We start from the raw sequence: 87,501 nt of genomic DNA, 5'->3' as shown, positions 1-87,501 counted from the left end.
AGCAAATGACATCGAATCGGTCAGAATTAAAGAAATCCAGCATCAAAACGACATGACCCGAATCGGCACGGCAGCGCTGTGGAAAGCCACCGCTGCGCCACGACGGCGATACTTCAACAGCCTGCTAAAGCGTGATGATCCTGTTCGAAAACTCGATTCCGTCCCCGGTCTCGCGCTCGGTCAATGAAAGGGGATCGGTCTTCTGCTTGCTGCCGTCGTTCAGATACTCGTAGCGAACATCGTAGCTTCCCGGCCTGATCTCCTTCAGCGTGAACGTTGCGCCAGCGGGGATATAGAATTCGCGCACCGGGCGATCCTTCTGCCCGCTTGTTGCACGCAGCCCGCCGTAGATATCGCGAGCTCCGTTGTGGATAGTGAGCGTTGAATTGCGGCCCGCGTTATTGATCCGCGCTTTCGACAGGGGGGGCTCAGGGTAGCGGAAAGGGACGACTTGATAAACCGAGATCCACTAGACCTGCGTAATGACAACACGATCGGCGCGCAGAAGCGTGGGCCGTGGGCAGATGCAGAGAGAGCTAAAGCTTATGTTCGGCCACGCTTGGACGAGGGATGGCTAAATTTCCAGCCAACTGTTCTCCTTGCCTTGGTCCACCGAGTAAGCGTGACGCTTCCCGGTCTGCCTCAGGTCGCCGACTTTTTCATGCCATGTCTCTATCGGTTCTCTTTTTATTTTTTTAGAAATTTTTAAATTTGATTTTTTGTCACTTAACTCTCGATAAAAAACGTAGGATGTGGAGCCGGGGGCAACGAGATGACGCATCAAGAAGGCGAGCCCGAACAGTCCATGAAACAAGCTGGTTAGGACTTGGATGGACGCAAAAATTCTAGCTGCGTCTGTTTTTGGGAAGAAGTCACCGTAGCCGACGGTAGTGGATGTTGCTACTGAGAAATAAAATGCCTCTTTGAAATCGCAGTCTCCATCGCTACATTGATGGCCGTTGTAATTTCCCAGAAAATACCAGCCTGAGGCATAAAATAATATCAATGAAATAAAGGTAAGTGCGTAGAGGGTAGGGATAATTCCTTCGAGGCGAAAAGAGTCACTCTTCGTGAATTGGGGATTTATGCATCTACATAAAATACAAACATAAAGAGCGACCCCTGAAAGTGATAAAAGATAGAATGCGGGTGATTTATTCCCGTGACCTCTGTACACCCACGCCACGACAGTTGGAAGAACCATAAGTGCGCAATTAACGAAAAGTAGCATTATGTTTTCGGGTTCTTTGAGTCTTGCGCAACCATCGATGAACGATCTATAAAGGCTCGGTTTATTCTGCATTTTTATAAGATTTGGTGTGATTATTTATGAACGGATGAGGCCGGGGTTAGCCGGCGCTGACTTACGGAGGACATCTGTGGGTACATCCTAATCAGTAACGGCGTTTAGTACGAAACCTGCAGGCATCAGGCAGCCATCTCGCGACAGGCCGAGGGCAGCGTGTACGAATGCGAGATCATTCCAATTGGCAGTTCTTCTACGGTTGACTACCTTTTCGGCTCGACCGTGTTGCGAATGCCTTTCGCTAATTTTCGCAGTTTCGCGGCGCATCTGTTCAAGCGTTGCCGTGTCGCGGCACTTTTGTCGAATGCGACCGGCTCGGTTGCGATGACGCCCGTCAAGCCCAGATTCTGTCATTTTGTTTCCATCCTTTTGAAGCCGCTGGCAACGACCAGCACGCTTAAAACGGACGCCAAGCCGAACGTCGGGTCGGGCATAAATGTCACTCGAAGCAATTGTGCGGATGAGAGCGGCCGAAGATGGACAGCATGGCAACATCTGTCATTCTGCAACTCGATAAAGGCGGAATGCGTCGTTAACGCCTAGTGTTCCACTGAAATCTGCATGACGGCGCACATATCCTCCCTCAGATACATCACGCCGATAGATGCTGTCGTCGCACCAGTCACTTACTGCCAAATGTGGATCGAAGACCGGGAACACCCAAGTAATCGTGTTGCCAAAGTCGTTGGCGAAATCGACGTGGCCATGTAGCAATAAATTTCCGTGTGATTCCCCGGTTGGAGTGGTCAACGGTCGGCCGTTGTTGTCGATAATTGTGATGCTTTGCATAACTGATAAATTCTGACAATGAATTCTGCAGCTGGCTGAATGCATTGCATCGAAATTAAACTTTGCGCCGTTCAAGAGGGTAAGGATGCACAGACTGATTTTTTTGCTTTGATTTGAAAGGGCTGTTTGATCAAATTTGAAATGATTTTCATTTAATATTTCCATTAGTTCATCGTGAAATTGATGGCTTTCGAAAGCCGGAGTCACTCGAATCGCATTTGCTAGAAATCTGATCGCATCGAGCGTTTCCGTCCCCGCGCCTTTGGATAAGGTGCAGGTTCGCGTCGCTTTATCTTCCGATAACAGCTTTTCGATGCGTGATTTCATGCGTTCGGGTGTCGCGCGAAACATGCCACGGAGTTCGCTCGCATCACACCTATCGGCTTGATATTTGAGCATTTTCTTGATGTAGGAAGGAAATGGCTCGAGCAAATTTAAGCTTTGTTTTTTAAATGAGTAATCGTGCAAAAACCGAAGGCTGAGCGTTATTGCCTCAATGGTCTCATTAAAAATTCCTCTGTCGCGCGCATCGTTGTGTGCGACGAAGTCAGCAACTTCCCTGAAGATTCGGTGACGACCAGCGAATTCGCGCAGTTTGATCAGTAGCAGATCGACATCTGTTTCGCCAAACTGGCCATTGACAATGTTGGCAATGAGTCGCTCCATCTTTACTCTTTCGTTTCCCCGAATCTGCATGCTCGCTGGTCACCGTGATAGTTCGTGTCAAGTCGCCCGTACCCGCGAGCGATGTTCCGACTATCGTATAGCTATCAAGCTGCCGTGAAAAGTCAATACATGTTCAGATCAGGGGCGTAAATTCGCCTATCGCTCCGACCAATCGTTTCGAGCATCGAGCCTGATCCTTAGGATGGGGCTCCATGCGATGGTCACTTTGACGCAAACAGCCCGATCGGTTCATACCGATCGGGCTGTTTGCTTTTCTGCGAAGGATCGCTCGCCGCGGGCAAAGCACCGAACGCATTGCTCACCTCCCGATACCGGAGGCGGCGATCCGTTGTTCGACGTATTGGGTAAGTAGTGCGTGTAGCTTGGTGCTGGGGTGAAGCCCGTCCGCGAACATGTAGGTCTGATCCGCCCCGGCCACCGTATACATTGCCGGCGTGCAAAACAGCGACGAAGCGATCGATGCGCCGAACGCAGCCGGTGTCATACCGTTGAGCGCGCTCGCGTTGGCTTGGCCGTAGGCGGTGGCCGCCGCTTGCATTCGCGCTACGTTGCAGGCGGTCCCCGTGTTCGTAACCGTGAAGCCTACCGCTGCGGCGTTATTGCTCGCCAATAGATTGTCGATGAACGTATAGGCGTCCACGTAAATCACCTTGTTCGAAATGCCGGCATTCGATAGCGCTTGTGTCAGCGTCATGTTGAACAGATTGCTCAACTGACTCAAAAACGACGAATAGTATCCTCCGCCTAGGCTGAGTCCCGCGGGCATTGCGCCGAGGTCCGGTGCGTTCACGAGCACGACCTGCGTGGCGCCGTTTTGCACCACGGTATCGACAGCGGCTGCAAGCGCATTAGCGGCGCCTTGCACGGCCGCGACCGCCTGACCGATGAACGACGCATTGTTGCCGTTCTTGATAAACGTGTTTATCGCCACCCACAGATCGCTCGTGCCCCCGTCGATAAGTACGAGCTGGTTCGAGTTGAAGCGCTTGTATTGAATGAGATAGTTTGCGATCTGAGTGTCGATCGGCGTCGCGCTTAGCGCCGGAGCGCCTAACCCTGGTTGAAGCGTCGCCCGGGCGCCTCCTTCGGCGAAACCGAGCCCGCCCGCATCCGTTTCGCCGGTCAATGTGAATCCGCCGTTGCGCGCCGGCGTCAACGAACCGCCATAGTACGTTGCTACGCTTTGGGCCCACACTTGCCCGGGATTCGTCGTGAACTGGTCCCCTCCGAAGTTCGGTTCGGCGTACCACCCGTAGGTGCCCACGTCCGAGAGACTGTCGCCGAAGGAAACGACTTGCAGCACGATACCGCCGGGAGGTCCCGCGTTCGTCGGGGGTGAGGGGGCGTCGTCGCCTCCACAAGCCGTGAGCACTGCAATGGCGATCGCTGCGATGGGGGCTCGAGCCCTGCGCAGCCAAGTGTCGTATCGGGCTTTCACGATGCTACGCATGATGCAGATCCGCTCAAAAGAGTGTGGGGGCGAGGTCGTAGTCGCTCGGGCGGCCGACATCGAGCCAATGTTCGAACACCGGGAAGCACGACACGCGTCCGCCACGGCGAATCTGCTCGTGTGTGACATCCGTCATGTGGTACGCGCCCTCCTTGGGTAGAGTGGCGAACACCTTGGGCGACAGGAAGTAAATGCCGCTATTGACGAGATAGCTGAGCGTCGGCTTCTCCTCGATATGCGTGACGCGCGACTCGGCCGCCTCGATGACGCCGAACGGCACTTGAAAGCTGTACCGCGTCGCCGCGATCGTCATGGCCGATTCCGTACGCAGGTGGTAGGCGAGGAACATGCCGATATCCAGATTGGTCAAGATATCGCCGTTGAACACCAGGGTGGCGTCTTCGCGATGAGACAGGCACGAGAGCGCGCCGCCGGTGCCGAGCGGCTCCTGTTCGTGAATATAGTCGATCGGCACGCCGAACCGCTCACCGTTGCCGAAGTGATCGACGATCTTCTCATGCAGGTAGTGGGTCGTGATAAAGATGCGATGTGCGCCGTGGTTCACGAGTTTTTCGATGCTGATCTCGAGCATCGGCCGCCCGTTGACATGCAGCATCGGTTTCGGCGTGTTTTCCGTCAGCGGACGCAACCGCGTGCCGAAGCCGCCCGCCATCACCACCGCCGTGAAAGGGCGGTTGCAGTACGCGGGTGACGAATCGATGCTTCGATGATCGATGACCTCAACGGGTACACCCCGATGGTCCACCAGTATCAATTGACGCAGCAAATGCTTGCGGAACAGGGCGCATCGCTCGGCTCTGGACGAATTGACGGGTGCCACGATGGGCCTGGGCCGGGAGCTTCGCAGCTTCAGTTCGTTGATATGGCGCGCCGTAACATTGAGCTGCTTTCCTTCCAAGAACGCACGGCGAACGTCGCCGTCGGTCGCGATATTGAGGAAGCGGCCCTCGTCGTCGTAGATCAGCGCGCAACCGAGGGATCCGCTGAATTGGATGCATCTGACGACGTCGGACAGGCTGTCGTTCAGCGAGACTTTGAGTTTGTCGATCTGCGCGTTTGCCAAGGTTGTCCCTCCAGCCAATACATCGTTCTCGAAGCAATCGGAGCCCGCTCGATAGGGCCGGCGGATCCCGGGCCTGCGGCACCTATTTGCGCAGATCGGATTGATAGTCGACATATGCGGAAAATGATTTGTGAAGAAATCCTTTATTGCATATCTCTTGAGGTCGGAGTAAACAATGAAATCGTTTATGGCTTGTTTCGAATGGACCTAGGGTGGTGCTGCGGAGTCGGGGCGCTGGCGATTTTGACCCTCGGCCGGTCCCGCGCGCGTCTTCTCGGCGGTTCGAGTGCTCGTCAGGCTGGCCAGCAAGCAAAACTGCTTTCATATCTTTGGGTGTCGCAGAAATTGCTGACTTAATACCATAGGTCAGAATGCTAGCGACGGGTAGTTCGGCGTTCGATGCTGATATTTCGGTGTGCTGAATATCGAAATATAGGGACGGGGTGCGTGTAATTTTTATTCGATGACGGCGTTCGGACCGCTATTGGCAGCTAAAAGGTGGTGATCTTTAACGGAACAAACGCTTAAAACCGTCGTGCGACACGTACCAAACGGTGGTTGTGGTCATGGGCGGACTACGCCGCTCAGTGGCTTCCCGCTGGCGGGGCGTGGTTCTATCGGGCGTTGGCCAATGCCCAACACACGCGAGAGTGCGGCACGGGCTGGCTTTTCATAGAGTCGATAGACCAGCGTCGAGACGGAGAGCGTAATTGCCGTGAACGCCGCACAACGTCCAGCGACGCTCGGCAAGTGTTGGGCGATGTCCGTCTCGGGAGAAACCCTGAACATGGGGAAGACCAGTGTATGAACGAAATATAGCGAGTAACTGATTTCGCCGAGCAATAGTAACGGTGCGAGCGATAAAAATTTTGCACCCAAACCGCGTTCGCGGCTCATGAGATAAATCGCTGGCGGGACTGCGATGATGTAGAAAAAGTGCATGGCGGCGCCTTCGAATAACCAGGGTATCGAAAAACCGATTTCGCTGACGAACGACGCGCCGATGTAAGCCAATCCACATACTCCCGCGGTTTTTCCAAAAAAATCCAATGCCGGCGAGCATAGGTTTTGCCGACGGGCGAGCCATATCTCGCCGATGCCGATTCCAGCGAGGAATTCGAAGCAGCGTCCATAGGGGCAGTAATAAACGAGCCACTCGTAGACGTTCAGCAACGGCGACTCTCCAAACTTCATGGCGATCCAGTGCTGGAGGACGCTCGTCCCAGCCGCAAGGAGGAACAGTCCGCGCGCAGTGATGGATGCGATCACAATGACGATCCCGCGCGAGATCGACGGCGTGCTCGCCTTTCGCATAATGATTAACGGCACGAACAACATATAAAAGAATAATTCCGTGCTAACGGACCATGCGGGGTTGCCGAGAGCCTGAGAGATCGTCACGTTTGTATTGCCGATGACAGCGTACAGCCAAGACTGAATGCCGAGCAGATAGAGCGGCAGCGTAGCGACGTAGATGGATGCCTCGGTTGAGTGACCCCTTACGAGGGCGCGTCCCACATTCAAGGCGAAATTCAGCAAGACGTAGGCGAGCAGGAGCGGATAAAGGCGTGCAAATCGCGCGGCCGCGAAGTGCAGCGTGCCTTCGCGACGCTCGGTGGTTATGCGATGAGCATAATTGTAGTACATAACGAAACCGCTGAGCACAAAGAAGATCGTCATGCCAAGGATGCCCGTTTTGATCAATGCCGGCCGGGCGCGCGTAAGACCCAGAGGGAGCATCAGCAGGCTCGCGTGGTTGATTACAACTAAGACGGCGGCGATACCTCTGAGACTCGTCAAAGGAAGAATCGTGGGTCGCATGGCGTATGGGGCTTTTTGGGCGTTTAAAGCCAAGCAGACTATCTTGATCCGGCGTCTGCTACAACCGGCCAGTATTCAAGCGCGCAGGCGGAGTATGTGGGAGCCGCCGCCCTGTCGCATCCGGTTCTCGGCGGCAATCCCGTAGTTTCCCGCTTTCCTCGCGCCGGGCTGCATCCCATAATGGAATGTCATGCTGCAGAGCGTGCGGCTAGCGCGCGAGCCGGGAGGTGAGTTGAGCGAGTCGGCGGACGAAACACGGATTTTTCTTTCGACGTTGCGGCCCGGCCGCCGAGAGCGCCAACTCGCGCTCGGTGCCGTCGCGGTATCCGTCATCGTATTCGCCGTGCTGGCGCCGTTCGCCAAGTGGTCGCTCCCGATGGTTTGGGCATTCGTGCCGATCTATCAGTCCGCGCTCGCCGTATGCGATTTGCTGACCGCGGCGCTATTCATCGGCCAATACCACATTCTTTTTTCCCGGCCGCTCCTTATTCTTGCCGGCGGCTATCTGCTGAGCGCGTGCATGGCGATCGCCCACACGCTGTCCTTTCCTGGATTGTTTTCGCCTACGGGTCTGCTCGGTTCCGGCCCCCAGACCACCGCCTGGCTTTATATGATGTGGCACGGGGCGTTCCCGCTGGCGGTAATCGCCTATGCGCGTGCGCGCCCGATCGCCGAATGCGTTCGGCCGGCCTCGCCGTGGCGCAACGCCGCGATCTGCATCGCGCTGGCCGTGTCGCTGTCTTGCCTGATGACCGCCATCGCGACGGTCGGCCATCCATGGCTACCCCCGCTCATGCGCGGCTCGCACGAAGCGGGCTGGATCCGCCCAGTGGTGTCGATCGTCTGGTTGCTGAACTTCGTCGCGTTGGCGATTCTGATCGCACGGCGCGCGCGCACGATCCTCGACCTCTGGCTCATCGTCGTGCTCTGCGCTTGGGTCTTCGACATCGCGCTGTCGGCGGTGCTGAATCACGCGCGTTTCGACTTGGGTTTTTACGCGGGGCGCATTTACGGTCTCATCGCATCGAGCTTCGTGCTCGTGGCGATGACGTTCGACAATATCCAGCTCTACGCGCGCGTGGTGCAAGCGCTCGGACGCGAGCGCGCCGAGCGTCAGCTCGTGCAGCATCGAACGATGGAATTGAACGAGGCCAAGGCATTGCTCGAGCAACGCGTTCAGGCGCGTACAGCCGCATTGGCGGAGTCCAATCGCGATTTGCTGCGCGAGGTCACGGAGCGTCAGCGCACACAGGCCGCGCTTGTTTTGTCACAGAAAGAGCTGCGCGAGGTGGCCGCGATGAGCAGTTCGGCCCGAGAACAGGAAATGCGCCGGATCTCTCGCGAATTGCATGACGAACTCGCGCAGACCCTTGCCACGTTGAGGATCGAGACCGATTGGCTGCGAGAAGCGACGGCGGGTGCGCCCGAGGACGCGGCGACTCGGTCGAGGCTCGCCGCGATGCGCGCGTTGCTCGACGAAGCGGTCGCATCGACACGGCGGATCGCATCCGATTTGCGGCCCCTCGTGCTCGACGATCTCGGTCTCGTTGCCGCGGTGCAATGGCTCGTTCAAAACTTTACGCAGCGCACCGGGGTGCCGTGCAACTTGACGCTCGATCCGCCGGATATCGAGCTTACGGAGCCGTACGCGACCGCGACGTTTCGAATTTTGCAGGAGTCGCTGACGAATGTCGCACGCCATGCGCATGCCACGCATGTCGAGGTCGGCGTGGCACGTGCGCATGACCGGGTCGTGCTGACGATACGCGATGATGGCGTCGGGTTCGATCCCGCGCGGCCGCGCAAGGCCGCGTCGTTCGGGCTGGCCGGGCTGCGCGAGCGTGCTTATCTCGTCGATGGCGAACTGCGCATCGATTCGGCGCCCGGGCGCGGCACGACCATCGAAGTCCGTATCCCATTGCAAGCCGCGCAGGAGCGCGAGTTGTCATAGCGTTCGTTCGCGCGAGCGAAGCTTTGGCATTAGAGATCGACGATTTTGTCCCAAGCAAATAGCGGATTCTCGAGCCGATTGCGGCGGCGGTCCACATAGCCGCGCGGGTTGCAGACGACGCGCGTGCCGTTTGCCTCGTAATCGAACGGCGTATGCGTGTGACCATGAATCCATAGGTCGACAGGCGGCCCGACGAGCTCGGCTATGTGGCTGATAAATCCGGCCGATGCGAGGTCGCCCGCGTAGCGTGGCGCAAGGCTCGCGCGATGCGGCGCATGGTGGGTGACGACGATCGTCTTGCCGCCGAACGGCCGTGCCAGCTCGCGCGCGAGCCAGTCGCGCGCATGGCGATGCATCGCCAGCGTATCGGCCGGCTCGAACAGGCGCGGGGCGTTGGCCTGTGCAGACGAGCCCGGAACGCCGGACGGCCAGGTCACTTGGATCGGTCCGCGGAAATCGAGCATCACCTTTTGCGCGGCGGCGATCGCGGCTGCGACGGCTTCCTCGTTCGAGCCGAACAATTCGAAGTCGGTCCATAGCGTCGTGCCGAGCACTCGCCAACGGCCGTCGGGATCGACCAGCGTCTCGTTGTTCAGGTAGTGGACCCGATCGACGCTCGCCGCCGCATCGCGCATGGCGACTTCGAGCGCGCCGAACTCGCCGTCGTAATACTCGTGATTGCCGGGCACATAGACGACAGGCGCATGGGTGCCGAACGTTTCGGCAGCCCAGCGGATGCCTTCGGCATGGTTGTGGATATCGCCGGCCAACACGATCAAGTCGGCATCGGCATGGGGAATGACTTCCGGCTCGTCGCACTCGAGGTGCAGGTCGGACAACACGCGGATTTTCACGAGGCACCCGTTGGCGCGATCTGACTCGGTGAGGGAATGGGCCGCGGCGCCCGCTATGGCGCACGGCCCGTCGATGATGCTTAGCGTAGCACTTTGCCCGGGTTCATCAGGCCGAGCGGATCGAGCGCGGCCTTCAGCGTGCGCATGATTGCCATCTCGACCGGCGACTTGTAGTGCGCCGCATCGTCGACTTTCAATTGTCCGATACCGTGCTCGGCGCTGAGCGTGCCGCGATGGCGATGAACGCTGTCGTAGACGATGCGGTTCAATTGCGCTTGATAACGCGCGAGAAACGCCGGCGCGTCGTCGCCTTCGGGGGCTTGCAAGTTGTAATGGAGGTTGCCGTCGCCGAGGTGGCCGAACGTGACCATGCGGGCGCCCGGTATCGCTTGCGCGATGGCCGCGTCGGTCTGCTCGATGAACGTGCCGATGCTCGAAATCGGCACCGCGATGTCATGTTTGACGTTCAAGCCTTCCTCGGCCTGCGCGAGCGGGATATGCTCGCGCAGGTCCCAGAACGCGCGCGATTGCGCGAGGTTTTCGGCCACGACGGCATCCTCGACGAGGCCCGATTCGAGCGCTTCTTGCATCAACTGTTCGAACAGCGCGCGCGCGTGCGCTTCGCTTTCGTTGTCGGAGAGCTCGAGCAGCACGACCTGCGCGTGCCGTTCGCCGAACGGATAACGCATTTGCGGGAAGTGCTTGCCCACTAGCTGCAGGCAAAAATCGGACATCAGTTCGAAGCCCGTCAGCAGCGGGCCCGCGTAGCGGTGCGCCAATGCGAGAAAATCCAAGGCGGCGTGCGGCGAGGCGAGGGCGGCCAGCGCCGTGACACTCGCCGCCGGCAATGGGTAAAGCTTCATCACGGCCGCGGTAATGATGCCGAGCGTGCCCTCGGCGCCAATGTACAAATCGCGCAAATCGTAGCCCGTGTTGTCCTTGCGCAGCGCACGCAGCCCATCCCAGATTTCCCCTTGCGGCGTGACGACTTCCAGGCCGAGGCACAACTCTCGCGTATTGCCGTACCGAAGGACCGCCGTGCCGCCCGCGTTCGTCGCGAGGTTACCGCCGATCGTGCAACTGCCCTCGGCGGCGAGGCTCAGCGGAAACAGCCGGTCGGCCGCGCGTGCGTGATTTTGCACTTCGGCTAGAACGACGCCTGCTTCGACGGTGATCGTATTGTTGTGGGCATCGATCGCGCGGACGCGGTTTAGCCGCGCAAGGCTCACGACGGCCTGGCTTCCGCTCGCATCCGGCGTCGCGCCGCCCGCGAGCCCCGTGTTGCCGCCTTGCGGCACCAGTGCGACACGATGCGCGTTGGCGAGTGCAACGATCGCGGCGACTTCCTGCGTCGTGCCCGGGCGTAGCACGGCGCAGGCGGCGCCGGTGTAGCGGCGCCGCCAATCCGTCAAAAAGGGCGCGGTATCGTGCGGCTCCGTGAGCACATGCGCGGCGCCGATGGCATCGCGGCAAGCGCTGACGAACGCGGTGAGGGTAGGCGATAGGGTGTCGGTCATGATGAACGTTTGTAGCTACTGGCCGGCGGTGCCGGCTTCGCGGCGAGCCGCGCGAGCCGCGCGTTTGAACGGGGCGACATAGGCGAGCGCGCAGGCGAGAAAGCTCGTCGCGAGCGCCACTTCGATCCAGGCGAGCCGCGCCGACGCGCCGGCGTCGGTCATACCGCGCACGATGCCTTCGGCCATGTACAGCAACACGAGCATCGACGCCCACTGCAACGTGTAGAGCTTGCGTCGCCAGACGCCGGGCAGCGCGCAAAGAAGCGGGACAGCCTTGAGCACGAATGCCGAGCCACCGGGACGGAGCGGGGCAAGCCAGCACTCCCACAGCACCGCGAGCACGATCAAGGCCACGAGCGCGAGCGTCGCGCCTCGCGCCCAATGTCCGCGTGCCGCGACGGCCTGCGATGCCTCGCTTGCCCGGTTGGCCGTCATGAGCGGCCCGCCAGCATCGACGCCGTGCGCGCAAGGCGCGCGCCGAGCGCCACCGCGAGCATCTTTTCATCGGCAGAGAGCGCCGATTCGCGCGCCCCGGCGCCCGCGACATGCGAGGCGCCGTAAGGGGTGCCGCCGGTTTGCGTGGTGGACAGCGCGCTCTCGGTGTAAGGAATGCCGAGCATCAGCATGCCGTGGTGCAACAGCGGCAGCATCATCGACAGCAGGGTCGATTCTTGGCCCCCGTGCAAACTACCGGTGGACGTGAATACACAGGCGGGCTTGCCGGCTAGGGCGCCGCTCATCCATTGCGGGGCCGTGCCGTCGAGGAAGTATTTCAGCGATGCGGCCATGTTGCCGAAGCGGGTGGGAGAGCCGAGCGCCAGACCCACGCACTCCTCGAGGTCGCGCGCTTCGGCGTAGGGCGGGCCATCGGGCGGAATGGCCGGCTCGACGGCTTCGCTCACGGCCGAGACGGCGGGCACGGTACGCACGCGTGCCTGCATGCCGGGTACGCTGTCCACACCTTGGGCAACGGCCAAGGCCAAATCGCGCGTCGCGCCGTGCCGACTGTAATAGAGTATGAGAATGTCTTTCATAAGGGCGTGGTCGTGAGCGGCTTATTATAGGGGCACGCCGGCCGCTAGCCGCCGGCCCACGCCGCCGTCGAACTATCAGGAGAACGATTCTTGCGGACGCTCAGCTCCGAATTGGACACGCTCAAACGTCTGGGGCGCTTTGCCGTGAAGCGCAGCCGTGAGGACCGCATCGCGCAAGTCGCGGGAAGCCTCACGTTCACCACGATGCTCGCGATCGTCCCGCTCGCGACGGTTGCGTTCGCGCTGTTCACGGCGTTTCCGATCTTTGCCCAGTTCCAGGCGTCGCTGCAGACGTTCCTCGCGCAGCATTTGATGCCCGATCAGATCAACAGTCAGATCTTCAAGTATCTGAACGAGTTCGCCTCGAAGGCGAAAGGGCTGACGACAGCCGGCATGATCGTGCTGTTCGTCACCTCGGTCATGACGATGATGACGGTCGAATCGGCCTTCAACGTGATCTGGCGCGTGGCCAAGCCGCGTCCGCTCGCGCAGCGCGTGCTCGTGTATTGGGCGATCGTGACGCTCGGCCCGCTCCTGATCGGCGTGAGTTTGTCGATCTCGTCTTATCTGTTCGCCCGCTCCAGCGTACTCGCCGGTGGGTACGTACCTTCATTGCTGGAATGGGCGCTGACCGGCGCCGCGTTGCCGCTGACCGCGCTCGCTTTCGCGCTGCTTTACGTGTACCTGCCCAATTGCGCGGTGCAGTGGCGCGACGCCGTGGTGGGCGGGCTGCTGGCCGCGATCGCCTTCGAATTCGCCAAGCGCGGCTTCGGCTTCTACGTGCGGCGGATACCGACCTACACCGCGGTATACGGCGCTTTCGCGCTCGTGCCGATGTTCCTGCTCTGGGTGTATCTGTGCTGGTTCATCACGCTTGCCGGGGCGACGTTCGTTTCGGCGTTGCCCGCGATTCGCGTGGGGCAGTTTCATCGGCGCCACTACGCGGGCAGCGACTTGCTCGATGCGCTGGAGTTGCTCGTTCGGCTGGACGAAGCCCGTGAGGCGGGACAGCCCGGCCGCACGCCGATGGAGCTTGCTCGCATGCTTCGCTGCGATATCGATACGGTTACGCGGCTCTTGGGCAAGCTTGCGCGGCGCGAGTGGGTGACGCGGCTCGCGGACGACTCCGAGCTACGTTTCGTGCTGATCGCGAACCCGACGCAGATTACCGTGGGACGCTTATTCGATATATTCGTTATCGATCGGGGCGAACTCGAATACCAGTTGCGGCTCGATTCGACGCGCGTCGATACCGCGCTACTGCTCGATGCACTGCACAATCCGAAGCTCGAGCTGACGATCGCGACGCTAGTGGCGGCCCGCAACGAGCGCGAGCCGCTCGGGCGCGACGGTCAGCCGGTGCGGGCACCGTGGCCGCATCAGCCGGCCTAGCGCGTCCCCTATAGCGGGATTTTGCCGACGCAAATGTCTTTGAACATCACCCAATCGCCCATCAAGCTGTAAAGCGGATGCCGGAACGTGGCGGGGCGGTTCTTCTCGAAGACGAAGTGGCCGACCCAGGCAAAGCCGTAGCCGCACACGAGCGCAGCCGGCAGCCAGAGCCAGCCGCCCGTGGCGACAGCCATCGCTAGGCATCCGATCACGCCGAGGGAGCCCACGAAGTGCAGCCGGCGGCAGGCCGTATTTCGATGCTCGCCGAGATAAAAGGGGTAGAACTCGCTGAAACTCGCGAAATGGGCCGTATGAGCGCCGTGAGTCATCGCTTCCTCCGTTTGCGCCGATGGCGCACACGCCGACTTCCCTGGCATGCGCGCCGACGAGATCCATTGTCGGGCGATTGCCGCGCAGGCGCAACCCGGCCGTCCGGCCGAGTCGCTCCCGCACCGGCCCACGCGTGTCGTCAGGCCTCTTGTGCCGCGGCGGCCTTGCCGGCAAACGCGTAAAGCGCATCGAGCGTGGCGTCGGGCTGCTCGCTCATCAACGCATGTCCCGCATCGAGGGTCACGACATCCACCGCCGCTCCCGCCCCTTTCAAGGTATCGACCAGGGCGCGCGTGGCCCGTGCCGGGGTCATCATGTCCTTCGCGCCAAGCACGAGCCGCACCGGGCAGCGCACTTGCGCGGCGCGCTCCAAACCTGCCGCGTAGCTGTTGCAGGCGGCGAAATCGGTATGGAATAGCCTCGGCTCGCCGCGAGCCGCGACCCGTTCCATCAACCGTTGGTTTACGCCATGCAGCCAAAAGCCCGGACCGGGGCACGACGGTTTGGCCGCAATGCTCGAATGCGACCATCGATTGACGAGATCGATCGCCTCGGGCTCGCGATTGAGGGCGGCGTCGAGTAGGGCGTCCGAGACGGCCATGGGCACGGCGCTCGCCACGAGCGCGGCGCCGAGCGCGCGCTCGGGATAGCGGCCGGCGAAGTCGAGCGCCACGAGCGAGCCCATACTGTGTCCGATTACCAGCGCACGTTCGGCCCCGGCCGCATCGAGCACCTGTGCGAGCCAATCGGCGAGCGCCTCGATCGTCGTCTTGGCGGGCCCTTCGCTGCGGCAGTGGCCGGGCAGATCGAGCGCCAATACGTTCCAGCCGTGATGGGCGAAGTATCGGCTTTGCAGTGCCCAAACGCTGTGGTCGTGCTGAGCGCCGTGGATGAAGACGGCGGTCGGCAGCGCCGCGTCGAAGCGCTTGCCGCCGGTGTACGCATAGGCGATTTTGCCTTGGACGGTCAGGTTCACGGCTGCTCCTTCGACGGCGCGCTCGGGACCGGCTTCGCCGTGGTCTTACCTGCCGCTTTCAGCGCGCGTTTCAGGTCGTCGATGAGATCGTCGGGGTCTTCGAGGCCGATCGACAGACGGATCGTCCCCTCGGCAATGCCTGCCGCGGCCAGGGCGGCGGCATCCATGCGGAAATGCGTGGTCGAGGCCGGATGGATGACGAGCGAGCGCGCATCGCCTACGTTGGCGAGGTGCGAAAACAGCGTCAACGCTTCGATGAAGCGGCGGCCCGCCGCGCGATCGCCGCGCAGATTGAAGCTGACCACGGCGCCGGCGCCGCGCGGCAGCAGGCGCATGGCCAGCGCGTGGTCGGGGTGCGAGTCGAGTTCGGGATACGCAACCGATTCGACACCCGCATGGCCTACGAGGAATTCGACGATTTTGCGCGTATTGGCGACGTGCCGCTCCATCCGCAGAGGCAAGGTCTCGATGCCTTGCAGCAACTGCCAGGCGGCTTGCGGGTGCAGGCACGCGCCGAAATCGCGCAGGCCTTCGCGGCGGGCGCGCAGCAGGAACGGCGCGACGGTGCTTTCCTCGGCGAAGACCATGCCGTGAAAACCGTCGTACGGTTCGGTGAATTCGGGAAACCGGCCGGACGCCGCGAAATCGAAGGTGCCGCCATCCACCAGCACGCCGCCGATCGTCGTGCCATGGCCGCCGAGAAATTTGGTGGCCGAGTGATAGACGAAGTCGGCGCCGTGCTCGAACGGCTTAATGAGATACGGCGTGGTGAACGTGGAATCGACGAGCAGCGGGACGGCATGGGCGTGCGCGATTTGCGCGAGCGCCTCGATGTCGAGCACGTCCAGATTCGGATTGCCGAGCGTTTCGCCGAGGAAAAGGCGCGTGTTCGGGCGCACCGCCGCGCGCCATGCGTCCAGGTCGCGCGGCGCGACGAACGTCGTTTCGATGCCGAAGCGGCGTAGCGTGTAATGCAGGAAATTATGCGAGCCGCCGTACAAAGCGCTGGAGGCGACGATGTGCGAGCCGGCGCCCATCAGGGTGACGATGGCCAAGTGCAGGGCAGCTTGACCGCTCGCGGTGCCGATCGCGCCCACCCCGTTCTCGAGCGCCGCGACGCGCTCCTCGAAAACGGCGACGGTCGGATTCGAAATGCGCGAATAGACGTGGCCCGCCCGTTCCATGTTGAATAGGGCGGCCGCGTGGTCGGCATCGCGAAAGACGAACGCGGTGCTTTGGTAGATTGGCGTGGCGCGCGCGCCCGTGGCGGGATCGGGGGCCGCGCCGGCGTGCAGCGCGAGCGTGTCGAAGCGGTTGGCGGACATGTCGTCGGCCGGGCGAACCCGGCAAAGGTGGCGGTGGCGGCCATCGTAACATCGGCTGGTGCCGGATCGGCTCGAAGCATGCCTCGCCGGCCGTCCGGCCGATGGGCGCCTCGCTTTCCTTTTAGAAGCCTTTCCGCTAGCATCGACCGATCCACTCAAGCATCACCGGGAGATAGACATGAGAGTCAGCGACATCCTGAAGGTCAAGGGCAATACTTTGTATACGGTCACGCCCGACACGGCGCTGCACGATGCCGTCAATACGATGGCGGAGCATGACATCGGCTCGCTCGTCGTCATGGAATTCGGCGATCTCGTCGGCATGCTGACATTCCGCGAGATCATCCTGACGCTGAAGAAGAACGACGGCACCGTCGGCACGGCCACGATCCGCAAGGTAATGGACGACCATCCGATTACCTGTACGCCCGAAACGGACGTCAACGAGGTGCGCCGCATCATGCTCGAGCACCATGTGCGCTATCTGCCGGTGATGGAAAACCGCACGTTGATGGGCGTCATTTCGTTCTACGACGTGGCCAAGGCGGTGGTGGAGGAGCAGAGCTTCGAAAACCGCATGCTCAAGGCCTATATCCGCGATTGGCCCGAGGAAGGGCAATCGAGGGAGACGCGCTGACCGCATGAGTGATCAACCGTTGCCGGCCGCTTCGTTGCCGCGTCGCGCCTCGCGCGAAAACCATTCCCAATTCTCGCTGTTTCGCGAGCGGCGATTCGCCCCGTTCTTTTGGACGCAATTTCTCGGCGCGCTGAACGATAACGTTTTCAAGGTTGGGTTCAGCTCGCTCGTGACCTACCAGGCCGCGCGGTTCTCGGGCATCGATCCGAAGACGGCCGCGTTCCTGATTTCCGCCATCTTCATCCTGCCGTTCGTGCTGCTGTCCGCCACGTCCGGGCAGATCGCCGACAAATTCGACAAAGCCACGCTGACACGCTTCGTCAAGACATTCGAAATCGTCGTGATGCTGATCGGCGGCGCCGGTTTCATCACGCATCATGCGGTACTGCTTTTCCTGTGCACGTTCCTCATGGGCGTGCATTCGACGCTGTTCGGGCCGGTCAAATACGCGTATCTGCCGCAGCATCTGGACGATCGCGAACTCGTCGGCGGCAACGGTCTCGTCGAAATGGGCACTTTCGTGGCGATCCTGATCGGCACGATCATCGGCGGTGCCGCCGCCGGAGCGCCCGAGCACGGCGCCTGGGTGCTGGCCGGCGTGTGTTTGCTCGTAGCGCTCGCCGGGCGCTACATTTCCAGCGGTGTGCCTGTTTCCCCGGCATCGCAGCCGGAGTTGCGGATCAACTGGAACCCCTTCACCGAGACCTGGCGCAACTTGGCGCTCGCGCGGACGAACCGTACGGTCTTTTTGAGCTTGCTGGGCATTTCCTGGCTCTGGTTCGTCGGCGCGACGTTTCTCACGTCGTTTTTCAACTACGCGAAAGATGTCCTATCGGCCAATCCCGATGTCGTCACGGTACTGCTCGCCACGTTTTCGCTGGGGATCGGAACGGGCTCGCTGCTGTGCGAGCGGCTTTCGAAGCGGCGTGTCGAAATCGGACTCGTGCCGCTCGGTTCGATCGGCATCAGCGTGTTCGCGCTCGACCTCTACTGGGCAAGTCGCGGGTACGCCCCCATGGGGCGGTTGATCGGTGTCGGCGAATTCCTGGCCCGTGCGCGCGACTGGCGCATCCTCGCCGATCTGTTCTTGCTCGCGATGTTCGGCGGTTTCTACAGCGTCCCGCTGTACGCGTTGATCCAAAGCCGCTGCCAAAGCACTCACCGGGCGCGCATCATCGCCGCGAACAATATTCTCAATGCCTTCTTCATGATCGTGTCGGCATTGATGGCCATCGGGCTGACTTCGCTCGGTGTGAGCATTCCGGGGATTTTCGCGGTCACGGCATTGCTCAATATCGTCGTCGCCGGCTACATCTACTCGCTGGTGCCCGAGTTCTTGCTGCGGTTCGTGGCTTGGGTGCTCGTACATACGTTTTATCGGATTCGGCTCGTGCATGCCGAGCGCATTCCCGAGGAAGGCGCGGCGGTGCTGGTCTGCAATCATGTGAGTTATGCCGACGCCGTCGTCATCATGGCCGAGAGCCCGCGGCCGATCCGGTTCGTCATGGATCATCGGATCTTCCGCTCGCCGTTCTCCGGCTGGTTGTTTCGTCACGCGAAAGCCATCCCGATCGCGCCGGCGCATGAAGATCCCGTGATGCTCGCCAAGGCCTACGAGGCCTGCGCCGCGGCGTTGGCCGACGGTGAGCTCGTCTGCATTTTTCCGGAAGGCAAGCTCACGCGCGACGGCGAAATGAACACGTTCCGCCACGGCATCACGCAGATCTTGGAGCGCACGCCCGTTCCCGTCGTGCCGATGGCGCTGCGCGGGCTATGGGGCAGCGTGTTTTCCCGTCATGCCGATGCGCATTGGCCCCGCCCTTTGCGAAAGGGCGTCATGAGCCGGCTCACGCTGGCCGTTGCCGAGCCGCTCGAGCCCACCGCCGCCACGCCCGAGGCGCTGCAAGCCATCGTGGCCGAACTGCGCGGCGCCCGGCGCTAGCGCGCGCCACACGGTCCGGCGCTAGCGCGCGCTTGGCCCGGTAGCGCCCGCCGCGGGCGCGGGGCAAGGCATAATATCGCCTTGCCCCTTCTTGCTCATTCATTCTCTCGAGGCCACCTTCATGTCCGGCAATACACTCGGCACGCTTTTCACCGTCACGACGTTCGGCGAGTCGCACGGGCCGGCGATCGGCTGCGTGATCGACGGTTGCCCCCCGGGGATGGCGCTTTCGGAAACCGACATCCAAGGCGAGCTCGATCGCCGCAAGCCGGGCACGTCGCGGCACGTGACGCAGCGCCAGGAAGAGGACAAGGTGGAGATCCTCTCGGGCGTATTCGAAGGCGTGACCACCGGCGCGCCTATCGCGCTTTTGATCCGCAATACCGACCAGCGCAGCAAGGATTACGGCAACATCGTCGAGACGTTCCGGCCCGGGCATGCCGACTACACCTACTGGCAGAAATACGGTATTCGCGACTACCGCGGAGGCGGACGTTCGTCGGCCCGGCTCACGGCGCCCACGGTGGCGGCCGGCGCGGTCGCGAAGAAATGGCTGCGCGAGAAGTTCGGCGTCGAAGTGCGCGGCTATATGAGCGCGCTGGGGGAGATCGAGATTCCGTTCGTCGACTGGTCGCATGTCCGCGAAAATCCGTTCTTTGCGCCGAACGCCGATATCGTGCCGGAGCTCGAAGCGTACATGGACGCGCTGCGTAAGGACGGCGATTCGATCGGCGCGCGCATCAATACGGTGGCCACGGGCGTGCCGGTGGGGTGGGGTGAACCGCTGTTCGACCGCCTCGACGCCGATATCGCACACGCCATGATGGGAATCAACGCGGTGAAGGGCGTCGAGATCGGTGCCGGGTTCGCCAGCGTCGCTCAGCGTGGCTCGGTCCACGGCGACGAACTGACGCCGCAGGGGTTCGTCGGTAATCACGCGGGCGGGGTGCTCGGGGGAATTTCGACCGGCCAGGACATTACGGTGTCGATTGCGATCAAGCCCACGTCGAGCATTCGCACGCCGCGCCGCTCCATCGACAAGCAAGGTCAACCGTCCATCGTCGAGACGTTCGGCCGCCACGACCCATGCGTCGGCATTCGCGCGACGCCGATCACCGAGGCAATGCTGGCACTGGTCTTGATCGACCATGCATTGCGTCACCGCGCGCAATGCGGCGACGTGAGCGTGGCCACGCCGAAAATTCCGGCCAGCGCGCCCTGAGGCGAACACGGTCGATGGGCCCGCGAAGGCGTTCGCGGGTGAAGCGTAACGGGCCGCCGGCGAAGCGGCCCGTTTTCGTTGCGGCTTGGCCGGTTACATATTCGCGTAATTCGGTCCGCCGCCGCCTTCAGGCGTCACCCACACGATGTTTTGCGTCGGGTCTTTGATGTCGCACGTTTTGCAATGCACGCAGTTTTGCGCATTGATGACGAGCCGCTCGGCGCCATCGTCGTTCTTGACGAACTCGTACACGGCAGCGGGGCAGTAGCGCCCCTCGGGGCCCGCGTAGGTGTGCAGGTTGACGTTCACGGGCACCGAAGGGTCCTTGAGCGTCAAATGCGCGGGCTGGTTTTCCTCATGATTCGTGTTCGAGAGGAAGACGGACGAAAGCCGATCGAACGTCAGTTTGCCATCCGGTTTCGGATAGTCGATCGGCGTGCACTGCGCAGCGGGCTTGAGCATCTCGTGATCGCGGTGCTGGTGATGGAGCGTCCAAGGTACGTTGCCGCCCAGCAGCTTTTCCTCGATGCCGACCATCAGCGTGCCCAGGTACAGCCCCTTGCTCATCCACTGCTTGAAGTTGCGCGCGCGATGCAGTTCTTTGTGCAGCCACGAGTGCTTGAACGAATCGGGGTAGGCCGCGAGTTCGTCGCCTTGGCGGCCCGCTTGCACCGCGTCGAATGCCGCTTCGGCCGCCAGCATGCCGCTCTTGATCGCCGCATGGCTGCCTTTGATGCGCGAGGCATTCAGGAAACCAGCATCGTCGCCGACGAGCGCGCCGCCCCGGAATACGAGCTTCGGCAGCGACAGGATGCCGCCTGCCGTGATCGCGCGGGCGCCGTATGACAGACGTTTGCCGCCCTCGAGGAATTGACGGATTTCCGGGTGCGTCTTGTAGCGCTGGAATTCCTCGAACGGCGAGAGATACGGATTGGTATAGCCGAGCCCCACGACGAAGCCCACCATCACTTGATTGTTGTCGATGTGATAGAGGAACGAGCCGCCGTAGGTTTGCGTGTCCAACGGCCAGCCTGCCGTATGGATCACGAGCCCTGGTTTATGCTTGGCCGGATCGATCTCCCAGAGCTCCTTGATGCCGATCCCGTAGACCTGCGGGTCGGCGCCCTCGTCGAGCTTGAACTTCGCGTTCAACTGACGCCCGAGATGCCCGCGTGCCCCTTCGCAGAACAGCGTGTATTTCGCGTGCAGCTCCATGCCGAGCTGGAAGTTCTCGGTCGGCTCGCCGTCCTTGCCGATCCCCATGTTGCCCGTGGCGACGCCTTTTACCGATCCGTCGTCGTTGTAGAGCACCTCGGCGGCTGCGAAACCGGGGAAGATCTCGACGCCGAGCGCTTCCGCTTGCTGGCCTAGCCAGCGCGTGACGTTGGCGAGGCTGATGACGTAGTTCCCGTGATTCTTGAAGTTGTCCGGCAGCGCCCAGTTCGGCGTCTTGACCGCGCCCTTTTGCGTCAGAAAGAGGAACCGGTCTTCGGTCACTTCCACGTTCAACGGCGCGCCTTTCTCCTTCCAGTCGGGGATGAGCTCGCTAATGGCGCGAGGGTCCATCACGGCGCCCGACAAGATGTGCGCGCCGATCTCCGAACCCTTCTCCAGCACGCACACGCCGACGTCGACGCCCTTTTCCTGTGCGAGCTGCTTGAGCCGGATGGCCGCGGACAGACCGGCGGGGCCGCCGCCGACGATGACGACGTCGTATTCCATCGACTCGCGCGGGCCGTACTGCTCGATCAGACTTTCGGGGGTCATTGGGGCTCCTTAACCATTAGAATGCTTTTTTTCGGGTTCGTATTGTCAGCGAACGGTAGGGACGCTGCAACCGCATGGATCAAGATTAGCACGATCGTTCTATTTACGTGGTAGAGTGGCGGAACCCTCGGGGCGGGTCCCGCGTTCGATCGCGCTTTGCACAACTTCATCGATTAAAGGAACGAGAATGGGCCGTTCGATCAACCTGGAAGGCAAGGTCGCGCTGATTACGGGCGCATCAAGCGGGCTGGGCAAGCGCTTTGCCCTGGTGCTCTCGCAGGCGGGGGCGAAGGTCGTCCTGGCGAGCCGCCGCGTGGATCGTTTGAAAGAATTGCGCGCTGAAATCGAGGCATCGGGCGGCGCGGCCCACGTGGTTTCGCTGGACGTGACCGACTACCAAAGCATCAAGTCGGCCGTGGCGCATGCCGAAACCGAGGCGGGCACGATCGACATCCTCGTGAACAACTCCGGCGTCTCGACGACGCAAAAGCTCTCCGAAGTTACGCCGGCCGACTACGAATACGTATTCGATACCAATACGCGCGGCGCGTTTTTCGTGGCGCAGGAAGTGGCCAAGCGCATGATCATGCGCTCGGCCGGCGGGGCGCAGAAGCCCGCGTACCGCATCATCAACATCGCGTCGGTGGCGGGGCTGCGCGTGTTGCCGCAGATCGGCCTATATTCGATGAGCAAGGCGGCGGTCGTCCACATGACGAAAGCGATGGCGCTCGAGTGGGGACGGCACGGCATCAACGTGAACGCGATCGCCCCGGGCTATATCGATACGGAGATCAATCATCACCATTGGTCGACCGATCAAGGACAGAAGCTGCTGTCGATGTTGCCCCGGCGCCGCGTGGGCCGCCCGGAGGATCTCGACGGGCTGCTGCTCTTGCTCGCCGCCGACGAATCTCAATTCATCAATGGCGCCGTGATCGCGGCGGACGACGGGTTCGGCCTCGCTTGAGGCTTCGCTTTTAGCCCCGCCGGCCGGCCGATTGCGCCCCGGATTTTTTTGTCTTAGGTATAAAGAAGTGGAACAAGCAGAAGCGACGATCAACGATTACCAGCGCGTGTTCGAAATGTCGATGCCCATCCGTTGGGGCGACATGGATGCGTTCGGGCACGTCAACAACACCGTGTACTTTCGCTACATGGAGCAGGTGCGGATCAGCTGGTTCGAATCGATCGGCATTATCGGCGGCGCCGAACAAGGGCAGGGACCCGTCATCGTCAATGCCTCGATGGAATTTTTGCGGCAACTGCATTACCCGGGCGACGTCGTGGCCGTGATGTCGGTGGGCAAGCCCGGGCGCAGCAGCTTCGATACGGGCTTCGAGCTGCGCCGCTCGGACGATCCGGGCACGCTCTATGCCCGCGGCGCGGCCCGTTGCGTGTGGATCGATTACGCGGCCGGGCGCTCCGTGCCGTTGCCCGAGCGTTTGCGCGAACTGCTCGAACATCCGCATCTCGTCAGCGCCGGCTGATTGCCCTGAAGGCGCGCGCGTTTCGACACGGGCGCCACGTGGTCGCCTCCTGCCTGAGGGGGGCGTTCAGTGCCCGAGCAGCCGCTGCATGAGTTCGGTCGCGTTGCCCGTGCCGAATTTGCGCATGAGACGCGCGCGATAGATATCGACCGTGCGCGAGCTGATGTCCAGAGCGCGCCCGATCTGTTTGCTCGTTTTACCCGTCGCGAGTTGAGCGGCCACTTCGCGCTCGCGCGGCGTGAGTTCGATGGCCACGCGGCGCGTCGCGCTCAAGTCTTCGAACGTCCAGACGCCCGCGGCAAGCGGGGCTTGCCGTTCCAGCGCGCGCCCGGTTACATGGCACCAGAATAGTTCGCCATCGGCGCGCTTCATGATCCGATCGTCGGCGTAGCTGCCTTGGGCCGTCATGATCGGCCCGATCCGCTCGCCGATCCGCATGAACTCGTCCGAGGACGGGTAGAGCACTTCGAACGAACGGCCGATCAGCGCCGAGCGCTCGCAGCGAAAGATCGCGGCCACCGCGTCGTTGCAGTCTTCGATGATCCGATCGCGCGACAGCACGAGGCCGATCGGCGCGAGATGGAATGCGGTTTGATAATCGATTTTGGACATGGTTCGCGGCAAGCGGACGCTCATTTCGCGGGCTTTCGCTTATGTATTTTTGCGTATTGTGCCGCAAGCGCGGACCATCGTACCCTTTGGGCCATTAAATCGAGTGTGGCGGCGCGTATCGAAGATGAACGAATGCGCGCACGACGACTAAAATGGCCATCGATTGCGTTCGATGTCGACCATTCTCACTCGTGCCGATCCGATCGTCGGATTTCCATCATGGAAGGGACATACAGATGAATAAAGTCTATCCAAGCGCGGCCGCCGCGCTCGAAGGCGTCGTTGCGGACGGTCAAACGTTCGCCGTCGGCGGCTTCGGCCTGTGCGGCATCCCCGAAGCGTTGATCGCGGCCCTGCGCGACACGGGCGTTGCGGGCATTACATGCATCAGCAACAACGCGGGTGTGGACGGCTTCGGCCTCGGCGTGTTGCTTCAAACGCGGCAGATCAAAAAAATGATCTCGTCGTACGTGGGCGAAAACAAGGAGTTCGAGCGCCAGTATCTGTCGGGCGAACTCGAACTCGAGTTCACGCCGCAAGGCACGCTGGCCGAAAAGCTGCGCGCCGGCGGCGCGGGCATCCCGGCCTTCTTCACGCGCACGGGTTACGGCACGATCATCGCCGAGGGTAAGGAAACGCGTCAGTTCGGCGATAGCCAGTACGTGCTCGAGCATTCGCTCACAGCCGACGTCGCGCTCGTGAAAGCGTGGAAGGCCGACAAGGCCGGCAACCTCATCTATCGCCGCACGGCGCGTAACTTCAACCCGATGTGCGCGATGGCGGGGCGCATCACGGTGGCCGAAGTCGAAGAGATCGTCGAAGTGGGCGAACTCGATCCGGATGCGATCCATACGCCCGGCATCTTCGTGCAGCGCATCGTGCTCAATGCGCATCCCGAGAAACGCATCGAACAACGCGTCGTGCGCGCGAAAGGAGACTGACATGGCTTGGACACGTGACGAGATGGCCGCGCGCGCGGCGCAGGAGCTGCAAGACGGCTTTTACGTGAACCTGGGCATCGGGCTGCCGACGCTCGTGGCGAACTACGTGCCCGCGGGCATGGACGTTTGGCTGCAATCGGAGAACGGCCTGCTCGGTATCGGCCCGTCCCCGACCGAGGAGGAGCTCGATGCCGATCTGATCAACGCGGGCAAGCAAACCATCACGACGCTGCCCGGTTCGTCGATTTTTTCGTCGGCCGATTCGTTCGCGATGATTCGCGGCGGCCATATCAACCTGGCAATCCTCGGCGCCATGCAGATCAGCAAGAACGGCGATCTCGCGAACTGGATGATCCCCGGCAAGATGATCAAGGGGATGGGCGGCGCGATGGACCTCGTGGCGGGCGTCAAGCGCGTCGTCGTGCTCATGGAGCATGTGGCCAAGGGCGACCAGCACAAGATCCTCGACGCCTGCACGCTGCCGCTCACGGGCGTGGGCGTCGTCAATCGCATCATCACGGATCTGGGCGTCATCGACGTGACCGAGGCGGGCCTTAAGCTCGTCGAACTCGCGCCGGGCGTGACGGTCGACGAAATCAAAGCGAAGACGGGCGCGCCGCTCGATACGAGCGCGCTGAACTGAGCGCGCCGTCCGCGTGCCGCGCGCGAGGCACAAGACAACGGGCGGCCAAGGTGCCGCCCGTTGTCGTTGGTACACCTCGCGGCGTTCCAACTGTCATCGGCAAGACAATGCCCGTTCCCCGATCGTCCTAGACTGTGCGTTGCTCGCGCGCGGGGAGACCGCTCGTTTCGCGAAGTGACTACAATCGATGACAGCCGCGACGTCATGCGCTCTTGGCAGCGTCGCGCCGCGCCGTATCCACCCGAGGACGACGATACGATGACTCAAACGACGCTCACAGCCGCGGCTCCCGTGCAACGTTACGTGCAATGCGCGAGCCCCACGGGCCTGCATCGGATGGCCTATTCGGAATGGGGCGATCCGGCCAACAAGCGCGTTCTCGTCTGCGTGCACGGTCTCACGCGGTCCGGCCGCGATTTCGATCGTGTCGCGGCAGCGCTCGCCGATGAATATCGCGTCGTCTGCCCGGACGTGGTCGGCCGCGGTTTGTCCGATTGGCTCGGCGATTCGAGCCGCTACATCGTGCCGCAGTATGTCGCCGACATGATCACGCTGATCGCGCGGCTCGACGTGGAGTCGGTCGATTGGTTCGGCACGTCCATGGGCGGGTTGATCGGGATGACGCTGGCCGGCTTGCCGAGCTCGCCGATTCGCAGGCTGCTCGTGAACGACATCGGCCCGCATATCGAGCCGGTCGCGCTGGACCGGATCCGCGACTATCTCGGCAAACCCGCGAGTTTCGGCACGCTGCGCGAAGCCGTCGATTACGCTGCGTCGGTTGCCCCAGGCTTCGGTCCGCTGAGTGCCGACGAGTGGCACGAGATCAACGCGCCGCTCATGCGTCAGCGCGAGGATGGGAGGTGGGGATTGCGCTACGATCCGGCGATCGCGCAGCCGTTCGCCGCGGTGAACCCCGACGCCGGACTCGGCGCGGAGCAACTGTTGTGGCGCCTGTTCGAGGCAATTGCAGGCCCGGTGCTGGTCGTGCGCGGCGCCGAGTCGGACTTGCTCTCGGCGCAGACCGCGGCAAGCATGGTCGAGCGCGGTAAAGCGGTGTCGTGCGTGGAAATCGAGGGTGTGGGGCATGCGCCGGCTTTTCTCGATCCGGAGCAGATCGGCATCGCGCGCCGGTTCTTCGTCGGCAACGACGCGCCCGAGTCATAATAGCGGTTTGCCGCCCCGCGCGGCCCGTGAAACTTTACGTACCGGATCAGGACTTCAAATGGCAGTCATTCGTCATCACGTCGGCAAGCGTCTCTCGGAAACCGCGATTCACAACGGCACGGTCTACCTAGCCGGGCAGATCGCCGAGGACACGAACCAGGACATCGGCGGGCAGACGCGCGAAGTGCTTGGCCATATCGACCGTTTGCTCGCGGAAGCGAACAGCGACAAGTCGCAACTGCTGTCGGTGCAAATATACTTGGCCGACATGGCTCATTTCCAAGGCATGAACGCCGCATGGGACGAGTGGGTTCAAGAAGGCGCCACGCCGCCGCGTGCCACCGTGGAGGCGAAGCTCGCCAATCCCGAATGCCTCGTCGAAATCGTCGTCGTCGCGGCTCAGCGCGGCTGAGCGTATCGAATTTCGTAGTCGCTGTTTTTGCAAGAGAGTCGAACGATGAACGCCGATACGGTCGTCACCGGCGCGCCGTCGTTGCCGTCATTTGAGGATGCGCTCGCGTTCGTGCGCGAGCACGCGGGCGAGGCGCGCCTGGCGTCGGGCGAGTTGCTGGCCGAACATGCCGCGGGTACGGCGTCGATCGTCGGCAAGCTGAACGTCGATCCGCCCGCGGTGCTGGCGGCGGCGCTGTTCGCGCTCACGCCCCATCTGGCCGATCCCGAACGGATCATCGCCGAGCGCTTCGGTGAGGAGGTCGGCCAACTCGTGGGCGACGTGCGCAAGCTGCTTCGCCTCGGGACGGTCAGTCTGAAGGCGGCGAGCAACGCCATGCCCGAAGCAGGCCGCGATGCCCAGGCTGCACGCCGCGCGCAGATCGAGGCGCTGCGCAAGATGTTGCTCGCGTTCGCGCAGGACATCCGCGTGGTGTTGATCCGGCTCGCCTCGCGCTTGCAGACGCTGCGCTACTACGCGGCCGCCAAGATCTCGCCGGGGCCCGAGGTTGCGCGCGAGACGCTCGAGATCTATGCGCCGCTCGCGAACCGGCTCGGTATCTGGCAATTGAAGTGGGAACTCGAGGATCTCGCTTTCCGCTTTCAAGACCCCGATACCTATAAGCGCATCGCCAAGCTGCTCGACGAAAAGCGCATCGAGCGCGAGTCGTACGTCGCTCAGGCGATCGACCGGTTGCAGCAAGAGCTTGCCGCCGCCCACATCCAAGCCGAGGTCAGCGGGCGCCCGAAACACATCTATAGCATCTGGCGCAAGATGCGCGGCAAGGCGCTCGACTTCGCCGAGCTTTACGACGTGCGCGCGTTCCGAGTCATCGTGCCGGACATCAAGGATTGCTACGCGGTGCTCGGCATCGTGCACAACCTTTGGCAGCCCGTGCCGAAGGAATTCGACGACTACATTTCGCGGCCGAAGCCGAATGGCTACAAGTCGTTGCACACGGTCGTGATCGGCGACGACGGGCGCGCCTTCGAAGTGCAGATTCGTACGCACGAGATGCACCGCTTCGCCGAATATGGCGTCGCCGCGCATTGGCGCTACAAGGAAGCGGGCACGCGCGGCTATGGCGGCCAATTCAGCGCAAGCGAGAAATACGACGAGAAGATTGCGTGGCTGCGGCAATTGCTTGCGTGGAAGGAGGACGTCGCCGAAAGCGAGCCCGCCGCCGCCAGGCCCTGGGAGCAATTGCGCCATGCCACGCTCGACGACGACCATATCTACGTGCTCACGCCGCAAGCGCGTGTGATCGCGTTGCCGCAAGGCGCGACGCCGCTCGACTTCGCGTATCACTTGCACAGTGAACTCGGCCATCGCTGCCGAGGCGCGCGGGTCGATGGCGCGATGGTGCCACTCAACAAGCCGTTGCAAAACGGCCAGACGGTCGAGATCGTCGCGGTGAAGGAGGGCGGGCCGTCGCGCGATTGGCTCAATCCGCAGCTCGGTTATCTGCAAAGCAACCGCGCCAAGCAGAAGGTGCGCGCTTGGTTCAACGCGATCGAGTTGCAGGAACATATCGCCACCGGCCGGGCGATGGTGGAAAAGACGTTGCAGCGAGAAGGCCGGACGTCGGTCAGTCTCGATCAGCTCGCCGCCAAGCTCGGCTTCAAATCGCCCGACGATTTATTCAACGTCGTCGGCAAGGAAGAGTTCAGCCTGCGCAACATCGAGCAGGCGCTTACCGAACAGCCGGCCCCCGAGCCCCAAGCGGACACGCCCGAGCAATTCGAAAAGCGCGGCAGCGGCGCGAGCGTCGCGCGCGGCGCGTCGACGGGCGTGCTCGTCGTCGGCGTCGACGCGTTGCTCACGCAGCTTGCGCGGTGCTGCCGCCCCGCGCCGCCCGACGAAATCAGCGGCTTCGTTACGCGGGGCAAGGGCATGTCGATCCACCGCAGCGATTGCGCGATGTTCCAGCGCATGGCCGCGCGCGCGCCCGAACGCGTGCTCGCCGCCGCCTGGTCGGCCGATGTGATGGGCGGGCGCGGCTCGTCCGTGTATCCCGTCGATATCACGATCGAGGCGCAAGACCGGCAAGGCTTGTTGCGCGATATCTCCGAAGTCTTCGCGCGCGAGAAGATGAATGTCGTCGGCGTGAAGACGATGAGCCGGCGCACGAGCGCGTTCATGCAATTCACGGTGGAAGTGTCGAGCTCGTCGCAGATCCAACGTGCTTGCACGCTGCTCGGTGAAGTGGCCGGCGTCGTGAGCGCGACGCGCAAGTCGTAACTTTTTGCATGTGAAAGCATAAAAGTACTTGCCAAGGTTCAATAGGGTCCATATAATCGCTTCTTCTTCAGGCTCGTAGCTCAGCTGGTTAGAGCACCACCTTGACATGGTGGGGGTCGTTGGTTCGAGTCCAATCGAGCCTACCAACGAAAATCGAATGTCCGGTTCGCCGGGTATTCAGCAGCAGTCAAAGGCGCGAAAGCGCACAAGGCGAATACGGTTATGACACCGCGAACGTTGACCGAAACTTTTTCGGAGCGACGCTAGTCGAGGACCTCTTTCGCCCTATTAGTCTGCTTGTCAGTGAAAGTGAATGCGGCCCCTCGAAAGCGGGGCCGCATTTTTTTTATCCGTCTTTTGCTTGGCATGTCTTTGCAGTTTTGATTTGTTGCCGCCAATCGATTGTTTTTGATGCCCCGCGCGGCATCTCGGAGAGAACGCAATGGTTTCGATACGCCTGCCCGACGGTTCGTCTCGACAATACGATCACCCGGTGACGGTGGCCGAGGTAGCCGCCTCGATCGGTCCGGGTCTCGCGAAAGCCGCGCTGGGCGGCAAGCTCGATGGCGAACTCGTCGATACGTCCACGTTGATCGATCGCGATGCTTCGCTTGCGATCGTCACCGAGAAAGACCCGGACGGCCTCGATATCATTCGCCATTCGGCTGCGCACTTGCTCGCCTATGCGGTGAAGGATCTCTATCCCGAGGCGCAAGTCACGATCGGGCCGGTGATCGACAACGGCTTTTATTACGACTTCGCCTATCAGCGTCCCTTCACGCCCGAGGATCTCGAGAAGATCGAAAAGCGCATGCAGGAACTCGCGAAGAAGGACGAGCCGGTATCGCGGCGTGTCGTTTCGCGCGACGAGGCGGTGCAGTACTTCAAGGGCATCGGCGAAAAGTACAAGGCCGAGATCATCGAGTCGATCCCGGCGAGCGACGAAATCAAGCTCTATTCGCACGGCGGTTTTACGGATCTGTGCCGCGGCCCGCACGTGCCGTCCACGGGCAAGCTCAAGGTCTTCAAGTTGATGAAGGTCGCGGGCGCCTACTGGCGCGGCGATTCGAAGAACGAGCAGTTGCAGCGCATCTACGGTACGGCTTGGGCGAAGAAGGAAGAGCAGGACGCCTATCTGCATATGCTCGAGGAAGCCGAGAAGCGCGATCACCGCAAGCTCGGCCGTCAGCTCGATCTGTTCCACTTGCAGGACGAATCGCCGGGCATGGTGTTCTGGCATCCGAAGGGCTGGTCGCTGTGGCAGCAGGTGGAACAGTACATGCGCCGGCGCGTGAATGCCGACGGGTATCTCGAGATCAAGACGCCGATGATCATGGATCGCTCGCTGTGGGAGGCGTCGGGCCATTGGCAGAACTATCGCGAGAACATGTTCACGACGGAATCGGAAAAGCGCGACTACGCGATCAAGCCGATGAACTGTCCCGGGCACGTTCAGGTGTTCAAGCACGGCCTGCGCTCGTACCGCGATCTGCCGCTGCGCTATGCCGAGTTCGGTTCGTGCCATCGCAACGAGGCGTCCGGTGCGCTGCATGGATTGATGCGGGTGCGCGGTTTCGTCCAGGACGATGCGCACATCTTCTGTACTGAAGAGCAGTTCATCGAGGAGTCGATCAAGTTCAACACGCTCGCGATGAGCGTCTACCGCGACTTCGGCTTCGAAAACATCGACATCAAGCTCTCGTTGCGGCCTGAGCAGCGCGCGGGGACGGATGAGATTTGGGATCGCGCCGAGGAAGGCTTGCGCCAGGCTTTGACGGCGTGCGGCCTCACCTGGGAAGAGCTCGACGGCGAGGGTGCGTTCTACGGCCCGAAGATCGAGTACCACATCAAGGACGCGCTCGGCCGGTCCTGGCAGTGCGGCACGCTGCAATTGGATATGGTCCTGCCGGAGCGGCTCGGCGCCGAGTACGTGGCCGAGGACAACAGCCGCCGCCGGCCCGTGATGCTGCACCGGGCTATCGTCGGTTCGATGGAGCGTTTCCTCGGGATTTTGATCGAGCACCATGCCGGGGCGATGCCGCCGTGGCTCGCGCCGACGCAGGCTGTCGTCATGAATATCGCCGAAAGCCAAGCCGAGTATGCGCAGAGCCTAGCCCAAACGTTGCAAAAACAAGGGCTTAGAATCGAGCTTGATTTGCGCAACGAGAAAATTAGCTATAAAATACGCGAGCATACGCTCGAAAAAGTGCCGTACCTGCTCGTGGTAGGCGACAAAGAGCGTGAAGCACAAACGGTAGCCGTGCGTGCCCGTGGCGGTGTCGATCTGGGCGTGATGCCGGTCGACGCCTTCGTTGAGCGCCTGCGTGAAGACGTCCAGGCGTTCAAGTAAGCCACCGCGGCAGCGCGGCTCGTTTTTTTAATTTTTAGAGGAACCGGAACATCGCTACTGATAAGGGGCACCGCATCAACGGTGAGATTACGGCACCCGAGGTGCGTCTAGTCGGAGTCGACAACGAACCGCTCGGCATTGTGAAACTGGCTGATGCTTTCCGCATGTCGGAACAGCAGGACGTCGATTTGGTGGAAATCGCCCCTCAGGCGGTCCCACCGGTCTGCCGTTTGATGGATTACGGCAAGTTCAAATACCAGGAAGCGAAGAAGCAGCACGAGGCGAAGCTCAAGCAGAAGGTCATCCAGGTGAAGGAAGTGAAGTTCCGCCCGGGTACCGACGACGGCGATTACAACGTCAAGCTGCGCAATCTCGTACGCTTTCTGGATGAGGGCGACAAGACGAAGATCACGTTGCGTTTTCGCGGACGCGAAATGGCGCACCAGGAAATCGGCATGCGCATGCTAGAGCGCCTGCGCACCGACCTCGAAGAAGTGGGTCAGGTCGAGCAAATGCCGAAGATGGAAGGGCGCCAGATGATCATGGTGCTCGCGCCGAAGAAAAAGAAGTAACGTGCGGCTCGCCGCCGATGCGCCACGCAGCGAGTGGCGCGATGGGCGGCGTGTGCGACGAAGCAGTCAGAGATTTCCAAGCAGGTTTCGGAGCGGCGCCCGGGCGGTATCGGGCGGCGTTCCTGAAAGCGCGGCGGCCGGCAACGGCCAAGCCGCAGACAAGTGGACTGGGTTTCAAAGGGCGGAGCTAGGGCTTTTTGCCGGCCGCACACCCATCGCCATCAAATAACGGAGTTGTTCGTCATGCCTAAGATGAAGACCAAGAAGAGCGCTGCAAAGCGCTTCGTGGTGCGTCCGGGCGGTACCGTCAAGCGCGGTCAAGCCTTCAAGCGCCACATTCTCACGAAGAAAACCACGAAGAACAAGCGTCACCTGCGCGGTTCGGCAGCGGTGCACGAGTCCAATTTGGATTCCGTGCGCGCCATGATGCCCTTCGCCTAACCCTCAACCTTTACTCATAGGAGCGAAACATGCCTCGAGTCAAACGTGGGGTTACGGCACGTGCCCGCCACAAGAAGATCATCAACCTGGCCAAGGGTTACCGCGGCCGTCGCAATAACGTCTACCGCATCGCGAAGCAAGCGGTCATGCGCGCAGGCCAATACGCCTACCGCGACCGCCGCAACAAGAAGCGCGTATTCCGTGCGCTGTGGATCACGCGTATCAACGCGGCCGTCCGTCAGCACGACATGACGTACAGCGTGTTCATCAACGGCCTGAAGAAGGCGTCGATCGAACTCGACCGCAAGGTGCTGGCCGATATGGCCGTGTTCGACAAGGCTGCTTTTGCCGCGATCGTGAAGCAGGTGAAAGCCGCCGTTGCAGCCTAATTGCTAGATTAGTCACTGCGTGGTTCGTCTGGAGCGCCGGGGCAAGCCGGTGCTCCAGACAAGAAAACGGGGCTCCTCACCGAGCCCTTTTTTTTTGCTGGCCGCACTTACGTAAAACACCGACGTTGAAATGATGGGATCAATGGATTTGGACCGGATTGTCGCCGACGCGCAAGAAGCTTTCTCGCAAGCTGTCGATAGCGCCACGCTCGAAAACGAGAAAGCTCGTTTTCTCGGTAAGGCGGGCATGTTGACCGAGCTGCTCAAGGGGCTCGGCAAGCTCGACCCCGAGACACGCAAGGCCGAGGGCGCGCGCATCAACGTCGCGAAGCAGCAAGTCGAAGCGGCTCTCACGGCACGTCGCGACGCGCTCGCGCAAGCGTTGCTCGAGCAACGCCTGACGGCCGAGGCGATCGACGTGACGCTGCCCGGCCGCGGTGCCGGCGCCGGCAGCCTGCATCCCGTGATGCAAACGTGGGAGCGCGTCGAGCAAATCTTCGGCTCGATCGGCTTCGACGTGGCCGACGGCCCCGAGATCGAAACCGATTGGTACAACTTCACGGCGCTCAATAGCCCGGAGAACCATCCGGCGCGCTCGATGCAAGACACGTTCTACGTGGACGGCAAAGATGCGGGCGGACGTCCGCTGCTGCTGCGCACGCATACGAGCCCGATGCAAGTGCGCTATGCGCGCAGCAATACGCCGCCGATCAAGGTCATCGTGCCGGGGCGTACGTATCGCGTCGACAGCGACGCGACGCACTCGCCGATGTTCAATCAGGTCGAGGGCTTGTGGATCGACGAGAACATCAGCTTCGCCGATCTGAAGGGCGTGTACACCGATTTCCTGAAGAAATTCTTCGAGCGCGACGACATTCTCGTGCGCTTTAGGCCGTCGTATTTCCCGTTCACCGAACCGTCGGCTGAAATCGATATGAAGTTCGAGGAAGGCAAGAACGCCGGCAAGTGGCTCGAAATTTCGGGCTCAGGCCAAGTGCATCCGAACGTCATCCGCAACATGGGCCTCGATCCCGAGCGCTACATCGGTTTCGCATTCGGCAGCGGCCTCGAGCGTTTGACGATGCTGCGCTATGGCGTGCAGGATCTGCGGCTGTTCTTCGAGAACGATCTGCGCTTCTTGCGGCAGTTCGCGTAACGCGCCCGGCGCGTAACGAACACCGCAAGCGGTGCCTGGCCCGAGCGTGCGCCGGCCAGGCATGGACCCACTCCTTCGAACGTAGACACACATGCAATTCCCTGAATCCTGGCTCCGAACGTTTGCCGATCCGCAACTGACGACGGAGGAACTGTCGCATGCGTTGACGATGGCCGGCCTCGAAGTCGAATCGTTGCGCCCGGCTGCGCCGCCTACGACGAAGATCGTCGTCGGCCGCGTGCTCGAGGTGGTCAAGCATCCCGACGCGGACAAGCTCAACGTCTGTCAGGTCGATGCCGGAACGGGCTCGGTGCTCAATATCGTGTGCGGCGCACCGAACGTCGCCCCCGGGATCAAGGTGCCCGTTGCGCTCGTCGGCGCGCAGTTGCCGCCGGCCGAGGAAGGCGGGGCGCCGTTCGTGATCAAGCTGTCGAAGCTGCGCGGCGTGCAAAGCGAAGGCATGCTTTGTTCCGCACGCGAGCTCAAGCTGTCGGAAGATCACGGCGGTCTCATGATCTTGCCCGAGGACACGCCGATCGGACGGGACATCCGCGAAGCGTTGAATCTCGACGACACCATCTTCGAAATCAAGCTGACGCCTAACAAGGCCGATTGCCTTTCGGTGTTCGGCGTCGCACGCGAGACGGCAGCGATCACGGGTACGCCGCTCAAGCCGTTGGCGATCGAGCCCGTGCCGGTGAAACTAAACGAGCGTCTGCCCGTGAAGATCGCGGCGCCCGACCTATGCGGCCGTTTTTCGGGCCGTGTGATTCGCGGCGTGAATGCGCGCGCGAAGACGCCGCAATGGATGGTCGAGCGGCTCGAACGCTCAGGACAACGAAGCATTTCGGCGCTCGTCGATATCTCGAACTACGTCATGCTCGAGTTGGGCCGTCCGTCGCACGTGTTCGATCTCGACAAGATTCATGGCGGGATCGAAGTGCGCTGGGGGCGTCGCGGCGAAAGCCTGAAGCTGCTGAACGGCAATACGGTCGAACTCGATGAAGCCGTGGGCGTGATCGCCGACGATCATCAAGTGGAGAGCCTGGCCGGCATCATGGGCGGCGACAGCACCGCGGTGACGCTCGATACGACGAACGTATACCTCGAAGCCGCCTTCTGGTGGCCCGATAGCATTCGAGGCCGTGCGCGCAAGTACAACTTCTCGACCGACGCGGCGCATCGCTTCGAGCGCGGTGTCGATTACGAGACGACGGTGTCGCACATCGAGCGCATCACGGGCTTGATTCTCGATATCTGCGGCGGCGAGGCCGGTCCCGTCGACGATCAGGTCGTCAACCTGCCGCAACGTGCGCCGGTAACGATGCGGGTTGCGCGCGCCCAGCGCGTGATCGGTATCGCGATCGACGCCGACGAGATGGCGCGTATCTTCACGCGCCTTGGGCTCGAGTATGAATTCGACGGCGAGATTTTCGCCGTCACCCCGCCGTCGTATCGCTTCGACATCGAGATCGAAGAAGATTTGATCGAGGAAGTCGCGCGTATCTACGGCTTCGAAAAGATTCCGGCTCGTCCTCCCGTTGCGGCCAATGTGATGCGCGCGACGAACGAAACCTGCCGCTCCATTCACACGCTGCGTCACGCGCTGGCCGCGCGCGACTATGCGGAAACGATCAACTTCAGTTTCGTCGACGAAAGCTGGGAGCGCGATTTCGCGGGCAACGACACGCCGGTGCGCGTGCTCAATCCGATCGCGAGCCAGCTCTCGGTGATGCGTACGACGCTCATCGGCAGCCTCATCGACGTCTTGCGTCACAACTTGAATCGCCGCGCGGAACGCGTGCGTGTGTTCGAGGCGGGGCGCGTGTTCTTGCGCGACCGGTCGGTCGGCGCCAGCGAGACGACCGTTGAAGGTTACGCGCAGCCGAAGCGCATCGGTGCGCTCGCTTATGGTCCGGCTGTGGAAGAGCAGTGGGGCACGCCCACGCGCATGGTCGACTTCTTCGACGTGAAGGGCGACGTCGAGGCGTTGTTCGCGCCGCGCGTCGCGCGCTTCGTCAAGGCCGAGCATCCTGCTCTGCATCCGGGGCGCAGCGCGCGCATCGAACTCGATGGACAGGCCGCCGGTTGGATCGGCGAGCTCCACCCGCGTTGGATGCAGCAATACGATTTGCCGCATGCGCCGATCGTGTTCGAAGTCGATGCGCAGGCGCTGATGGGCCGTGCGTTGCCCACACTGACGGAAGTATCGAAATATCCGCCGGTTCGGCGCGATATCGCGGTGGTCGTCGATCAAAACGTGGAAGTTCAGGCATTGCTCGACGAGATGCACAAGGCGCTCGGCGAGGAGGCGTGCAAGTTCGTTCAGAGGGTTGCGCTGTTCGATGAATTTCGTGCAAAATCAAGCACTTCCGGCGGAATGGCGGCGCACGAGAAAAGCCTTGCCTTCCGCGTAACCCTGCAAGATACTGGCGGCACGCTGCAGGATGAGACGGTCGATTCGGCCGTTAAAGCCTTGGTGGATCGCTTGGCTCGAGTCTACGGTGCGCGGTTGCGCGGATGAGTGCGGGAGCGCTCGCAAGAGCGTTCGTGCGATGCGTCGCCATCGGTTAGTCGCCGTTTTTAGACATGAACGAAATGAACTCGAGTGATTTCGAAGCCCTACTTGCGGCGCAGCGTGGCGCCATGATTCGCGAAATACCGACCCCGCCCATCGGCGTGTCCGCTTCCTCGGAAACGCCGACCCTGACCAAAGCCGAATTGGCCGAGCTGCTGTTCGACAATGTGGGACTGAACAAGCGCGAGGCCAAGGACATGGTCGAAGCGTTTTTCGAGGTGATTCGCGACGCGCTTGAAGGGGGAGACAGCGTGAAGCTGTCCGGCTTCGGCAATTTTCAATTGCGCGACAAGCCGCAACGGCCCGGGCGTAATCCCAAGACGGGCGAGGCGATTCCGATCGCGGCGCGCCGTGTCGTGACGTTCCATGCAAGTCAAAAGCTGAAGGCGCTCGTCGAAAACGGCGCCGAGGCGGCTCTGCCGCGCTGATCGCGAGGTTTTCGACGCGGTTTAGCGCGCCTTCCACCACGACGGTTAACCGACGATGACAACGACGGTCGAGAAAGTCGTCTTGCCTCCGATCCCGGCGAAGCGCTACTTCACGATCGGTGAAGTTAGCGAGCTGTGTGGCGTGAAGCCTCATGTGCTGCGGTACTGGGAGCAGGAGTTCACGCAGCTGCGTCCTGTGAAGCGTCGTGGCAACCGTCGTTACTATCAGCACCATGAGGTGCTGTTGATACGCCGTATTCGCGAATTGCTCTATGAGCAGGGTTTCACGATCAACGGCGCGCGCAATAAGCTCGATGCGCGCGGCGCGGTGATCGAGGACGAGGCGGATGCAAAGCCTGAGGCGCACGCGCAGCAGGAGGGGGAGGCGGCATTGGCGTCTGCTTCGGCTTCTCAAGCAGGGGGAAATGTCGATGTCGGGCAACTCAGAAAAGATCTGATCGGCATCATCGAACTGCTGCGAAGATAGTTTCGCGAAGGTGGTTCTATTTAGTGAAAGTGTCTGTTATACTTTCATGCTTTCGGGGCGTAGCGCAGCCTGGTAGCGTACCTGCATGGGGTGCAGGTGGTCGGAGGTTCAAATCCTCTCGCCCCGACCAGATTAAAAAACCCGCGTCAGCTTAGGCTGTCGCGGGTTTTTTGTTGCCTGCGCTACTCCTTCAGCGGCATTTGCGTCTGCATCTGCTGTCCTTGCTGAAAGGCGGAAATGACCGCCTGCGTTATGCCGAGATGAGACGACTGCGTCGCGTAGTACGCAGCCACGACCGTGCCTGAGACCGCGATGACGATCGTCGTCGTGGCGAGCCACATATGTGCCTTTAAGTTTGAGGCGCTTTTTGCCGCGGCGGCAACTTGCTGGGCAATTAATTCGATTCGCTTGTCGCGCTCGTCAAGCCGCTTGTCGCGCTCATTGAGCCTTTCGTCGATCCGCCGATCGCGCTCCTCGAGCCTCTCCTCGAGCCGTTTGTCCCGCTCTTCTGCGCGAATCACATAGGCGTCCAGGCGCGCTCCCATCGCAGCGATGCGTGCATCCATCCGCGCTTCGACGGCCTCGATGCGCGCTTCGAACTCTTCTCTCAATACCGTACTCATGTCTTCCGCCTGCTTGAAATTGAAACGCCGGCATGCGGCCGCGGCGGATCGTTACAGTGCGACCGCGCAGTCATCGGCTGATGCCACGCGATAAGTAACGCGTTGAGCGTTGCGGTTCCGATTTGCAGGCGAATGGCCGGAAAAACGCGATATATCTAAAGAATGTTGCTCCGTGAGCCGTTATCTAAATGCGGCGAATGCAAGCGATAACCGAGGGCTCGCCCGTCGCTTTTAATTTTTTGAAGAGTTATTCTAAGGAGACCATTTAATGAAGAAGCTTTTTCGTGCGCTGTTGATTTCCTCTAGCGTGGCGTTGGTTGCATCGGGTTGCGCGACGGGGCCGGAGTACAAGGATGTGGCGTCTGCCATTCCGACGCTCGCCGCGGATCACGGCCGCATCTATTTCTTCCGCTCCGATAGCTTCGGCGGAGCGACGATCCAGCCCGAGATCAAGCTCAACGATAAGGTCGTAGGCCGTTCGATCCCTGGCGGCTTCTTCTTTGTCGACGAAGAACCGGGCGAATATACGGCATCGACGTCGACCGAAGTGACGCGCGAAGTCAAGTTCACACTGCACGCCGGCGATACCAAATACGTGCGGACGTCCGTGAGCATGGGCTTGTTGGTCGGCCACGTCACGCCGACGCTCGATGACCCGGAAACGGCAGCGCACGAGGTCGAGACGCTCAAATACACGGGGACGCCGATTAGCACGGCGGCGAAGTAAGCGGTCGTTGCAGCCGATCGATTTCGCGGGCGGTATACGGATCGATCGGCGGCAAGGTGTTCGTAACCGCCCGAACGAGCCCTGCGCCGTAAGCCCAAAGCCCACGATATCCGGCTACAGGCGTCGGCCCTCGCCGCCGCGCTATTCCTTCAACGGCATTTGCATCTCCTGCCCTTGCTGAAAGGCGGAAATAACGGCCTGCGTCACCCCGAGATGGGATGACTGCGTTGCGTGGTACGCGGCCACGACCGTGCCTGCGACCGCGATGACGATCGTCGTCGTGGCCAGCCACATATGCGCCTTCAAATTAGAGGCGCTTTTTGCCGCAGCCGCGACTTGCTGGGCAATCAATTCGATCCGCTTGTCGCGCTCGTCAAGCCGCTTGTCGCGCTCGTTGAGCCTTTCGTCGAGCCGTTTGTCCCGCTCCTCGGCGCGTATCACATAAGCATCCAGCCGCGCTCCCATCGCTGCGATGCGTGCATCCATCCGCGCTTCGACAGCCTCGATACGCGCTTCGAACTCTTCTCTCAATACGGTACTCATCTTTTCCGCCTGCTCAAACGTGAAACGCTGGCCCGCAGCCGCGGCTGTTGCGGATCGATATAGCGCGTGATCGCACAGCCGTCGGCCGTCTCCAAGCGGTAAGTAACACGGTGAGCGTTGCGGTTCCGATTTGCACCCGAATGGACGAGTCAGGACGCCCGATGTTGCCCGCCTTCGAATGTCGTCTCGTCACCGATCCTCATCAGGCGAGCGCGCCCCACACGCACGAATCACGAGCTGCACGACCTCATCTGTCGTCGCCTCGAACGCCTTTTGCGACAACGCCCGCTTACCGCCCAGCGCCCGTATCTGCGCATCGAAATCCGCATAGTGCTGCGTCGTCGCCCAAATCATGTACATCAGCGCTTTCGCATCCACGTCCGCAAGCAGCCCGCGTGCGATCCAATCGTCGATGACGGTCACGCGCGTATCGAGCCAGGGCTTCACGCGTTGCTCGAGAATGTCGGCCATGTGCTCGGCGCCGTGGATGATCTCGTTCGCCCACACCTTCGAGCCGAGCGGCCGCCGCCGCGACAATTCCATCTTCGCGCGAACATAACCGCCGATCGCCGCCACAGGATCGTCGGTGCCTTCGAACGTATTGGCCGCGCGGTGCCAGTCTTCGAACAAATCTTCGAGCACGCGGCGATAGAGCGCGAGCTTCGTCGGAAAGTAGTAATGAACGTTGGCTTTCGGTACACCGGCGCGTTCGGCGATCATCGCCGTGCTCGCCCCTTCGAAGCCGCGCTCCGCGAAAACGGCTTCGGCGCACGCAAGAAGATGCGCTTCGGCGCTCTCGCGGATGTGGGCCTTGCGCCGCCGCAAAGGTGGGCTTGCTTCGTCATGAGGGGTCTCGCTCCCGGCCGCTTCTTCCACTGGCTTGTCGTCTCTCATCGTTCGCCTTGCGCGGCCCCGGTGCCGCGTTGCGCTTCATTCTAGCCGCTCCCTCCACGATCGGACCGAGAACCGATGCGTCGCCACCCGGTATGCGCGAAAACGCGATGATGCATCGCAATGGCACGCTTCTCGCTCTCGCCCCGATCCGCATCGAAATGCAGAAAGACATTGATTTGGTGTTTTTGATCAACTACAACCTGTCCATCCGGTCAGGATTCAAGCGGCATATTTTCACCCCGCCTCTCGCGCCGCGCGTAGGTTGAACTGCATAGCCTGTCAATCCATAGGAGAACGACAAATGACTGCGGTATCGGAAGCTTTGAAGCAAGGACTCCATACGGCGATCACCGTCAACGGCAAGCGCCTGTGGGACTCGCTGATGACGATGGCGAAAATCGGCGCAACGCAGAAGGGCGGCGTTTGCCGTCTCGCCCTCACCGATCTCGATAAGGCCGGGCGCGATCTGATCGTCAGTTGGGCGAAGGAGGCCGACTGCACGGTCAGCGTCGATCAGATGGGCAACGTCTTCATGCGGCGCGCGGGCACGAATCCGAACGCGTTGCCGGTCGTCACGGGCTCGCACGCGGATTCCCAGCCGACGGGCGGCCGCTTCGACGGCATCTACGGCGTATTGGGCGGCCTAGAAGTGATCCGCAGTCTCAACGACCGGCAGATCGAAACCGAGCACCCGATCGAAGTGGTCATTTGGACGAACGAAGAGGGCTCGCGCTTTGCGCCCGCGATGGTCGCATCGGGCGTGTTCGCAGGCGTCTTCACGTTGGACTATGGGCTCTCGCGCAAGGACGTCGACGGCAAAACGATCGGTGAGGAACTGAAGCGTATCGGCTATGCGGGCGATCTGCCATGCGGAGGCCGCCCATTGCATGCCGCGTTCGAACTGCACATCGAACAAGGGCCGATCCTCGAAGCCGAGCAAAAGACGATCGGCGTCGTCACCGATGCGCAGGGGCAACGTTGGTACGAGATCACGCTAACGGGCCAGGAAGCGCATGCGGGCCCCACGCCGATGCCGCGCCGCAAGGATGCGCTGCTCGGCGCTGCCCGCGTCGTCGATCTCGTGAATCGCATCGGCCTCGACCACGCGCCGCTCGCCTGCGCGACGGTGGGCATGATGCAGGTGTACCCGAACTCGCGCAACGTGATCCCCGGCCGCGTGTTCTTTACTGTCGATTTCCGTCACCCGGACGATGCCGTGCTTGCGAAGATGGACGCCGCGTTGCGTGAGGGCGTCGAGAAAATCGCCGGCCGGATCGGCCTCGAAACGCAGTTGGAACAGATCTTTTACTACGAACCCGTCAAGTTCGACGCAGCCTGTGTGAAGTCCGTGCGCGCCGCCGCGGAGCGCTTCGGCTATCCCCATCGCGACATGGTGTCGGGCGCCGGTCACGACGCCTGCTATCTGTCGCAGGTCGCGCCGACATCGATGGTGTTCGTGCCGTGCGTGGACGGCATCAGTCATAACGAAATCGAAGACGCGACGCCCGAATGGATCGAGGCGGGCGCGAACGTATTGCTGCACGCGATGCTCGAGCGCGCGTGCGAACCGGCATCGTAAAAGTCAAGCACTCGAACGCGCTTTAACGTTTCAACGCTCTACCACAAAAATGACGCCGTCCCGGCTTCGTTCACACGAAGCCGGCGGGCAAGGCTACGTCCTCACTTTGACGAAGGAACGCGTATGGCCATCAAGCAAACAGGCGACATCGCGGCGCACCGCCTGTCGTCCGAGCAGCTTTCGTGCGAATTTACCGATATCGCGCCGCTACTCGATCCGACCGCAGCCGCCGCGGCCGCGAGCCGCTGCCACTATTGCTACGACGCGCCGTGCGTTCAAGCGTGCCCGACGCAAATCGACATCCCAAGCTTCATCCGCAAGATCGGCAACGGCAATCTAAAGGGCGCGGCCACCGACATCCTTTCCGCCAATCCCCTGGGCGGCATGTGCGCGCGCGTATGCCCAACCGAAATCCTTTGCGAGGGCGCATGCGTGCGCAATCATCAGGACGCGAAGCCTGTCGCGATCGGCGCGCTGCAGCGTCATGCGACGGATTGGGCGATGGCGAACGACGCGGTACGGTGGACGCGAGCGCCCGACAGCGGACGCCATGTGGCCGTCGTAGGCGCGGGACCGGCGGGGCTGGCGTGCGCGCATCGACTTGCTGCGGCCGGGCATCGCGTGACGATCTACGACGCCAACGAGAAGGGCGGCGGCCTCAACGAATACGGTATCGCCGCGTACAAGACCGTTGACGATTTCGCGCAACGCGAACTGCAATGGCTTTTTTCGGTAGGCGGGATCGAGCTGAAGACGGGCCTCGTCATGGGGCGCGATATCACGCTCGATGCGCTGCGCCAACAGTACGACGCCGTGTTCCTCGCTATCGGTCTGGGCGGCGTGCGAGCGCTCGAGCTTGAAGGGGATGCATTGAACGGCGTGATGAACGCCGTCGATTTCATCAAGCAGGTACGCGAGGCGCGGGATCTGGCGATGGTGCCGGTCGGCCGGCGTGTGGTCGTGATCGGCGGCGGCAATACAGCGGTCGATGCCGCCGTGCAAAGCCGCAAACTCGGGGCAACGAGCGTGACCATCGTGTACCGGCGCGGCGAAGCATCGATGAGTGCGACAGGGGCCGAGCGCGAGTTCGCGCGGACCCAAGGAGTGACGCTCGTCACGCAGGCCAAGCCCATTCGTTTGCTCGGCAGCAACGGCAACGTGACTGCCGTCGAGTTCGAGCGCACTGGCGGCGATGGCGAAGCGGAGCGCTTCACTTTGGAAGCCGACATGGTGCACCTGGCGATCGGTCAAACGCTGGTTCCCATCGGTCTCGATCACGCGCTATTGACGCTCGATGAAAGCCGCATTGCGGTGGACGCCGACATGCGCACATCGCTCGACAAGGTGTGGGCCGGCGGCGATTGCGCGGCATCGGCCGGCATGGATTTGACCGTGCAAGCGGTGCAGGACGGCAAGCTCGCGGCGGCGTCGATCGACGCGGCGTTCGCGCTGGCCGCCGTGAAAGCGGCCTGACGCGCGACCGCTCGATAGGCAAAACAACCCCATTCCCACGGAGCCGACCATGGCCGATCTACGCTGCACGATTGCGGGTATTACGTCGCCGAATCCTTTCTGGCTAGCGTCCGCGCCGCCAACCGACAAAGCCTATAACGTGAACCGCGCATTCGAGGCGGGCTGGGGCGGGGTGGTCTGGAAAACGCTCGGACTCGATCCGCACGTGGTGAACGTCAGTTCGCGCTACGGCGCCGTGCAATGGAACGGCCAGCGTATCGCCGGGCTGAACAACATCGAGCTGATCACCGACCGTCCGCTCGACGTCAATCTGCGCGAGATCGCGCAAGTCAAACGCGACTGGCCCGATCGCGCGCTGATCGTATCGTTGATGGTGCCGTGCAACGAGCGCGATTGGAAATGGATCTTGCCGCTCGTCGAAGACACGGGCGCCGATGCCGTCGAGTTGAATTTCGGCTGTCCGCACGGCATGAGCGAACGCGGCATGGGGGCTGCCGTCGGCCAGGTGCCGGAATACGTGGAGATGGTCACGCGCTGGGTGAAGGAAGGCACGAAGCTGCCTTGCCTCGTCAAGCTCACGCCGAATATCAGCGACATTCGCATGGGCTCGCGCGCCGCATATCAAGGCGGGGCGGACGGCGTATCGCTGATCAATACGATCAATTCGATCGTCGCCGTGGATCTCGATCAGATGGCGCCCATGCCGACCGTGGATGGCAAGGGCACGCACGGCGGCTACTGCGGCCCGGCCGTCAAGCCGATTGCGTTGAACATGGTCGCCGAAATCGCGCGCGACCCGGAAACGCCAGGTCTGCCGATTTCGGGCATCGGCGGCATTTCGTCGTGGCGCGACGCGGCCGAGTTCATGGTGCTGGGCGCCGGCAGCGTGCAAGTGTGCACCGCGGCGATGCACTACGGCTTTCGTATCGTCTCCGATCTCGCCGACGGTCTATCGAACTGGATGGACGAAAAGGGCTACGCCACGCTCGACGACATCCGCGGCCGCGCGGTTCCGAATGTCACGGACTGGAAATACTTGAACCTGCGATACGACATCAAGGCGCGCATCGACCAGGACAAGTGCATTCAATGCGGCCTTTGTCACATCGCCTGCGAAGACACGTCGCACCAGGCCATTACGCGCGAGAAGGACGGCAAACGCCACTTCGAGGTGGTCGATTCCGAATGTGTCGGGTGCAATCTTTGCATGCACGTCTGCCCCGTCGAGCAATGCATCACGATGGAGCGCGTCGATAACGGCGAGTACGCCAACTGGACCACGCATCCGAATAATCCGTCGCGCGTCGCGGCGGAGGAATCGACAACTGCAACGGCACCACGAGCTGCCAAAGCTGCATGAATACGGCACGGCTGAAAAAAACCTGAAAGCACCCCACCGGCAGTAAGCGATCAAGTGGAGATTCAACGATGAAGCAGACAGCGCAATCCGTCGACGTGCCGCACGCGGCCGGCGCTCACGGCAGCAGTCTCTATAACGACGACCTTGCGCCGACCGGGCCGGCGCAGCGCACATGGAAGTGGTATCACTTCGCGGCGCTATGGGTCGGCATGGTCATGAACATCGCGTCGTATATGCTCGCGGCTGGGTTGACCGAGGAAGGCATGTCGCCGTGGCAGGCCGTGTTGACCGTGCTGCTCGGCAACGTGATCGTGCTCGTGCCGATGCTCATGATCGGCCACGCGGGCGCGAAGCACGGCATCCCCTATGCGGTGCTCGTGCGTTCGTCGTTCGGCACGCAGGGTGCGAAATTGCCCGCCATGTTGCGCGCGATCGTCGCATGCGGCTGGTACGGCATTCAGACATGGCTCGGCGGCAGCGCGATCTATACGCTGTTGAACATTCTGACGGGAAACGCGCTGCACGGCGCGGCGTTGCCGTTTCTCGACATCTCGATCGGCCAGCTCGCGTGCTTCCTCGCGTTCTGGGCGTTGCAGATCTACTTCATCGTCCACGGTACCGATTCGATTCGCTGGCTAGAAAGCTGGTCCGCGCCGATCAAAGTCGTCATGTGCATCGCCCTCGTGTGGTGGGCGACGTCGAAGGCGGGTGGGGTCGGCTCGATGCTGTCGGCGCCGTCGCAGTTCGTCGCCGGTGGGAAGAAGGAAGGACTATTTTGGTTGACGTTCTGGCCGGGGCTGACAGCGATGGTCGGCTTCTGGGCCACGCTCGCCTTGAACATTCCCGACTTCACGCGTTTCGCGAAGACACAACGCGATCAGATCGTCGGCCAATCGATCGGCTTGCCGGTGCCGATGGCATTGCTGTCGGTGATTTCGGTCGTCGTGACGTCGGCGACGGTCGTCATCTACGGCAAAGCGATCTGGGACCCGATCGATTTGACGAGCCGGATGACCGGCATCGGCGTTGGCGTGGCGCTCCTCATCCTCACGCTCGATACGATGTGCTGCAACCTCGCGGCGAATCTCGTCGGTCCGGCGTACGACTTCTCCAGCCTATGGCCGAAGGGCATCTCGTATCGCGCGGGCGGCTTGATTACCGCCACGATTGCGATCGTGATGATGCCGTGGAAGATTCTCGCGACCACGCAGGGCTACATCTTTACCTGGCTCGTCGGATATTCGGCGTTGCTGGGTCCCGTCGCGGGCATCTTGATGGTCGATTACTTTCTCATTCGCGGCACGCGGCTCGACTCGCACGAACTGTTCGACGAATCGGGCGAATACAGCTATACGGGCGGCTGGAATATCGCGGCCGTCGTCGCGCTGGCGATCGGCGTGCTGCCGAATCTACCGGGCTTTTTGCATACCGCCTTTCCCGCGTCCTTTCCGAACGTACCTGCGTTCTTCAACACGCTCTATACCTATGCGTGGTTCGTGGGGCTGGCGTTGGCGTCGATGGTGTACGGCACTTGGATGAAGTTGCGCGGCAGTCCGGACGCGCGCATGGCGAACGCGTGATCCATTCGACACTCCTTGGAGGAGGCACCTCATGACAACGCTTATTCGCGGCGGCACGGTAGTCGATGCCGACCGCACCTATCGCGCCGATGTGTTGATCGCGGGCCCGCAAGACGGCGGCACGATCCTACAAATCGAGCCGTCGATCGACCCGCCCGCGGGGGCGGACATCGTCGACGCGCGTGATCAGTACGTGATGCCCGGCGGTATCGACCCGCATACCCACATGGAACTGCCGTTCATGGGTACGACCGCGAGCGACGATTTCTACACGGGCACGGCGGCTGGGCTGTCGGGCGGGACGACGAGCATCATCGACTTCGTCATTCCGAGTCCTAAGCAGCCCCTGATGGACGCGTTCGGCGAGTGGCGCGGCTGGGCAGAGAAGGCGTCGGCCGATTACGGATTCCATGTGGCGGTGACGTGGTGGGACGATTCCGTTTATCGCGACATGGGGACGCTCGTGCATGAGCACGGCGTGTCGAGTTTCAAGCACTTCATGGCCTATAAGAACGCGATCATGGCCGACGACGAGGTGCTCGTGAACAGCTTCTCGCGGTCGCTCGAGCTTGGTGCGCTGCCCACCGTTCATGCGGAAAACGGCGAACTCGTGTTCCAACTACAAAAGCAGCTGTTGGCGAAGGGGTTCCGTGGGCCGGAGGCGCATCCGCTATCGCGACCGCCCGAAGTGGAAGGCGAGGCGGCGAATCGCGCGATCCGCATCGCACAGGTGCTCGGCGTGCCCGTCTATATCGTGCACGTCTCGGCGCGAGAGGCCGTGGAGGCGATCTCGCGCGCGCGCAACGAGGGGCAGCGGGTATTCGGTGAAGTATTGCCGGGACATCTGGTGATCGACGAGAGCGTGTACCGCGATCCCGATTGGACGCGTGCCGCCGCCCACGTGATGAGTCCGCCGTTTCGCACCAGCGAGCATCGCGAGGCTTTGTGGCGGGGCTTGCAATCGGGTCAGTTGCATACGACGGCTACCGATCATTGCGTGTTTTGCGCGTCGCAAAAGGCGATGGGCCGCGAGGACTTTACCAAGATCCCGAATGGCTGCGGCGGCGTTGAAGACCGCATGTCGGTGTTATGGCATGAGGGGGTGAATCACGGGAGGATCACGCCGAACGAGTTCGTTCGGATTACGTCGACGAACGCCGCTCAGATTTTCAATTTGTATCCGCGCAAGGGCGCCGTGCAGGTCGGCGCCGACGCGGATCTCGTGATTTGGGACCCGGCGGCGACGAAGACGATCTCCGTGAAGACGCATCATCAGAAGGTCGACTTCAATGTCTTCGAAGGCATGACGGTGCAGGGCGTCGCCATGCATACGTTCAGTCGCGGCGCGCATGTATGGGCCGATGGCGACTTGCGGGCGCGGCGCGGGGCGGGGCAGTATTTGAAGCGCCCGCCGAACGCGGCTTACTACGATGCAGTGCGCGTGGCCAATCGGCTCAGGGAACCGCAGCCCGTGGAGCGTTAGGCGTGAGCGCCGAGCCGCGCCGTCACGAAATCGATGAACAAGCGTGCCCGCAACGGTTGATAGCGGCGCGGCGGATAGAGCAAGAAAAGCGCGTGCGGCGATGCGCGCCAAGTGGGCAGGATACGTTGCAATCGTCCGTGCTCGAGCAAATCTCCGACGAGCCAATCCGGAGCGAGGCCGACGCCCGCTCCGGCGAGCAGTGCTTCACGAATGGCGAGCGAATTGTTGATGCGATACCGGGCCTGCGTGAGGACGGTCGTTTGCCGTCCGTCGCGATGACCGAGCGTGACCGAATCGCCTTGCGCGAGCCGGGCGAAACGTAGATACGCGTGCTTGGCGAGGTCCTCCGGACGGCGGATCGCCGCATGCGCTGTCACATACGCGGGCGATGCGACGAGCGTGCGCTCGTAAGTCGCAAGCGGGCGCGCGACAACGTCGGGCGGCAAATCTCCGCCGATTCGCACCGCGACGTCGACACCTTCGACGGCCAGATCGATGAAGCGATCGTTCAGCGTCACGTCCACTTCGATCTCGGGGTAGTGCTGCATGAATTCGAGCACGAGCCGGTTCAAATGCAATACGCCAAGGCTGACGGGCGCGGCGACGCGCAGCCGTCCCTCGGGCCGTTCGATCAGACCGCGTACATCGGCCTTCGCTTCGTCGTAAGCTTCGACCATTTGGCGCGCGCGCAGGTAGAAGCGCTCACCTTGTTCGGTGCAGGACAACGAAGTGGTGGTGCGTGTGAGCAGACGCGCACCCATCTCGGCTTCCAATCCCGCGATGATCTTGCTGACGGTGGGCTGGGTCGTGTCGAACTCGCGCGCGACGGCGGACAGGCTGCCAAGGTCCACGGCGCGAACGAAAGTGCGCATTGCTCTGATCGAATCCATGAAGGGTGCCTTGCATTTGAGTGGTTAGGTTGTGCTTCACGTCACCGACGGCCGCACTTGCAAAACGTCTGATAATTTCCGCTACGGTCGGAAGGTATTCGATGGAGAGATACATTGTTCGGCTTCGACAGCCTTGGTGAACCTCTATGCTGAATCGGTACGATGCCGAACGCGGAGCATGAATGCGTCTGTCACTCGGAATATGACGCCGCAACGAGCCTTCCATCTTTCCGTCAGCCTAACGTCGGTTGTCTTGATCGTGGGCGTGGCCATATTTAACGGCCTCAATTTGGCTGAAGCTTATGGAAGCGGTGCACCCTATTTTTCGCGAACGACCAACATGGATAAATGGACCGATCCGTTGCCGGCACTCTATGCAACGGACGCGCTAACGGTCGGGCTTACCGTGGGCTATTTCTGTTGGACAAGGCGCGCGCGCTAACCGCCGACCGCGAACGAAAGAGCTCATCGCGCTAATCGAATCTACGCACATTCTAAAACGGAATGAGTGATATGCGAGTTTGCCAGCTTCTAAGGTAAAAAGGAATGACCTAACTTGGCGTCTCCGGGCGTGCAATTCGCGCGCCGACTCTCTGGAGCGACAAGTTGAAACCTCGATATCCCTTCGGGACGGCTTCGTCCCACCTTTTGCGCAAGGCCGCGAAAACGCTAGTGGCCGGCGCCATGCTAGCCGGTGGTGCGGCGTGTCAACCCGCTCAAGCCGCTTGGGTCGATACCTGGGCAGCAAGCGTGCAGCCCAGCTGGGCTGACCATACACTGCCGTTGCCCAAGGGCATTCCCGATACGCTGACCGATAGCACGATACGCCAGATCGTGCGGCTGAGCGTCGGCGGGCAGCGAATCCGTATCGCCGTATCGAACGAATACGGAACGAGGCCCGTGACCGTCGGCGGCCTACACGTCGCAACGTTGACCGACGAAGCGGCGTCGATCGATACGTCCACCGACCGTCAAGTCACGTTCGGCGGTCAAGCCATGACGACGATCGCGCCGGGCAGACGCGTCATCTCCGATCCGATCGATATGCCGGTTGCCGCCCTTGCGCGTCTCGCCGTGAGTCTCTATCTGCCGAACCGTACCCCGCTCGCGACCTTCCACTGGGACGGGCGTCAAAATGCCGAGGTCGTACCCGGCAATCATCTAGGCGATGCGCGCTTGACCGAACCGGTGCTGCTCGATGCGAGATTGCTGATCAGCGAGGTAATCGTCGACGCCCCGCAAGGCACGAGCGCGATCGTCGCGCTCGGCGATTCGATCACCGACGGCCGCGGCGTGACCATGAATGCCGATCGCCGTTGGACGGACGACCTCGCGCGCACGCTCGCCGGAGACCATGTCGCGGTGATCAACGCCGGCATTTCCGGCGCTCGCTTGCTGCGCGACGGTATGGGCGTGAATGCGCTGGCGAGGCTGAATCGGGACGTACTTGCCCGCCCGAACGTGAAAACCGTGATCGTCCTGCTCGGCACGAACGACATCGGTTGGCCGGGATCGAGTTTCGCACCGGACGAAAAGGCGATGACCGCGCAAGCGCTGATCGACGGCTACCGCCAATTGATCGAGCGCGCGCATGCGCGCGGCCTGCGCGTCGTCGGCGGCACGATCGCGCCGTTCGAGGGGGCGTTGGAAGGCACCGACGTGCACGGCTACTACGCGGCGGGCAAGGACACGGTGCGACAGGAAGTCAATGCGTGGATTCGCAACAGCGGCGCGTTCGATGCGGTGGCCGATTTCGATTCGGTGTTACGCGACCCCGCGCATCCGACGCGCTTGTTGCCGGCGTACGATGTGGGCGATCACCTGCATCCGAACGATGCGGGCAATGCCGCGATGGCACGAGCATTGACGCCGGACATCGTGTTCGACCGCTAACAGTGGAGCGGGGCCGGACAAGGAACGCGCAGGGAGCGGGGACGCGGGCGCCAAGCGCTGCACCTCCGCCCGAGCGTGGCCTTACATCGCTAGCGGTTCGGCGCTGGCGCCGCGAAGCGGAAAGGCGGTCACCACCATGCCGTTTTGAGCCAGGACGATTCGCACATTCCTGACCGCGTACGGCACATTGCCCCGCATGAAGACGAAGTATTGGAACGTTCGCACGACGTTGCCATTGTGCGATCGAGTTTGCGTGAAGCGGGCATTTCGATCCGTCAGCGCGGCCATGATCACCTGTATCAACAATTCTCGATTTTCCACGGGAAGTCCTTTCAGCTTCTCCCAATCCTGCCGGTGGCCCGCATTCTCATTACCTCCGCCCCCGGGAGACCAGATATGCTCGACACCATACGGAAAGCGCGATGCCCCGCCGCGCAGCACCGGATCGTTGATGAACACGAAGCCGAGGTTATCGCCCGTGGATGCCGTGTCTCTGCCGATCGCAGCGGTGAATGTCGCGAACTGATCTTCGGAGATGCCGCGCGGCATGCCTCTACCGGAGTTTCTGAACTCCCTGACGAAGCGGTTGAATTGGTCCGTGCCGCGCAAACTGTAGGAGTCGCGGCTCGCCACCTGAGGCGTAATCGCTACCGTGTCGCTCCTCTCGCGCAGCAATGCTTTCGCAGCCTTGACGCACTTGCGGGCGCGGTCTCCCGGAGCGTCATGCGCTTTATCGTTTTCGGTGCAGCTCGCCTTCACCAATTTTTGTTTCTTGTTGTTTTTCTTTTTCTTCTTCTTCACCGGCTCTTCGGGTTCTTCTCTTGCATCCGACACGTGGACGACTGCTTGCGCGGCGTTCAACGCATTTTCGGCGCGCACCAGATCGGCGTTCAGCCATCGGTCCAATTCGTCGTTGCCCGTTCGCAGCGTGGCCGGCCCGGCTCGGTCGGCATCGTACATACGTTCGATTTGCGCCAAGAATTCGTCGATTTGCGTGGGGGTGAGATCGCCGAGCGCGGCGGCCGCTCGCCGGTCCGCATCCGTACACGCGTCCTCGCCGGCGGCCTGCGGATGATTGGAATTGCAAAACTCGATATTCATCGCCGCATCGAATGCTTCCACGGCGCCTAGTTCGTCCGGCTCCTGCGCGGTCGCCTCGAATACGGCCGAATCGGGCAGGCGTGGGACGTCCTCGCGATTGGCCACTTCAACGAGCGGAAGCGGCGCGGCGATGTCTTGGTTCGGATGCGGATCGAGCGTGCACAGATCCGATCGGCCGAAGTACACCTCCAAGAGCGCGGGGAACAGCAAATTGCTCATTTCGTAGGCGACATTCATCATGCAGCGCTTGTCGCGCCGGCGCCCGCCCGAATCGCCGCTTAGATCGACAGTGCGCTGCTCCAAGAATGGCAAGCGATGGGGGAACGCCGCCGGTAATGCGAAGGCCGCGTCGGTAGCGGCGATCGTGCCCGCGCGAAGCGGCTGTTCGCGCCAGCCTGCCCAATCGGCGTCGCTCACGGAAAGCATCACGCTGTCGGCCAGGGAGCGGCCGCTGACCACATGCATGCCCTGCACCGTCGCCTCGCTGACGGTCAGCGTCAGATTGGCCGTACTACCGGTTTTCGCTCTATCGTCGAGCCGGGGGACGACATACAGCGTGACGAGCACGTGCGTCGCCTTGGACGAAATGCGATCGCCGGTATTCACGACCTGCGACCAGCGCGGATCGTCGCTTGGGAGCCGTATGGATTTCTTATCGGTTCCCCAAAACGGTGTTGCCGACTGCGTGACCGAAGGTCCGCCGTAGCCGATGAGCAACGCATGGTTGAACAGGTCGAGCGTGAGATATGCCGATCCGTTCGGTAACGCGATCGCGAACGTGCTATTCCGCTCGTTCGGCACGAGGGCGCGGATCGAACGCATGTGATCGCCGCCGACAGCCGGAACGTCGGTGTCCGGCGAGTTGGTAGGGGCACCTTGGAAACCGGCGAAGGCAACGGCATCGACTCGCTGGGCAATTCGGACGCCCGTCGAAAGCAATTCTTCTCTCGCGCGGTAGTGGCCGGACTCGGCCACGGCATCGACCGAGAAAGCCAGGGATACGCAAATCAATAACGCACGCCGTAGCGTGCCTGGGGAGCAACTGAACATCTATGCCTCGTTGAATAAGAGTGAGGCGTTCGAGCCCGCAGGCAGCGCGGGCTTGAACGCGAGGCAGAGGCTAGCCGCTTGACGCGGTCGTTTTGCTAGTCGGCGAAATTCTCGGACCAATCCGAGTTATGGCTGCCACGATCCGTGTCCTCGCAGACGGAAACCATGGACCGTTTACACGATTTTTACGCGCGTCCTCTCACTCTTATCGTGGCGTTTACTCGATCTCGTCTACGCTTCACGCTGTCCTGATCCGCTACGGGAGAACACAACAATGGACTTTATCTACCTCGTCGGCATAGCCATTTTCTTGGGGCTATGCGTGGCGCTGACCGTCGGTTGCGACAAGCTTCGCAACCGCGGACCGGGAGGCCGGCCGTGATTGCTTGGATGATGTGGCTCGCAGGGGCTTCGACGCTGCTATTGCTGGCGTATCTCGTCTACGCGCTCTTGCGCGCGGAGGATCTCGAATGAACGCCAACAACTTTCTTCAAACCGCTCTCTATATCGTCGTATTGATCGCGCTGGCCTTTCCGGTCGGCCGTTATATGAGCGCCGTGCTCGACGGAACGTCGGTCGTCGTGCGCAAGATCGGACGTCCGCTCGAGGTGCTGCTTTATAAGATCGCCGGTGTCGACGAAAACGCCGAGATGTCGTGGAAGCACTATGCGCTGGCCGTGCTGCTGTTCAATGCACTCGGCGTATTGGCCGTCTACGGCTTCTTGCGTCTTCAACAATGGCTGCCCGCCAATCCGCAGGCCTTCGGGCCGATGACGCCCGACGGGGCGTTCAATACGGCCGTCAGCTTCGTGACGAACACGAACTGGCAGGATTACACGCCCGAGGCGACCGTGAGCTATCTGTCGCAGATGGCCGGCCTTACCGTGCAAAACTTCCTGTCCGCGGCAACCGGGATCGCCGTCGTCATCGCATTGATTCGCGGCTTCGCGCGTCACACGATGCAAACGATCGGCAACTTCTGGGTCGACTTGACGCGCATTACGCTCTATATCCTCGCGCCGCTGGCGACGGTCATTGCGCTGGTTTTCATCAGCCAAGGCGTGATTCAAAACTTCAAGTCGTATCAAGACGTGCCCACGCTGCAAGTCACCGCGTACCAGGCGCCCAAGACGGACGCGCAGGGCAACCCGGTGAAGGATGCCAAGGGCAACCCAGTCACGCAGGACGTCAAGGCCGACAAACAGACGATCGCGATGGGCCCCGTGGCCTCGCAAGAAGCGATCAAGATGCTCGGCACGAACGGCGGCGGCTTCTTCAATGCGAACTCTGCGCACCCGTACGAGAACCCGACACCGTTGTCGAACTTCGTGCAGATCCTCTCGATCCTCGTTATTCCGGCCGGCCTATGCGTCGTGTTCGGACGGATGGTCGGCGATCGCCGCCAAGGCTATGCCGTGCTCGCGGCCATGACGATCGCATTCGCCGTCGCATGCTGGGGCGAGATATCCGCCGAGCAAAGCGGCAATCCGCTGTTCACGTCGCTGCACGTCGATCAAAGCACGACGGCGATGCAGCCGGGCGGCAACACCGAAGGCAAGGAAGTGCGCTTCGGTATTGCGCAGACGGGCCTCTTCACGGTGGCGACGACGGCCGCATCGTGCGGCGCCGTGGACGCGATGCACGATTCGCTCACGCCCATGGGCGGGTTCACGCCGTTGCTGCTCATTCAACTCGGCGAAGTGATCTTCGGCGGCGTCGGCTCGGGCTTGTACGGCATGCTCGTGTTCGCGCTCCTGGCCGTGTTCGTGGCGGGCCTCATGATCGGCCGCACGCCCGAATACGTCGGCAAGAAGATCGAAGCCTACGAGATGAAGATGGTGTCGATCGCGATTTTGCTGACGCCGTTGCTGGTGCTCGTCGGTACGTCGATCGCGGTGCTTTCGCCGCTCGGTACGGCCGGCATCTCGAACCCCGGAGCGCATGGTTTCTCCGAAATCCTCTATGCGTTCAGCTCGGCCGCCAACAACAACGGAAGCGCGTTCGCGGGTCTCACCGTGAGCACGCCTTTCTATAACGTGCTGACCGCGATCGCCATGTGGTTCGGCCGCTTCGGCACGATCGTGGCGGTGCTCGCCATCGCCGGTTCGCTCGCGAACAAGAAGCGCATCGCAGCAACGTCCGGCACGCTGCCGACGCACGGTCCGCTGTTCGTCGTGCTGTTGCTCGGCACGCTCGTGCTGGTCGGCGCGCTCACTTATGTGCCCGCCTTGGCGCTCGGCCCCGTTGCCGAACATCTCACGATGATCTCGGGTCATTGATTTCGAGGAAAGCATGACTACTGTGACTCAACCGCCTGTCCATCGTCCCGATAATCTCGGGCAGGCACGTACCGCTGTGCGCTCGATGCTCGACCCGTCTCTCGTGAAACCGGCGATCGTCGACGCGTTCAAGAAGCTCGGGCCGCGCACCCAGTTGCGCAACCCCGTGATGTTTTGCGTCTATGTCGGCAGCATTTTGACGACGATCCTGTGGATCGCCGCGCTCGCGGGCCAAGCCGAGGCGCCGGCCGGGTTCATTCTCGCGATTGCGCTGTGGCTGTGGTTTACGGTGCTGTTCGCGAACTTTGCCGAAGCCTTGGCGGAAGGGCGCTCGAAGGCGCAGGCCGCGTCGCTCAGAAGCGCCAAGAGCAACGTGATGGCGAAAAAGCTGAACGAGCCGCATCCGAAGGCGCCGGTGCTGCTCGTCACGTCCACGGATCTGCGCAAGGGCGACGTCGTGCTCGTCGAGGCGGGCGATACGATTCCCGCCGACGGCGAAGTGATCGAAGGCGTTGCCTCCGTCGATGAATCGGCGATCACGGGCGAATCGGCGCCGGTGATCCGCGAGTCGGGCGGCGATTTCTCGTCGGTGACGGGCGGCACGCGTGTGCTTTCCGATTGGATCGTCGTGCGCGTGAGCGTCAACCCCGGCGAGGCTTTTCTCGATCGAATGATCGCGATGGTCGAAGGTGCCAAGCGGCAAAAGACGCCGAACGAGATCGCGTTGACGATCTTGCTCGTGGCGCTTACGCTCGTGCTGCTGTTCGCGACCGCCACGCTGCTGCCGTTCTCGATCTTTTCGGTGACGGCCGCTCATGCGGGCCATGTGGTGACGATCACCGCGCTCGTCGCGCTGCTCGTGTGCTTGATTCCGACGACGATCGGCGGCCTGCTGTCGGCTATCGGCGTCGCCGGCATGAGCCGGATGATGCAGGCGAACGTCATAGCCACGTCGGGCCGCGCGGTGGAAGCGGCGGGCGACGTCGATGTGCTGTTGCTCGACAAAACCGGCACGATCACGCTCGGCAATCGTCAAGCTTCGTCGTTCATCCCGGCCCCCGGCGTAGCCGAGGAGGCGCTGGCCGATGCGGCCCAGTTGTCCTCGCTGGCCGACGAAACGCCCGAGGGCCGCAGCATCGTCGTGCTCGCGAAGCAGCGCTTCAACATCCGCGAACGCGACATGCACGCATTGCAAGCGGTCTTTCTCGGCTTTACCGCGCAAACGCGTATGAGCGGCGTCGATCTGCCCAACCGCGAGATTCGTAAAGGCGCGTCCGATGCCGTGAAGCGCTACGTCGAAGAAAACGGCGGCCGTTATCCGCAAGAGGTGATGAAGGCCGTGGACGATGTCGCCCGCCGCGGCAGCACGCCGCTCGTCGTGGCCGAAAAGCTGAACGGCGCGGCGCGTATCCTCGGCGTGATCGAGCTGAAGGACATCGTCAAGGGCGGAATCAAAGAGCGCTTCGCCGAGCTCCGCAAGATGGGCATCAAGACGGTGATGATCACGGGCGACAACCGCTTGACGGCCGCCGCGATCGCCGCCGAAGCCGGGGTGGACGACTTCCTTGCGGAAGCGACGCCCGAGGCGAAGCTGAAGATGATCCGCTCGCATCAGTCCGAAGGACGGTTGGTCGCGATGACGGGAGACGGGACGAACGACGCCCCGGCCCTTGCGCAAGCGGACGTGGCCGTTGCCATGAACACGGGCACGCAGGCGGCGAAAGAGGCGGGCAACATGGTCGACCTCGATTCAAATCCGACGAAGCTGATCGAGATCGTGGAAATCGGCAAGCAGATGCTGATGACACGCGGCTCGCTGACGACGTTCTCGATCGCCAACGACGTGGCCAAGTACTTCGCCATCATCCCGGCCGCTTTCGCGACGACGTACCCGCAATTGCGCGTGCTCGACGTCATGCACTTGAGCTCGCCGGCGTCGGCGATCATGTCGGCGGTGATTTTCAACGCGTTGATCATCGTCTTCTTGATCCCGCTCGCGCTGAAAGGGGTGAAGTACCGCGCGCTCGGCGCGGCGTCGCTCTTGCGCCGCAACCTGCTGATCTACGGGCTCGGCGGCCTCTTGCTGCCGTTCCCTTTCATCAAACTGATCGACCTGCTGATCACGGCGATGGGCTGGGCGTAAGGCGAGGCCCTCGGTAAGTATCACGGGCCCGGCTCGAAAGTCGTACTGCTCGGGCGGGCCCATTCAGAACACCCTTTGTTTGCATCGATTGATCATGAAAAATATGCTGAGACCCGTGCTGGTGTTGTTTGCCGCGTTGACGGTGGTCACGGGCATCGTCTATCCGGTCGTCGTCACGGCGATCGGGCAGGCCGTCTTTCCGCACCAAGCGAACGGCAGCTTGATCGAGAAAGACGGCAAGGCGGTCGGCTCCGAGCTGATCGGGCAGCAATTCGACGCCCCCGGTTACTTCTGGGGCCGTCTGTCCGCTACCTCGCCCAATCCGTACAACGCGCAAAGCTCCGGCGGCTCGAATCTCGGGCCGACGAACCCCGCGCTCGCCGATGAAGTGAAAGGGCGATTGAGTGCCTTGCATGACGCCGATCCGTCGAATACGTTGCCGGTGCCAGTCGATCTCGTGACGTCCTCGGCCAGCGGTCTCGATCCCGAGATCTCGCCGGCTGCCGCCGAGTATCAAGCGGCGCGCGTGGCCAAGGCGCGCGGTTTGGCGGCTAGCCAAGTCGAGGCGCTGATCGCACGCAATACGTCGGGGCGGCAACTCGGCGTGCTGGGCGAGGCGCGCGTGAATGTGCTCAAGCTCAATCTCGCGCTCGATCAACTGAAACCGCTACACTGACGAGATGGTGGCAACGGCGGGCGGCGGTGGCTATCGCCGATGCCGATGCCGGTTCAAGCCCTGCGGTCATGACGATCTGAAGACGCTCTATGGAACGACCCGATCCCGACGCGCTGCTCGATAAGCTTCAGCGCGAGGAGGAAAAACGTCACCGTGGCCGGCTCAAGGTGTTCTTCGGAGCATCGGCCGGCGTCGGCAAGACGTTTGCCATGCTGCAGGCGGCGCGCCGCCGGCTGGAAGAGGGCGTCGATGTCGTCGTCGGCCTGGTGGAGACGCACGGCCGCAAGGAAACGCTCGCGTTGCTCGACGGCTTGGAGATCTTGCCGCCGGCGCGCATCGAATATCGCGGGCGCCAGCTCGCGGAGTTCGATCTCGACGCGGCCCTCGCGCGCAAGCCGGGGTTGATACTCGTCGACGAGTTGGCGCACTCGAACGTGCAAGGCTCGCGGCACCTGAAACGCTGGCAGGACGTGCACGAGCTGCTCGATGCGGGAATCGACGTCTATACCACCGTCAACGTCCAGCACTTGGAGAGCTTGAACGATATCGTCGGGCAGATCACGGGCATTCGGGTATGGGAGACCGTGCCCGATCGCGTGTTCGATTTGGCCGACGAGGTCACGCTCGTCGATTTACCCGCCGAGGAATTGCTCGATCGCCTGCGCGAGGGCAAGGTCTATCTTCCGCATCAAGCGGAAAACGCCGTCCGCAATTTCTTTCGCAAAGGCAATCTGATCGCGCTGCGCGAACTCGCGCTGCGGCGCACGGCCGATCGCGTCGATGCGCAAATGCGCGAGTACCGCGCCGATCAATCGATCGAACGGATTTGGCAAGCGCGCGAACGGATCATCGTATGCGTGGGGGCCGGGCCGGAAAGCGCGACGCTCGTGCGCGCGGCAGCGCGCCTCGCGTCGAGTCTGAAGGCCGATTGGCTTGCCGTCTATGTCGAAACGCCGAAGCTGCAGCGGTTGCCCGACGCGATTCGCAAGCGCACGCTCGATGCATTGAAGCTCGCTTCGGAGCTGGGCGCCGAAACGGTTACCTTGCAAGGGCAGGACGCTACACAAACGCTGATCGCCTATGCGCGCATGCGCAATGTATCCAAGCTCGTCATGGGCGCGACGCCCACGTCGGGATGGGTCGGATGGATGCGGCGCTCGACGGGCGAGCGGCTGATCCGCGCAGCGCGCGATATCGATGTCACGCTCGTCAATTCGGGCACCGTGCGCGAAACGGCCGAGCGCGGCGAGGTGGTGACGCGTTTTGCGGGCATCGGTTCGGGCGGTGGCCGCTCGACGCTCGTTTCGTACTCCTACGCATTCGGTATTTGCGCCGCGATTACATTCGTCGAAAGCTTTTTCGTCGAACATATTTCGCTCACGAATCTCGTCATGCTCTATCTGCTTGGGACGATTTTTACGGCGGCGAGGCTCGGGCGCGGACCGGGCGTGATGTTCTCGTTCCTGGGGGTGGGAGCGTTCGATTTCTTCTTCGTGCCGCCGCAGATGTCGTTTACGGTGTCCGATACGCAGTATCTGCTGACGTTCGGCGTGATGCTGATGACCTCGCTCACGATCAGTCACTTGACGGCGAGTCTGCGCCGGCAAGCGCGCATTGCGACGATGCGCGAACGCCGCACCGGCGCGATGTTCGCGATGGCGCGCGAGTTGGGCGCCGCGTTGACGACAGGGCAGATCATCGAAATCGGTACGCGCCACGTGGCGGAGGTTTTTCAGGCGCGCGTCGCAATTTTATTGCCCGACAGCGCCGAGAAGGTGAAACAAAAGATCGAGAACCCGGACGAGGCGCTGACGCTCGACCCATCGACGCTCGATTTGGATATCGCGCAATGGGTCTACGATCAGCAAAAGAACGCGGGGCACGGCACCGATACGTTGCCGGCGGCGCGCGCGTTGTATCTCCCGCTGAAGGCGCCGATGCGCACGCGCGGCGTCATCGCGATCTTCTCGCCGCGGATGGAGGAGCTCGAGATTCCCGAGCAGCGCCGCATGATCGATACCTTCGCGTCGCAGATCGCGCTCGCGCTCGAGCGCGTGCATTACGTGGAGATCGCGCAAGACGCGCTCGTCAATATGGAGTCGGAGCGGTTGCGTAACTCGTTGCTCTCGGCGATTTCCCATGACTTGCGCACGCCGCTCACATCGATCGTCGGCTTCGCATCGATGCTCGCCGAGGCCCCGGGCGGCGAGGCGATGCGTCCGCGCGAGCACGAACTGGCGGAAGCGATTCACGACGAGGCGCTGCGCATGACGGGGCTCGTCACGAACTTGCTCGACATGGCGCGGCTGCAAGAAGGCAGCATGCGGCTGAACCGGCAATGGTCGTCGATCGAAGAGGTGGTCGGCTCGGCGTTGTCGGCGTGCCGCCGCATGCTGGCCGGCAGGACGATCGAGGCGCGCGTGCCGCCCGATCTGCCGCTCGTTCAACTCGATGCGGTGCTCGTGGAGCGGCTCTTCGCGAACCTGCTCGAGAACGCATCGAAGTACACGCCGGCCGCGTCGCCCATCACGATCGCCGCATCGACGCTCGAGGCCGATTCGCAACGCTACGTCAAGGTGGAAGTCCAGGACCGCGGGCCGGGGCTGCCGCCGGGCATGGAGTCGCGCCTGTTCGAGAAATTCACGCGCGGCGAGAAAGAATCGGCCAAACCCGGTATCGGGCTGGGGCTGGCTATTTGCCGAGCGATCGTCGAGGCGCACGGCGGGCAGATCGGTGCCGACAATCGCCTCGACGGCGCTGGCGCGGTGATCGGCGCAACGTTCTGGTTCACGTTGCCGGCGAACGAAATGCCGGCGATCGAAGCGGAGCCGATCGACGATATCGCACTCGAGGATGTGCCGCCGCCGCTACCCTCGACTGGGCCGAAGAACTAACCATGTCGGAATCCACGATTACCGTCGTCCTGATCGAGGACGACAAAGCGATTCGCCGCTTCGTGCAAGCGTCGCTCGAATCGGAAAACGTGCGCGTGATCGAGGCCGAGTTGGGGCGACGAGGGCTCTCGCTCGCGGCCAGCGCGCGGCCCGACTTGGTCATCGTCGACTTGGGCTTACCCGATATCGACGGGGCCGACCTCATTCGCCAGTTACGCGATTGGTCGTCGGTCCCTGTGATCGTGCTGTCGGCGCGTACGCGCGAAGAGGAAAAAGTGGCGGCGCTCGATGCCGGCGCGGACGACTACCTGACCAAGCCCTTCGGCGTTGCCGAGTTGCTCGCGCGCATTCGGGCTCAATTGCGCAGGCGCAATCGAGGCGCGTCGGGCGATGCCTCGACGCTGCGCTTCGGCTCGGTCGAAGTGGATTTCGAAATGCGGACGGTACAGCGCGACGGGGAACCGGTGCATTTGACGCCGATCGAATACCGCTTGCTGGTCTCGCTGGCGCGTCATGCGGGCCGCGTGTTGACCCATCGGCAACTACTTCAGGAAGTGTGGGGGCCGTCGCGTGTCGATAGCGCACACTACTTGCGCATCTACATGGGGCATTTGCGCCAAAAACTCGAGCGCGATCCCGCACAGCCCGAGCACATCGTGACGGAAACGGGCGTCGGCTACCGGCTCGTCGGGGCGCTCTGAGGCGCCTGCTCGTATCCGTCCGCCTCGCGCCGCTCGCGCCGCTCCTCGTTCGCGCGGCGCGCCTTGAGGCGCTGGCGAGAGAGTACGGCGATTACCTCGCTCGTGCTGGCTCCCGCGGGCACTTCGTTGCGGATAACATTCGCCACCATCGGCAAGCCGGAGCGATGCCGCCGCAACGCCCTGGCGATCGCGGTGCGGCATTCTTGCCCATGGCATTCCCATTCGTCGCGGATTTTTCCGCAATACTGGCACTTGTCCATCCGGCCATTTTACCGGCATTCCGCTCGCGGTTCAGGTCACGGCCATCTCGCCGGCGCCGAGCCGGTACGGCCGCGCGAGTTCGATCTCGTCGCAGTTCGGCTGGCTGCCGCCGCGATCGATGACGAGAAAGTCGGCGACGGCATCGAGGGCGATCAGCGGGTGATGCCAGACGCCGCGCGCGTAGTTCACACCGATGCGTCCTTCGACGGCGAAGGCGCGCAACTGCCGTTCGTCGAAGGGGCCGGCCGGTGCCACCACGACGAGATAGCGCGTGGGAGCGAGCGGGATGAACGCCTGGGAGCCGAGCGGGTGGCGTTCCATCATCGTCACCTCGAAGGGCAGCGCGCGCGGTTGTCCGCGAAATACGTTGACGAGCGCTCTGCCGCCGGCTTCGCTAACGTCGATCGTCGCGAGATCGTGAAAGCGCTCCGTCGTTCCGCCGTTGATCGGGAAATGGCGCGCGCCGTCCAGCGTAATGACGTCGCCGAACGGTGCAAACGCGCCGCGCGTGATGGGTTCGATTCGTAGCACCTGGCTCATCGTCGCGTCCTTATGCGGGCTCGCCCCATAGACGAAGGCGCGATACGCCGCCGTCCGGGAAGATATTGAAGCGCACGTGCGTGACCGCGCCGAGCGCCGCGATCTCGCTTTCGTAGAGGTGCTGGTGGTCCATCCGCAGCGGCTGCTCGGGCAGCAGAACCGGCCAAAACATGGCCTGCGTCACGAGCGATTCGTCGGTCCCACCGGTCACGTAGGCCGCTTGCAGCGAGCAGCGATCGGGGTAGTTGCCTTTGAAGAACGCGGTGTCCACCTCGATTTTGCGGATCACGCCCGGCCGGGCGAGCGCGACGATGGCCCAGTCGTTGCCCGGCTCCCGGCGCCGGCGTGTTTCCCACCCATCGCCCATGTTCGCGCCGCGGCCCGGCATGAGCATGTTGGCCGCTAGCCCGAAATGCTGATTGTTCGCGGTGACGACGTGCGCGCCGTTGATGGCGGCGGCAAGATCGACGAGTGCGCCTTGCTCCGACGTGGCAAGCGCTTCCTCGAACGCGGGCCGGCCGTAGACACGCAGCCTCGCTACGCCGCCGTCGGGAAACAGCGTGATGCGGACGTGCGTGAAGGCTTCGGGGTGGCGCACGGGGATGTAATGATGCTGATTGCCTTGCAACGCGGTCGGTGCCACGAGCATATGCCACTGCGCGTCGTCGGCGGGGAACTCGCCGCGGCTCGCACAGGCTTCGATCGATGCGGCCGGCGGAAAATTGCCCGTGAAGTGGCTCGTGTCGATATCGACGCCTTCGATCGTACCGAGGCGTGCCAGTTTCACTATGCACCAATCTTGCCCGGTCGTGCGCTTGCGGCGCGTTTCCCAACCGTCCATCCACTTGCCGTGGTCGTCGTATTTGCCGGGAATGAACACGGCCGGCTGCGGATCGAGCATGCGCTCTTTCGGGGCGAAAAATTCGTCACTGGCCGCCAGCGCTTTCGCGCCCAGGCGCGGATCGGCGAGATTCAACGAGCGGCGCGTGAAATCGGGTGCGTTCGGATCGAGGGTGGGGATGGCCATGGCAGGTTGATGAGTCGTCCAAAGTGTCGTGTCGGAAAGAGGCCGCGGGGGCCTCTTTTATCGGTTTGTCCGCTTACCGCGTGGGAGCCACAAGGGCAGGGACGGTGCGGAGCCTTTCGCGTTTAGATCGCGGCGGCCCCGTGAGCGGGCGTATCGAGTTGCGGCGCGTGCGCTTCCTGCACGAAGCGCACGTCGGGGTCCTGATTGAGCACGCGGTGGGCGCGGGCACGATCGATATCGCGCTCCCAGGATGCGACGACCACGGTCGCGACGCAGTTGCCGATCATGTTGGTGACCGCGCGGGCGATGCCGACGAACCAGTCCACGGGAAGGATCAAGACGAGGCCCAGCACGGGAATCGCCGGAATCGCCGACAGCGTGGCCGCCAAGATCACGATCGCGGAGCCGGGGATGCCGTGCGCACCTTTGGACGTGACGAGCGATACCAATACGACGACGATCAGATCGTGCATCGACAGCGGCGTATTGGTGGCCTGAGCGATGAACAGGACCGCGAGCGTGAGGTAAATCGAGAACCCGTCGAGGTTGAACGAGTAGCCGGTGGGGATGACGAGGCCCACCGTCGAATCCTTGACGCCCATCCATTCGAGCTTGCGCATGACTTGGGGCAGGACCGCGTCCGATGATGCCGTACCGAGCACGATGACGAGTTCTTCGCGCAAATAGCGAATCAGCTTGAAGACGTTGAACCCGGCGATTCGCATGACGACACCGAGCACGATCACGACGAACAGGGCGCAACTGGCATAGAAGACGAGCACGAGCAGGCCGAGCTGTTCGAGCGAGGCGACGCCGTAAGTGCCGGTGGTAAAGGCGATGGCGCCGAGCACGCCGAGCGGCGCGAGCTTGATGATGAAGCCCATGATGCGGAAGAACACTTGCGCAAGTTCGTCGATCAGCGAACTCACGCGTTTGGCTTTCTCCCCGAGCAGCGAGAGCGCCGAACCGAACAGCACGGCGAAGACGAGCACTTGCAGGATGTCGCCTCTGGCGAACGCATCGAAGGCCGTGCTGGGGATGATCTTCAAGAGAAAGGCCGCCACGTCTTTCAAGCTCTTGGCGTGCTCGGTGTAAGTCGTCAGTGCTTGCGCATCGAGCGTGCCGACATTGACGTTCATGCCGGCGCCGGGCTTGAGTACGAGTGCGAGTACCGCGCCGATCATCAGCGCGATCGACGTCATCGCCTCGAAGTAGACGATGGCTTTGCCGCCCACCCGGCCTACCTTCTTCAGGTTGCCCGCGCTTGCGATCCCGCTGACCACCACGCAAAACACGATCGGCGCGATCACCATCGTGATCAATTTCAGAAAGCCGTCTCCGAACGGCCGCAGCGACTGCGCGAAATGCGGGAACAGCGCGCCGATCGCGACGCCGGCCACGAGGGCGATCATGACGCGGCCGAACAGCGAATTGATGAATCTAAGCACGGCTTTCTCCAAAGGGTGGCGGCGGGATTTCATCTGGTCTAACTGGTAAGACCGGACGTCTTATGGCGAAGATTAGGAAGCCGATATAGTCGCGTCAAGCTCGCTGAACGTAGTGGTATACCCGTCGCTAGGCGGCGCCGGACGGCTGGGTGCGGCTGGCGCGGTGGCGCCGCGCTACAATGCTGGTCCGACCAGGCGATTGTTCTGCACGATGAGAAGCAACACACAGACGGTGACGGAAGCGGCGACCGAGACGATCCGCGAGCGCATCGAGCGCGGCGAGTATGCAGTCGGCAGCGCGCTGCCGGCGCAGCGGCAGCTTTCTGAGGAACTCGATATCAGCCGGGCTGCGCTGCGCGAGGCGCTGTCCACGCTCGAGGCGCTCGGCATGCTGACGATACGCGCGGGCAAGGGCGTGTACGTGCAAAGCGAGCGTGCGCTCGCCGGGCCGGCTTGGCGTTACGCCGAGCAGTCGTCGTTGCCCGACACGTATCAAGTGCGTTACGCGCTTGAAGGTTTCGCGGCGCGCATGGCGGCGCTGGCGATGACGGACGAAGTGATCGCATCGCTCGAGGAAAACATGGCGCGGTTGCACGAGGCGTTGGCGCAGGGCGACCTCGATACCGCCGCGCGCCTCGATTTCGAGTTTCATATGCGCATCGTCGCGATGGCCGGCAACGGTGCGATCGAAGCGATTTTGCGCAGCAGCGGCGAGATCATGCAGGAAAGCCAGCGCTTGCCGTTTTATCGCAGCGAGCTACTGCAATCGACGTATCGCGAACATCGCGCGATTCTCGATGCATTGAAGGCGCGCGATTGCGAGGCGGCGGGCAGGAGTATCGAGGCGCATATCACGGCCGCGGCCCAGCGCGCGGGGGTGCATTTTCCGGCGCCTCCGCGGGCGAATGGGGGCTGAACCGAGGGCAATCCGGCTGCCGCGGGGTTGGCCGTTAGGCAAGTTGTTCGTTCATGTGGGTTTGGCGATGGTAGCTACGGCAGGCGGCCCCAGCGTTGCGGGCGCCATGAAAATCATCGCCCTGCGTCGGACTGAATTCGGACTATAATCGGTCTCATCGATTCGACGCGAGGCAATCATGAAACTTTCGACCCAGGTGAAGCCCATCAGCTATCTAAAAAGTCACGCGGCTGAGATCGTCAAAGAAATCTCGGAAAGCCGGGAGCCGATGCTCATCACGCAAAACGGCGAAGCCAAGCTCGTTGTCATGGACGTTCGCTCGTACGAAGACTACGAGCAAACACTCGCGTTACTAAAGATTCTGACGTTAGGCAACCGCGAGATCGAGCAAGGCCGCTTTCGTTCGGCGGATGATGTTTTCGCGGACTTGGACAGGGAAGATAACGCGTGACGATCAACGTTGTCCTGCTCCAATCCGCCGAATCGGACATCAAAAATCTCCGTGGCTACGTAGTGAAAAACTTTGGAATGCACGCATGGCACGCCACATCTCGAAAGCTCAGAGAATCGATCGCGGCGATCAAGTCGCACCCCGAAAGCGGCAGCATTCCCGGGGAACTGAGCAAGCTTGGGTTAGCGCAGTATCGGCAGGTTCTCAGCGGCACGAATCGGATCGTTTATGAGTTGCGAGGCGAGATCGCGTACGTCCATCTGATTTGCGATACACGCAGAGACTTGCAGTCGATGCTCACGCGGCGGCTGCTGACCGCTCTGTAGCGAACGGTCAACGTTCCTCATCGCGAATCCTCTTCCCGGCGCGCGGCGCCGCCGCGATCGACTTCGTTTCTTCGCACGCAAGCGCAAACGCCTGCTTGACCTGTTCTCTCATCCACGCGAGTGCGGTTTCGCCGTCGCTCTCGCGACGCCAAAGCATTTGCACCGGATAACTCCCCAACTCGAGCGGCACCGCGCATGCGCTCAAGCTCGACACCCTCGTAAGCGCGGCGGCCGCATGCGAAGGCAGCGTGACGACGGCACGCGTCTTGGCGAGGAACGCCGGCACAGCCGAGAAATGCGTCAGTGCCGCATAGACTTGACGCTCGCGTTTGAGTGCCTGCAATGCCGTATCGACGATACCCGTCCTGCCCGAAAACGACACGAGCAGATGCGGAAGGTCCAAATACGCATCGAGCGATAGCGGCAGCGGCGCACGTACCGCGCGTTTGTCGAACACGCACGCGTAGCCGCTTTGCCCGATTGGCTCATGCGCGATCCAAGCGCGCTTGACGGTATCCGATACGATGGCCAATTCGATCTCGCGATCGTGCAGCATCTGCTCGACCGTATGGCGATTCGTTTGCCGAAACATGACCGAAAGCCGTGCGCCGGCGCGCTGCACGAGCCGCGTGAGAGGTGGCCCGAGCGCGATCTCGAAGTCGTCCGACATGCCGATCGAAAAGCGGCGCGACGCGCTCGACGGTTCGAACGCATGCCGATGCGTGAGCACCTCCCATAGATCGGCAATGCCGGCTTCGAGCCGATCGGCCATGGCTTGCGCGCGCGGCGTGGGCGTCATACCGCCACGCACGCGCACGAACAGCGGATCGCCGCACGCTTCGCGCAGGCGCGCAAGCGCGGCGCTCGTGGCGGCTTGACTGAGCGCGAGCCGCGCGGCCGCCTTCGTCACACTGCGCTCTTGCCATATCGCCACGAACACCACGGCTAGATTCAAATCGAGCCGCTTGATATCGAGCACATTGATTTTCATCTTCAGCACAATTTGTTTGATCGATAAGCGGCAGAATAGCAAACTGCTCCCATCGGTTTATCTTCATGCGGGAGCGAGAATTGACGATACGAGAAAGCGGGACGGTGAATCTGGACCTGTCCGACATTCGCGCGGCCGCCGATTTTCTAGCCGATAAGCTGGGGCCATCTCCGCTCGTCGGCGTGGGCCGGTGGCATACGGCCGCGGGCTCGCCGATCGTCGTCAAAGCCGAGAGCCTGCTTCCCACCGGATCGTTCAAGATTCGAGGCGCGACGTGGCGCGTCGCGACGCTGACCCCGGACGAGCGTGCACGAGGCGTGGTCGCCTATTCGACCGGTAACCACGCCCAAGCGGTAGCCAAAGCCGCTGCCGACGCCGGTATTCGCGCCACCATCGTCATGTCGCCGGGTGTGCCGGCGGCCAAGATCGAGGCCACCGAGGGGTGGGGCGCGCGCGTCGTTATGGCCGAACCGTCTTCGCATGCGCGGCGCGCGCTGGCGGAACGTCTCGCGCAATCGCGCGGCCATACGCTCATCGCGCCCTACGACGACCTGCACGTCATGGCAGGGCAGGGATCGATCGGACTCGAGCTGCTGCAACAATGCGCCGATCGGATGCCGGCGGCCGTGTTCGTACCGATCGGCGGGGGCGGCCTTATTGCCGGGGTGGCGGCGGCGATCAAGCAAGTGGCGCCGCACGTTGCCGTCATCGGCGTGGAGCCCGCGCTCGAAGACGACGCACGCCGATCGTTCCATAGCGGGCAGCGCGTATCGATGGATGCGCCGAGCGCAAGCATTGCCGATGCGATCAAGGTGCAATGCCTCGGCGATCTGACATTCCCGCTGATTCGCCGCTATGTCGACGACATCGTGACCGTCGACGAGGGGCGGATCGCGTCCGCGTGCATGCGTTATTTCGAAGAGGCGAAACTCGTCGTCGAGCCCGGCGGCGCAGTCGCGCTCGCCGCCGCATTCGAGAGCCGGTTGAATTTCGCGCCGGGCGCGCGCGTGGCGGTACTGGCTTGCGGCGGCAACGTGACGCTCGAACGCCTAGCGAGCCTGGCGACGCTCGCCGGCGCCTAAGGCCGTCTATCGTCTTCGCGTGAGCTTCAAATCAGCTCCAGCTTCGACGTGAGGTAGGTCAGCTCGGTGCGGTTCGCCACGCCGAAGCGCTTGCGCAGCTTGCGAAGGTGGTAGTCGACGTTGTGGGGGCTCGTGTCCAGGCGGCGCCCGATCTCCTTGTCCGATGCGCCTTCGGCGATGCCGAGCAGCAATTCGCGCTCGAACGCGGTGAGCCCGTCGGTCGTGCGTTCGCGGGCCGCGGACGTCAATTGCTGCGACGCGATCGTATGGACCGACATACCGACCGTGAGCGCCTGTTCGAGCGTCGTCGATGTGATCCAATCGCGCGTGCGACGCTGGGCGGTGAAGCTCATGAACGCATGCATCCTCGTGCCCGGTATTGACATGGCGAACATGAGCCCGCTGCGCATCCCATCGTCGCGCATCATTTTGATGAAGCCGTCCAGCCCTTCTTGCGCGGCATCGCTTCGCGCTACGCTGGGCGGTTGCGCGTGCAACTGCTGCAGATCCCATACGAGCGGCAGGCTGCCTTGCCGGGCTGCGATCGTTCTCGGGTCGACATCGTGATAGCGTTCGCGGACGTAGTCGCCGCGATAGGTACCGGGAATGAACGCTTCATGCAGGAACAAGCGTTCGACGCGGTCGCGGGAGAATTCGAGTGCGAAGTACGCGAAAGTGGAAAATCCGATCAAGTGCAGCAAACCGTTGACCATCCGGCTGCGCTCGCGTGCGCCTTGGGCGGCCGCGAGCGCCGTGGCGATGCCGAGTCGCGGCGCGTGACGTTGCGCGAGGCTCATCTGCCGCGGATCGTTGCACCAAACGACCTCGATCGTCCGGCCTCTACCGGCCGTGGCCGGCTCGGTACCGCACGAATGCGAAAGCGGAGCAAGGGCTGAATCGTCCTGGCGCAATGCAGGGTAGTGCATCGGGGAGCCTCCGATCGAGGATTGACGTTACGCTGTATGGCCCTTAGTTTGAATCGTCTATGTTCGGGCGCGTAACATCGCGTAATAATAAACGTAAAAAAAGCATACCGGTGGGTGAGGTTATTCGCTGATGACATCCGATGACGAATTTCCGGCGCTCGTATGGTTTTCGCAAGGTGACGCGCTGGCTCATTTGAGCCGGCTCGACGCGACGGCTCATGTCGATGGGCAGGCGTGCGTCCTTCGCGAATGCCGCGAGCGCTTGCAGCAGGCGGGCTTTTCCAGCTTCTCCTATATGGCATTGGAAACCATTGGGCGGCGCATTTTGCGTGCCTATGCGATGCGCGAGATGGGCAATGTGAGGTTTACGACCGTCTATTTGAAAAGCCGGCTCTATGAAACCGATCCCCGGCTGGCGGCTTTACGTGAAAGCGGTCTTCCGGTCACGTGGAATCTCGATGAATTGGAGGTTCGGTCGAATTCGGCCGAACCGCGTGTTCGCAGCCTTTTATCGACATTACGCGCACATGCGATGCACAGTGGGCTCATTCTCGGTCTGCCGGCCCCGCGCGCCGATTTGCGCGTTGCCGTCACGCTGAGCGCCGAGGCGAGCGATACGAGCTGGATCGACGACCGGGTGATGGGCACGGTGCTGGCGGCGAGCCTGACGATCGGCCGTACCGTGCAACCCTTTGTCGAAGAATGCGCTCGCATGGCGCGCGTCGTTACGCTCTCCGATGAACAAGCGGCGGTGCTCGAACGGCTCGTGAAAGGACTATCCGATCACGAGATCGCCGCCGAGACCGCTTCATCGGCGCACCGCGTCAGCCAGCACGTCAAGATGCTCCAAAAATCGTTCAACGTCGAAAACCGCGCGCAACTCGCGTATCTCGCCGCGCGCTGGGGGTGGAGCCGGTCGTAATCCCAGCGTTGCGGCTCGCCGCTACCGGCTTGCACCGCGGCTCGCTTCGCGTCTGCCGAGCACGTGCCCGGCGATGTAGGCGAGTTGGACACGGTTGTTCGCGTGATAGAGCTTCTTGAGCTGGCGCAAGTAGTAGTCGACGTTATGGTGCGAGGTGCCGAGCCGCTCGGCGATGTCCTTGTCGTTCAAACCCAGCGTGACGAATTCGAGTATCGAGCGCTGGATTTCGCTGAGCTCGGCTGCCCCGGTGGGCCGGTGGGTCTGCGGCGCGCGCAGCGTAAGGAACTCGTGCAAGCCCACGGCGAGCGCGTACGCATGGCCGATCGACATGTCGGGCACCCGCGCTTTGGACGGCTGCGTGTTCGAAAAAATCGCGACGCACGTATCCAGCGCGTCGGGCGTGCCTACGCCGAAGGAGACGCCCGAGAGCATACCCGCATCGCGCGAGGCCGAAACGAGCCGTGCCTCGCGGGCCGCGGCCGGCGTGCCCGGCGTGGCGGGCGTGCTCGCCGGGGCGGTGCCGTTCGATCCGATGCCGCTCAACTGGGGCGTCGACGCAATCGAAGCCAAGTCCCACAGCATCGGCCACTCGTGGCGGCTCGAGTAGGCGAGGCGCGCGTCGATTTCGTAAAAGCGTTCGCGCAAGTAGCGTTGCGCCCACCCGGCGGGCGAGAACGCGTTGAAATAGACGATTCGATTGAAGGTGTCGCCGATGCGCGAGACGCGCAGGTAGCACAGCGAATCGAACCCGGCCGCGCGCAGCGCCGGACGTAAAAGCGCTTGGCGCTCCTGCGCGCCATCGGCCTTCGCCAGTTCATATGCGATGCCGGCGAGCCGCTGGCCGTCGGGCGCATCGAAGTCGTGGGACAGTTCGGGAGCGCTATCGAGATCGGCGTCGCCGTAGATTTGGAAGTTCAGCGCTTCGGAATCCATATCGCTGATGCCGTACTGACTCATATTCTGACTCCGGGAAAGAGGCGCCCCCGCACGCCGAAGTGTGAGGGCACAGTATCCCAGCCGCGGCCGTCGCCGTGCAAAACGCGAACTAGTAGTCGCACCGCGTCTTTGCATACGCGAACGTCGAATAACTACGAGACCACGGTATGCCTGCCGATGGCGCTTCGTGGAAGCCAATGCAATCGGTAAGTACTGCACTCGTGCGGAATGTCGGGCAGGTAAGAACCACCTGCTTTCGAGGCGCGGCGGTTGAGGCCGCCGCGCTGTCTTTCCTAGCAACGACCTTAGACGACCAGAAGGCGGCCCGCGAGATAAGCAAGCTGTACGCGATTCAGAACGCCATATTTCTTGCGGATCTGCCGCATGTGATAGTCGACATTGCTGCGCGACATATTCAACTGCTGTGCGATTGCCCGATCGCTGAGACCGCTTGCCGTGAAGTTCAAGATGCGGCGCTGCAGGTCCGATAGCATCGGCGTTTGCGCCATCGATGCCATATGCTCGGCCAAGAACGCATGTACGCCGAGGCCCAAGGCATAGGCTTGACCGACTATGCGATCGTTGATCCATTCGCTCGTTGCGTTGATCGAACTGAAGATTATGACGCTGTGCTCGAAACTGTTCGGGTCGACGAGCCCAAAGGCGATGCCGCTTCGCGTGCCGAAGCCGTCGGCGTCTTGCAAAAAGCGGTGCATGCGTTCGTTCATTTCGCCCGTCGCGATCGCGCTTTCGGTCCGGAGCGTGCCGTGGTCCCATACGAGCGGCCAATCATGCCGGCATGCGAACGCCATGCGCGGGTCGAGGTCGAAGTAGCGCTGGTCCACATAGCGCTGCGCCCAGCCGGGGGGAGAGCACAGATCGAAGTAGCGCGCCCGATTGACGATCTGGCCCAGCCGTGTGAGACGGCAGTAGCAGAACCAATCGAAGCCTATCGCGCGCAGTGCGATCCGCAGTAATTGCTTGCGCTCGTGCGGGGAATGGGCGCGGGCAAGATCGGCCGCGATGTCGGAGATGCGGTCGCTGCCGTTCGCATCGCGTGGTCGTCCTGCGTCATTGCCGACGACAAGTTGACAGTCGGCGAGTTCGATAAAATCGATTGCGCGTCGTGCGTCTCGCTCGCTGTTCGATTTAGCCTTTGGCGAGCGCCCCTCAGTCTCTAAGTTCGTCATCCACCTCTCCATCTTGAAAGCGGCGCTACGCATGGTCGAGCGCCGGTTCATAGCCTTCGACTATAGTCGGAAGAATTTAGATGGATACCGCGCTTTTCAGTAGTGTTCGGGACGCATGCCGCGGTGGACGCAAGACATTTTACGAATTTCACGGTCGATCGAGAACAAGGCGGGCGCGGTCACCGCGTCAGTACCACCTCGGTGTACGTACCGCCCGGCCCGGTGCCGCCCCCGTTCAGCGTGCACCGCATCGCAAAGAAGTTGTTCATGTACAAGCAGTCTTCGCCCCCGCCGGGGCCGTCTCGCGTCGTGCCCGAGCAACTGCCTTGAGGAAAGAAAAACTGTTCGTGCGGTCCCACTCCGCCCGCGTCGTCCCACCAGAAGACCGCGACCGGCTGCGTATCGGCCGCGCCGTTCGCGCCCGGCGAGGCGAGCGCCGAGATTTGCGCGCAAGAGGGTGCCGAGAGTTGCGGATTGCCGCTGTTGCTGCCTGGAATGGAAAAGCAGTTGTACCAAGCTGCCGAGGGAGACAGGCTGTTGGCTTTCAGGCCGTCGAGATAGTCTTGCGTGACGCCCGATTCCACGTACAGCGAGCAGTTGGACAATGCCGAAGTGGCCGTGGTCGGGTATTGCGTCTGGCATTGGTAGCGGGTCGTGCTCGAGCTGAGCGGCGTCGACGTACAGTTCGAGTACGCGGTGCCCGGCGCGTTCACGCCGAAGTAGTTCCACAGGTTGTTGTAGTTCTGGTCGGATGGGATCGGCTCCGGATCCACGCCATCGGGGTGCAGCGGGTTGGGGGGGATATAACTCGTGACTTGGGTGATATTTCCGTTGACGTCCCTCGTCACGTCCGTGGTGTAACGGTAGTTCGTGTGCTGACTCGGCGATTCGTTATCGAGCATCAACGACGAATAAAAATACTGAGTGGCTCCGTCGGGCGCTCCGTACGAGTTGGCGCCCCTAACGGGCGCGGCGCAGCCGATGCCCGCGTTGCCGTCCGTGTCGTTGCGAAGCATCACGCCCACGGGTTGATTCGCGCTGAAGGAGGGCATCGTCTGACCAGGGGGCAGGCTCGCCAACGGATTGGTGCCGGAATACGAGGTCCCGATTTCGTAATAGTTGCCTTGCGTGGTGCCGTTGGCGACGGAGAACGCCGGTACCGACGCATAATCGTAGCCTGCGCCGCTTTTGTTTTTCGGCACCTGGTACAGGTAGACGGTGTTGCCGTCGCAGGCCCACCAATTGATATGGTTGACGACCATGTCGGTCGTGACCACGGGGTCCCCGGCCGTGGCCGAGGCGCTGATCGTCCCCCACGGCGTGAACATCGACATGATCGTCGTGGCCACGGTGGCGCTCGCCGATACCGTGACCGTGTGCGCGGTAGCGCCCGAGCGGGTCGTCCCGTTCGCATTCGCCGTCACGCTGGGCGCGGTGAGCGAGAGGCTGGTGGGCAAGATGGCCTGATCGAAGTAGGTCGTCGCCACGCCGATCGCCCGGCTCTGCTCGCTCGGGTCCGTGAATGCCGCGGCGCCGGCGAGCGCGGCCTCGTCCACCGCAGCCTGCAACGCGCTGCGATATTGCACCATCCTCGCGTAGTCCACGGCGCATCCGATCGAGACGAGAAGCGGCACGAACAGCAGGGCGTACGACAGCGCGATGGCGCCCGAATCGTCGGTAAGCAGGCACCGCAGTGCGCGCAGCCAGCGTCTAGCGGGAACGAAGCGACGGCTCATTGCATTTCCCCTTAACAGCCGTTGCATGCGATGGGCGCATTGCCGCGTGGGCGGGCTAAGGCTGTTTGCGTAATCGTGATCGGAATCGGCAAGAGGTACTTCAGCAGCGACTGGTACTGGTAGGTCGCCTGCACGACGATTACGCTGTCGCCGGGCGTGCCCGCGTTCGGTATGAGATTCTTCGGCGTCGTCGCGAGGGCGATCGCTTTACCGCCCAACGGCGCGGCCGTCACCCAGCATTCGTTGTCGTCTTCCCAGTCGAGTTGCGCGGAGCCCGCCGAGTTCGACACGCTCGCCATGGCCACCGCGAGCGAGTCCGGCGGAAACGGCGTCATCATCATCTGCCCCGCGCTACAGAAGTTGCCGAGCGAGCTCCATCCGCCGGCGCTGACGCCCGCGCTCTGCTGAGCGATCAGGTCGGCCATCGCCGCCGTCGCGCTCTGCAGCTGCATGGTTGCGCGGACGTACTGCGCAATTTCGTAGCCGACGAACAACAGCGGAATCATGAGCGGCAGTACGAGCGCGAACTCCATCGCGACGACGCCGCGCGTATCGGCGAGGATGGTGCGCACTTTGCGTAACATCAGTAGGGCTCCGTTTGAAAAGCCACGGTCGACATCAGCGTCGGCGAGGCGCCGCGTGCAAACGTCGCGAATGCGTAGCCGATCTGCACCACCACGTCGTTCTTGGGGCCCAACGCATCGAATTGCTGGGTCCCGCCGTTACCGAAATCGACCGTCGTCAAGTTCCAGAAACCGGAGCCGGCCGGCGAGCCCGTCGGTGCCGCGACAACGCGCAAAAGCAGGTTTTGTGTGCAGTCGTGAACGAGGCTGAAGTTGCCGAGGGCAAGCTCGTTGCCGCATAGCCGGGCTTTCAAAGCAGCCTGGTATCCCGAGCCGGTGTAGTAGCCGATGCGGATCATGCGCGCGGCATCGCGCGCCGCGTTATCGAGCAACGATTGCGCGACGAAGAGAAACGCGAGCATGACGATGCCGAATAGCACGATGAGAAAGGGCAGCACGATCACGGCGAATTCAAGCGCGACGGCCCCGCGCTCGCGCCGAGGATGCACCCTCATGGTCATATCGATGCTCATTGCGGATCGAGCAGCGGCGCTTGATGCCGCAAGGCCCATGTCTCGGGGGGCGCCGTGTCGCTGAGTCGCTCGGTCACGGGCGCCTGCCCGCCGGCCATCGGCAATCGAATCGCGCGCACGCCGATTTCGGTTGCCGGCGGCAGCGTCGCGATCTGCACGCCGCCCGGCAGCGACTGAAGCTTCGCGCGCACTACCTTGTAGAACGTGACGTTGTCCTCGGCGCTCTTACGCGGCAAATCGCGCGCCAACACTTTATCGGCCGCGTCGTTGTTGCCCAGCAGTCCATAGGCGAGCGCCAGGTCCTGACGTGCCTGCGCGGGCGCGCCGGGCTGGCCGGCGACATCGAGCAATAGATTCGCGCCCCGGCGAACCTGGCCGTCGAGTACGTACGACAATCCGAGATCGATCGTCAGCATGACGTCGCCCGGGTGCGCGCGCAGCGCCTCCTCGAACGTCCGCTGCGCGGCGTGGGCATCGCCCTTGACGGCGTAGGCGGTACCGAGCCCGGCGCTCGCGAAGCGGCTACCCGGCTCGCGCGAGAGCAACTGCCGATACAGTGCGATCGCGTCGTCGAGTCGTCGTTGGCGCAAATCGAGCCGTGCTAACTCGAGCACCGGCTCCGTCCGCTTGGGGGCCACCGCAATCGCGTGCCGGTACGTCTGCCTCGCGCGCTCGAAGTCGCCCGCGTCCGCCAAGGTCGTTCCCATTCCGATCAGCGCATCGACGTCGTTCGGATGCTTCTCGAGCGTCTTGGCATAGAGCGACGACGCGAGCGAAATATCACCGCTTTGCAACGCGCTCGTCGCCAGCGACGCGTCGCTGAGCTTGACGTCGCCCGTGGTGCGCTCGATGTGTTCGGCGGGAAGCCCCGCATGCGTCTCGGATCTGACGGAGGTTACCGTGCAGGCGCAAATCGGCATGGCGAGGAATACGAGGGCAACCGCCCGTAGGGCTCGATTTTTGATCATGGATGAAACACCGTCATGAGGCGCAGCACGGCAGGGCCGGCCGCAATGAGAACGACCGTCGGCAAAATGAAAAACATCATGGGCAAGGTGATCTTGATCGACAGCTTGGCCGCGCGCTCTTCCAGCCGGCGCATGTGCTGCGTTCGTTCCGCGCGTGCCAGCACCTGCAACGCTTGCGTGATGGGCGTGCCGTAACGTTGCGACTGGTTCAGCGTCGTCACTAGCGCGCGTAACGAAGCCACGTCCACGCGCTCGGCGAGATTGCGCAAGACGGCGGAGCTGTCGCTGTCGATGCGCAACTCTTGCGCCGTCAGCTCGAGTTCGCGTGCGAGCGCGGGAGCGATGGCACGCATTTCCTCCGCGATGCGAACGACGCTCGCGGCGAGGCTGTGCCCGGCATTCGTGCAGATGACCAGCAGATCGAGCGCGTCCGGCAGTGCCGATGCGATTTGCGCTTGGCGTCGCCGCGTATAAATCTGCAGTGCGAACTCGGGCAGCATCATGCCGATCATGAAAAAGGCGCCGGCGACGATGATACGGAGTACCAACAATTTTTCGACGACCGGAATGTGATGACCGAGCACGAACATCGTCAGTGCGGCGATGCCGCCGAAGAGCACCTTGATGCCGATGAGCGCCGACGCCGCGCGATTGCCGCGGAAACCGGCGCGTAGCAGGCGCTTGGCCAACTCGCTGCGATGGGCCGCCTCGAATATCGGGAGCCGTTCGCCGAGGGCTGCCAGGCGCGCGCCGAGGCGCTGCGCGAACGAACTCGGCGCCGCATCGGCGACGTCGACGGTGCGCGGCGCGTCTCCGAGCGTGCGGGCGCGCTGAGCGATGCGTGCGGCGGGCGTCGCATTGCGGACGACCGCGAAGGCGGCAAAGACCAGAACGGCGGCCGATAGGATCGTATCGACGAGGGAGGGCATCATTTATGCGTGTCCAATTTGGCGATCTTTTGGATGATCAGAAGGCCGAACGTCAGCAGTGCCCCGCTCGTCACGACGATCATGTGGCCCGGTTTCGTATCGAGCAGGATCTGGACGTATTCGCGATTGACCGTATAGAGCAAGCCGAACACGAGCGGGGGGACGCAAGCGATGATGCGGCTCGCCAGCCGGCTTTCGGCGGTCAGCGCGCGACTCTTCATGCGGACGTCCTTGCGCGAGCGCACGATATCGGACAGACCTTCGAGCGTGTCGCTGAGCGGCCCGCCGGTTTCGCGCTGCAACAGCAACGCCACGCAGAAAAACGAAAATTCGGGCACGCGCAGGCGATGCATCGCTTCGTTCAGGATCCGGTCGAATTCGATGCCCAAGCGGAGACTGTCGGCGATCTTGCGAAATTCGAGGCAAACGGGGGCCGCGCATTCGTCGGCGACGATCTCGATGGCGCGCACCGTCGGAACGCCGGCGCGCACGGCGCGCACCATCAATTCCAAAGCGTCGGGAAACACGTTCAGAAAACTAAGGCGAAAGCGCTCGACGAGTTGCCGCGACACCCAGTTGACGCCGAACGCCGGCAGCACGACGAGGAGCACCGGAAGCGACCATGAGGGCATGACGTCGATCCGGGCGATGCCAACCGCGGCGACGGCCGCCGACACCGCGACGAGCGCCGCTAGCCGCAACCCGTTTTTGCCGCTGACGACCTCCAGGTATCGAAGGCGCTCATCGAGCCTTGCCCATAGCTTTACGCGCCGGTTGCGTTCGTTGAACAACGCGGCGCCGTCGGCCGGGCGATCGCCGGCCGGTACGTCGCGTGCGTCGTCGAGTTCGGCAAGGCGCGCACGCATGACGGCCGAGGGGCGTGAGCGCAGCGCTTGCAGCGCCGTATGGACGATGAGCCCGCTCCCGAGGACGGCGAGGAAAACAGCGAGCGCGAAGACGTTGGGCGCGCTCATGAATGAATCGCTTTCTTGAGGCCTTCTTCGAGGCCGAAATGAGCGGCACGCGCGGAAAAATTCGGGCGCAGCGCCGAACCGACGAACCGGCCTTTGATCTCCTCGACGGCATGCGTATCGTCGTATTCGAACGTGAACAAATCCTGAGTCAGAATCACTTCGCCTTCGAGACCGACGATCTCGGTAATGTGGGTGACGCGTCTCATGCCATCGCGCATGCGCTCGGTTTGCACGATCAATTGAACGGCGCTCGCGATCTGCCTGCGGATGGACACCAACGGCAAGTTTCCGTTGGCCATGATCACCATGCTTTCGAGCCGCGTAATCGCATCGCGCGGCGTGTTCGCGTGTACGGTCGTCATCGAACCGTCGTGGCCGGTGTTCATCGCCTGCAGCACGTCGAACGCTTCCGCGCCGCGCGTTTCGCCGAGGATGATGCGGTCCGGGCGCATCCGCAGCGCGTTGCGGACGAGATCGCGCTGCGTGACGGCGCCGAGCCCTTCGGCGTTTTCCGGGCGGGTTTCGAGGCTCACCACGTGGGGCTGCTGAAGCTGCAGTTCGGCCGCGTCTTCGATCGTCACGACGCGCTCGCGCGCATCGATGTAGTGCGACATGGCATTGAGCAGTGTTGTCTTGCCCGAGCCGGTGCCGCCCGAGATGACGATGTTCAGGCGGCACGCACTGGCAATTTCGAGCACGCGCGCCATCGGCGCGGACAGCGTGCCTTGCGTCGTCATGCGCGTGAGCGTGATGTCGCGCTTGGCGAATTTGCGAATCGCGATGCATGCGCCTTTGAGCGCGAGCGGCGGCAACACGACGTTGACTCGGCTGCCGTCGGCGAGGCGCGCATCGACCATCGGACTGCTCTCGTCGACACGCCGTCCCACCGACGCCGCAATGCGCTGCGCGACGTTCACCACGTGTGCGTTGTCGCGAAACTTCAGCGTTGTCAGCTCCAGCCGGCCGCAACGCTCGACATACACCTGATCCGCTCCGTTGACGAGGATATCGGTGACGGAATCGTCGGTCAGCAGCGGCTCGATGGGGCCGACGCCGAACATGTCGTTGAGGATCTCGTCGACGGCTTGCGCGAGCTCTGACTGCGTAAGCTTCAGGCGCTCCCGTTCGACGATTTCGGCGGCCAACCGGGTGATTTCCGCCTGCACGTGCTCACGCGTGCGCATCACCGCGGCCGAGACGTTCATCGACGCAAGGACGAGCGAGCGGATGATGCGAAAGCCGTCGGAACGAATCAACGTGCCGGCATTCGCGCTGCCGACGGCGGGACTCTTATCCGGCGAAGACGGGCGATCTCGGGAAGCGCTTTCGCGGTTACCCTTCGGCAGCCTCGAGGCGGGCGAGGCGTCGGAGGCGGGATCGAGGTCTACCCCGGCCGTCTCGTCGACATAAGGGGACGCCGGGTTCGCATCGAACGAGACGGGCACATGCTCGAGCGTCCTTGCCTCGGCGGGCTCGGCCCGCCATGCCGTCTTTTTCTGACCGAACATCATGTGCTCCGTTTCGATAACAACCTGGCGTACCACGCGCTGGACGCCGCCAGCGGTCGGCCGCTGAGACTGTCTGCGAGCGCGGCGATCGCATCGCGATAGCGGGACTTGCCCGGCGGGGCCGGTTCGCCGAGGTTCTCGGCCGTTGCCAACGCGGCGCCGTCGAAAGGCAATTCGAGCAAGACTTGACGGTGGATCGCGCCCACGAAGTCGCCCGTCTTCAGGCGGCCGCTTGTCGCCGCGTTGGGCGAATTCAGGATCACGGATGTCGAGGGTGGTTTTTCCCGGTTGTCGATGTGGCGTGTCAGGCGTAGGACTTCGCGTGCCGAGTGAATCGAGGGATCGGCCACGAGATAGAGGACCTGCGCCTCGCCGATCCCGGCGTCGGCCAGCGCGTGGCCTTGTCCCGGAATATCGAGCAAGATGTAGTGGAAGTGAGGCTTGAGCCGCTCGAGCACTTCGCCGAGCGCGCCGTCCGGCACGCGCAGCGGCTCGCCGTAGGGCAGCTCTGCCGACAGGACGAACAAGCGGTTGCCGCGTGCGACCAGCGAGCGCTCGACGAATTGCTGATCGAGGCGGTCGGCATCGCGCAGCACGTCGATCAGCCCGTTATTGCTTTTCAGGCCCAGCATCGAGTTCGCGGCGCCGCCGTGCAGGTTGAGGTCGACGAGCGCAATGCGGCGGCCGGCGTTCGCGAGATGGTGCGCAAGGTGCGTGGCGACCGTCGTGACGCCGACGCCGCCACGGGTACCCGCGAATCCGATGGCTTTGCCGGTGCGCGACTGGCGTAGCGGCTGAGCATCGCGGCCCGACCCGATCGCGCGGCGCAGCAGCTCGATCGTGAGCGGCTTGACGAGATAGTCCTGTACGCCGATTTCGAGCAGATTGCGAAAGAGACCGACGTCGTTCGCGGCGCCGACGACGATCACTTGCACCGACGGCTCGCAAACCGCGGCAAGCCGCGCGAGCTCCGACAGCGGCATGGCTACCGCCGAGACATCGACGACGAGCTGGGCGGGCGAACGTTGCATCTTCGAGACGTGCTCGATTGCTTCGTCGATACCGCCCGTTTGAACATAGGCGTGGGCGATGTTCTGTTCTTGGGCGAAGCGCTGCATCAAGTCTTCGCTGTTGCGATCCCCGACGAACGCGACGAAGTTCGCGGAAAGGCTGCTCTTGCGTTGTGCGCTGGCCAGTTTGAGCAAGGAGTTCATATCGAGTGACCGTCTCACTTGTTGCCGTTCGACGACGGATCGACGCTGGACGTGCTGCTGCTTTGCAGCGGCGTCACCTTGCCGGTCTCGTAGCGGCGAACGGCATCGCCCGCGACACCGGCATCGGCGCCGCCGAACGGCACCGGGTCCGTCAGGTCCGACCCACGCGCGAGCATCACCGCGAGGTTCGTATAGGTGGCGCAGCCAAACGCGATGTCGGGGCGTGCCGCGCCCGCGTCGCGGAAGTCGGAATGCTCGACGAGCAGCGCGCAATCGGGGGGCACGGCGTGACCGTCGCGCAGGCGGATGACGGACGCATCGGGCAGGCCCAGTCGCGGCGGCGTCGACATGCAGCCGCCGAGCAGCGCGGTGAACAGCGCGATGAGCGGCGCCGCCGATCGAATCCAGGTGGTGAGCATCGTCCCTCCTCAGTAGACGAAGCCGGCTGTGCCGACGAGACGCGGCGTCGATCCGTCGAGCGGATCGAGCCCGGTTTTTCGCTGCAAAATGGTTTCGATGTCGGAACTCGGTGTCATGACGCTGTCCTCGGCACTGACGATTTGCGCCGCATTGGCCGGATGCACGAGGTAGGGCGTGGCGATGACGACGAGCTCGGTCTTGTTGTTCTGGTAGTTCTTCGACGAAAACAGGCGGCCGAGGATCGGAAGCTTGCCGAGGCCCGGCAGTTGCGAAACGATGTCGCGCGTTTCGTTCTGCAGCAGTCCGCCGATGGCGAAGCTCTGGCCGCTCGAGAGTTCGACCGTGGTTTCGACGCGCCGTACCGAGAGGCCCGGCACGCTGAGCGAATTGGTCGTCACGGCGTTGGTCGTGTCGATCTCGCTGACTTCGGGGCGCACCTTCATGCTGATGCGATTGTCGTCGAGCACGGTGGGCGTGAAGGCCAGGGAGACGCCGAACTGTTTGAACGCGATCGTGACCGTGTTCTGTTGCTGGGCCACGGGGATCGGGAATTCGCCGCCCGCGAGAAAGCTTGCGGTTTGCCCCGACAGTACCGTCAAGTTCGGTTCGGCGAGCACGGTCAGCAAGCCATCCTGGTCGAGCGCGTCGATCACGTTCTGAACGGACGAGTGGGCGGTTCTGAAGCCTGTCAGCACGCCCGTCGCGGCCGACGGCGGCAACTCATAGAAGCCTTGCGTCGGGTTCACGATTTCGCGGCCGCTCAACAGACCGACCACGAAGTTGCCGATGCTGCCGACCGCGGACCAGTTCACGCCGAGTTGCTGCGTGGCGTTGCGGTCGATTTCGACGATGCGCACACGCAAATACACCTGCGTCGGCTGCTTGACCGTCAAATGATTGATCAACGTTTCCTTCTCGCGCAGCGCGGGCGTCAAGGTCTGCGTGATTGCGTCCACTTCCGCGGGCGAGTTGACGGCGCCCGAGATCATCAGCGAGCCCGGCGCCGACGCGAGCTTCAGCGATAGATGCGCAAAGCGCTGCCGCAGCAGGCCGTCGAGCGCTTCGAGATCGCGCTGCACGACGACCGCGCGGCGCAGGATGACACGGTTGTTCGGTCCGAGCGCAAAGAGCGTCGTGCGGCCTTCTTTCTTGCCCACGACGAACACCGAGTTCGGTGTCGGCACGTGGATGTCGGCGACGTCCGGGTCGGCGACGAAGACGGCGACGGCCGCTTGCCCGAGCTGGACCACTTCGCCGGAGCCCGATGCGATTCGCAACGGCTCGAGTGCCTGAACCGGCCGCATGGCGAGGAGGGCCGCCAGCGCGGTGCAAGCGATGGCGAACAGGCGAGCAAGGCGCCGGCCGAGCCCGAGGCGCGGGGCGGCAGGGGGCGGGCGCCGGGAGTCGTGCGCGAGGAGGGCGGCTGTCATGGGTTCGAGGCTGAAGGTCCGGCGGGAGAAGCGATAGGCGGCAGGCCCGGTGCGGATGGCGCAGGCGCGGCGTAGGGTGCGGCGCCTGCTTGGGCGGGCGATACTTCGGCCTCCTGATCGCTTTTGCTCGAGCCGCGATAGACGAGGACCGCGGGCGCTTGCGGGGCGCGCGGCATCCCGCCTTTCTCGATCGCGGGCAGCGCGCGCACGGCGCGCGAGACGTCGCCTGCCCAGATCGGCGGTGTGTTCTCCGGGGTGGCTTCGGCCGGTGGTTGCGCGCCCGGCGTCGAATGAACGAGCGTGGCGAAGCTGCGCAACGCGAGCGAAAGCGTGCCGAGGCGCGCGGCAATCGCGACGACCTCTGCCGTGCGCGGATCCACTTCGAGCGTCACGGTGCGGGCGTGGGCGGTGCCGCCTTGTGTCGTATCGCCCTTGGGGCGGGTGAATTCGCTGCCGACGGCGAGCACGCGAACGTGATTGACGACGGTCTCGCTCGATACCGACAAGCGCGGCGAATCGGTCTTGCCGTTCAGATTTTGCGTGAGGATGAGGTCGACGTAGTCGCCGGGCTGAATGAGGCCCGCGTTGCCGGAGACATCGTCGATAGCCACGGAGATGGCGCGCATATCGGGCTTGAGCGCGGCCGCGAGAAAGCCCGGGGCATTCGGAAACACGACGTCGCGCGAGGTCACGATGGCGCCGGCGGTCACGGCGTGCAGAACGACGGCACCGGCGACATCGGGGGTGGCCGGGTCGTTTTGCAGGACGGCGCCGACGGGCGCGCGTCCCGAGGACATGTCTTTCCAGGCGAGGTCGCTGTCGCGCAGCAGCAAGCCGGGAGGCAAATCGCTCGCGGCGATTCTGACCCGCTGCACGGAGGCAGACGACGTGTGCGCGGACGCTGCGATGAACAGCATGCGCAAGATCAGCGCGGCGACGATGGCAACACCCACGAGCAGTGCGAGTTTCACTGTGCTCGACATGACGATGTCCGCATGGTTTTATCCGTTGATGAGCGTGTGAGGCAGTAGGGCGAACCAGCCCGCGATGGCAAGTGGAACGCCATACGGCAGGCCGCGCTTGGCCGAGCACCAATGTCCGAATGTCGAGGCCGGCACGAGCCGATCCGCCGCAACGCCGATGAGCAACAGCGGGAGACCGCAGAGCGAGACGAGCGCGAGCGTCGGGCACGCGGCACGTGCGCCGACCCACAGCAGCAGCATGCTCGCGAGCTTCACGTCACCGCCGCCCAACTGCCCCGCCACGTGCAGGCACGCGCCGATCGCAAAGCAAACGCACGCGGTCAGAACGTGTTGCGCAACGACATCCCATGGCATGGCAATGAGCCAAGCGTGCACGAGATACAGCGAGCCGAAAGCCGCGACGAGCGGATCGGGCAAACGCCGGTCACGCAGATCGGTCCACGACAACGCGAGCAGCAAGACCCCTGCGATATAGCAAATCGCATTCGGCATGATGGCGATCGAGCGCGGCGTTCCGTGAGGAACGCCAAAAACGCTCGTGCTGAGCCGTTACGCAGGCGGATTGATTTGGTTTTGAATCTTCGTGAGAAGCTGAGAGAACAAGCCCGGAATGCCGGTTTGCCCGTCTTGAAGAAGCACCCCGGCGGCGACGACGGCCACCACGACGATGCCTGCGAGAACGGCATATTCCATCGAGCTGACACCCCGGTCGTCGCGCGCGACGGTTTTCAGGAGAGAGAACATGAGAAACCCCGACTCATTGATTTGATTAGTAGTACTACGTATTTGATTCGTGGCGTGGTCTTGTCGATGACGGCCACTCGTTCTTCGATTCTGTTGCTTCGGTTGCTGCTTTGGTCTGCGATTCCACTATACCGAGGCCGATGTGACCCGTTCAATTCCGGCATTACGTAGACTTCGATCGATTGCGCACCGGCTAGGCGATGCGAACTACGAATTCGCGCTCGTGATGCGTGCCGAGCGGGGCCGCGATTTCAAAGCACGCGGCCTGCGATGTAGGCGAGCTGTACGCGGTTGACCGCGTTGTACATCTTCTTCAATTGGCGCAAGTAATAGTCGACGTTGTGAGGCGACGTGGCGAGCCGTTCTGAAATGTCTTTGTCGTTCAGGCCGAGCGTGAGCAGCTCGAGGATCTTGCGGTGCATCGGACTGAGGTGACCCGCGTGATTCGGCCTATGGAGATGGACCGAGCGCGACAGAAGAAATTCGTGCAACCCCACGCCGATCGCATAAGCGTGACCGACCGCGGTATCGAGTATCCGGTCCCTGGAAGGGCGCGATGACGCGAAAATCACGATGGCCGTTTCGAACGCACCGGGCGCGGCGAGACCGAACGAGACGCCGGACAGCATGCCTGCCGCGTCCGCGGCGCAGCGCAGACGTTCGGCGTGCGCGAACCGCTTGGCCGGCTGCTGCGCCGATGCCGAAGCCGTGCCCGGAGCGGCTGTCGAGGGCGGAGTAAGCGCGATCGTTTGCAGGTCCCAGAGCAGGGGCCATTCATGGCGGCTCGAAAACGCGAGCCGCGCATCGACATCGAAGAATCGCTCGCGCAAATAGCGCGCGGCCCAGAGCGGTGGGCAATAGGTCTCGTAGTAAGCGAGCCGCCTGAAGGTCTCGCCGATGCGTGTGGCACGGACATAGCAAAGCGTATCGAAGCCCGCGGCGCGCAAGGCGCCGCGCATCAGACGTTGACGGGCTTCGGTGCCATCGGCCGAGGCCAATTCGTCAGCGAGTCCGCCCGGGGGCCGGCTCGATTGTTCGTCATTCGTGCGCGCGGTATCGACTCGCACCAGATCGGCGTCGCTGAATGTCACGAGGTCGGACGACTCGCGATCGGCTTCGCCTATGTAGTGACTCATGAATGTTCCTCGCGGTGAACCTTGCCTTTCTCGCACCCGCATTCGCGCTTGATAGAAGTATCGCCGCGGGGGGTGCTCGCGCGCTTTGAGGAAATCAGTAGTCAAAATGCGAATTCGGCGGCGCGTGGGGAAATGCACTACGGAATTCCGTCATCGATGAGCGGGCGCCTCGCGCGATCATCCAACGAGGAGCACCACGAGCGGGCTGCGCCCGTGCCTCGTAGCCGATTTGTCGTTCACGTCGTTCGCGGAGAGAGAGATGGATGGGCCTGCAGTGGATTGCTTCGACGACTCTTTCGATATCGAGCCTGCGCCGCTCGAGGCGATGCAGCGCGAGGCAAACGAACTGCATGGGGGACGGAAAGTGGTAAGCGGTGCTCGGACGATCAGAAAAACTTCCCAAGTGGCGATGCCGGCCGTCGGGCCTTCCGCCCGTGGTGTTGCGCGCACCGAGCCGGTGGCGGCGGAATCGGCCGAGCCGGTCGTGAGCGCGCACGTGCACGCGCCGGGAGGCGACATGCGGATCGCGTCCGACCTCTTGGCGGTGCGGGACTCGGAGGAGCGGATGCGCCTGGTGCGCGGCATGCTGAGCGTAATCGGCTTTCGCGAATTGGCCTATATGACGGTGCGGCCCGGCGACGAGCCCTTCGGCCGTTCGTGGGCGATCGAGTCCAATACGCGGCGTCATTTCGGCGTCGAGTATTTCGATGCGGGCTATCACATGCACGATCCGCGTCTGGCTTCGGTGTTGTGTTCGAACGCTCCGCTCGCGTGGGATATGCAGTGGCTCGTGCAGGCATGGCGGCGCGAGGGCGCGCCGCATGCGCTGCGTGGGCTCTTCCAAGCGCTCGAGGAGGACGATATTCGTAGCGGCGTGATGTTCGGCATCACGATCGTTCCGAGTGGGCTGCGCGCGGTCGTCAGTCTCGCCGCGGGTACCGTCAGCCGCGATTGGATCGATTGCAACGTGCTGACGCAGGCGCTGACGCTCGGCCTGTCCTTGCATCGCGCAATGTCGGAACCGGTGAATAACGGTCAGCAGGACGAATTGTCGGAGATGCAACTGCGCATTCTGACCTGCCTTGGGAGCGGTCTTTCCGATAAGCAGATTGCGCAGCGGCTGCAGACCACGGCGCACAACGTGGACTACCACTTGCGCATGCTGCGCCGGCGATATGGCGCCGCCAATCGGATTCAGCTCGCTTATCTGGCGGGCGCAATGGCGCTCGGCTAAACGTTGCGTAGGAGGGCGATCGATTTTCTCGCAGCGGTGATCAAAGACTACGGAAGAGTCCCATGGATTGAAATATATCCGTAACATATTCTCGAATCTTAAGCTTGGGATCAATTTTTTCTACATTTTTGATTCGCTGAGATTCGGAGGTCGTAATGGGGCTGGCGCCGATCGTTTTGGACAATGGGCAGGTTCTTTAT

At 62.5% G+C, this 87,501-nt stretch carries 81 protein-coding genes, 2 tRNA genes and 1 pseudogene; 43 read left to right on the top strand and 41 right to left on the bottom strand.

Features of this window, described 5'->3' with window-relative positions; all coding sequences use genetic code 11:
- On the top strand, positions 1-187 hold a 187-nt coding region (locus C0Z18_RS33685), incomplete at its 5' end, for a hypothetical protein (RefSeq protein WP_233217519.1).
- A gap of 387 nt (positions 188-574) precedes the next feature.
- On the opposite strand, the gene C0Z18_RS27560 is transcribed toward C0Z18_RS33685, so the two are convergent.
- From C0Z18_RS27560 to C0Z18_RS27535, 5 genes are all read right to left on the bottom strand, one after another.
- Positions 575-1,204 (bottom strand): ion channel, encoded by a 630-nt coding sequence (locus tag C0Z18_RS27560; RefSeq protein WP_158244317.1) that lies wholly within the window; start codon positions 1,202-1,204, stop codon positions 575-577.
- 600 nt (positions 1,205-1,804) lie between these two features.
- Positions 1,805-2,761 (bottom strand): hypothetical protein, encoded by a 957-nt coding sequence (locus C0Z18_RS27555; RefSeq protein ID WP_102648603.1) that lies wholly within the window; start codon positions 2,759-2,761, stop codon positions 1,805-1,807.
- A 319-nt stretch (positions 2,762-3,080) separates the two neighbouring features.
- A complete protein-coding gene (locus tag C0Z18_RS27550) occupies positions 3,081-4,232 on the bottom strand; it encodes an SGNH/GDSL hydrolase family protein (protein WP_102648602.1) in 1,152 nt (383 codons plus the stop codon).
- A gap of 13 nt (positions 4,233-4,245) precedes the next feature.
- Positions 4,246-5,316 (bottom strand): nucleotidyltransferase family protein, encoded by a 1,071-nt coding sequence (locus tag C0Z18_RS27545; protein WP_158244316.1) that lies wholly within the window; start codon positions 5,314-5,316, stop codon positions 4,246-4,248.
- Positions 5,317-5,880: 564 nt separating this feature from the next.
- Positions 5,881-7,116 carry an acyltransferase family protein gene (locus C0Z18_RS27535; protein ID WP_158244315.1) on the bottom strand — a complete coding sequence of 412 codons (1,236 nt, stop codon included), beginning with the start codon at positions 7,114-7,116 and terminating at the stop codon, positions 5,881-5,883.
- A gap of 253 nt (positions 7,117-7,369) precedes the next feature.
- Between C0Z18_RS27535 and C0Z18_RS27530 the strand changes: the two genes are divergently transcribed.
- Complete coding sequence (locus tag C0Z18_RS27530; RefSeq protein WP_102648617.1) at positions 7,370-9,088, top strand: sensor histidine kinase; 1,719 nt, start codon at positions 7,370-7,372, stop codon at positions 9,086-9,088.
- Positions 9,089-9,117: 29 nt separating this feature from the next.
- Here C0Z18_RS27530 and C0Z18_RS27525 read toward each other — a convergent pair whose 3' ends face one another.
- The 4 genes from C0Z18_RS27525 to wrbA all read right to left on the bottom strand — a co-directional run bounded on the left by C0Z18_RS27525 (position 9,118) and on the right by wrbA (position 12,493).
- Positions 9,118-9,942 (bottom strand): metallophosphoesterase, encoded by an 825-nt coding sequence (locus C0Z18_RS27525; RefSeq protein ID WP_102648598.1) that lies wholly within the window; start codon positions 9,940-9,942, stop codon positions 9,118-9,120.
- A gap of 80 nt (positions 9,943-10,022) precedes the next feature.
- Positions 10,023-11,459: an FAD-binding oxidoreductase gene (locus C0Z18_RS27520; protein ID WP_102648597.1), complete on the bottom strand. Its 1,437-nt coding sequence runs from the start codon at positions 11,457-11,459 to the stop codon at positions 10,023-10,025.
- A 15-nt stretch (positions 11,460-11,474) separates the two neighbouring features.
- The gene (locus C0Z18_RS27515; RefSeq protein ID WP_102648596.1) at positions 11,475-11,894 is read right to left on the bottom strand and encodes a DUF2069 domain-containing protein; all 420 of its coding nucleotides are present in this window, start codon (positions 11,892-11,894) and stop codon (positions 11,475-11,477) included.
- Positions 11,891-12,493: an NAD(P)H:quinone oxidoreductase gene (wrbA, locus tag C0Z18_RS27510; RefSeq protein ID WP_102648595.1), complete on the bottom strand. Its 603-nt coding sequence runs from the start codon at positions 12,491-12,493 to the stop codon at positions 11,891-11,893. Before wrbA ends, C0Z18_RS27515 begins: the two co-directional genes overlap by 4 nt.
- 90 nt (positions 12,494-12,583) lie before the next feature.
- Between wrbA and C0Z18_RS27505 the strand changes: the two genes are divergently transcribed.
- Entirely contained in the window at positions 12,584-13,885 is a 1,302-nt protein-coding gene (locus tag C0Z18_RS27505) for a YihY family inner membrane protein (protein WP_102648594.1), read from the top strand.
- Between the two features lie 8 nt (positions 13,886-13,893).
- On the opposite strand, the gene C0Z18_RS27500 is transcribed toward C0Z18_RS27505, so the two are convergent.
- From C0Z18_RS27500 to C0Z18_RS27490, 3 genes are all read right to left on the bottom strand, one after another.
- Positions 13,894-14,214 carry an Mpo1-like protein gene (locus C0Z18_RS27500; RefSeq protein ID WP_102648616.1) on the bottom strand — a complete coding sequence of 107 codons (321 nt, stop codon included), beginning with the start codon at positions 14,212-14,214 and terminating at the stop codon, positions 13,894-13,896.
- Between the two features lie 140 nt (positions 14,215-14,354).
- Positions 14,355-15,191, bottom strand: a complete 837-nt coding sequence (locus tag C0Z18_RS27495) for an alpha/beta fold hydrolase (RefSeq protein WP_102648593.1) — start codon at positions 15,189-15,191, stop codon at positions 14,355-14,357.
- The gene (locus C0Z18_RS27490) at positions 15,188-16,516 is read right to left on the bottom strand and encodes an O-acetylhomoserine aminocarboxypropyltransferase (RefSeq protein WP_102648592.1); all 1,329 of its coding nucleotides are present in this window, start codon (positions 16,514-16,516) and stop codon (positions 15,188-15,190) included. The genes C0Z18_RS27495 and C0Z18_RS27490 overlap by 4 nt, the downstream gene beginning before the upstream one ends.
- 178 nt (positions 16,517-16,694) lie before the next feature.
- Between C0Z18_RS27490 and C0Z18_RS27485 the strand changes: the two genes are divergently transcribed.
- The 3 genes from C0Z18_RS27485 (at position 16,695) to aroC (ending at position 20,317) form a co-directional block, all read left to right on the top strand.
- The gene (locus C0Z18_RS27485; RefSeq protein ID WP_102648591.1) at positions 16,695-17,153 is read left to right on the top strand and encodes a CBS domain-containing protein; all 459 of its coding nucleotides are present in this window, start codon (positions 16,695-16,697) and stop codon (positions 17,151-17,153) included.
- A 4-nt stretch (positions 17,154-17,157) separates the two neighbouring features.
- Positions 17,158-19,095, top strand: a complete 1,938-nt coding sequence (locus tag C0Z18_RS27480) for an MFS transporter (protein ID WP_102648590.1) — start codon at positions 17,158-17,160, stop codon at positions 19,093-19,095.
- 121 nt (positions 19,096-19,216) lie between these two features.
- Positions 19,217-20,317, top strand: coding sequence for a chorismate synthase (gene aroC, locus C0Z18_RS27475; protein ID WP_102648615.1), 1,101 nt, complete (start codon positions 19,217-19,219; stop codon positions 20,315-20,317).
- Positions 20,318-20,410: 93 nt separating this feature from the next.
- Here aroC and C0Z18_RS27470 read toward each other — a convergent pair whose 3' ends face one another.
- Positions 20,411-22,084 (bottom strand): electron transfer flavoprotein-ubiquinone oxidoreductase, encoded by a 1,674-nt coding sequence (locus C0Z18_RS27470; protein ID WP_102648589.1) that lies wholly within the window; start codon positions 22,082-22,084, stop codon positions 20,411-20,413.
- Positions 22,085-22,271: 187 nt separating this feature from the next.
- Between C0Z18_RS27470 and C0Z18_RS27465 the strand changes: the two genes are divergently transcribed.
- Entirely contained in the window at positions 22,272-23,051 is a 780-nt protein-coding gene (locus tag C0Z18_RS27465) for an SDR family oxidoreductase (protein WP_102648588.1), read from the top strand.
- Positions 23,052-23,139: 88 nt separating this feature from the next.
- Positions 23,140-23,571, top strand: a complete 432-nt coding sequence (locus tag C0Z18_RS27460) for an acyl-CoA thioesterase (RefSeq protein ID WP_102648614.1) — start codon at positions 23,140-23,142, stop codon at positions 23,569-23,571.
- Between the two features lie 66 nt (positions 23,572-23,637).
- Here C0Z18_RS27460 and C0Z18_RS27455 read toward each other — a convergent pair whose 3' ends face one another.
- Positions 23,638-24,183: a PAS and helix-turn-helix domain-containing protein gene (locus C0Z18_RS27455; protein WP_102648587.1), complete on the bottom strand. Its 546-nt coding sequence runs from the start codon at positions 24,181-24,183 to the stop codon at positions 23,638-23,640.
- Between the two features lie 236 nt (positions 24,184-24,419).
- On the opposite strand from C0Z18_RS27455, the gene C0Z18_RS27450 reads away from it, so the two are divergent.
- From C0Z18_RS27450 to C0Z18_RS27375, 15 genes are all read left to right on the top strand, one after another.
- Positions 24,420-25,124 (top strand): CoA transferase subunit A, encoded by a 705-nt coding sequence (locus C0Z18_RS27450; RefSeq protein ID WP_102648586.1) that lies wholly within the window; start codon positions 24,420-24,422, stop codon positions 25,122-25,124.
- A 1-nt stretch (position 25,125) separates the two neighbouring features.
- Positions 25,126-25,767, top strand: a complete 642-nt coding sequence (locus tag C0Z18_RS27445) for a CoA transferase subunit B (RefSeq protein WP_102648585.1) — start codon at positions 25,126-25,128, stop codon at positions 25,765-25,767.
- A gap of 258 nt (positions 25,768-26,025) precedes the next feature.
- A complete protein-coding gene (locus C0Z18_RS27440) occupies positions 26,026-26,931 on the top strand; it encodes an alpha/beta fold hydrolase (protein WP_102648613.1) in 906 nt (301 codons plus the stop codon).
- 58 nt (positions 26,932-26,989) lie between these two features.
- On the top strand, positions 26,990-27,343 hold the full coding sequence (locus C0Z18_RS27435; RefSeq protein WP_102648584.1) for a RidA family protein: 354 nt from the start codon (positions 26,990-26,992) through the stop codon (positions 27,341-27,343).
- Positions 27,344-27,388: 45 nt separating this feature from the next.
- Positions 27,389-29,623: a RelA/SpoT family protein gene (locus C0Z18_RS27430; RefSeq protein WP_102648583.1), complete on the top strand. Its 2,235-nt coding sequence runs from the start codon at positions 27,389-27,391 to the stop codon at positions 29,621-29,623.
- Between the two features lie 69 nt (positions 29,624-29,692).
- Positions 29,693-29,769: transfer RNA gene (locus tag C0Z18_RS27425), tRNA-Val, on the top strand.
- A gap of 296 nt (positions 29,770-30,065) precedes the next feature.
- On the top strand, positions 30,066-31,973 hold the full coding sequence (gene thrS, locus C0Z18_RS27415; RefSeq protein WP_102648582.1) for a threonine--tRNA ligase: 1,908 nt from the start codon (positions 30,066-30,068) through the stop codon (positions 31,971-31,973).
- 50 nt (positions 31,974-32,023) lie between these two features.
- Positions 32,024-32,545 carry a translation initiation factor IF-3 gene (infC, locus tag C0Z18_RS27410; protein ID WP_102648581.1) on the top strand — a complete coding sequence of 174 codons (522 nt, stop codon included), beginning with the start codon at positions 32,024-32,026 and terminating at the stop codon, positions 32,543-32,545.
- Between the two features lie 243 nt (positions 32,546-32,788).
- Positions 32,789-32,986 carry a 50S ribosomal protein L35 gene (gene rpmI, locus C0Z18_RS27405; RefSeq protein WP_102648611.1) on the top strand — a complete coding sequence of 66 codons (198 nt, stop codon included), beginning with the start codon at positions 32,789-32,791 and terminating at the stop codon, positions 32,984-32,986.
- A gap of 29 nt (positions 32,987-33,015) precedes the next feature.
- Positions 33,016-33,375, top strand: coding sequence for a 50S ribosomal protein L20 (rplT, locus tag C0Z18_RS27400; protein WP_004192938.1), 360 nt, complete (start codon positions 33,016-33,018; stop codon positions 33,373-33,375).
- Positions 33,376-33,517: 142 nt separating this feature from the next.
- The gene (gene pheS / locus C0Z18_RS27395) at positions 33,518-34,531 is read left to right on the top strand and encodes a phenylalanine--tRNA ligase subunit alpha (protein ID WP_199189566.1); all 1,014 of its coding nucleotides are present in this window, start codon (positions 33,518-33,520) and stop codon (positions 34,529-34,531) included.
- A 91-nt stretch (positions 34,532-34,622) separates the two neighbouring features.
- Positions 34,623-37,055, top strand: a complete 2,433-nt coding sequence (gene pheT / locus C0Z18_RS27390; protein WP_102648580.1) for a phenylalanine--tRNA ligase subunit beta — start codon at positions 34,623-34,625, stop codon at positions 37,053-37,055.
- A gap of 65 nt (positions 37,056-37,120) precedes the next feature.
- Entirely contained in the window at positions 37,121-37,537 is a 417-nt protein-coding gene (locus C0Z18_RS27385) for an integration host factor subunit alpha (protein ID WP_102648579.1), read from the top strand.
- Between the two features lie 55 nt (positions 37,538-37,592).
- The gene (locus tag C0Z18_RS27380; protein ID WP_102648578.1) at positions 37,593-38,024 is read left to right on the top strand and encodes a MerR family transcriptional regulator; all 432 of its coding nucleotides are present in this window, start codon (positions 37,593-37,595) and stop codon (positions 38,022-38,024) included.
- A gap of 53 nt (positions 38,025-38,077) precedes the next feature.
- Positions 38,078-38,154, top strand: a tRNA-Pro gene (locus C0Z18_RS27375).
- Positions 38,155-38,206: 52 nt separating this feature from the next.
- Here C0Z18_RS27375 and C0Z18_RS27370 read toward each other — a convergent pair.
- Positions 38,207-38,590: a hypothetical protein gene (locus tag C0Z18_RS27370; RefSeq protein WP_146014113.1), complete on the bottom strand. Its 384-nt coding sequence runs from the start codon at positions 38,588-38,590 to the stop codon at positions 38,207-38,209.
- 325 nt (positions 38,591-38,915) lie between these two features.
- Between C0Z18_RS27370 and C0Z18_RS27365 the strand changes: the two genes are divergently transcribed.
- A complete protein-coding gene (locus C0Z18_RS27365) occupies positions 38,916-39,374 on the top strand; it encodes a DUF2846 domain-containing protein (protein ID WP_102648576.1) in 459 nt (152 codons plus the stop codon).
- Positions 39,375-39,515: 141 nt separating this feature from the next.
- On the opposite strand, the gene C0Z18_RS27360 is transcribed toward C0Z18_RS27365, so the two are convergent.
- Entirely contained in the window at positions 39,516-39,917 is a 402-nt protein-coding gene (locus C0Z18_RS27360) for a hypothetical protein (RefSeq protein WP_102648575.1), read from the bottom strand.
- A 189-nt stretch (positions 39,918-40,106) separates the two neighbouring features.
- Positions 40,107-40,851, bottom strand: a pseudogene (locus C0Z18_RS27355) (TetR family transcriptional regulator C-terminal domain-containing protein).
- 67 nt (positions 40,852-40,918) lie between these two features.
- On the opposite strand from C0Z18_RS27355, the gene C0Z18_RS33050 reads away from it, so the two are divergent.
- The 6 genes from C0Z18_RS33050 to hydA all read left to right on the top strand — a co-directional run bounded on the left by C0Z18_RS33050 (position 40,919) and on the right by hydA (position 48,286).
- Positions 40,919-41,077: a hypothetical protein gene (locus C0Z18_RS33050; protein ID WP_158244314.1), complete on the top strand. Its 159-nt coding sequence runs from the start codon at positions 40,919-40,921 to the stop codon at positions 41,075-41,077.
- Positions 41,078-41,112: 35 nt separating this feature from the next.
- Positions 41,113-42,390 carry a Zn-dependent hydrolase gene (locus C0Z18_RS27350; RefSeq protein WP_102648573.1) on the top strand — a complete coding sequence of 426 codons (1,278 nt, stop codon included), beginning with the start codon at positions 41,113-41,115 and terminating at the stop codon, positions 42,388-42,390.
- A 123-nt stretch (positions 42,391-42,513) separates the two neighbouring features.
- Positions 42,514-43,863: an NAD(P)-dependent oxidoreductase gene (locus tag C0Z18_RS27345; protein ID WP_102648572.1), complete on the top strand. Its 1,350-nt coding sequence runs from the start codon at positions 42,514-42,516 to the stop codon at positions 43,861-43,863.
- A 49-nt stretch (positions 43,864-43,912) separates the two neighbouring features.
- On the top strand, positions 43,913-45,223 hold the full coding sequence (gene preA / locus C0Z18_RS27340) for an NAD-dependent dihydropyrimidine dehydrogenase subunit PreA (protein WP_102648571.1): 1,311 nt from the start codon (positions 43,913-43,915) through the stop codon (positions 45,221-45,223).
- Between the two features lie 68 nt (positions 45,224-45,291).
- Positions 45,292-46,803 carry an NCS1 family nucleobase:cation symporter-1 gene (locus C0Z18_RS27335; RefSeq protein WP_102648570.1) on the top strand — a complete coding sequence of 504 codons (1,512 nt, stop codon included), beginning with the start codon at positions 45,292-45,294 and terminating at the stop codon, positions 46,801-46,803.
- A gap of 31 nt (positions 46,804-46,834) precedes the next feature.
- Positions 46,835-48,286, top strand: coding sequence for a dihydropyrimidinase (gene hydA / locus C0Z18_RS27330; protein ID WP_102648569.1), 1,452 nt, complete (start codon positions 46,835-46,837; stop codon positions 48,284-48,286).
- Here hydA and C0Z18_RS27325 read toward each other — a convergent pair.
- Positions 48,283-49,158 carry a LysR family transcriptional regulator gene (locus tag C0Z18_RS27325; protein ID WP_332888222.1) on the bottom strand — a complete coding sequence of 292 codons (876 nt, stop codon included), beginning with the start codon at positions 49,156-49,158 and terminating at the stop codon, positions 48,283-48,285. The genes hydA and C0Z18_RS27325 overlap by 4 nt on opposite strands.
- A 624-nt stretch (positions 49,159-49,782) precedes the next feature.
- Between C0Z18_RS27325 and C0Z18_RS27315 the strand changes: the two genes are divergently transcribed.
- Positions 49,783-51,069: an SGNH/GDSL hydrolase family protein gene (locus tag C0Z18_RS27315; protein ID WP_233217518.1), complete on the top strand. Its 1,287-nt coding sequence runs from the start codon at positions 49,783-49,785 to the stop codon at positions 51,067-51,069.
- 81 nt (positions 51,070-51,150) lie between these two features.
- Here the strand turns inward: C0Z18_RS27315 and C0Z18_RS27310 are convergent, their stop codons facing one another.
- Positions 51,151-53,220 carry a hypothetical protein gene (locus tag C0Z18_RS27310; protein ID WP_146014112.1) on the bottom strand — a complete coding sequence of 690 codons (2,070 nt, stop codon included), beginning with the start codon at positions 53,218-53,220 and terminating at the stop codon, positions 51,151-51,153.
- Between the two features lie 381 nt (positions 53,221-53,601).
- Between C0Z18_RS27310 and C0Z18_RS27305 the strand changes: the two genes are divergently transcribed.
- From C0Z18_RS27305 to C0Z18_RS27280, 6 genes are all read left to right on the top strand, one after another.
- Positions 53,602-53,694, top strand: a complete 93-nt coding sequence (locus tag C0Z18_RS27305; protein ID WP_102648608.1) for a potassium-transporting ATPase subunit F — start codon at positions 53,602-53,604, stop codon at positions 53,692-53,694.
- Positions 53,691-55,499: a potassium-transporting ATPase subunit KdpA gene (gene kdpA / locus C0Z18_RS27300; protein ID WP_102648565.1), complete on the top strand. Its 1,809-nt coding sequence runs from the start codon at positions 53,691-53,693 to the stop codon at positions 55,497-55,499. The genes C0Z18_RS27305 and kdpA overlap by 4 nt, the downstream gene beginning before the upstream one ends.
- Positions 55,500-55,512: 13 nt before the next feature.
- Positions 55,513-57,642: a potassium-transporting ATPase subunit KdpB gene (kdpB, locus tag C0Z18_RS27295; protein WP_102648564.1), complete on the top strand. Its 2,130-nt coding sequence runs from the start codon at positions 55,513-55,515 to the stop codon at positions 57,640-57,642.
- Between the two features lie 94 nt (positions 57,643-57,736).
- A complete protein-coding gene (kdpC, locus tag C0Z18_RS27290; protein WP_102648563.1) occupies positions 57,737-58,318 on the top strand; it encodes a potassium-transporting ATPase subunit KdpC in 582 nt (193 codons plus the stop codon).
- Between the two features lie 89 nt (positions 58,319-58,407).
- The gene (locus C0Z18_RS27285) at positions 58,408-61,212 is read left to right on the top strand and encodes a sensor histidine kinase (protein WP_102648562.1); all 2,805 of its coding nucleotides are present in this window, start codon (positions 58,408-58,410) and stop codon (positions 61,210-61,212) included.
- 2 nt (positions 61,213-61,214) lie between these two features.
- Positions 61,215-61,913 (top strand): response regulator, encoded by a 699-nt coding sequence (locus C0Z18_RS27280; protein ID WP_102648561.1) that lies wholly within the window; start codon positions 61,215-61,217, stop codon positions 61,911-61,913.
- Here the strand turns inward: C0Z18_RS27280 and C0Z18_RS33680 are convergent.
- The 4 genes from C0Z18_RS33680 to C0Z18_RS27260 form a co-directional block, all read right to left on the bottom strand.
- Positions 61,889-62,173: a hypothetical protein gene (locus C0Z18_RS33680; RefSeq protein ID WP_102648560.1), complete on the bottom strand. Its 285-nt coding sequence runs from the start codon at positions 62,171-62,173 to the stop codon at positions 61,889-61,891. The genes C0Z18_RS27280 and C0Z18_RS33680 overlap by 25 nt on opposite strands.
- A gap of 31 nt (positions 62,174-62,204) precedes the next feature.
- Entirely contained in the window at positions 62,205-62,714 is a 510-nt protein-coding gene (locus C0Z18_RS27270) for an ureidoglycolate lyase (protein WP_102648559.1), read from the bottom strand.
- 10 nt (positions 62,715-62,724) lie between these two features.
- Entirely contained in the window at positions 62,725-63,741 is a 1,017-nt protein-coding gene (alc, locus tag C0Z18_RS27265; RefSeq protein WP_102648558.1) for an allantoicase, read from the bottom strand.
- 122 nt (positions 63,742-63,863) lie between these two features.
- Positions 63,864-65,189 carry a C4-dicarboxylate transporter DctA gene (locus C0Z18_RS27260; RefSeq protein ID WP_102648607.1) on the bottom strand — a complete coding sequence of 442 codons (1,326 nt, stop codon included), beginning with the start codon at positions 65,187-65,189 and terminating at the stop codon, positions 63,864-63,866.
- A gap of 211 nt (positions 65,190-65,400) precedes the next feature.
- Here C0Z18_RS27260 and C0Z18_RS27255 point away from each other — a divergent pair, with 211 nt between their 5' ends.
- The 3 genes from C0Z18_RS27255 to C0Z18_RS27245 all read left to right on the top strand — a co-directional run bounded on the left by C0Z18_RS27255 (position 65,401) and on the right by C0Z18_RS27245 (position 66,882).
- Entirely contained in the window at positions 65,401-66,105 is a 705-nt protein-coding gene (locus C0Z18_RS27255) for a FadR/GntR family transcriptional regulator (RefSeq protein WP_102648557.1), read from the top strand.
- A 178-nt stretch (positions 66,106-66,283) separates the two neighbouring features.
- Positions 66,284-66,556 (top strand): type II toxin-antitoxin system Phd/YefM family antitoxin, encoded by a 273-nt coding sequence (locus tag C0Z18_RS27250; protein ID WP_102648556.1) that lies wholly within the window; start codon positions 66,284-66,286, stop codon positions 66,554-66,556.
- Positions 66,553-66,882 (top strand): type II toxin-antitoxin system RelE/ParE family toxin, encoded by a 330-nt coding sequence (locus C0Z18_RS27245; protein ID WP_102648555.1) that lies wholly within the window; start codon positions 66,553-66,555, stop codon positions 66,880-66,882. Before C0Z18_RS27250 ends, C0Z18_RS27245 begins: the two co-directional genes overlap by 4 nt.
- 7 nt (positions 66,883-66,889) lie before the next feature.
- Here C0Z18_RS27245 and C0Z18_RS27240 read toward each other — a convergent pair whose 3' ends face one another.
- Complete coding sequence (locus C0Z18_RS27240; RefSeq protein ID WP_102648554.1) at positions 66,890-67,873, bottom strand: LysR family transcriptional regulator; 984 nt, start codon at positions 67,871-67,873, stop codon at positions 66,890-66,892.
- Positions 67,874-67,953: 80 nt separating this feature from the next.
- Between C0Z18_RS27240 and C0Z18_RS27235 the strand changes: the two genes are divergently transcribed.
- The gene (locus tag C0Z18_RS27235; protein WP_158244313.1) at positions 67,954-68,955 is read left to right on the top strand and encodes a threonine ammonia-lyase; all 1,002 of its coding nucleotides are present in this window, start codon (positions 67,954-67,956) and stop codon (positions 68,953-68,955) included.
- Between the two features lie 26 nt (positions 68,956-68,981).
- On the opposite strand, the gene C0Z18_RS27230 is transcribed toward C0Z18_RS27235, so the two are convergent.
- On the bottom strand, positions 68,982-69,881 hold the full coding sequence (locus C0Z18_RS27230) for a helix-turn-helix transcriptional regulator (RefSeq protein ID WP_102648552.1): 900 nt from the start codon (positions 69,879-69,881) through the stop codon (positions 68,982-68,984).
- Positions 69,882-70,011: 130 nt separating this feature from the next.
- On the opposite strand from C0Z18_RS27230, the gene C0Z18_RS27225 reads away from it, so the two are divergent.
- Positions 70,012-70,803: a helix-turn-helix transcriptional regulator gene (locus tag C0Z18_RS27225; RefSeq protein WP_102648551.1), complete on the top strand. Its 792-nt coding sequence runs from the start codon at positions 70,012-70,014 to the stop codon at positions 70,801-70,803.
- A gap of 21 nt (positions 70,804-70,824) precedes the next feature.
- Here the strand turns inward: C0Z18_RS27225 and C0Z18_RS27220 are convergent, their stop codons facing one another.
- The 16 genes from C0Z18_RS27220 to C0Z18_RS27145 all read right to left on the bottom strand — a co-directional run bounded on the left by C0Z18_RS27220 (position 70,825) and on the right by C0Z18_RS27145 (position 86,067).
- Positions 70,825-71,760, bottom strand: a complete 936-nt coding sequence (locus C0Z18_RS27220; RefSeq protein ID WP_158244312.1) for a helix-turn-helix transcriptional regulator — start codon at positions 71,758-71,760, stop codon at positions 70,825-70,827.
- 284 nt (positions 71,761-72,044) lie between these two features.
- On the bottom strand, positions 72,045-72,929 hold the full coding sequence (locus tag C0Z18_RS27215; RefSeq protein WP_158244311.1) for a helix-turn-helix transcriptional regulator: 885 nt from the start codon (positions 72,927-72,929) through the stop codon (positions 72,045-72,047).
- Between the two features lie 179 nt (positions 72,930-73,108).
- Complete coding sequence (locus C0Z18_RS27210) at positions 73,109-74,665, bottom strand: TadE/TadG family type IV pilus assembly protein (protein ID WP_158244310.1); 1,557 nt, start codon at positions 74,663-74,665, stop codon at positions 73,109-73,111.
- Between the two features lie 11 nt (positions 74,666-74,676).
- Positions 74,677-75,249 carry a TadE/TadG family type IV pilus assembly protein gene (locus C0Z18_RS27205; RefSeq protein WP_102648547.1) on the bottom strand — a complete coding sequence of 191 codons (573 nt, stop codon included), beginning with the start codon at positions 75,247-75,249 and terminating at the stop codon, positions 74,677-74,679.
- Complete coding sequence (locus C0Z18_RS27200) at positions 75,249-75,743, bottom strand: TadE/TadG family type IV pilus assembly protein (RefSeq protein ID WP_158244309.1); 495 nt, start codon at positions 75,741-75,743, stop codon at positions 75,249-75,251. Before C0Z18_RS27200 ends, C0Z18_RS27205 begins: the two co-directional genes overlap by 1 nt.
- Before the next feature lie 14 nt (positions 75,744-75,757).
- Positions 75,758-76,729 (bottom strand): tetratricopeptide repeat protein, encoded by a 972-nt coding sequence (locus tag C0Z18_RS27195; protein ID WP_102648545.1) that lies wholly within the window; start codon positions 76,727-76,729, stop codon positions 75,758-75,760.
- Entirely contained in the window at positions 76,726-77,661 is a 936-nt protein-coding gene (locus tag C0Z18_RS27190) for a type II secretion system F family protein (RefSeq protein ID WP_102648544.1), read from the bottom strand. Before C0Z18_RS27190 ends, C0Z18_RS27195 begins: the two co-directional genes overlap by 4 nt.
- Positions 77,658-78,632 carry a type II secretion system F family protein gene (locus C0Z18_RS27185; protein WP_102648543.1) on the bottom strand — a complete coding sequence of 325 codons (975 nt, stop codon included), beginning with the start codon at positions 78,630-78,632 and terminating at the stop codon, positions 77,658-77,660. Before C0Z18_RS27185 ends, C0Z18_RS27190 begins: the two co-directional genes overlap by 4 nt.
- Positions 78,629-80,140: a CpaF family protein gene (locus tag C0Z18_RS27180; RefSeq protein WP_408647137.1), complete on the bottom strand. Its 1,512-nt coding sequence runs from the start codon at positions 80,138-80,140 to the stop codon at positions 78,629-78,631. The genes C0Z18_RS27185 and C0Z18_RS27180 overlap by 4 nt, the downstream gene beginning before the upstream one ends.
- The gene (locus C0Z18_RS27175) at positions 80,140-81,354 is read right to left on the bottom strand and encodes an AAA family ATPase (RefSeq protein ID WP_102648542.1); all 1,215 of its coding nucleotides are present in this window, start codon (positions 81,352-81,354) and stop codon (positions 80,140-80,142) included. The genes C0Z18_RS27180 and C0Z18_RS27175 overlap by 1 nt, the downstream gene beginning before the upstream one ends.
- 14 nt (positions 81,355-81,368) lie before the next feature.
- Positions 81,369-81,773, bottom strand: coding sequence for a hypothetical protein (locus C0Z18_RS27170; protein ID WP_102648541.1), 405 nt, complete (start codon positions 81,771-81,773; stop codon positions 81,369-81,371).
- A 9-nt stretch (positions 81,774-81,782) separates the two neighbouring features.
- A complete protein-coding gene (locus C0Z18_RS27165) occupies positions 81,783-83,204 on the bottom strand; it encodes a type II and III secretion system protein family protein (RefSeq protein ID WP_102648540.1) in 1,422 nt (473 codons plus the stop codon).
- Positions 83,201-84,187, bottom strand: coding sequence for a Flp pilus assembly protein CpaB (gene cpaB / locus C0Z18_RS27160; protein ID WP_102648539.1), 987 nt, complete (start codon positions 84,185-84,187; stop codon positions 83,201-83,203). The genes C0Z18_RS27165 and cpaB overlap by 4 nt, the downstream gene beginning before the upstream one ends.
- 18 nt (positions 84,188-84,205) lie before the next feature.
- A complete protein-coding gene (locus C0Z18_RS27155) occupies positions 84,206-84,679 on the bottom strand; it encodes an A24 family peptidase (RefSeq protein ID WP_102648538.1) in 474 nt (157 codons plus the stop codon).
- A 57-nt stretch (positions 84,680-84,736) separates the two neighbouring features.
- On the bottom strand, positions 84,737-84,931 hold the full coding sequence (locus C0Z18_RS27150) for a Flp family type IVb pilin (RefSeq protein ID WP_102648537.1): 195 nt from the start codon (positions 84,929-84,931) through the stop codon (positions 84,737-84,739).
- A gap of 251 nt (positions 84,932-85,182) precedes the next feature.
- Positions 85,183-86,067, bottom strand: coding sequence for a helix-turn-helix transcriptional regulator (locus C0Z18_RS27145; RefSeq protein WP_158244308.1), 885 nt, complete (start codon positions 86,065-86,067; stop codon positions 85,183-85,185).
- Between the two features lie 259 nt (positions 86,068-86,326).
- On the opposite strand from C0Z18_RS27145, the gene C0Z18_RS27140 reads away from it, so the two are divergent.
- Positions 86,327-87,301, top strand: coding sequence for a helix-turn-helix transcriptional regulator (locus tag C0Z18_RS27140; RefSeq protein ID WP_102648535.1), 975 nt, complete (start codon positions 86,327-86,329; stop codon positions 87,299-87,301).
- Positions 87,302-87,501: the final 200 nt, after the last annotated feature.

The organism is Trinickia dabaoshanensis (genome assembly GCF_002879885.1).
Taxonomy (GTDB): domain Bacteria; phylum Pseudomonadota; class Gammaproteobacteria; order Burkholderiales; family Burkholderiaceae; genus Trinickia; species Trinickia dabaoshanensis.
Note: the sequence above shows the minus strand (reverse complement) of the source record. Positions and strands in the feature narration are given on the sequence as shown.

Excerpts from the sequence above, each read along its gene's own strand:
- C0Z18_RS27430 (WP_102648583.1), top strand. The coding sequence starts at position 27,389 with ATGAACGCCGATACGGTCGTCACCGGCGCGCCGTCGTTGCCGTCATTT.
- C0Z18_RS27370 (WP_146014113.1), bottom strand. The coding sequence starts at position 38,590 with ATGGATGCACGCATCGCTGCGATGGGAGCGCGCCTGGACGCCTATGTG.
- cpaB (WP_102648539.1), bottom strand. The coding sequence starts at position 84,187 with ATGTCGAGCACAGTGAAACTCGCACTGCTCGTGGGTGTTGCCATCGTC.
- C0Z18_RS27350 (WP_102648573.1), top strand. The coding sequence starts at position 41,113 with ATGACTGCGGTATCGGAAGCTTTGAAGCAAGGACTCCATACGGCGATC.
- C0Z18_RS27555 (WP_102648603.1), bottom strand. The coding sequence starts at position 2,761 with ATGGAGCGACTCATTGCCAACATTGTCAATGGCCAGTTTGGCGAAACA.
- C0Z18_RS27145 (WP_158244308.1), bottom strand. The coding sequence starts at position 86,067 with ATGAGTCACTACATAGGCGAAGCCGATCGCGAGTCGTCCGACCTCGTG.
- C0Z18_RS27455 (WP_102648587.1), bottom strand. The coding sequence starts at position 24,183 with ATGTCCAAAATCGATTATCAAACCGCATTCCATCTCGCGCCGATCGGC.
- C0Z18_RS27155 (WP_102648538.1), bottom strand. The coding sequence starts at position 84,679 with ATGCCGAATGCGATTTGCTATATCGCAGGGGTCTTGCTGCTCGCGTTG.
- C0Z18_RS27255 (WP_102648557.1), top strand. The coding sequence starts at position 65,401 with ATGAGAAGCAACACACAGACGGTGACGGAAGCGGCGACCGAGACGATC.
- C0Z18_RS27520 (WP_102648597.1), bottom strand. The coding sequence starts at position 11,459 with ATGACCGACACCCTATCGCCTACCCTCACCGCGTTCGTCAGCGCTTGC.
- C0Z18_RS27225 (WP_102648551.1), top strand. The coding sequence starts at position 70,012 with ATGACATCCGATGACGAATTTCCGGCGCTCGTATGGTTTTCGCAAGGT.
- C0Z18_RS27360 (WP_102648575.1), bottom strand. The coding sequence starts at position 39,917 with ATGAGTACCGTATTGAGAGAAGAGTTCGAAGCGCGTATCGAGGCTGTC.
- C0Z18_RS27365 (WP_102648576.1), top strand. The coding sequence starts at position 38,916 with ATGAAGAAGCTTTTTCGTGCGCTGTTGATTTCCTCTAGCGTGGCGTTG.
- C0Z18_RS27180 (WP_408647137.1), bottom strand. The coding sequence starts at position 80,140 with ATGTTCGGTCAGAAAAAGACGGCATGGCGGGCCGAGCCCGCCGAGGCA.
- C0Z18_RS27325 (WP_332888222.1), bottom strand. The coding sequence starts at position 49,158 with ATGCGCACTTTCGTTCGCGCCGTGGACCTTGGCAGCCTGTCCGCCGTC.
- C0Z18_RS33050 (WP_158244314.1), top strand. The coding sequence starts at position 40,919 with ATGATGCATCGCAATGGCACGCTTCTCGCTCTCGCCCCGATCCGCATC.
- C0Z18_RS27150 (WP_102648537.1), bottom strand. The coding sequence starts at position 84,931 with ATGTTCTCTCTCCTGAAAACCGTCGCGCGCGACGACCGGGGTGTCAGC.
- C0Z18_RS33680 (WP_102648560.1), bottom strand. The coding sequence starts at position 62,173 with ATGGACAAGTGCCAGTATTGCGGAAAAATCCGCGACGAATGGGAATGC.
- C0Z18_RS27480 (WP_102648590.1), top strand. The coding sequence starts at position 17,158 with ATGAGTGATCAACCGTTGCCGGCCGCTTCGTTGCCGCGTCGCGCCTCG.
- C0Z18_RS27550 (WP_102648602.1), bottom strand. The coding sequence starts at position 4,232 with ATGCGTAGCATCGTGAAAGCCCGATACGACACTTGGCTGCGCAGGGCT.
- C0Z18_RS27175 (WP_102648542.1), bottom strand. The coding sequence starts at position 81,354 with ATGAACTCCTTGCTCAAACTGGCCAGCGCACAACGCAAGAGCAGCCTT.
- C0Z18_RS27310 (WP_146014112.1), bottom strand. The coding sequence starts at position 53,220 with ATGTTCAGTTGCTCCCCAGGCACGCTACGGCGTGCGTTATTGATTTGC.
- C0Z18_RS27280 (WP_102648561.1), top strand. The coding sequence starts at position 61,215 with ATGTCGGAATCCACGATTACCGTCGTCCTGATCGAGGACGACAAAGCG.
- C0Z18_RS27270 (WP_102648559.1), bottom strand. The coding sequence starts at position 62,714 with ATGAGCCAGGTGCTACGAATCGAACCCATCACGCGCGGCGCGTTTGCA.
- C0Z18_RS27470 (WP_102648589.1), bottom strand. The coding sequence starts at position 22,084 with ATGACCCCCGAAAGTCTGATCGAGCAGTACGGCCCGCGCGAGTCGATG.
- C0Z18_RS27445 (WP_102648585.1), top strand. The coding sequence starts at position 25,126 with ATGGCTTGGACACGTGACGAGATGGCCGCGCGCGCGGCGCAGGAGCTG.
- alc (WP_102648558.1), bottom strand. The coding sequence starts at position 63,741 with ATGGCCATCCCCACCCTCGATCCGAACGCACCCGATTTCACGCGCCGC.
- C0Z18_RS27205 (WP_102648547.1), bottom strand. The coding sequence starts at position 75,249 with ATGTTACGCAAAGTGCGCACCATCCTCGCCGATACGCGCGGCGTCGTC.
- hydA (WP_102648569.1), top strand. The coding sequence starts at position 46,835 with ATGACAACGCTTATTCGCGGCGGCACGGTAGTCGATGCCGACCGCACC.
- C0Z18_RS27335 (WP_102648570.1), top strand. The coding sequence starts at position 45,292 with ATGAAGCAGACAGCGCAATCCGTCGACGTGCCGCACGCGGCCGGCGCT.
- C0Z18_RS27185 (WP_102648543.1), bottom strand. The coding sequence starts at position 78,632 with ATGAGCGCGCCCAACGTCTTCGCGCTCGCTGTTTTCCTCGCCGTCCTC.
- C0Z18_RS27220 (WP_158244312.1), bottom strand. The coding sequence starts at position 71,760 with ATGAGTCAGTACGGCATCAGCGATATGGATTCCGAAGCGCTGAACTTC.
- kdpA (WP_102648565.1), top strand. The coding sequence starts at position 53,691 with ATGAACGCCAACAACTTTCTTCAAACCGCTCTCTATATCGTCGTATTG.
- C0Z18_RS27500 (WP_102648616.1), bottom strand. The coding sequence starts at position 14,214 with ATGACTCACGGCGCTCATACGGCCCATTTCGCGAGTTTCAGCGAGTTC.
- C0Z18_RS27200 (WP_158244309.1), bottom strand. The coding sequence starts at position 75,743 with ATGAGGGTGCATCCTCGGCGCGAGCGCGGGGCCGTCGCGCTTGAATTC.
- C0Z18_RS27490 (WP_102648592.1), bottom strand. The coding sequence starts at position 16,516 with ATGTCCGCCAACCGCTTCGACACGCTCGCGCTGCACGCCGGCGCGGCC.
- C0Z18_RS27140 (WP_102648535.1), top strand. The coding sequence starts at position 86,327 with ATGGATGGGCCTGCAGTGGATTGCTTCGACGACTCTTTCGATATCGAG.
- C0Z18_RS27440 (WP_102648613.1), top strand. The coding sequence starts at position 26,026 with ATGACTCAAACGACGCTCACAGCCGCGGCTCCCGTGCAACGTTACGTG.
- C0Z18_RS27450 (WP_102648586.1), top strand. The coding sequence starts at position 24,420 with ATGAATAAAGTCTATCCAAGCGCGGCCGCCGCGCTCGAAGGCGTCGTT.
- C0Z18_RS27230 (WP_102648552.1), bottom strand. The coding sequence starts at position 69,881 with ATGCACTACCCTGCATTGCGCCAGGACGATTCAGCCCTTGCTCCGCTT.
- C0Z18_RS27195 (WP_102648545.1), bottom strand. The coding sequence starts at position 76,729 with ATGATCAAAAATCGAGCCCTACGGGCGGTTGCCCTCGTATTCCTCGCC.
- kdpB (WP_102648564.1), top strand. The coding sequence starts at position 55,513 with ATGACTACTGTGACTCAACCGCCTGTCCATCGTCCCGATAATCTCGGG.
- rpmI (WP_102648611.1), top strand. The coding sequence starts at position 32,789 with ATGCCTAAGATGAAGACCAAGAAGAGCGCTGCAAAGCGCTTCGTGGTG.
- C0Z18_RS27435 (WP_102648584.1), top strand. The coding sequence starts at position 26,990 with ATGGCAGTCATTCGTCATCACGTCGGCAAGCGTCTCTCGGAAACCGCG.
- C0Z18_RS27170 (WP_102648541.1), bottom strand. The coding sequence starts at position 81,773 with ATGCTCACCACCTGGATTCGATCGGCGGCGCCGCTCATCGCGCTGTTC.
- C0Z18_RS27385 (WP_102648579.1), top strand. The coding sequence starts at position 37,121 with ATGAACGAAATGAACTCGAGTGATTTCGAAGCCCTACTTGCGGCGCAG.
- C0Z18_RS27190 (WP_102648544.1), bottom strand. The coding sequence starts at position 77,661 with ATGATGCCCTCCCTCGTCGATACGATCCTATCGGCCGCCGTTCTGGTC.
- kdpC (WP_102648563.1), top strand. The coding sequence starts at position 57,737 with ATGAAAAATATGCTGAGACCCGTGCTGGTGTTGTTTGCCGCGTTGACG.
- aroC (WP_102648615.1), top strand. The coding sequence starts at position 19,217 with ATGTCCGGCAATACACTCGGCACGCTTTTCACCGTCACGACGTTCGGC.
- C0Z18_RS27210 (WP_158244310.1), bottom strand. The coding sequence starts at position 74,665 with ATGAGCCGTCGCTTCGTTCCCGCTAGACGCTGGCTGCGCGCACTGCGG.
- wrbA (WP_102648595.1), bottom strand. The coding sequence starts at position 12,493 with ATGAAAGACATTCTCATACTCTATTACAGTCGGCACGGCGCGACGCGC.
- C0Z18_RS27250 (WP_102648556.1), top strand. The coding sequence starts at position 66,284 with ATGAAACTTTCGACCCAGGTGAAGCCCATCAGCTATCTAAAAAGTCAC.
- C0Z18_RS27345 (WP_102648572.1), top strand. The coding sequence starts at position 42,514 with ATGGCCATCAAGCAAACAGGCGACATCGCGGCGCACCGCCTGTCGTCC.
- C0Z18_RS27485 (WP_102648591.1), top strand. The coding sequence starts at position 16,695 with ATGAGAGTCAGCGACATCCTGAAGGTCAAGGGCAATACTTTGTATACG.
- C0Z18_RS27515 (WP_102648596.1), bottom strand. The coding sequence starts at position 11,894 with ATGACGGCCAACCGGGCAAGCGAGGCATCGCAGGCCGTCGCGGCACGC.
- C0Z18_RS27215 (WP_158244311.1), bottom strand. The coding sequence starts at position 72,929 with ATGACGAACTTAGAGACTGAGGGGCGCTCGCCAAAGGCTAAATCGAAC.
- C0Z18_RS27380 (WP_102648578.1), top strand. The coding sequence starts at position 37,593 with ATGACAACGACGGTCGAGAAAGTCGTCTTGCCTCCGATCCCGGCGAAG.
- C0Z18_RS27285 (WP_102648562.1), top strand. The coding sequence starts at position 58,408 with ATGGAACGACCCGATCCCGACGCGCTGCTCGATAAGCTTCAGCGCGAG.
- thrS (WP_102648582.1), top strand. The coding sequence starts at position 30,066 with ATGGTTTCGATACGCCTGCCCGACGGTTCGTCTCGACAATACGATCAC.
- pheT (WP_102648580.1), top strand. The coding sequence starts at position 34,623 with ATGCAATTCCCTGAATCCTGGCTCCGAACGTTTGCCGATCCGCAACTG.
- C0Z18_RS27465 (WP_102648588.1), top strand. The coding sequence starts at position 22,272 with ATGGGCCGTTCGATCAACCTGGAAGGCAAGGTCGCGCTGATTACGGGC.
- C0Z18_RS27165 (WP_102648540.1), bottom strand. The coding sequence starts at position 83,204 with ATGACAGCCGCCCTCCTCGCGCACGACTCCCGGCGCCCGCCCCCTGCC.
- C0Z18_RS27240 (WP_102648554.1), bottom strand. The coding sequence starts at position 67,873 with ATGAAAATCAATGTGCTCGATATCAAGCGGCTCGATTTGAATCTAGCC.
- rplT (WP_004192938.1), top strand. The coding sequence starts at position 33,016 with ATGCCTCGAGTCAAACGTGGGGTTACGGCACGTGCCCGCCACAAGAAG.
- pheS (WP_199189566.1), top strand. The coding sequence starts at position 33,518 with ATGGATTTGGACCGGATTGTCGCCGACGCGCAAGAAGCTTTCTCGCAA.
- C0Z18_RS27560 (WP_158244317.1), bottom strand. The coding sequence starts at position 1,204 with ATGGTTCTTCCAACTGTCGTGGCGTGGGTGTACAGAGGTCACGGGAAT.
- preA (WP_102648571.1), top strand. The coding sequence starts at position 43,913 with ATGGCCGATCTACGCTGCACGATTGCGGGTATTACGTCGCCGAATCCT.